99 protein-coding genes (2 of these 99 cut by a window edge) are annotated in these 115,343 nt (G+C 31.6%); 68 read left to right on the forward strand and 31 right to left on the reverse strand.

Annotated features, from left to right (window positions below; genetic code table 11):
* Positions 1 to 456, reverse strand: the beginning of a protein-coding gene (locus M890_RS0107670) for an FMN-binding glutamate synthase family protein (RefSeq protein ID WP_028282974.1). The gene continues 1,098 nt to the left of window position 1, outside the view; 456 of the gene's 1,554 nt are visible here — the first part of the coding sequence; the start codon lies at positions 454 to 456; its stop codon lies off the left edge, out of view.
* A 223-nt stretch (positions 457 to 679) separates the two neighbouring features.
* On the opposite strand from M890_RS0107670, the gene M890_RS0107675 reads away from it, so the two are divergent.
* The 3 genes from M890_RS0107675 to M890_RS0107685 all read left to right on the forward strand — a co-directional run bounded on the left by M890_RS0107675 (position 680) and on the right by M890_RS0107685 (position 5,294).
* Positions 680 to 2,242, forward strand: a complete 1,563-nt coding sequence (locus M890_RS0107675; protein WP_028282975.1) for an AsmA family protein — start codon at positions 680 to 682, stop codon at positions 2,240 to 2,242.
* An 80-nt stretch (positions 2,243 to 2,322) separates the two neighbouring features.
* Positions 2,323 to 4,656 (forward strand): ATP-dependent helicase, encoded by a 2,334-nt coding sequence (locus M890_RS0107680; RefSeq protein WP_028282976.1) that lies wholly within the window; start codon positions 2,323 to 2,325, stop codon positions 4,654 to 4,656.
* A gap of 17 nt (positions 4,657 to 4,673) precedes the next feature.
* Complete coding sequence (locus M890_RS0107685) at positions 4,674 to 5,294, forward strand: L-threonylcarbamoyladenylate synthase (RefSeq protein WP_028282977.1); 621 nt, start codon at positions 4,674 to 4,676, stop codon at positions 5,292 to 5,294.
* A 138-nt stretch (positions 5,295 to 5,432) separates the two neighbouring features.
* Here the strand turns inward: M890_RS0107685 and M890_RS0107690 are convergent, their stop codons facing one another.
* The 3 genes from M890_RS0107690 to M890_RS0107700 form a co-directional block, all read right to left on the reverse strand.
* Positions 5,433 to 6,293 (reverse strand): OmpA/MotB family protein, encoded by an 861-nt coding sequence (locus tag M890_RS0107690; RefSeq protein WP_028282978.1) that lies wholly within the window; start codon positions 6,291 to 6,293, stop codon positions 5,433 to 5,435.
* 243 nt (positions 6,294 to 6,536) lie between these two features.
* Positions 6,537 to 7,520, reverse strand: coding sequence for a glycosyltransferase family 2 protein (locus M890_RS0107695; protein ID WP_028282979.1), 984 nt, complete (start codon positions 7,518 to 7,520; stop codon positions 6,537 to 6,539).
* A 53-nt stretch (positions 7,521 to 7,573) separates the two neighbouring features.
* Entirely contained in the window at positions 7,574 to 8,023 is a 450-nt protein-coding gene (locus M890_RS0107700) for a type I restriction enzyme HsdR N-terminal domain-containing protein (protein WP_028282980.1), read from the reverse strand.
* A 70-nt stretch (positions 8,024 to 8,093) separates the two neighbouring features.
* Here M890_RS0107700 and holA point away from each other — a divergent pair, with 70 nt between their 5' ends.
* From holA to M890_RS0107715, 3 genes are all read left to right on the forward strand, one after another.
* Positions 8,094 to 9,098: a DNA polymerase III subunit delta gene (gene holA, locus M890_RS0107705; RefSeq protein WP_028282981.1), complete on the forward strand. Its 1,005-nt coding sequence runs from the start codon at positions 8,094 to 8,096 to the stop codon at positions 9,096 to 9,098.
* A 28-nt stretch (positions 9,099 to 9,126) separates the two neighbouring features.
* Positions 9,127 to 9,492, forward strand: a complete 366-nt coding sequence (locus M890_RS0107710) for a hypothetical protein (RefSeq protein ID WP_028282982.1) — start codon at positions 9,127 to 9,129, stop codon at positions 9,490 to 9,492.
* Between the two features lie 164 nt (positions 9,493 to 9,656).
* Positions 9,657 to 10,217 (forward strand): type 1 glutamine amidotransferase domain-containing protein, encoded by a 561-nt coding sequence (locus M890_RS0107715; protein ID WP_028282983.1) that lies wholly within the window; start codon positions 9,657 to 9,659, stop codon positions 10,215 to 10,217.
* A 65-nt stretch (positions 10,218 to 10,282) separates the two neighbouring features.
* Here M890_RS0107715 and M890_RS0107720 read toward each other — a convergent pair whose 3' ends face one another.
* Together M890_RS0107720 and M890_RS0107725 are read right to left on the reverse strand one after the other, a co-directional pair.
* Positions 10,283 to 10,753 carry a hypothetical protein gene (locus M890_RS0107720; RefSeq protein ID WP_028282984.1) on the reverse strand — a complete coding sequence of 157 codons (471 nt, stop codon included), beginning with the start codon at positions 10,751 to 10,753 and terminating at the stop codon, positions 10,283 to 10,285.
* Entirely contained in the window at positions 10,754 to 11,017 is a 264-nt protein-coding gene (locus M890_RS0107725) for a DUF202 domain-containing protein (RefSeq protein ID WP_028282985.1), read from the reverse strand.
* Positions 11,018 to 11,212: 195 nt separating this feature from the next.
* Between M890_RS0107725 and M890_RS0107730 the strand changes: the two genes are divergently transcribed.
* Complete coding sequence (locus M890_RS0107730; RefSeq protein ID WP_028282986.1) at positions 11,213 to 12,043, forward strand: alpha/beta fold hydrolase; 831 nt, start codon at positions 11,213 to 11,215, stop codon at positions 12,041 to 12,043.
* Between the two features lie 79 nt (positions 12,044 to 12,122).
* Here the strand turns inward: M890_RS0107730 and M890_RS0107735 are convergent, their stop codons facing one another.
* The 5 genes from M890_RS0107735 to uvrA all read right to left on the reverse strand — a co-directional run bounded on the left by M890_RS0107735 (position 12,123) and on the right by uvrA (position 22,364).
* Positions 12,123 to 14,534 (reverse strand): alpha-ketoacid dehydrogenase subunit alpha/beta, encoded by a 2,412-nt coding sequence (locus tag M890_RS0107735; protein WP_028282987.1) that lies wholly within the window; start codon positions 14,532 to 14,534, stop codon positions 12,123 to 12,125.
* A 153-nt stretch (positions 14,535 to 14,687) separates the two neighbouring features.
* Complete coding sequence (locus M890_RS0107740) at positions 14,688 to 17,516, reverse strand: gluzincin family metallopeptidase (RefSeq protein WP_028282988.1); 2,829 nt, start codon at positions 17,514 to 17,516, stop codon at positions 14,688 to 14,690.
* Entirely contained in the window at positions 17,513 to 18,778 is a 1,266-nt protein-coding gene (locus M890_RS0107745; protein WP_028282989.1) for a T9SS type A sorting domain-containing protein, read from the reverse strand. The genes M890_RS0107740 and M890_RS0107745 overlap by 4 nt, the downstream gene beginning before the upstream one ends.
* Before the next feature lie 8 nt (positions 18,779 to 18,786).
* Positions 18,787 to 19,476, reverse strand: a complete 690-nt coding sequence (locus M890_RS0107750) for an LOG family protein (protein ID WP_028282990.1) — start codon at positions 19,474 to 19,476, stop codon at positions 18,787 to 18,789.
* Between the two features lie 56 nt (positions 19,477 to 19,532).
* Positions 19,533 to 22,364: an excinuclease ABC subunit UvrA gene (uvrA, locus tag M890_RS0107755; protein WP_028282991.1), complete on the reverse strand. Its 2,832-nt coding sequence runs from the start codon at positions 22,362 to 22,364 to the stop codon at positions 19,533 to 19,535.
* A gap of 129 nt (positions 22,365 to 22,493) precedes the next feature.
* Here uvrA and M890_RS0107760 point away from each other — a divergent pair, with 129 nt between their 5' ends.
* Entirely contained in the window at positions 22,494 to 23,018 is a 525-nt protein-coding gene (locus tag M890_RS0107760; protein ID WP_028282992.1) for a DUF8685 domain-containing protein, read from the forward strand.
* Positions 23,019 to 23,096: 78 nt separating this feature from the next.
* On the opposite strand, the gene M890_RS0107765 is transcribed toward M890_RS0107760, so the two are convergent.
* Genes M890_RS0107765 through M890_RS0107775 form a run of 3 tightly spaced genes read right to left on the reverse strand, consistent with a single transcriptional unit; the run spans position 23,097 to position 26,125 of the window.
* Positions 23,097 to 23,810 carry a hypothetical protein gene (locus M890_RS0107765; protein ID WP_028282993.1) on the reverse strand — a complete coding sequence of 238 codons (714 nt, stop codon included), beginning with the start codon at positions 23,808 to 23,810 and terminating at the stop codon, positions 23,097 to 23,099.
* 39 nt (positions 23,811 to 23,849) lie between these two features.
* Complete coding sequence (gene ggt, locus M890_RS0107770; protein ID WP_028282994.1) at positions 23,850 to 25,529, reverse strand: gamma-glutamyltransferase; 1,680 nt, start codon at positions 25,527 to 25,529, stop codon at positions 23,850 to 23,852.
* Complete coding sequence (locus tag M890_RS0107775; protein ID WP_028282995.1) at positions 25,526 to 26,125, reverse strand: acyl carrier protein phosphodiesterase; 600 nt, start codon at positions 26,123 to 26,125, stop codon at positions 25,526 to 25,528. The genes ggt and M890_RS0107775 overlap by 4 nt, the downstream gene beginning before the upstream one ends.
* 40 nt (positions 26,126 to 26,165) lie before the next feature.
* Between M890_RS0107775 and M890_RS16430 the strand changes: the two genes are divergently transcribed.
* Genes M890_RS16430 through M890_RS0107790 form a run of 3 tightly spaced genes read left to right on the forward strand, consistent with a single transcriptional unit; the run spans position 26,166 to position 30,147 of the window.
* Positions 26,166 to 27,236 (forward strand): acyltransferase family protein, encoded by a 1,071-nt coding sequence (locus M890_RS16430; RefSeq protein ID WP_051437482.1) that lies wholly within the window; start codon positions 26,166 to 26,168, stop codon positions 27,234 to 27,236.
* Positions 27,233 to 28,621, forward strand: coding sequence for a phosphoglucosamine mutase (gene glmM / locus M890_RS0107785; RefSeq protein WP_028282996.1), 1,389 nt, complete (start codon positions 27,233 to 27,235; stop codon positions 28,619 to 28,621). Before M890_RS16430 ends, glmM begins: the two co-directional genes overlap by 4 nt.
* Positions 28,622 to 28,647: 26 nt before the next feature.
* Positions 28,648 to 30,147: an aminotransferase class V-fold PLP-dependent enzyme gene (locus M890_RS0107790; RefSeq protein ID WP_028282997.1), complete on the forward strand. Its 1,500-nt coding sequence runs from the start codon at positions 28,648 to 28,650 to the stop codon at positions 30,145 to 30,147.
* Positions 30,148 to 30,245: 98 nt separating this feature from the next.
* On the opposite strand, the gene M890_RS0107795 is transcribed toward M890_RS0107790, so the two are convergent.
* Positions 30,246 to 31,136, reverse strand: coding sequence for a lysophospholipid acyltransferase family protein (locus M890_RS0107795; RefSeq protein ID WP_028282998.1), 891 nt, complete (start codon positions 31,134 to 31,136; stop codon positions 30,246 to 30,248).
* 63 nt (positions 31,137 to 31,199) lie between these two features.
* Here M890_RS0107795 and M890_RS0107800 point away from each other — a divergent pair, with 63 nt between their 5' ends.
* Entirely contained in the window at positions 31,200 to 31,835 is a 636-nt protein-coding gene (locus tag M890_RS0107800) for a rhomboid family intramembrane serine protease (protein WP_028282999.1), read from the forward strand.
* Here the strand turns inward: M890_RS0107800 and M890_RS15910 are convergent.
* Complete coding sequence (locus M890_RS15910) at positions 31,832 to 32,344, reverse strand: peroxiredoxin family protein (protein ID WP_084553612.1); 513 nt, start codon at positions 32,342 to 32,344, stop codon at positions 31,832 to 31,834. The two genes, M890_RS0107800 and M890_RS15910, sit on opposite strands and share 4 nt — an antisense overlap.
* A 64-nt stretch (positions 32,345 to 32,408) precedes the next feature.
* On the opposite strand from M890_RS15910, the gene mnmE reads away from it, so the two are divergent.
* From mnmE to M890_RS0107950, 28 genes are all read left to right on the forward strand, one after another.
* A complete protein-coding gene (gene mnmE / locus M890_RS0107810; protein ID WP_028283000.1) occupies positions 32,409 to 33,800 on the forward strand; it encodes a tRNA uridine-5-carboxymethylaminomethyl(34) synthesis GTPase MnmE in 1,392 nt (463 codons plus the stop codon).
* Positions 33,801 to 33,851: 51 nt separating this feature from the next.
* Positions 33,852 to 34,211 (forward strand): hypothetical protein, encoded by a 360-nt coding sequence (locus tag M890_RS0107815; RefSeq protein WP_028283001.1) that lies wholly within the window; start codon positions 33,852 to 33,854, stop codon positions 34,209 to 34,211.
* A gap of 247 nt (positions 34,212 to 34,458) precedes the next feature.
* Positions 34,459 to 35,853 (forward strand): PAS domain-containing protein, encoded by a 1,395-nt coding sequence (locus tag M890_RS16435; protein ID WP_028283002.1) that lies wholly within the window; start codon positions 34,459 to 34,461, stop codon positions 35,851 to 35,853.
* 29 nt (positions 35,854 to 35,882) lie between these two features.
* Positions 35,883 to 38,411, forward strand: coding sequence for an ATP-binding protein (locus M890_RS16440; RefSeq protein WP_051437483.1), 2,529 nt, complete (start codon positions 35,883 to 35,885; stop codon positions 38,409 to 38,411).
* Between the two features lie 75 nt (positions 38,412 to 38,486).
* Positions 38,487 to 38,867 carry a response regulator gene (locus M890_RS0107830; protein WP_028283003.1) on the forward strand — a complete coding sequence of 127 codons (381 nt, stop codon included), beginning with the start codon at positions 38,487 to 38,489 and terminating at the stop codon, positions 38,865 to 38,867.
* Positions 38,868 to 38,873: 6 nt separating this feature from the next.
* Entirely contained in the window at positions 38,874 to 43,358 is a 4,485-nt protein-coding gene (locus M890_RS16930; RefSeq protein WP_051437484.1) for a sigma 54-interacting transcriptional regulator, read from the forward strand.
* 185 nt (positions 43,359 to 43,543) lie between these two features.
* Complete coding sequence (locus tag M890_RS0107840; protein WP_157243267.1) at positions 43,544 to 43,966, forward strand: hypothetical protein; 423 nt, start codon at positions 43,544 to 43,546, stop codon at positions 43,964 to 43,966.
* 4 nt (positions 43,967 to 43,970) lie between these two features.
* Positions 43,971 to 44,387 (forward strand): DUF7793 family protein, encoded by a 417-nt coding sequence (locus M890_RS0107845; protein ID WP_028283005.1) that lies wholly within the window; start codon positions 43,971 to 43,973, stop codon positions 44,385 to 44,387.
* Positions 44,388 to 44,443: 56 nt separating this feature from the next.
* Entirely contained in the window at positions 44,444 to 46,405 is a 1,962-nt protein-coding gene (locus M890_RS0107850; RefSeq protein WP_051437485.1) for a T9SS type A sorting domain-containing protein, read from the forward strand.
* Between the two features lie 2 nt (positions 46,406 to 46,407).
* The gene (locus M890_RS0107855) at positions 46,408 to 47,859 is read left to right on the forward strand and encodes a phage tail-like protein (RefSeq protein ID WP_028283007.1); all 1,452 of its coding nucleotides are present in this window, start codon (positions 46,408 to 46,410) and stop codon (positions 47,857 to 47,859) included.
* Positions 47,860 to 47,924: 65 nt separating this feature from the next.
* Positions 47,925 to 49,394, forward strand: coding sequence for a phage tail-like protein (locus M890_RS0107860; protein ID WP_028283008.1), 1,470 nt, complete (start codon positions 47,925 to 47,927; stop codon positions 49,392 to 49,394).
* A 236-nt stretch (positions 49,395 to 49,630) separates the two neighbouring features.
* On the forward strand, positions 49,631 to 50,395 hold the full coding sequence (locus M890_RS0107865) for a hypothetical protein (protein ID WP_028283009.1): 765 nt from the start codon (positions 49,631 to 49,633) through the stop codon (positions 50,393 to 50,395).
* 181 nt (positions 50,396 to 50,576) lie between these two features.
* Positions 50,577 to 50,894 carry a hypothetical protein gene (locus M890_RS15930; protein WP_051437486.1) on the forward strand — a complete coding sequence of 106 codons (318 nt, stop codon included), beginning with the start codon at positions 50,577 to 50,579 and terminating at the stop codon, positions 50,892 to 50,894.
* Between the two features lie 48 nt (positions 50,895 to 50,942).
* A complete protein-coding gene (locus tag M890_RS0107875) occupies positions 50,943 to 52,031 on the forward strand; it encodes a sensor histidine kinase (protein WP_028283010.1) in 1,089 nt (362 codons plus the stop codon).
* 9 nt (positions 52,032 to 52,040) lie between these two features.
* On the forward strand, positions 52,041 to 53,369 hold the full coding sequence (locus M890_RS0107880) for a sigma-54-dependent transcriptional regulator (protein ID WP_028283011.1): 1,329 nt from the start codon (positions 52,041 to 52,043) through the stop codon (positions 53,367 to 53,369).
* Positions 53,370 to 53,557: 188 nt separating this feature from the next.
* Complete coding sequence (locus tag M890_RS16725) at positions 53,558 to 53,722, forward strand: hypothetical protein (protein WP_157243268.1); 165 nt, start codon at positions 53,558 to 53,560, stop codon at positions 53,720 to 53,722.
* A 176-nt stretch (positions 53,723 to 53,898) separates the two neighbouring features.
* Positions 53,899 to 55,203: a Glu/Leu/Phe/Val family dehydrogenase gene (locus M890_RS0107890; RefSeq protein WP_028283012.1), complete on the forward strand. Its 1,305-nt coding sequence runs from the start codon at positions 53,899 to 53,901 to the stop codon at positions 55,201 to 55,203.
* Positions 55,204 to 55,219: 16 nt separating this feature from the next.
* On the forward strand, positions 55,220 to 55,639 hold the full coding sequence (locus M890_RS0107895) for a GreA/GreB family elongation factor (protein WP_028283013.1): 420 nt from the start codon (positions 55,220 to 55,222) through the stop codon (positions 55,637 to 55,639).
* An 11-nt stretch (positions 55,640 to 55,650) separates the two neighbouring features.
* A complete protein-coding gene (locus M890_RS0107900) occupies positions 55,651 to 56,070 on the forward strand; it encodes a hypothetical protein (RefSeq protein WP_028283014.1) in 420 nt (139 codons plus the stop codon).
* A gap of 3 nt (positions 56,071 to 56,073) precedes the next feature.
* Entirely contained in the window at positions 56,074 to 56,460 is a 387-nt protein-coding gene (locus tag M890_RS0107905) for a hypothetical protein (protein WP_028283015.1), read from the forward strand.
* 81 nt (positions 56,461 to 56,541) lie between these two features.
* Complete coding sequence (locus M890_RS0107910; protein WP_028283016.1) at positions 56,542 to 57,372, forward strand: universal stress protein; 831 nt, start codon at positions 56,542 to 56,544, stop codon at positions 57,370 to 57,372.
* 186 nt (positions 57,373 to 57,558) lie between these two features.
* On the forward strand, positions 57,559 to 60,390 hold the full coding sequence (locus M890_RS0107915; protein WP_084553615.1) for a triple tyrosine motif-containing protein: 2,832 nt from the start codon (positions 57,559 to 57,561) through the stop codon (positions 60,388 to 60,390).
* 231 nt (positions 60,391 to 60,621) lie between these two features.
* Complete coding sequence (locus M890_RS0107920) at positions 60,622 to 63,672, forward strand: SusC/RagA family TonB-linked outer membrane protein (protein WP_028283018.1); 3,051 nt, start codon at positions 60,622 to 60,624, stop codon at positions 63,670 to 63,672.
* 3 nt (positions 63,673 to 63,675) lie between these two features.
* The gene (locus M890_RS0107925; protein ID WP_028283019.1) at positions 63,676 to 65,142 is read left to right on the forward strand and encodes a RagB/SusD family nutrient uptake outer membrane protein; all 1,467 of its coding nucleotides are present in this window, start codon (positions 63,676 to 63,678) and stop codon (positions 65,140 to 65,142) included.
* Positions 65,143 to 65,176: 34 nt separating this feature from the next.
* Positions 65,177 to 67,165, forward strand: coding sequence for a carbohydrate binding domain-containing protein (locus M890_RS16935; RefSeq protein ID WP_232219142.1), 1,989 nt, complete (start codon positions 65,177 to 65,179; stop codon positions 67,163 to 67,165).
* 48 nt (positions 67,166 to 67,213) lie between these two features.
* Positions 67,214 to 68,845 (forward strand): glycoside hydrolase family 16 protein, encoded by a 1,632-nt coding sequence (locus tag M890_RS0107940; RefSeq protein WP_028283020.1) that lies wholly within the window; start codon positions 67,214 to 67,216, stop codon positions 68,843 to 68,845.
* A 2-nt stretch (positions 68,846 to 68,847) separates the two neighbouring features.
* Positions 68,848 to 71,148 carry a beta-glucosidase BglX gene (gene bglX / locus M890_RS0107945; RefSeq protein ID WP_036597312.1) on the forward strand — a complete coding sequence of 767 codons (2,301 nt, stop codon included), beginning with the start codon at positions 68,848 to 68,850 and terminating at the stop codon, positions 71,146 to 71,148.
* Positions 71,145 to 71,942, forward strand: coding sequence for a glycoside hydrolase family 16 protein (locus M890_RS0107950; RefSeq protein ID WP_036597313.1), 798 nt, complete (start codon positions 71,145 to 71,147; stop codon positions 71,940 to 71,942). The genes bglX and M890_RS0107950 overlap by 4 nt, the downstream gene beginning before the upstream one ends.
* Positions 71,943 to 72,030: 88 nt before the next feature.
* On the opposite strand, the gene M890_RS0107955 is transcribed toward M890_RS0107950, so the two are convergent.
* The gene (locus M890_RS0107955) at positions 72,031 to 72,765 is read right to left on the reverse strand and encodes a Crp/Fnr family transcriptional regulator (RefSeq protein ID WP_315897448.1); all 735 of its coding nucleotides are present in this window, start codon (positions 72,763 to 72,765) and stop codon (positions 72,031 to 72,033) included.
* Positions 72,766 to 72,816: 51 nt separating this feature from the next.
* Here M890_RS0107955 and M890_RS0107960 point away from each other — a divergent pair, with 51 nt between their 5' ends.
* The 9 genes from M890_RS0107960 (at position 72,817) to M890_RS15950 (ending at position 82,475) form a co-directional block, all read left to right on the forward strand.
* On the forward strand, positions 72,817 to 75,189 hold the full coding sequence (locus tag M890_RS0107960; RefSeq protein ID WP_028283024.1) for a heavy metal translocating P-type ATPase: 2,373 nt from the start codon (positions 72,817 to 72,819) through the stop codon (positions 75,187 to 75,189).
* Positions 75,190 to 75,370: 181 nt separating this feature from the next.
* Positions 75,371 to 75,574 carry a cbb3-type cytochrome oxidase assembly protein CcoS gene (ccoS, locus tag M890_RS0107965; RefSeq protein ID WP_028283025.1) on the forward strand — a complete coding sequence of 68 codons (204 nt, stop codon included), beginning with the start codon at positions 75,371 to 75,373 and terminating at the stop codon, positions 75,572 to 75,574.
* Between the two features lie 2 nt (positions 75,575 to 75,576).
* The gene (gene ccoN / locus M890_RS0107970; protein ID WP_028283026.1) at positions 75,577 to 77,772 is read left to right on the forward strand and encodes a cytochrome-c oxidase, cbb3-type subunit I; all 2,196 of its coding nucleotides are present in this window, start codon (positions 75,577 to 75,579) and stop codon (positions 77,770 to 77,772) included.
* A gap of 6 nt (positions 77,773 to 77,778) precedes the next feature.
* The gene (locus M890_RS0107975; RefSeq protein WP_028283027.1) at positions 77,779 to 77,970 is read left to right on the forward strand and encodes a cytochrome c oxidase subunit IV; all 192 of its coding nucleotides are present in this window, start codon (positions 77,779 to 77,781) and stop codon (positions 77,968 to 77,970) included.
* Positions 77,967 to 78,929 (forward strand): cbb3-type cytochrome c oxidase N-terminal domain-containing protein, encoded by a 963-nt coding sequence (locus M890_RS0107980; protein ID WP_028283028.1) that lies wholly within the window; start codon positions 77,967 to 77,969, stop codon positions 78,927 to 78,929. Before M890_RS0107975 ends, M890_RS0107980 begins: the two co-directional genes overlap by 4 nt.
* A gap of 11 nt (positions 78,930 to 78,940) precedes the next feature.
* The gene (gene ccoG / locus M890_RS0107985) at positions 78,941 to 80,365 is read left to right on the forward strand and encodes a cytochrome c oxidase accessory protein CcoG (protein ID WP_028283029.1); all 1,425 of its coding nucleotides are present in this window, start codon (positions 78,941 to 78,943) and stop codon (positions 80,363 to 80,365) included.
* A 12-nt stretch (positions 80,366 to 80,377) separates the two neighbouring features.
* Positions 80,378 to 80,824, forward strand: a complete 447-nt coding sequence (locus M890_RS0107990; RefSeq protein WP_028283030.1) for a FixH family protein — start codon at positions 80,378 to 80,380, stop codon at positions 80,822 to 80,824.
* Positions 80,825 to 81,526 (forward strand): sulfite exporter TauE/SafE family protein, encoded by a 702-nt coding sequence (locus M890_RS0107995; protein ID WP_028283031.1) that lies wholly within the window; start codon positions 80,825 to 80,827, stop codon positions 81,524 to 81,526.
* A 124-nt stretch (positions 81,527 to 81,650) separates the two neighbouring features.
* Complete coding sequence (locus M890_RS15950; RefSeq protein WP_036597315.1) at positions 81,651 to 82,475, forward strand: universal stress protein; 825 nt, start codon at positions 81,651 to 81,653, stop codon at positions 82,473 to 82,475.
* A 25-nt stretch (positions 82,476 to 82,500) separates the two neighbouring features.
* Here M890_RS15950 and M890_RS0108005 read toward each other — a convergent pair whose 3' ends face one another.
* From M890_RS0108005 to M890_RS0108040, 8 genes are all read right to left on the reverse strand, one after another.
* On the reverse strand, positions 82,501 to 83,136 hold the full coding sequence (locus tag M890_RS0108005) for a hypothetical protein (RefSeq protein WP_028283032.1): 636 nt from the start codon (positions 83,134 to 83,136) through the stop codon (positions 82,501 to 82,503).
* A 4-nt stretch (positions 83,137 to 83,140) separates the two neighbouring features.
* Positions 83,141 to 83,581: a hypothetical protein gene (locus M890_RS0108010; RefSeq protein ID WP_028283033.1), complete on the reverse strand. Its 441-nt coding sequence runs from the start codon at positions 83,579 to 83,581 to the stop codon at positions 83,141 to 83,143.
* Positions 83,582 to 83,843: 262 nt separating this feature from the next.
* The gene (locus tag M890_RS0108015; protein ID WP_028283034.1) at positions 83,844 to 85,217 is read right to left on the reverse strand and encodes an MBL fold metallo-hydrolase RNA specificity domain-containing protein; all 1,374 of its coding nucleotides are present in this window, start codon (positions 85,215 to 85,217) and stop codon (positions 83,844 to 83,846) included.
* 4 nt (positions 85,218 to 85,221) lie between these two features.
* Positions 85,222 to 86,067: a restriction endonuclease gene (locus M890_RS0108020; protein ID WP_028283035.1), complete on the reverse strand. Its 846-nt coding sequence runs from the start codon at positions 86,065 to 86,067 to the stop codon at positions 85,222 to 85,224.
* A 3-nt stretch (positions 86,068 to 86,070) separates the two neighbouring features.
* A complete protein-coding gene (locus M890_RS15955; RefSeq protein ID WP_028283036.1) occupies positions 86,071 to 86,904 on the reverse strand; it encodes a universal stress protein in 834 nt (277 codons plus the stop codon).
* Between the two features lie 136 nt (positions 86,905 to 87,040).
* Positions 87,041 to 87,877, reverse strand: a complete 837-nt coding sequence (locus M890_RS0108030; RefSeq protein ID WP_028283037.1) for a universal stress protein — start codon at positions 87,875 to 87,877, stop codon at positions 87,041 to 87,043.
* An 86-nt stretch (positions 87,878 to 87,963) separates the two neighbouring features.
* A complete protein-coding gene (gene hemN / locus M890_RS0108035) occupies positions 87,964 to 89,328 on the reverse strand; it encodes an oxygen-independent coproporphyrinogen III oxidase (protein WP_028283038.1) in 1,365 nt (454 codons plus the stop codon).
* An 85-nt stretch (positions 89,329 to 89,413) separates the two neighbouring features.
* The gene (locus M890_RS0108040; RefSeq protein WP_028283039.1) at positions 89,414 to 90,073 is read right to left on the reverse strand and encodes an HAD family hydrolase; all 660 of its coding nucleotides are present in this window, start codon (positions 90,071 to 90,073) and stop codon (positions 89,414 to 89,416) included.
* A 103-nt stretch (positions 90,074 to 90,176) separates the two neighbouring features.
* Here M890_RS0108040 and M890_RS0108045 point away from each other — a divergent pair, with 103 nt between their 5' ends.
* From M890_RS0108045 to M890_RS0108110, 14 genes are all read left to right on the forward strand, one after another.
* The gene (locus tag M890_RS0108045) at positions 90,177 to 90,950 is read left to right on the forward strand and encodes a M90 family metallopeptidase (protein WP_028283040.1); all 774 of its coding nucleotides are present in this window, start codon (positions 90,177 to 90,179) and stop codon (positions 90,948 to 90,950) included.
* A 45-nt stretch (positions 90,951 to 90,995) separates the two neighbouring features.
* Complete coding sequence (locus M890_RS0108050) at positions 90,996 to 91,628, forward strand: Crp/Fnr family transcriptional regulator (protein ID WP_028283041.1); 633 nt, start codon at positions 90,996 to 90,998, stop codon at positions 91,626 to 91,628.
* Positions 91,629 to 91,691: 63 nt separating this feature from the next.
* Positions 91,692 to 92,486 (forward strand): sulfite exporter TauE/SafE family protein, encoded by a 795-nt coding sequence (locus M890_RS0108055; protein ID WP_028283042.1) that lies wholly within the window; start codon positions 91,692 to 91,694, stop codon positions 92,484 to 92,486.
* Positions 92,487 to 92,654: 168 nt separating this feature from the next.
* Positions 92,655 to 94,070, forward strand: a complete 1,416-nt coding sequence (locus M890_RS0108060) for an MBL fold metallo-hydrolase (protein ID WP_028283043.1) — start codon at positions 92,655 to 92,657, stop codon at positions 94,068 to 94,070.
* A gap of 163 nt (positions 94,071 to 94,233) precedes the next feature.
* Positions 94,234 to 94,503 carry a heavy-metal-associated domain-containing protein gene (locus M890_RS0108065; RefSeq protein ID WP_028283044.1) on the forward strand — a complete coding sequence of 90 codons (270 nt, stop codon included), beginning with the start codon at positions 94,234 to 94,236 and terminating at the stop codon, positions 94,501 to 94,503.
* A 9-nt stretch (positions 94,504 to 94,512) separates the two neighbouring features.
* On the forward strand, positions 94,513 to 95,511 hold the full coding sequence (locus M890_RS0108070) for a c-type heme family protein (protein ID WP_028283045.1): 999 nt from the start codon (positions 94,513 to 94,515) through the stop codon (positions 95,509 to 95,511).
* 13 nt (positions 95,512 to 95,524) lie between these two features.
* Positions 95,525 to 95,821, forward strand: coding sequence for a thioredoxin (gene trxA / locus M890_RS0108075; protein WP_028283046.1), 297 nt, complete (start codon positions 95,525 to 95,527; stop codon positions 95,819 to 95,821).
* Entirely contained in the window at positions 95,821 to 96,402 is a 582-nt protein-coding gene (locus M890_RS0108080) for a class I SAM-dependent methyltransferase (protein WP_028283047.1), read from the forward strand. Before trxA ends, M890_RS0108080 begins: the two co-directional genes overlap by 1 nt.
* Positions 96,403 to 96,500: 98 nt before the next feature.
* On the forward strand, positions 96,501 to 96,650 hold the full coding sequence (locus tag M890_RS16855; protein ID WP_191099807.1) for a hypothetical protein: 150 nt from the start codon (positions 96,501 to 96,503) through the stop codon (positions 96,648 to 96,650).
* A 193-nt stretch (positions 96,651 to 96,843) separates the two neighbouring features.
* The gene (locus M890_RS0108090; RefSeq protein ID WP_028283048.1) at positions 96,844 to 97,566 is read left to right on the forward strand and encodes a peroxiredoxin; all 723 of its coding nucleotides are present in this window, start codon (positions 96,844 to 96,846) and stop codon (positions 97,564 to 97,566) included.
* 69 nt (positions 97,567 to 97,635) lie between these two features.
* Complete coding sequence (locus M890_RS0108095) at positions 97,636 to 98,982, forward strand: MBL fold metallo-hydrolase (RefSeq protein WP_028283049.1); 1,347 nt, start codon at positions 97,636 to 97,638, stop codon at positions 98,980 to 98,982.
* Positions 98,983 to 99,095: 113 nt separating this feature from the next.
* A complete protein-coding gene (locus tag M890_RS0108100; protein WP_028283050.1) occupies positions 99,096 to 100,451 on the forward strand; it encodes a cytochrome ubiquinol oxidase subunit I in 1,356 nt (451 codons plus the stop codon).
* Between the two features lie 9 nt (positions 100,452 to 100,460).
* Complete coding sequence (gene cydB, locus M890_RS0108105; protein ID WP_028283051.1) at positions 100,461 to 101,498, forward strand: cytochrome d ubiquinol oxidase subunit II; 1,038 nt, start codon at positions 100,461 to 100,463, stop codon at positions 101,496 to 101,498.
* 65 nt (positions 101,499 to 101,563) lie between these two features.
* Positions 101,564 to 103,021, forward strand: a complete 1,458-nt coding sequence (locus M890_RS0108110; RefSeq protein WP_028283052.1) for an NAD(P)/FAD-dependent oxidoreductase — start codon at positions 101,564 to 101,566, stop codon at positions 103,019 to 103,021.
* A gap of 266 nt (positions 103,022 to 103,287) precedes the next feature.
* Here the strand turns inward: M890_RS0108110 and M890_RS0108120 are convergent, their stop codons facing one another.
* A complete protein-coding gene (locus tag M890_RS0108120; protein WP_028283053.1) occupies positions 103,288 to 104,286 on the reverse strand; it encodes a metal-dependent hydrolase in 999 nt (332 codons plus the stop codon).
* 134 nt (positions 104,287 to 104,420) lie between these two features.
* Here M890_RS0108120 and M890_RS0108125 point away from each other — a divergent pair, with 134 nt between their 5' ends.
* From M890_RS0108125 to M890_RS0108145, 5 genes are all read left to right on the forward strand, one after another.
* Positions 104,421 to 105,728, forward strand: coding sequence for a TolC family protein (locus M890_RS0108125; protein ID WP_028283054.1), 1,308 nt, complete (start codon positions 104,421 to 104,423; stop codon positions 105,726 to 105,728).
* An 8-nt stretch (positions 105,729 to 105,736) separates the two neighbouring features.
* Positions 105,737 to 106,813, forward strand: coding sequence for an efflux RND transporter periplasmic adaptor subunit (locus M890_RS0108130; protein WP_028283055.1), 1,077 nt, complete (start codon positions 105,737 to 105,739; stop codon positions 106,811 to 106,813).
* Positions 106,814 to 106,952: 139 nt separating this feature from the next.
* Entirely contained in the window at positions 106,953 to 110,147 is a 3,195-nt protein-coding gene (locus M890_RS0108135) for an efflux RND transporter permease subunit (protein ID WP_028283056.1), read from the forward strand.
* Between the two features lie 16 nt (positions 110,148 to 110,163).
* Positions 110,164 to 110,373 (forward strand): YgaP family membrane protein, encoded by a 210-nt coding sequence (locus M890_RS0108140; protein ID WP_028283057.1) that lies wholly within the window; start codon positions 110,164 to 110,166, stop codon positions 110,371 to 110,373.
* A 150-nt stretch (positions 110,374 to 110,523) separates the two neighbouring features.
* Entirely contained in the window at positions 110,524 to 110,862 is a 339-nt protein-coding gene (locus M890_RS0108145) for a DUF4870 domain-containing protein (RefSeq protein ID WP_028283058.1), read from the forward strand.
* Positions 110,863 to 110,934: 72 nt separating this feature from the next.
* Here the strand turns inward: M890_RS0108145 and M890_RS0108150 are convergent, their stop codons facing one another.
* The 5 genes from M890_RS0108150 to gldF form a co-directional block, all read right to left on the reverse strand.
* Positions 110,935 to 111,318, reverse strand: a complete 384-nt coding sequence (locus tag M890_RS0108150) for a hypothetical protein (RefSeq protein ID WP_028283059.1) — start codon at positions 111,316 to 111,318, stop codon at positions 110,935 to 110,937.
* 162 nt (positions 111,319 to 111,480) lie between these two features.
* The gene (gene dnaN / locus M890_RS0108155) at positions 111,481 to 112,599 is read right to left on the reverse strand and encodes a DNA polymerase III subunit beta (RefSeq protein WP_028283060.1); all 1,119 of its coding nucleotides are present in this window, start codon (positions 112,597 to 112,599) and stop codon (positions 111,481 to 111,483) included.
* 85 nt (positions 112,600 to 112,684) lie between these two features.
* A complete protein-coding gene (gene gldG / locus M890_RS0108160) occupies positions 112,685 to 114,364 on the reverse strand; it encodes a gliding motility-associated ABC transporter substrate-binding protein GldG (RefSeq protein ID WP_084553617.1) in 1,680 nt (559 codons plus the stop codon).
* A complete protein-coding gene (locus tag M890_RS0108165) occupies positions 114,345 to 114,830 on the reverse strand; it encodes a DUF2062 domain-containing protein (RefSeq protein ID WP_028283062.1) in 486 nt (161 codons plus the stop codon). The genes gldG and M890_RS0108165 overlap by 20 nt, the downstream gene beginning before the upstream one ends.
* Position 114,831: 1 nt before the next feature.
* Positions 114,832 to 115,343: the 3' portion of a gliding motility-associated ABC transporter permease subunit GldF gene (gene gldF, locus M890_RS0108170; RefSeq protein WP_028283063.1), read on the reverse strand. 202 nt of this gene lie beyond the right edge of the window; 512 of the gene's 714 nt are visible here — the last part of the coding sequence; its start codon lies beyond the right edge, outside the window; it ends in the stop codon at positions 114,832 to 114,834.

Below are 115,343 nucleotides of genomic sequence, written 5' to 3' on the forward strand. Positions count from 1 at the left end.
TACATTAATTACAGAGCCAGGTCTGTAGGGTTTTCTTCGTTTATTATAGGCTCCCATGACTTTAGCACAAGGTAAAAACGTCTTGTCTGACGCGTGTGGATGATTATCCTCAACCTTGTATGGCATCATGGCATTATTAATAAATATATGCTGATGTGCGTATATATCTCTATCTGTACCAAAACCTTCGTAGTTATTCTCTTTTTTAGCAGACGCATAAATCCAACCACGTTCAATACGATTAAAAGGTAATTCCTCTCTGTTATTTGCTACAAGGTATTGCCTTAATTCTGGTCCAATTTTTTCTAACATATACCTAAAATGACCCACTATTGGAAAGTTGTGACTTATTGTGTGTTTTTTTTGAATAATGTCTCTAATTGCTATTATAACTAAAACAATTATAATCCAAAGCCACCAAGAAATGTTTGAAATTAGGTTTACAAATGTGTCCATGCTTTATTAAAGGTTTTTTTTCAAAAGTAACGAATATCTATATTTTTGATTACTATTTATCTTACAAAATAATCATAATTGTGCAATCCATACTGTGTTTAGTCTAATTATAGATACTTTTAAAACGCGTTAAAAATTAAAATTTAAAGTGAATTAAGTTTTCTTAAAGATTTTTTAAAATTGTGGTACTTAGGATTGTTAGTTTTATCTTTATAGAATGAGCATGAAAAGAAAAAAAATACTTATTGGAATTGTTGTTTTTGTAGTTTTGGCAACGGTTTCGCTATTGATAGCAAATACTATAGCTAAAAATAAACTTAAAGATTATATTGTTAATCTACCCGAACATATAACGATAGTGTATGATGATTTAGATGTCAGTTTATTGCAAGGAAATATTACATTTAAAGCACCTTTACTTACTGTAAAAGGTAAAACCACCAATCAAGTTAACGCAGAAGTTAAGTTAGCTAATTTAGATATTAAAGGTTTTGGATATTGGAGCTATTTATTTAATGATAAACTAAAATTTGAAGCATTAAATTTTGAGACGCCTTTAGTAACCTATTACCATAATCCATTGGCAGATACAGACCAAGGCAGTCAGTCTGTTTTAAAAAATATAAAGAAAGCACTGTATATTAAAAATTTTAATGTCAATAAGGCTTCGGTTAAAGTAATAAATGTTGAAAACGATTCAATAATTTTAAGTACAAACAACTTGAATTTTTTAATGACGCAAATTTCGATAAATGATGATCTAGACACTAAAACACTTTTCAAATTTAAGTCAAGTACAGTTTCAGCAAATAACTTAAAATATCAGGTTGGTAAGTTTGAAAACCTAAGTATTGATACATTAAAAATAGATAATACTAAAACCACATTGTCTGGATTTAGTTTTAAAACAAAATATGATAAGACAGAATTGTCAAACAAGATAGCCACAGAGCGAGATCATTTTGATTTGATTAGTCCAGAAATAATAATGGATAATCATAACTTTAAATTTGATAACACTAAGTTTTCTGGATTTACATCAGATAAAATAACCATTAGCCAACCTGATTTTACTATTTATAGAGATAAGCTTGTTGCAGACGATTTGACCACAAAGGATTTATATAGCAAAATGTTAAGAACACTAAATATAAAGTTAGACCTTAAGCTTATTGAGATTGTAAAGGGTAAAATTACCTACCAAGAAAAAGTAAAACCAGAGAATGAAGCAGGACAATTAACATTTAGTGATTTTAACGCAACACTAAGTCATGTTAGTAATACCTATAAAAGTCCAATAAAAACTAAAATTAAAATTGATTGTAATTTTATGCAAAGCACACCTCTTAAAGTGGATTGGTCTTTTGACGTAAATGATAAGCAGGATAATTTTGTGTTTAAGGCGGATTTAGGAGGCTTAAAAGCAGACCATTTAAACCAATTTATGCAACCTAATTTAAACTTAAAATTAGAAGGCGACTTAGCTAAAACAATGTTTACAATAGATGGTAATGCAGTAACCTCTAATGTAGACTTAAAAACAAAGTACACTAATTTTGATATTATTTTACTTAAAGAAAACGGTAACGAGAAAAATAAATTACTATCAAAAATCATTAATATTTTTGTTTCAAAGGATAGCAAAGACGCTAAAGATAATTTTAGAGATAGTAACACTAAAACAGTAGAACGTGACCAGACTAAATCAATATTTAATTTTGTTTGGAAAAATGCGCAAGCAGGATTAATCTCTGCTATGGCAGGTGACGGTAAAAAAGATAATTGATTGTTTATAATTAATAACAAATCTTTAGAGTAAAAACAGAGGGTTTGGTTAATTTTGCTTTTTTTAAAAAAGAATATAAATTGGAGAAATATTTAAGTCAGTTAAACGAAGCACAATACGCGCCAACAGTTCAAAAAGATGGACCTATGATTATTATCGCAGGTGCAGGTTCTGGAAAAACACGTGTGCTAACCTACAGAATAGCCTATTTAATGAATCAAGGTGTGGACGCTTTCAACATCTTAGCATTAACCTTTACAAATAAAGCAGCTAAAGAAATGAAAGGCAGAATTGCCGAAATTGTAGGTGCAAGTGAGGCTAAAAACTTATGGATGGGAACCTTTCACTCGGTTTTTGCTAAAATCTTACGTTTTGAAGGACATCATTTAGGTTATCCTAGTAATTTCACTATTTATGATACCCAAGATTCTCAAAAATTAATGGGTTCTATTATTAGAGAAATGGGTCTAGATAAAGACTTGTATAAAACCAAACAAGTATATAGTAGGATTTCATCTTACAAAAACAGTTTAATTACAGTAAAAGCCTATTTTAATAATCCAGAATTAATGGAGGCAGACGCTATGGCTAGACGCCCAAGAATGGGTGAAATCTACCAAGCTTATGTGGAGCGTTGCTTTAAAGCAGGAGCAATGGATTTTGATGATTTATTACTTCGTACTAACGAGTTGTTAACACGTTTTCCATCAGTATTAGCGCAATATCAAGATAAATTTAGATACATATTGGTGGATGAGTATCAGGATACTAACCATAGTCAATATTTAATTGTACGTGCTTTAGCAGACCGTTTTCAAAACATTTGTGTGGTAGGTGATGATGCACAAAGTATTTATGCCTTTAGAGGAGCAAACATTAGTAACATCTTAAACTTCCAGAAGGATTATGAAGATGTAAAAATGTACCGATTAGAACAAAACTACCGTTCTACAAAAAATATTGTTGGTGCAGCAAACTCTGTTATTGAGCATAACCAAACTAAATTAGATAAAATAGTTTGGACTGCAAATGTCGAAGGACCCAAAGTACAGGTGCATCGCAGTTTAACAGATGGTGACGAAGGTCGTTTTGTTGCAAGTGCCATTTGGGAAACTAAAATGACAGACCACGTTCCTAATAGTGATTTCGCGATTTTATATCGTACCAATTCACAATCGCGTGCAATGGAGGAAGCTTTACGTAAACGAAACATTCCGTATCGTATTTATGGAGGCTTGTCTTTTTACCAAAGAAAAGAAATTAAAGATGTAACAGCATACCTAAGATTAATTCTTAATCCATCAGATGAAGAGGCCTTAAAACGTGTCATTAATTATCCAGCTCGTGGTATTGGTCAAACAACTATTGATAGATTAATGGTTGCAGCTAATGAGTCAGGCAAAACCATTTTTGAATTATTAGAAAACATTGATAGTGCAAACATTAACATTAATACAGGTACAAAAAATAAGCTTAAAGATTTTGTAACCCTTATTAAAAGCTATCAGGTAATGAATCAAACAGCCAATGCTTTTGATTTAGCGGAATATGTTACTAAAACTAGTGGTTTAATAAAAGAATTTAATAAGGATAATACTCCTGAAGGTGTAACACGTTTAGAAAATGTAGAAGAATTACTAAATGGTATTAAGGACTTTGTTGAAGGACAAATGGAAATCGCAGACTCTAAAGATGATTTAGCCGAGTTTTTAGAAGATATAGCTCTAGCAACAGATTTAGATGGAGACAAAGGTGATCCTGATCACGTGGCATTAATGACTATTCACTCATCCAAAGGGTTAGAGTTTAGTAATGTATTTATTGTAGGATTAGAAGAAGACTTATTTCCAAGTGCAATGAGTATGAATACTCGAAGCGAGCTAGAGGAAGAGCGTCGTTTATTTTATGTAGCCTTAACTAGAGCCGAGAAAAAAGCCTATTTAACCTATGCCTTGTCACGTTACCGTTGGGGAAAATTAGTAGACTCAGAACCTAGTAGATTTATTGAAGAAATTGACGATCAATTTTTAGACATTATAACGCCAATCGAAGAGCGACGCATAAACCCAATGTTGTCTGCAGATATTTTTGGAGACACACCACCTAATAAGGTAAGATTTAAAAAACCAGTGCAACCTAAATTTAAAAAGAAAGACAAAGCAAAGCCTGTCAATTTTGAGATTAGTGCACCTAAAAAACTTAAAAAAGCATCAGAGATTAAAGCTCCTGCTGAAGCTAACTTATTTGGAGGAGAATTAACAGTAGGTAATCGCGTTAAGCATTTAAAATTTGGTAGAGGAGAAGTCTTAAGTATTGAAGGTAAAGGTGGTGACGTTAAAGCTGAAATTGATTTTGAATTTGGTGGTAAAAAGAAACTTTTGCTACGTTTTGCTAAATTAGAACTAATTGGATAATATTTAAATATTTTATTATGGCAGACTTTATCAGAATTTACGAAGAAAACCCAAATCCTAAGGAAATTAAAAAGGTAGTAAACATCCTAAAAAAAGGAGGACTTATTATTTATCCTACAGATACGGTTTATGGTTTAGGATGCGATATTACCAACACAAAAGCTCTAGAACGTATTGCTAGAATTAAAGGTGTAAAACTTGACAAAGCCAATTTTTCTTTTATTTGTCACGACCTTAGTAATCTGTCGGACTATGTAAAGCAAATAGATAGTACAACATTTAAAATATTAAAACGAGCTTTACCAGGACCTTATACCTTTATTTTACCTGGTTCAAAAACATTACCTGCTGCTTTTAAAAAGAAAAAAGAAGTTGGTATTAGAGTGCCAAATAATGCTATTGCTTTAGATATTGTTAAAGCTTTAGGTAATCCAATTGTGTCCACATCTATTAGAGATGATGATACTATTTTAGAGTACACTACAGATCCCGAATTGATTTTAGAAAAATGGAATAACTTGGTGGATTTAGTTATTGATGGTGGTTATGGAGGTAATCAAGGATCAACAATTATTGATTTGTCAGGTGACGAACCTGAAATAATAAGAGAAGGAAAAGGTAGTACCGAGATTTTTTAGTTGATATTTTAAACACATCAACTAACAATCAGATTATTTACATCTATCTTAAACGCATGATGTAAAAAACGATAAGATTTTTAAACAAAAAAAAAGCCCAACCTATAATGTTGGGCTTTTATATTTCAATTAAATGAATTATTTCTCTTTAGATAAACTCTTCATTTCAGTTTCAATCATTTCGTAAAACTGATCAATCTTAGGTAAGATGTAAATCTTAGTTCTTCTGTTAATTGCTCTGTTTTCAGCAGTATCATTTGGTACTAAAGGTAAATGATCACCACGTCCAGCTGCAATTAATTGCTGAGGTTTAACACCTAAGTCTTGTAATGCTCTTACAATAGCAGTACTACGTTTAACACTTAAGTCCCAGTTGTCTACTAATACACCACCTTTGTTGTAAGGTACGTTGTCTGTGTGACCTTCTACCATTGCTTCAAAGTTTGGTTTTCCATTAATAACTGTAGCTACTTTTCCTAAGATTTCGTTAGCTCTAGTAGTAATGTTGTAGCTTCCACTCTTAAATAATAACTTGTCAGATAAAGAAATGAAAACAACGCTTTTCTCAACATTGATTTCGATATCTGGATCGTTTAATCCAACTTCTTTCTTTAAACTTGTTACTAAAGCTAGTGTTACACTGTCTTTTTTAGTTAAAGCGTCTTGTAATCTTGTAATTCTTAAGTCTTTTTCTTTTAAACTTTCTAAAGATTTTTCAACATTTTTAGCGCCTTGAGCAGTTAACATTGTCATATCTTTAGTACTTTCAATCAATGCAAGATTATTTGCTTTCATGTCTGCTAAACGTGCTTGTAATTCTGCAAGACGAGCTGCAGATGCTGCTTCGTCAGCTAAACAAGAGTTAAGTTTAACAGTTGCTGTGTTCAATAAATCCTGTGTTTCTTTTTGTTTTGCTTCTAATGCAGCAAATTCTTTTTTAGACACACAAGAGCTTAATAATAGTAGTGCACCTGCACTAAATAAAAGGATTTTTTTCATAATTTTTAAATGATAAATTAAATTTATACACACCAAAAGTATAAATAATTAAAATGTTAAAATACGCTTTAACAAAACTTTTGCTAAAACTGAAATTTAATTTGGATCAAAAATTAGCTTTAAAATTTTAAAGTTAAATTTTTAATATTCAATCGTTTAGTTGTCAGTCTGTTGTCAGATTGGGTGTTTTATTAAAATTGAAACGGTTAAGTCAATTAGTAACCTAGTAATAAGATTTAAACATTACTTTGTAAACGTTTTGTTTTTTAAAATAAAATAGTCGTAAACTATTGATTTTGTTTGGTAATAGCCAGCTTTTTGCAAGATTGCTTTGCGCTTTTTTAATAACTCAGGCAAGTGTCTGTAAAAAGATAGGTGTGCTTTTAATATTGCAAATAGGTGATTAGGTTTAAATTCTATTAAAAATTTAAAGGCTGCAATACCATCTAATATTAATCTAGCTAAGATTAATAAAGTAATGTTTCCTTTGGCATTTTTAGTTAAAGTAAACAAGCTGTTTCTAAAATTTAGATAGGTTTTTTTAGGACTACTTGCGTCTAATGTTGCTCCACCAACATGATATACTGTGCTATTATTTATGTATTTGGTTAAATAGCCTTTATTATATGCTCTCCAACATAAATCAATTTCTTCCATATGGGCAAAATAGGATTTGTCAAATCCATGCAAAGCTTTAAAGGTAGATTGTCTAATAAATAGGCAAGCACCTGATGCCCAAAAAATGGTTTTGTTGTGGTACTGATTGGTGTCAACTTCAATAGTATTAAAAATTCGACCTCTGCAATATGGGTAGCCATATTTGTCTATAAAACCTCCTGCAGCTCCAGCGTATTCAAATTTTTCTTTGCTTTTGTAATCTAATATTTTAGGTTGTATAATCGCTGTTTCTGGTTGATTTTTAAAAGTTTCTAAAACAGGTACTAACCAATTGGGTGTTACCTCTATGTCGCTATTTAATAAACAGTATATGTCTTCTTTAACAAAAGGAAGTGCATCGTTATAGCCTTTTACATAACCTCCATTTTCTGAGTTTTGAATAATTGTAATCTCAGGATATGTAGCTTTAACAAATGCAACAGAGTCGTCTGTTGAGGCATTGTCGGCAACATATATAACTGCATCTTGAGAGTAGGACATCACTGATGGTAAAAATTGCTCAAGCAATGCTTTTCCATTCCAGTTAAGTATAACGACTGCTATTTTCAAATCTTTAAAAAGGCGTTTAGGTGTTAAAACAATTGATTATGACTTAATCTCTGCTATTGTTTTTGGTATTCTGGTATGTCTTTTAAAAAGTGGTATTGTTCTGCCTTAAAATCCATACTGCAATAATAATGATTTAAACCGTTTGTTACCATTAAATAGGTTGCATTTAATGCTAAATTATAGCGTGCTATTTGGTCAAAAGTGTTTTGTTTTATTTCTATTTTAGGCGCTTTACACTCAACAATTAAATGGATGCTTCCATCTGTATTAAAAATTACAATGTCATAACGTTTTTTTAAATCGTTGACCTTTAGTTCTTTTTCAACATTAATTAAAGAAATAGGATATTTTTTAACCTCAATTAAATAATGTACACAATGTTGTCTGACCCATTCTTCAGGTTGAAGGACCATAAATCTTTTACGTATAACATCAAAAATAGATACTTTATTTTCGTTATTTTTGAATCGAAACACAAACTTTGGAAAGTTTAACTCTTGCATTTAACGGTAATCGGTTTTTTTCAAAGTTAAACTTCAAAAGTCAAAAACCAAATTTTTAAATTTTTTTCCTTTGGACGAAGTCAAACAGTTAGTTACTGATATAAAAAATAAGAAGCTTAAACCTATCTATTTACTAATGGGTGAGGAGGCTTATTACATAGATAAAATATCTGATTTTATAGAAAAAACCGTTTTAACGGAAGAAGAGCGTGGTTTTAATCAAATGGTTTTATATGGTCGTGATATAACTGTGGATGACATTGTAAGTAACGCAAAACGTTACCCTATGATGGCAGATCGTCAAGTAGTCATTGTAAAAGAGGCTCAGGACTTGTCAAGGACCATAGACCAATTGGCAGATTATGCTAAAAACCCACAACCTACAACGGTTTTAGTTATTTGTTATAAGTATAAATCTGTAGATAAACGTAAGGCAGTTTACAAGGCTATTAAAAAATCAGGTCAAGTTTTTGAGAGTAAAAAACTTTACGAAAACCAAGTACCAGATTGGATTAGTCGTGTGTTGTCGCCAAAAGGCTATTCAATAACACCTAAAGCATCACAAATGTTAGTGGAGTTTTTGGGTACAGACTTAAGCAAATTAAGTAATGAGTTAAATAAACTGCAGATTGTATTACCAAGAGATACGCAAATAACTCCAGATCATATCGAAGAAAATATAGGAATAAGTAAGGATTATAATAACTTTGAATTACGTAAAGCTATTGGTGCAAAAAATACAGCACAAGCCTTTAAAATTGTACATTATTTTGCTGAAAATCCAAAGGATAATCCTATGGTTTTAACAGTCTCATTATTATTTAGTTTTTTCTCTCAATTATTACATTTACATGGCATGTCTGATAAAAACCCAAGAAGTGTAGCGTCTGCATTACGTGTTAATCCTTATTTTGTAAACGAATATATTGAAGCTTCACGCAACTATCCAATGCGAAAAGTTAGTCAAGTTATTGCAACCTTACGTGAGTTTGATGGTAAAAGTAAAGGTGTGGATAGTAATGCTGTGCCACAAGGTGATTTACTTAAAGAGATGTTGGTGAAAATTATGTATTAATGTATTATTACTAACTTAACCATACCTTATGAAGCCCTATTATATACTAGCAATATTACTGTTAAGTTTGTCGTGTAAAACAACACAAAACCTTCCTGATCCATTAGAAGCAGGATGGGAAGGACATAAAGTTTGCAAAGTATTACAAGACACTAAAAAGCAACGTATCTTAAAGTGTACCTTTCCAGCCAATGTTGGTCATGAGAAGCATTACCACAAACCACATTTTGGTTATACCTTAGCAGGAAGTACGTTTCAAATTACAGATGCAACAGGTACACGTACTATTCCTGTAAAAACAGGAGTGACTTGGTCTAAATCTAAAATTAGTCAGCACGAGGTGCTTAATGTTGGAGATAGTACAGCAGTTTATTTAATTATAGAACCTAAGTAGTTAATTTTTTTAACTAAGCACAACAGGTTTTAACACTTCCACAATTTTATTTAACACTTGATATTAAATCCAAGTTAAACTGGTTTTTAAATTCGTGTAACACTCCTATTTATAGTAATTTAGAGTGAAATTGAATTATTAACAACTAAAACCAAAAAAATAAAATGGAAAACTTAGAGAGAAAGAAAGTTGCAATTTTAGCAACCAATGGATTTGAAGAAAGTGAATTAAAAGAACCAATGAATGCTTTAAAAGAAGCAGGAGCAGACGTGCATATTGTCTCAGAAAAATCGGGACAAATTAAAAGTTGGGCAGACGGAAACTGGAGTAACAGTTATGATGTAGATAAAACTTTAGACCAAGTGTCCCAAGACGATTATAATGCACTAGTATTACCAGGAGGAGTAATTAATCCAGATACCTTAAGGCGTAATGAAGATGCCATCAGATTTATTAAATCATTTTTTGCAAATAAAAAACCCGTTGCAGCAATTTGTCATGCACCATGGTTATTAGCAGAAGCTGGCGTATTACAAGGTCGTAAAGTAACTTCATTCAACTCTATTAAAAGAGATTTAGTAAATGCAGGAGCTATGTGGGAAGATAGCGAAGTAGTAGTAGATGAAGGTTTAGTAACTAGTCGTAATCCAAATGATTTACCTGCTTTTAATAAAAAATTAATAGAGGAGGTCTACGAAGGTAAACACAATATGCAAACAGCATAATTTATTTATAGATTGAATTTAAAAGCCAACCTTGAGGTTGGCTTTTTTTATGTTTTAATTTTAAACTACATATCTTCTAATTCAGCAGTATAATCATACTGTAAATCTTCATGTAACGCCAATATTTTTTTAGTTATAGCTTCAATATTTCGATCATACAAATTTGTTAAGGTTGTATTTCTAGAGATTGAAGGTTTCATAGCTTTTAGCTTCTTACAAAAGTATAATAGCAATTCGACTTCAGTCTCTTTATTAAGCGAGTATCTAATGTATTTTTTTGTGTTTCGTAAAATCTTACGTACACTTTTTTTAATGTAAAAAAAGCTGTCGGTATTTATTAATTCAAATTGCTCATCAATTTCAGCTTTAACGGTTTCAATATAACCAGCTTCACTATCCGCTTCAAATAATAAATAAGTTAATAACTCTTTGTTTTCTTTTTTAAAACGTGATAAACGTAAACATAATTCTGCCAATTCTTCATTGGTTTTATGTTTTAATTCTTTACGGATAGTAACAACAGATACAGCTTTCATTTAAATTTTATAATGTTTTTTTATCGTGCTTTTAACTATTATTAAGCGTACAATACCAATTATTAATATAATAGGAGCTATTGCTATTAATATGATGCCATACGTTTTTAAATCAGCAAGTAAATCTAATTTAAGTATGGTGATTCCTGTGCCTAAAATCACTAAAAAGGTCCTAAAATAGGCTAAAAATGTGCGTTCGTTAGCTAATTTGGTTCGCTCAATAGCCAACCAGTCTCTTGTTGTTAAATCGGATTGTTCTATCATAATTTTTTAATAGATTTTAAAGGTATAAAAAAAGCAGTTATTTATAATGGCTATTATGCATTGTATGTGGTTTATATAGTCTAATTTTTATTATTAACGCTATTTAACGTCCTGTTAGTAATACTTTAAGTCGGGTTTAACACTGTTTGGATAATGATATTTTATCTTTAAGTAAACCAAAAAAAAGAAATTGATATGCCATTTATTACAAACAAAAACACAACAGAAAACGTAGATATTTTTTATGAAGATTACGGAAAAGGACAGCCAGTAATTTTAATTCATGGTTGGCCTTTAAGTAGGAAATCTTGGGAACACCAAGTTTGGAAAATTGTAGAGTCAGGCTACAGATGTATATCATACGATAGAAGAGGATTTGGTATTAGTAGTGCACCTTGGAGTGGATACGATTATTCTGCGTTAGCTAGTGATTTAAATCAAATTATAACACAGTTAGACCTTGATGATGTTATTATCGTAGGTTTTTCGATGGGAGGAGGAGAAGTTGTTAGATATTGTACAGATTTTGGAACAGATAAAGTTGCTAAAACTGCCTTAATAAGTAGTATTATTCCGTTAGTAAAGCAAAAAGAAGATAATCCATCTGGTGTTGCTGAAAAGGATTTAAAGGATATTCAAAATGCTTTAGAAGAGGATAGAGTAGGCTTTTTAAAAGAATTTTCTAAAGGCTTTTATAACTTTGAAGACAATAAAGATAAAATTAGTCAGGCACAATTAGATTATGATTTTGTAATCGCTTCACATGCGTCACCAAGAGCTACAATCGAAACTGCTAAAGCATGGATGCACACCGATTTTAGAGATGAGTTAAAACATGTAGATGTACCAACATTAATTGTACATGGAGATAGTGATGCTACTGTACCAATTGAGACCTCTGCAAATCAAGCAGCAAAGGCTATTAAAGATAATGTCTTTACTGTAATTAAAGGTGCTCCTCATGGATTAAATATTACACATAAAGAAGAACTTAATACTATTTTAATAGATTTTATTAAGTCTTAACCAAATTATATTACAAAACAAAAAAAGCTCATCTTTTTAGATGAGCTTTTTTTATATACTATTTAAAACCGTTTGCTAATTATCTTAATTTAGGAAAATTAGCAGGATTAGATTCATGCATTACAGCATAAACAGCTTCAAATACATCTTCAGTTGATGGTTTAGAGAAGTAGTCTCCATCTGTACCATAAGCAGGTCTATGTGGTTTAGCAGCTAATGTTTTAGGTTGACTGTCTAAATATTTAAAGGCATTTTGCGTGTTAATTACCTGATCTAATATATATGCAGATGCTCCACCAGGAACGTCTTCATCAATAACCATTAATCGGTTTGTCTTTTTAATACTATTTACAATGTCATGATTGATGTCAAAAGGTAATAAAGATTGAATGTCAATAATTTCTGCATCAATACCAACTTCAGCTAACTCTTTGGCAGCTTGTTGTACTATTCTTAAAGTTGATCCATAAGATACTAAAGTAATATCTGCACCTTCTTTTATAGTTTCTACAACTCCAATTGGTGTAGTAAACTCACCTATATTAGAAGGTAATTTTTCTTTTAATCTATAACCGTTAAGACACTCAACAATTAAAGCAGGCTCATCACTTTTTAAAAGGGTGTTGTAAAAACCTGCAGCCTTAGTCATATCTCTAGGGACTAACACATGTATACCTCTAACTAGGTTTAAAACGCCTCCCATTTGAGATCCAGAGTGCCATATACCTTCTAGTCTGTGTCCACGAGTACGAATAATTAGTGGTGCTTTTTGACGACCTTTAGTCCTATAACGTAAAGTTGCTAAATCATCACTAATAATTTGTAAAGCGTATAAGATATAATCTAAATATTGGATTTCGGCAATTGGACGTAAGCCACGCATAGCCATACCAATACCTTGACCTAAAATGGTTGCTTCTCTAATACCAACATCAGCAACACGTAACTCGCCATATTTTTCTTGTAAACCTTCTAAACCTTGGTTAACATCTCCAATGTTTCCTGCGTCTTCACCAAAGACTAGAGTTTCTGGATATTTATTAAAGATGGTATCAAAATTTTCTCTTAATACTACACGACCATCTACATCTTCAGCATTGGCGTCATAACTAGGTTTAATTTCTTTAATATGAATGGCAGATGACGAGCTCTCGTTATATAAATCAGAGCTATATAATGGCTGTACTTTAGTGAAAAAAGTGTCAATCCATTGTAATAATTGTTGTTTTTCTGCAGAGTTTTCAGAAATCACATAACGTAGTGCTTTTCTTGCAGCTGAAACAGCGTCTTTTCTATTTGGTTCTCCAATAGCTTTAAGATCGTTAACTATTTTTTCAATAAAAACTTTGTTAGCGCTAGATTTTGCAACATTTGATAGTAGGTTTACTAACTCTTCTTTTTCAGCTAAAGCAGGTTTTAGGTAATTGTTCCAAGCTGCTTTTTTAGCTTCTCTAACTTGCTTTTTTATATTTTTTTCAATGGTTTGTAGTTCTTCGTCAGTAGCAATACTGTTTTCGATTAACCACTCGCGCATTTTTAGGTTACAATCATTTTTAGCTTCCCAGTTTAAACGGTCTTTGTCCTTGTAACGCTCATGCGATCCAGACGTTGAGTGACCTTGAGGTTGTGTCAACTCATTAACATGTATTAAAACTGGTACATGCTCTTCTCTTGCTATTTTTGCAGCCTCTTCATAAGTTGCTATTAGATTAGCATAATCCCAACCTTTAACTCTTAGGATTTCGTAACCATTATTATCTTTATCACGTTGAAATCCTTTTAAGATTTCAGAGATGTTTTCTTTAGTTGTTTGGTGTCTTGCATGTACAGAGATTCCGTATTCATCATCCCAAACGCTAATTACCATTGGCACTTGTAAAACACCAGCAGCATTGATGGTTTCAAAAAACAAACCTTCACTTGTACTTGCGTTTCCTATTGTTCCCCAAGCTATTTCATTTCCATTAACAGAAAAATTGGTGGTATCAATACCTTTTACATTTCTGTAAATTTTTGATGCTTGTGCTAAACCTAATAATCTAGGCATTTGTCCTGCTGTAGGAGAGATGTCTGAACTTGAGTTTTTTTGTTTTGTTAGATTTTTCCAGTTTCCGTTTTCATCTACACTATGCGTTGCAAAGTGTCCACCCATTTGTCTACCTGCAGACATTGGTTCTTGAGATAAATCTGTATTGGCATATAATCCAGCAAAAAATTGCTCTATTGTTAGCTCTCCAATAGCCATCATAAAGGTTTGGTCACGATAGTAACCTGATCTAAAATCTCCATTTTGGAAAGCTTTAGCCATAGCTAATTGAGGGACTTCTTTACCGTCACCAAATATTCCAAACTTAGCTTTTCCGGTTAACACTTCTCGACGTCCTAGTAAGCTACATTCACGACTGGTTACAGCAATGTGGTAATCTTTAAGAACTTCAGTTTTAAAATCTTCAAAAGACAAGTCTTTTTTATTGTTAACTTTTGTTTGCATGTGTAAGGAATTATTTGAAACAAATTTAATCAAAATTTGTCGGTTTAGCAATATCAAAAAATCTTAAAATAATGTGAATTATTCAATAATTAAGCCTTAATTAGGCTTAATTAATAAATTAATCGCAAAAAAAAGGAATCTGCTAAGAATTTATTAATACCAACGTCTAGTAAATAGACCTAATAAGGTTTTAGGAGAAAGGGTAACTATAAACCTGATTTTTTCGTCATAATTTGGTTGTGCAATTTCCCAACCTAAATTAGAGTAAATAGGGAAGTATAACTCAAAATAATCTTCAACTAGATTTAATCTTATACCAGAATCGTAAACAAATTCTGGGCTAAAGTTTTGATTTTTAATAACTCCTGCATCACCATAAAACATAATATACCTCCAAAGCGTTGCACTAGTGTTAATGGTTGTCATCCATTGATTAGCAAAAGGTTGAGATAGTTTAGATTTAAAACCTCCTTCTGCAATTATAATTTGTTGGCTTAAAACACCTGTTTGTTCGCTTCGACCTAAGTAATTGTAATCAAATAAATAATCTGTTGGTCTGTCTAAAGCAAAACTAAAAAAGTCAGAATCTTGATACGTGTCATTGTATAAAAACAAACCAGAAAAGACCCTTAAATTAAACTGTTTGTTATGTTCGTTTAAGTTTCTAAACTCTAAAGTTGCCGATATTTTACCAAAGTTTTTAGCAAACTGTACATCTGTAAATAATGACGCGTAGTCTTTTAAATTGTTGTCAACCACTCCATATTTAGCATTAAATACTGAGTATTTAGGCTCTCCATCTGTTTCAAATTCACCTGTTGGGTCAACTTCTCTATTAATATTAATGTATCTAAAAGATAAAAACTCACGTTTATTATCTCTTAAGTCTTTATGATTTCTAAAGTTATAATCAATAAAAGGTGTAAATGAAGTATAGCTTAGGTTTGGAGCGTAATTGTAATAATTACCAGACAATCCATAACGTGTCCTGAAATTATCTGTCCCTTCAGGACGTGCATTGTATATTAATGATGCACTACCAACAACTTGATTACTCTTAAATCCATATTTAGGGCTTAATTTGTATAAAAAACGTTTACTAAGTAAGGTCTTATTATATAATTTTAAGCCTGGAGATAAGCCATCATAAAAATTATATTCAAACTCTGGCATAAAAAAGACTTGATTATAATTTGGGTCTTCAATGTCCTTAAATAATCTAAATTGCAAAGGTTTATTGGTTAGAAAAAAGCCATTTAATTTTTTATAGTTGTTACGTTGGTTAAATTCTGGTATGACGTTATCGTAATTTAAAGCCAATTGATCAACGTTAGTATTGGCTATTGTAATGGTTTTATTTCCGTTAAAACCTTCTATCCATTGTTTAGAAGTAATGCTATCGTTTTGTAAAGTAAACAGCGATATAGGCATGGTGTTATCTCTAAGATTTTTAAGTGTAATCTTAATAGAATCTTCTGATTTTTTAATTTTTTTAATTTTAAAATCTATCTTTTTGCTAGTGCTAACGTAGTCTTCAAAAAACCAATCTATATTTTTAGAAGTTTTAGACCTTAATATAGTTTCAAAATCCTTTGGTGTTATTCGTTTTAATTTAGTTTGTTTAACAAAATCACTTAATGTTTTGCTGACAATAGTATCTCCGATATAATCATCTAAATAATTAAGTCCAATAGCAGCTTTATACTTGTTAGAAATATTTTTGTTGAATTTTAATAACGAATCCTTAGCCATGCCAATAGGTTGGTCAATATTGGTACGTGCCATGTGCATATATAAAAACGAATATTGATCGTTAAAATTAAGATCTGCAGCATGAAAGGCTCTAACTCCCCAAACATTTGCTAGTTTACCTAATATTTTTTGGTCTGGATAAAAGTTTTCGACGTATTTCATTAAATAATATATGTGTATACCATCTAACAACCATTGCTCTTCTCTTGGATTTATTAATAACGTGTTTTCTAAATAAACCTTTAAAGTGGTTTTAAGTAATTTAAGTTCGTATTGAAAAGTATCCTCAAAAGGTCTAATAAAATCTGGAAGTAGATTTAGTCCGTAAATAGGGTCTTTTTTGTAATCTATCCACGTTAGCAATACTTTTTCATGAGGATAATCACCTAAATTATTAGTTATAAATTGGGCAACACGGTCTGTTGCAATAGCAACTTCAGCAGGTTCTAAATTTTCAGTATCAATATTAGATTGGATATTAAAAAAGTCGGTTTCAACAGTATAGTAATCGTTTAGTTTTACTAAAGAAAACTTAGAATTAATCCTATCTTTCCCTTTAAAAACAGTAGTTGTGGTATCACCAATTTCATTTTTAAAAATATTTAATTCACTAATAGGCGTAAATTTATTAGGGTAAGTTACTTTTAGGGTTAAATCTGCTGGCTCTACAAATAAGTCTTCCAAATCTTTATTGCTGTAATAATGCCACGATCCATCAAACACAGCAGGAGTAATGTACCAAAACCTAAGATTATAGTCTCCAGAATCTGTAACACCATACCTAGTAAATTTATTATTGGGTATTTGAACTATGTATGTTAGCGTTAAATTATAAGATTGATTGGGCTGTAAAGGTGTGTTAAGCGCTACCTTAATTACATCTGGATGCTTAATTAAACGTTCAAAAAAAGTCGTTTGATTAGATTGTTTGATGCTTGTTATGGCAGTATAACCACGATCTTCATTATTTGCAAAATGAAATGTAGTTTTAAACTCGTCTGCAAAACGCTCAGCAAGTGGTGTTGTTTTTGAAGAATAACTATGACTCCAATCATTTAAATAAATGGTATCCAAAACCGTGTTACTTTTATTTTGATATTGGATAGTTTGGGTAATATTTATACTGTTTTTTTGAGTGTCAAAAATGGCATCAATATCAATAATATTTTGGCTTAAAGCCGAAATGCTACTTAATAAAAAACAAATAAAAATATAATAGTTTAGCTTCAATTGACTTTTATAAACTTTAAAGGTTGAACGTTAATATTGCTAAGTGAAATGTAATATATTCCGTTTGATAAATACGAAATATCAACGTTAATAGTTTTGTCTTTTATAAAAATTGTTTTCACGACCTGACCTAAAGTATTGTAAATCTTTAAGTTATTATTTTCGTGTAAAGCTGTGTTAATTTTTAATTTAAGTAAACTTGTTACCATATTAGTGCCAATAATCTCAAAAACTGGTTGTTTTAATGTAATCTCAGGTACATTTAAAAAGTTTTGATTGGTTTCTATATTTAAAGTAACGGGAAGGTGGTCACTAAAATTGTGTAGTGATTCTCTGATACTTTCAGAGAATAAAGGACCAGCACAATCAGGACTATTAATAGCTACATTCCAACAATTTTCATTGTTATTGTTGCCAAACACTTGGTAACTACCAGGTGTATACTGTAACTCTGGATTATTAACCATTGAGGTGCTTGTTAGTATAAAATCAAATCTGTCGTCAATACCTCCTGTTGTACCACCTAAACCAGTTGCTGTTCTGGTAGACTGTGTAAAAACATCAACATAAGTTTGGTTGTTATGCCAACTACCCATCCTATTAGCTGGATCTATAAAAGTAATGTTGTTTGAAGGATTAATAAACTCTTGAAAAGCAGGCTCTGAATTAGTGTACACATTAAAATCTCCTGCTAACAAAAAATAGTCAGTGCTTAAAAAAGTAGAAAGATAGGACGTTAAGTCCTGTGCCATTTGTAGACGTAATTGTTGGTTTTCAGTACCACTTGATGCTTTTAAGTGACAGACAATAACGTTTAAATATATTGGGTCAGTGTCCTGATTAAGTGTGTTTAATTTTAATTGATAATGGTTAAAGTCTCTATAAATTGTAGTTACTTGATTTTGTCCTTCTAAACTAAATTTTGTGCTATCAAAATAGATTAAGTTTTGCAAGTCGTTTTGGTCTCCTAAGTTATTATCGCTTGAGTTAAGTGTAAAGTTTGCCATTTGATAATTAACATTAATGCTTTGTTGCATCATGTTTAAAATAGCATTTGCTCCAGAGCTGTTATTAAGCTCGCAAACCATAAAAAGGTCTGGTTGGTAATTGGATAATATAATGTCTAGCTCATCTAGACGATCACTAGCAGGTTCTTGTAGTGGAAAATTTAATAAATTATAAAACATAGTTTTAAAGGTGTCTTGTGCATAGACACCTGAAAAACTAAGTAATATTAATGCGTATAAAATTTTCTTTATCATTAAATGTTTTAGAAATTAGGGCTTAATCCATAATCTTTGTAGAAGCTATCTAAAATATCTACAACTTCTTCTGCTGTATCTACTAAATGTATTAAATCTAAGTCACCTTCGCTAATATTTGCGAAACTATCTAAAAGTGTTGTTTTAACCCATCCCATTAAACCTTCCCAAAAGTCAGTACCTACAAGTATAATTGGGAATTTTTCGATTTTATTAGTTTGTATTAAAGTTATCGCTTCAAATAATTCGTCTAAGGTTCCAAATCCTCCTGGCATCACGACAAAACCTTGGCTATATTTTACAAACATTACTTTTCTAACAAAAAAGTAGTCAAAATTGATGTTCTTGTCAGAATCTATATATGGATTATCGTGTTGTTCAAAAGGTAATTCTATGTTTAAACCAACAGATGTACCTCCTGCTAAATGGGCACCTTTATTACCAGCTTCCATAATACCAGGTCCACCACCTGTAATAACACCATAACCAGCATCAACAATTTTTGACGCAACATTTTCTGCTAACTTATAATACTTGTGGTCTGGTTTAGTACGTGCAGAACCAAAAATTGAAACAGAAGGTCCTATGGCACTCATCTTTTCAAATCCATTAACAAATTCTCCCATGATTTTAAAAATCGCCCAAGAATCATTTGTTTTTTTCTCATTCCAACCTTTTGGATGTTTTTCTTCTCTCATTATATAACTGTTTATTTTCTATTAATTATTTATTGTAAAAGTAACCATTGGGATTACTATTTTAATTCTTTCTTTAAAAATTTAGCTGTATAGCTTTTTTTATGTTTTGCAACCACTTCTGGAGTGCCTTCTACGACGACTTGTCCACCACCTTTACCACCTTCGTAACCAATATCAATTATATGATCTACGGTTTTGATGACATCTAAATTATGTTCTATAATTAAGACAGTGTTTCCTTTATTTGCTAATTTATTTAAAACAATCATTAACACTCTAATGTCTTCAAAATGTAAGCCTGTAGTGGGTTCGTCTAAAATATAAAAGGTATTACCAGTATCACGTTTACTTAACTCGGTTGCTAATTTTATACGCTGAGCTTCTCCACCGGAAAGTGTTGTGCTTTGTTGTCCTAAGGTAATGTAACCTAATCCAACATCTTTAATTGTTTTTAGTTTTTTATGAATTTTAGGAATGTTTTCAAAAAAGTCAACACCTTCGTTTATAGTCATGTCTAAAACATCACTAATACTTTTTCCTTTATATCTAATCTCTAATGTTTCGCGATTAAAACGTTTACCTTGACAGGTTTCACATTCTACATACACATCAGGTAAAAAATTCATTTCAATAACACGCAAACCACCACCTTTACAGGTTTCGCAACGTCCTCCAGCAACATTAAAACTGAATCGTCCAGGTTTATAACCACGTATCATGGCTTCTGGTATTTTAGCAAAAAGGCTACGGATTTCGTCAAAAGTTTTGGTGTAAGTTGCAGGATTACTTCTTGGTGTACGACCAATAGGAGACTGATTAATGTCTATAACCTTATCTATATGCTCTAAACCTTTAATGCTTTTATATGGCATTGGTTTTTTAACACCATTAAAGTAGTGTGCGTTTAAAATAGGGTAGAGTGTCTCGTTAATTAATGTAGATTTTCCGCTACCAGAGACACCTGTAACACCAATCATTTTACCTAAAGGAAATTTTACAGACACATTTTTTAGATTATTACCTGTACAGCCTTTAAGCTCTAGGAAGTGACCATTACCTTCGCGTCGTTTTTTAGGTATTTCGATTTCTCTTTTACCATTCAAATATTCTGCAGTAAGTGTTTTTTCTTTTAATAACTGTTTGGGTGTCCCTTGACTAATAATTTCTCCTCCATGTTTACCAGCTCTAGGTCCAATATCAATAACATGATCTGCACGTTCTATCATATCCTTATCATGTTCTACCACAATAACAGAGTTACCAATGTCACGCAAAGACACAAGGCTATTAATTAATTTTTCGTTATCACGTTGATGTAGCCCAATACTAGGTTCGTCCAAAATATAAAGTACACCAACCAATTGCGATCCAATTTGTGTGGCTAATCTAATACGTTGTGCTTCTCCACCAGATAACGATTTTGAGCTTCGGTTTAAAGACAAATAGTCCAAACCAACGTCTAATAAAAACTGAAGCCTAGCATTAATTTCTTTTATAATTTCTTCAGCAATTTTGACTTGCTTTTTGGATAAAAATTCGGGTAATTGTTTAAACCAAATGGCTAAATCACTAATGTCTTGATTAGCTAATTCAGCAATATTTTTACCGTTTACTTTAAAGTATAATGATTCTTTTTTTAGTCTAGCACCTTGACAAACTGGACACTCTATTTTATCCATATAGTCTTTAGCCCAACGTTTTAAAGAGGTTGACTCAGCATTTTTGTATTGATTTTCTATAAAGTTAGCAACACCTTCAAAGTCTATTTTATAGTCTCTAGTAATTCCTAAAGTTTTACTTTCTACCGAAAATTTTTCATTACCACCAAACATAATAATTTGTTTAGCTTCTTCTGGTATTGATTTATATGGATCGCTTAATTTAAAATTATAGCGTTCTGCAATGGTTTCAAATTGTTTAAAAATCCAGCTCTTTTTTTCTGGACCATGAGGAGCCAAAGCTCCTGTTTTTATGGATAACGTATCGTCAGGAACAATCTTTTTTTCGTTAACTTGATACAGAGTTCCGATTCCATTACAATTATCGCAAGCACCTTTAGGCGAGTTAAATGAAAAATTGTTGGGTTCTGGATTTGGGTAAGAAACGCCAGAAGTTGGACACATTAAGCTACGACTAAAATAACGAGCCTCTTGTGTGTCTTGGTCAATAATCATTAATACATCATCACCATGGTACATGGCAGTATTAATACTTTCGGTTAAACGTTTGTCATTATCAACACCATCATCAATTTTAAGTCTATCAATTACAATCTCAATATCGTGGTTTTTGTAACGATCCAACTTCATACCTTTAACCAAATCCTTGATTTCGCCATCAGTACGTACTTTTACAAAGCCTTGTTTAGCAATTTGCTCAAATAACTCGCGATAGTGTCCTTTTCTAGAACGTACTACAGGAGCTAAAATATTTATACGTTTGCCTTTATAGCTTGAGGTAATCAATTCTTTAATCTGCTCATCGCTATAGCTCACCATCTTTTCGCCAGTATTATAGCTGTAGGCATCACTACCTCTTGCATATAATAAACGTAAAAAGTCATAAATCTCTGTAATAGTACCAACGGTTGACCTTGGAGATTTACTGGTTGTTTTTTGCTCTATAGCAATTACAGGAGATAAACCATCAATTTTATCAACATCAGGACGCTCTAAACCACCTAAAAATTGTCTAGCATAAGCAGAAAATGTTTCGATATAACGACGTTGTCCTTCAGCATATATGGTGTCAAATGCTAATGACGATTTACCACTACCAGATAAACCAGTAATAACCACTAGTTTTTCGCGAGGAATGGTCACATCAATATTTTTAAGGTTATGTGCTCTAGCACCTTTAACCTCAATGTTTTCTTCAAAATTACTCATAGCATTTAAGTGTTTTTGTCCAGAAATAGACAAAGCTGTAAAGATACGCATTTTGTAATTCTTTTAGAAATACAGTTTGTTAGGATTTTATTAATTATCACTATTTTTGAAATTATAAAAATTACGATAATGGAAATATTAGGAATAGGCTCTAGAATTAACCATCCAGAACACGGAAAAGGAGTGGTAACTAACCTTGATAGTAAACACTATTGGGTTACTTTTATTGAAAATGGATTAGAAACCATTGCTTTAAATGATGATTTTGAAGTTATTGAAGCTGCAGAAAACGAGGTGGATACTATTAGCCTTTTTGATGTAGAAAGTAGCTTGGTTAGAATACTTAAAAAATATAGCGATGTCTCGGAAATTGTGCCAATTGGCGACAAGTGGAAGGGAGGCATCTTAGAGCTAAAACCAGCCGACAGTAACTTAAAAAGTAAAGCAATAAAAATTGAAGACTTTTTTCATAAAATTACTATGGTTAGAGACCGATTGAGAGTTATGGAACAAAAAGTTAACTCTAGTAATCTAGAACCATCTGAAAAAGTAGATTTACAACAATACATTACACGTATATATGGAAGCTTAACCACTTTTAATGTATTATTTAAATCCAAAGAACAGCAATTTGTTGGGCAAAAAAGTAAGTAGTAAAACTTGCTTTTAATTTTAATAAGCAGTATTTAAACATTTAGTTTAAAACTAACTAATGCTAAAATACTGCTTAATTTATTTTGTGCCTTTTACGTCACCCATATCAAAACTAAAAAAGAATAATTGGTGGTTGGTTGGTAACTTTGCATTAGACTCGGTTGTTTTCCAGTCACTCCAAGAGGCTTCTAAACCTCCAATAGGTAAAATATCTACCCACATTTTAAATTTTGTAGGCTTATAATTTTCATCTAAAATCCATAAATAAGAATCTCCAGGAGTAGTGCCTCCTTTAGAATATGTAACCAATAAAGCATCTTTGCCATTATGTTTTACAATGCTTCTAGACGTACCTTGGTCAAACACTTTATAAGGTGCAACTAACCAAAAGGAATCGTTGTTAAAGTAATTTGTTGCTGTTTGGATAAGCTCTTTTTTATCAGAGGAATTAATTTCCTCTTTATTTACATAAACTTTACTAATAGACGGATTATTAAGGTTTAATATAACCTTGTTTTTTTTCCAATAGACTTCGCAGTTGTTATTTTTTTTATCCCATTTGTAGTGGTGTTTACCCCTAAATGTCCATTCTAAATTATTAGTAGCCTTGTAAGCATCGGCATTTAAGGAAATAAGCATTTTATGAGCTAAAATATCTGCTTTTTTAGTTTGATTACCAATAGGTAAATCTTCGTTATATTTAAAGTAAACAAACCCAAAAAACAGTAAACTAGGTAATGTAAAAAAGATGATTACTCCAGCTATTATTTTTAATGTTTTTTTTAATTTCATTAAGTAAAAATTATATTGTTTTAAAATTTGGTTTAGTGTTTAAAATCCAATAGCAGTGTCATCACCACGTTTATCTGCACCACCTTCTAATTGACCATTGTCTAAAACTAAGATGCCATCTACTTTACCAATCACATCAGCATTTTTCTCTGTAATAGTATAGCCTTTTTGCTGTAATTGATTAACTAGGTCTTTAGAGAAAGAGTTTGGTTCCATTCTAATTTGGTCAGGTAACCATTGATGATGAAATCTTGGTGCATTAACAGCTTCTTGCATGGTCATATCATATTCATGCACGTTTAATATAGTTTGCAATACTGATGTTATTATTGTGGATCCACCAGGAGTCCCTAAAGTCATATATAGTTTGTCGTTTTTTTCTACAATGGTAGGCGTCATGGAGCTAAGCATGCGTTTTTCTGGTAATATGCTATTAGCTTCTGCACCAATTAATCCATATACATTTGGTACACCTGGTTTGCTAGAAAAGTCGTCCATCTCGTTATTAAAGAAAAAGCCTAATTCTGAACTATATAACTTTGAGCCATAACCAGAATTTAAGGTGGTTGTTACTGCTATAGCATTACCAAATTGATCGACAATAGAATAGTGCGTGGTTTCATCACTTTCAATAATGTCAACTTTTCCATGAGAAATAGTACTTGAAGGTGTCGCTTTATCAAAGGAGAAGTTAGCCATTCTGTTTTTTAGGTACGCATCACTTAACAATTGGTCATGAGGTATTGTAACAAAATCAGGATCACCTAAATAAAAACTACGGTCTGCGTAAGCACGTCGCTCGGCTTCGGTTATAACCTGAATACTTTTAAGGCTATTATGCCCAAATTCATCTAAATTAAAATCTTCAATTTGCTTTAATATTTGAGCTAAACAAATACCACCACTTGAAGGAGGTGACATGGATATAATGTTTAAATTATCATATTCAAATGTTATAGGTTTACGCCATATGGCTTGATAACTTGCTAAGTCGTCAACCGTTATTACGCCACCATTAGCTTGAATAAAGCTTGCTAATTTTTTAGCGGTTTGACCTTTATAAAATTCGTCACGACCATTTAGCATTATGGCTTCCAAGGTTTTTGCTAAGTTTGGTTGTTTAATTGTATCATTTGCAACCCATTTATTGGCAAACAATATCTGATTTTTGTTGACTTTTAAAAAATCTTCTCTTTTATCTTCTAAAACAGCTTGATCTTTTTTGGTGACTACAAATCCACGATTGGCAAGATCAATTACTGGCTGCATAATATCTTGGATTGGCAGTGATCCAAATTTTTCGTGTACTTCAAATAGTCCTGCAATAGTACCTGGTACACCAACTGCTAATCCACCCTTTGTGCTTAAGTCAGGTATAATATTGCCTAAACTGTCTAAATACATGTTTTTGGTTGCTAATTTTGGTGCTTTTTCTCGGTAATCTAATGCGCCAATGCTACCATCCTCTAATCTGTAAATCATAAAACCACCACCACCAATATTGCCTGCATAAGGGTAGCAAACAGCTAATGCTAAATCTGTTGCTATCATGGCGTCAAAGACGTTTCCGCCTTGTTTTAAAATAGAAGTTCCTATTTTAGAAGCTTCTTCTCTAGCGGAAACAACCATGGCTTGTTTGGTTATCAAACCTTGCTTGGTGTTTTTGTTACAATTAAAAAAGGTAATACAAATTATAACTAGTAAGGTTAGTTTTTTCATTGTTTGTTGCTTTGTAATGTGTCTAATGTTTGTTTTGAAAAGGTGATTAACTCCTCAAAAAAGCTTGTGAATTCAGTTTCAAATTCACTGTAAAATTCTTCTAATTCGTTAACAGCTAAATTCATTTTAGAACGGTTTTTAGTACGTCTATTCATGCCTTCCAATACTTTTGTAATGCCTTCAATAGATGCATAACTTAACAACCAATTGTCAGCCAAAAGATGAGGTATCATTTTTTGAATTCGGGAAGGTAAGATTTCAAAATTATCCTCTAGCGTATCATAAAAGTCATCCACATACTTAGATAAAGGTACATCTGAGTATTTTGACCAGTTTTTTGCTAAATAGTGGTCGTATAAAATATCTACAATTACACCAGAATAATGGCCATAATTTTTATGCAATCGTTTGGTGCTTTTTCTTACCGTTGGATGTGCATCGGTAAAGGTATCGATTTGTCTATGTAACAAAATACCAGTTTGGATGTCTTGTGGGTAGTCTTTGTATTTTTTTCCTCTAATACCATCTGCTATAAAGTTGCCAATGGTAATCATTTTATCGTTTCCGGAAAGATATATGTGTGCAAGAAAATTCATCTTATAAATATATGTATTTTTACCCTGTAAATTTTATAATTTGAAGCGATTACCCAATTTAGATGTTTTACGTTTTGTGCTAGCCACATTGGTTTTATTTTTTCATTTACCACAATTATGTCGTAATCAGGGACTTCCATACTTTTTGGATGCTCCTGTATTTAATCGAGGTGTAGAAGCAGTATATATGTTTTTTGTCTTGAGTGGTTTTTTAATTATTAAAACCATTTATAGTGATAAACAGCGCGATGTTTTTTCTATACGTAAGTTTTATATACGTCGTATTTTACGGATAGTTCCGTTGTATTATTTGATTGTTCTTTTTGGGTTTGTGTTTTATTGGATTATTCTTCCAAAATTAGAAATTCCGATTACAAATAATTACCCTTTATGGGATGGTCTATTATTGTCTGTGTTTTTTTTACCAAATGTATTTGCTAAGCTTTACATGCCTGGTGGTATTTTGGAAGTGTTGTGGTCTATTGGTATAGAAGAGCAGTTTTATATTATAGTGGCTCCACTCTTATTTTTGGTAAATAAAAATAAGGTTTTACAATTTTTAATAGGACTAACTGGTTTGTATTTTTTAATGTTTCATTTAAGCTTTTTTAGTTTTCTTAAAAGTTTTAATATGGTCTTTTTCTTTTTGTTTTTTGGCGGAATTGTTGCAATTCTTGAAGAAAAAAATCAGCTTCAATTTTTAAAAAAGAATAAGATTTACCCATTAATTACAACGGTTTTAGTCCTGTTGTATTTTTTAACAGATACATTTCATACTACAGACACTTATATATTTAATCTTATAACCATGGTGTTGTTTGGGTTGTTTATCCATACAATTGCCTATAATAATGTAGGTATTCAAATACAAAATAAATCACTTAATTACTTGGGGCAAATATCTTATGGATTATATATGTATCATGTAATCGCATTAAACGCTGTAGTTTTCTTATTTTTGAAACTACAAATAGCTACAATTTTGAATGATGGGTTAACTATAGTTTTAATTTATATGTTAACTTTTACATTTACTTTTATAATGGCACATCTGTCTTATAAATATTTTGAAACCTATTTTTTAAAACTTAAAAACAAATTTAGAGAATGACACTTATAAAATCTATATCAGGAATTAGAGGAACAATTGGAGGAACAGTTGGTGATAATTTAACACCAATAGATGCAGTAAAATTTGCATCAGCTTATGGTACTTGGTTAAAGCAACAACGTAGTAAATCTGACTACAAAGTAGTTGTTGGACGCGATGCACGTTTGTCTGGAGATATGATTCAAAACTTAGTAATGAACACTTTAGTAGGATTAGGAATACATGTTGTGGATTTAGGATTATCTACAACGCCAACTGTAGAGATTGCTGTACCAATGGAGCATGCAGATGGAGGTATTATATTAACAGCTAGCCATAATCCAAAGCAATGGAATGCTTTAAAACTTTTAAATGCCAAAGGTGAATTTTTGGATGGTGCCGAAGGACAGAAAATTTTAGAGATTGCAGAGTCTGATAGTATGACCTTTGCAGAAGTTGATGATTTAGGAGAAATTACTAAAAACGATGCTTATATAGATATACATATTGATGAGGTTTTAGATCTAGAATATGTAAACCAAAAAGCAATACAAAACGCCAACTTTAAAGTAGTAGTTGATGGTGTAAATAGTACAGGAGGAATTGCAATACCTTTATTATTGGAACGTTTAGGTGTTGAAGCAGTTAAATTATATTGTGACCCAACAGGTCATTTTCCGCATAATCCAGAACCGTTAAAAGAACATTTAGGAGATTTATCAAACGAAGTTAAAAAGCATAATGCCGATTTTGGTATTGTGGTAGATCCAGATGTTGACCGATTAGCGTTTATGGATGAAAATGGCGAAATGTTTGGAGAAGAATACACATTAGTAGCTTGTGCTGATTGGGTTTTAAGTCAAAACCCAGGAAATACAGTAAGTAACATGAGCTCCACTAGAGCCTTACGTGATGTCACTGAAAAACATGGAGGAACATACCAAGCTTCTGCTGTAGGAGAAGTCAATGTTGTGACTTTAATGAAAAAAAATAATGCTGTTATAGGAGGTGAAGGTAATGGCGGAATTATATATCCAGAATCTCATTATGGTCGTGACGCACTAGTTGGTGTTGCTTTGTTTTTAAGCTTATTAGCAGAACGTAAATTAAGCGTCAGTGAGCTTAGAAAAACCTACACAAGCTATTTTATGAGCAAAAAGAAAATAGAATTAACACCAACTTTGGATGTTGATGCTATTTTAAAAGCAATGGAAGAAAAGTATAGCCATGAGGATTTAACAACTATTGATGGTGTTAAAATTGACTTTGCAGAAAGTTGGGCACATTTACGAAAAAGTAATACAGAGCCAATAATTAGAATTTATACCGAAGCTAAAACCCAAACACAAGCAGATAGCCTAGCAGATAAAATCATTTCAGAAATCAAAACAATCGCTAATATTTAGTAATTTTACCTAATAATCAATTAGTTATGTACGTTACAAAAGCCCAAAGAACCGAAAAATCAGAATTAGAAACTTATTTTTCTCAATTTAGACAACACATTGTAGGGATAGATCAAGAGTTTGAATCGCCTTATGGTTTACAAAAAATGGTCTATACAGATTGGACAGCTTCTGGACGCTTATACAGACCAATTGAGGATAAATTATTAAACCAATTTGGACCTTTTGTAGCAAATACGCATACCGAAACAACTGTGTCTGGAACAGCAATGACAAATGCTTACCATAAAGCTAGGCAAATTATTAAAGGACACGTTAATACAAATGCAGACGATGTTTTAATTGTTGCAGGAAATGGAATGACTAGTGTAGTCAATAAATTTCAGCGTATTTTAGGATTAAAGGTTCCAGAAAACTTAAGAAAATTTACAACTATACCTGACGAGATACGTCCTGTTGTTTTTGTAACACATATGGAGCACCATTCTAACCATACATCTTGGTTGGAAACTATGGCTAAAGTTGAAGTTATTCCTGCAGGAGATGACGGATTGTTTAGTTTACAAAATCTTGAAATTTTACTAGAGCAGTATAAAGATTGTCCACTTAAAATAGCGTCTGTAATTGGAGGAAGTAATGTTACAGGTATTGAAACACCATATCATCAAATTGCAAAATTAATGCATAAAAATGGAGGTGTATGCTTTGTTGACTTTGCATGTTCTGCTCCTTATGTTAATATTAATATGCATCCAGAAGATGAAGACGAAGCTTTAGATGCTATTTTCTTTTCGCCACATAAATTTTTAGGAGGACCTGGTACTTCTGGTGTATTAGTTTTTAACAAAAAGCTATATAAAAATATGATTCCTGATTGTCCAGGTGGTGGTACAGTTAGCTGGACTAATCCTTGGGGAGAACATAAGTACATAGATAATATAGAAGACAGAGAGGATGGTGGTACACCAGGTTTTTTGCAAACTATAAAAACAGCTTTAGCCATTAAGTTAAAGGAGCAAATGGGTGTAAAAAATATGTTGGAAAGAGAGCATGAATTGTTACACCAAGTGTTTGCTAATTTAGAGCACGTGGATAATATTAAAATTTTAGCAGGAGATCAAAAAAAACGCCTAGGAGTGGTTAGTTTTTATATAGAAAATCTACACTTTAACCTTGGGGTAAAATTATTGAATGATAAATTTGGAATCCAAACACGTGGTGGTTGTAGTTGTGCAGGTACTTATGGGCATTATTTACTACATGTAGACCAAGAGCAATCACATAGTTTGGTTAACGAGATATCTTTAGGAGATTTAATACGTAAACCAGGTTGGATACGTATGTCAATACATCCAACAACAACTTGTAATGAAATTGATTATGTCTGTGAAAGTTTAATTGCATTAGCAGAAAATCATGAAGAATGGGCTAAAGATTACGAGTATAACAAGGCAAATAACGAGTTTATCCATAAAACATTTGTGCCAAAAAACGACGTGAGAGTTAGTGATTGGTTTCAATTTTAACTAAGAGAGAAACGTTGTAATTAGGTTTATTCTACTGCATAAAAAAACACTCATAATTATATAATTATGAGTGTTTTTTTATAACTAATTGTTATTAATTATTTAAAATCTTCTGGAGATTTGTCACGATGTTTCCAACGTTTGTGTGTCCATAAATAATATTGAGGTGCTTCGTGTATTTGTTTTTCAACCAATTTAAAAAAAGCATCAGTAATCTCGTAATCTTTAAAGTCGTTAGGGTTTTTTGCTAACGTAGTAAAAGTGGTTTCGTAATACCCTCTTTTAATTCGTTTAACAGCAAAATAAACAACAGCCATATCTAATTGTTTAGCTAATAATTCGGCTCCAGTATGAGCAGGTACATTAATTCCCATAAAATCTAACCAATGGTGAGCTTTCCAAGGTTTAGGGCTTTGGTCAGACACAAAACCATTAATGGTTAATTCGCCTTTGTTTTTTGCACGTAATAAGGTGCTAAAAGTTTCTTTAGTGGTAATTAAATGAGAATTGTATTTGGCTCTAATACGTTTAACAAGCTTATCAAAATACTTGTTTTCTAACTTTTTATACACTGCGTAACCTTTATGGTTAACATGGTTTTGTAAAATAAAAATCCACTCCCAACTTCCGTAGTGAGCACACATTAATACTATACTTTTATTAGATTTACCATATTGATTAACTTCTTCTATATTAGGGAAAGTCATTCGTTTCATCATTTGTTTTTCAGTGATTGTTAAAGACTTAATAGCCTCAACAACCATATCACATAGATGATGGTAAAATTGTTTTCTAATTACCTTAATTTCTGCTTCAGATTTATTTGGAAAAACAAGGTTTAAATTTTCTTTTACCGTTTTCTTTCTATATCCAATGATATAATAGATTAAAACATATAAACCATCAGAAAACGCGTATAAAAGCCTAAAAGGAAGTATAGAAATCAACCATAAAAAAGGATAAATTAAAATATAAGCTAATAATTGCATGAATACTTATTAATTTTGCGAGAGCAAATATATGCTATATTTGACTTAAAGTTAAACTAGATAATGGGTAATTTAAATTTAATAACAATAATAATAATTGCAGCCAATGTTATTATCTCTTACAAGGGATTTGAAGATTATGCTTTTTTTGAAAAATATAAATTTAATGTTGGAGCCATAAAAAGAGGCGAGCAGTTTAGAATATTTACTTCTGGGTTTTTACATGTTAATCAACAACATTTACTATTTAACATGATAACGCTTTACTTTTTTGCTTGGTTGGTAATTGCAAGGGTAGGCGAAACTAAATTTATAATCATATACTTAATTAGTCTTATAGCAGGAAGTTTATTGTCTTTGGTTTTTAATAAAGATAATTATCACTACAGTGCTGTTGGAGCAAGTGGTGCAGTTATGGGAGTCATTTATTCTGCTATAATGTTTGACCCTTGGATGGAAATTAACTTTATTATTCCAGGTTGGGTTTTTGGTATAGGGTATTTATTGTACTCAATTTACGGGATGAAAAAACAAATAGGTAATATTGGTCATGATGCCCATTTTGGAGGTGCAGTTGGTGGTTATATAACCACATTAATTATCGCTCCATGGTTATTAAAAACTGACTTAACAATGGTTTTAGTTTTAGCAATACCAATTGTAGTACTTTTTATTATGCAAAAGCTAGGTAAAATTTAGTTAGTTAAAATTTCGGCAATCTTATCTTCTAAAGCTTTTCCACGTAAGTTTTTAGCAATAATTTTTCCTTCACCATCTAAAATATAAGTTGCAGGAATAGAGCGTACACCATAAGCTAAAGCAATTGGTTCTTGCCATCCTTCTAAATTAGACACGTGTTTCCAAGTTAATTTGTCTTGCGCAATAGCTTTTAACCAACGGTCTTTTTGACCTTGTTTATCTAAGGATATTCCAACAATTTCTAAACCTTTATCGTGGTATTGATTATACATTTTAACCACATTTGGGTTTTCGCGTCTGCAAGGACCACACCAACTAGCCCAAAAATCTAATACAATTACTTTGGCGTCAACATCATTTAAAGACAAGTCTTTACCATCAGGAGTTGTTGCAGTAAATGTTGGAGCATAATCACCAATTTCGGTACCAAAAACAAGTGGTTTTGAAGGTTCTTGTTTACAAGAAAAACTTAGAGTAGCAACTAGTAAAAGTAGTATGTATGGTTTCATGATTTAAATATTTCTTACAAATATAAAATATAAAAATTGAATATTTTATGTCTATTTTTGCATTATGATTTATAACGATACAATTGTAGCATTAGCAACCGCTTCAGGAGCAGGAGCAGTAGCCATTATTAGATTATCTGGTAAGGATGCTATAGCTATTGCAGACCGCTGTTTTGAGTCTGTAAAAAGTAATAAAACACTTTTAAACCAAAAAACACATACCATACATTTAGGTCATATTGTGGATAACAAACGTACCATTGACCAAGTTTTGGTTTCGGTTTTTAAAAATCCAAATTCTTATACAGGTGAAGACGTTGTAGAGGTGTCTTGTCATGGTTCTATTTATATTCAGCAAGAAATTATTCAATTGTTTTTAAGAAACGGTTGTAGAATGGCTAATGCTGGAGAGTTTACTTTACGTTCATTTTTAAACGGGAAATTAGATTTAAGTCAAGCTGAAGCTGTCGCAGATTTAATTTCTAGTGATAATGAAGCCTCACATCAAATTGCGATGCAACAAATGCGTGGTGGTTTTTCTAGCGAGATTGCTAAATTAAGAGCAGAATTAATGAATTTTGCGTCATTAATCGAGTTAGAATTAGATTTTGCAGAAGAGGACGTAGAGTTTGCAGATCGAACACAGTTTCAGGCTTTAGTAGAAAAAATAACCTTTGTATTAAAACGCTTAATAGATAGTTTTGCTGTAGGTAATGTTATAAAAAATGGTATACCAGTAGCTATTGTTGGCGAGCCTAATGTTGGTAAATCCACACTTTTAAACGCACTGTTAAATGAAGAAAGAGCCATTGTAAGTGATATAGCAGGTACCACAAGAGATACCATTGAAGATGAGTTAGTAATTAACGGTATAGGCTTTAGGTTTATTGATACTGCAGGAATTAGAGAAACTAAGGACGTTGTTGAAAGTATTGGAATCAAGAAAACCTTTGAAAAAATGGAGCAAGCCCAAGTGGTTGTACTTCTTTTTTCTGCTGAAGAATTTAAAACAGAAAGCAAACGATTAAAAATAGAAATTGAAAAAATTAAGAATAAGTTTCCGCTTAAGCCACTATTAATCATAGCTAATAAGGTTGATACTTTAAATGCAGAAGAATTAGATCGACTAAAGCTTCAGTTTGAAAATGTCCATTTACTATCCGCTAAATCTGGTTTAGGAGTAGAGGAGTTAAAAGAGAAATTGATTGGTTTTGTAAATACAGGTGCGCTTCGTAATAACGAAACAATTGTGACAAATACAAGACACTATGACTCACTGTTAAAAGCTTTTGAAGAAATTCAGAAAGTAAAATATGGACTAGAGTCGGGCTTGTCAGGAGATTTATTAGCAATAGATATTAGACAAGCTTTATACCATTTTGGTGAAATTACTGGTGAAATCACTAGTGATGATTTATTAGGAAATATTTTTGCTAATTTCTGTATTGGCAAATAAGCCTAGTTAATAAGTAAAACAAGTCAGGTAATTAAAATATAATATCGATATATGACCATTAACCAGCTTCCGGGATCTTATAATATAATTGGCAATAATCAGGATATAGAAGGTGCAAGCTACAAAGGTATATTAGATTTGTCTTTAGACCAAAATAATAGAGTAGTAGCTAAATGGCTAATTAATAATAATCAGCAGCAATTTGGAACCGGTTTTTTTAAAGATAATATTCTTGTTGTAAATTTTAATTATCAAGGAGAGGACGATTCAATTTATAAAGGTGTTGCTGTTTATAAGTGTATTTCAAAGGATATTTTGGATGGATTTTGGTCCGAGAAACACGGTAACCCTTTATTTTTAGGTCAAGAGCGATGTTTTAGAATTGGGACCAATAACCAATTAGTAAATTAATTGTTAATTTTAGGTTTAGTTAATTTGATCGTACTTTAAAAACGAAAAAAAAAGTGTAAAGTATTTTAAATCATTGAATTAAAGTATTTATAATGATTTGTAAAATAGCCTTAGCTTTCTGATTATAGCAAGATTGAAAAAAACATTCGTAGTTTTAAATAAATTATTTTATCTTTTAACTGTAAATTATTGATTTTGAATTAATCAATGTATTGGAATATAATGTTTTAAGATAACAATTTGTTTTATGAGCGATGCAAACATTAAATTAGCTGAGCAATTACAGAAGCTATATGGGTTTTCGGATAGTTTTATTGAGTCGCTTCAAGATGGATTAATAATAATAACGCCAAAAGGCGAAATTGTATTAACTAATGATGCCTTAAGTCGTTTAACAGGTTTTGATAAAACAGAATTGACAGGAGCATTACTACCTTTCCCTTTTTGGCCACCAGAGTTGCATAAAGATTATAAAATGCTTTTTAATGAGCTTTCAAAAGATCATGTAAAAAGAGAATTTAAAATTATCTATATGCACAAAAACGGGAAGCGTTTTCCTGTAACCGTATTTTTTGCAAGTATAAAAAATAATCAAGATAAGGTTATAGCCTACGTTTGCTTTATTCAAAATATAGCAGATGTTGATTTTAAAGCATTAAACAATCAATCTTGGAATCAAGAAGTTTTCACAATTTTAAATTATCGAAAAAAGTATTTAGACTTAGTTCTACAGCGTAAAATAAATCAACAACTACAAATTACTTTAAGTAATATATCAGACGGATTTGTCACATTAGATGAAGATTTATGTTACACCTATGCTAATAATAAGGCAATTCAGCTAATAGGAAAAAAAGGCGTAGATTTGATAGGCCAAAACATATGGAAAGTTTTTCCTGAGATAATAGGACATCCTTTTTATAAAGCTTTTTGTAAGGCATTAGAAACCCAATCTACACAATATTTTAAAGGCGAGTTTAAACCCTATGAAAAATGGTTTGATTGTCGATTTTACCCTTCAGATACTGGAGGTATGTCTATTTATTTTTTAGATATTTCTAATCAAGAAAAAACAGAAGAATTACTATCTGAAAGTAAAAACGATTTAAATGCTATCATAAATAACATTGGAGATCCATTATTTGTAAAAGACGAAGAAAGTCGATTGTTAATAGTAAATGATGCCTTTTGTAAAATGTTTGATACTAATAGGCAGCTTGTAATAGGTAAAACTTTAGCAGAAAAGGTAGCAGAGCAAGAACGAGAAGCTTTTTTAAAAGTCGATACAGAAGTTTTAAAAACAGGAATTGAAAACATAAGTGAAGAAACCTTAACAGTCAAAAACAGCAATACTAGAACTATTTCTACACGAAAAACTAGATACGTTGATAAAAGTGGAAGTAAATTTATAATTGGTACAATTAGAGATATTACTAATCGTAAAAAAGCAGAAATTGAACTAGATCTATATAGGCATCAACTGGAAGAACTTGTTAATAGTAGGACAGAAGAGGTTAATATTAAGAATGCCGAACTACAGCGTATGAATAAATTATTTATTGGACGTGAATTAAAAATGAAAGAATTAAAAAATACAATTAAAAAATTAGAAGAAGAAATCGATAACTTAAATAAACAATAACACATAATTTTTTTTGATTCTTTTTATATATGAAGCTTATTCAATTTTATTCAATATTAAAAAAACCATTAGTAGCAGGCTTTATAACCTTTGCATTATTACTGTTTTTAACGCAATACATAACATTCCAAAAATATTACATTAACGAAAATAATCAGAAAAGAGAAATTGCTAATCAAGTAAATTTAATTGAAGAAAAATTACAATCTTTAGTTATGTTTAGTTATTCAGCAACTAAATCCTTGGCATATATAGTAGAAAGAAACGGAATTCCTGAGGACTTTGACGACATAGCTGTAGAGTTGTTAAACCGTAGTAAGTATTTTGATGTTGTGGAGTTGGTGGATAGTAAAGGATTTATTACTCATGTCTATCCATTAAAAGATAATGATGTAATTGGGTATAATATTATAGATAGTAAGGAGGCTAGTAGTGGTGCTTTAGCAACAATTAAAAGAAATGATTTTTTTATAGCAGGTCCAGTTAACCTTAAACAAGGAGGTATTGGCATAGTTAGTCGCCAACCCATTATTATTGATTATAAATTTGCTGGATTTTCTGCGGTAGTAACCAAATTATCAACTTTTTTTAAAGATTTAAATATAGATCCTTCCAATAATAAGCAATATATATATCAACTATCTAGAGTAAATCAAAAGACAGGAGAAGAGGACTTTTTTTTAGATAATGATGTTTCTGGTTATCAGGCATATGCTGTGCCAATAGAGATGACCTTTGGAGAGTGGAAGCTATATGTTATCCCAACCAAACTAGATTTTAATACAGCAATCATTTTTGCTATAATTGGTTTTTTACTTACTTTAATAAGCAGTTTTGGCGTTTGGTATTTTGCAGGACGCTCAGAACGTATTCATAAATTAATTAACATAGAGCTTAAAAAGCAAAAATCACAATTAAATAAAGTATATCAAACTAGCAGGAATCAGATCAAATTAAGTGAGTCTAACCTTAATAAAGCCCAGCGTATTGCAAAACTAGGTAATTGGGAGCTTTGTCTAGAAACAAACAAACTAACTTGGTCTAACGAGATGTTTAGAATTTTTAAAAAAAATCCAAAACATTTTAAAGTTTCACATCAAGCAATGCTGGAAGCTATACATCCGGAAGACAGAGAATTTGTATCAAAAACATACTCAGATTCCATAATAAATAAAGTTCCATATCGCATTACCTATCGTTTAAAACTTGAAGATAATCAAATTAAATACATAGACGAGCAGTGCGAAACTATTTTTGATAAAAACCAAGTTGCCGAAAAATCGTTTGGAATAGTTCAGGATATTACAGCGCGAATAAAAAGTGAAGAAGGTCTTAAAAAAAGCGAACTATTGTATCGCAGCTTAACGTCAAACGCACCAGTAGCTATATTTAATATTAATCATAAAGGCGAGTGTACTTATGTAAACGAGCATTGGATCAAACTTTCAGGAATAAGCTATGCAGATGCTATGGGTCAAGGTTGGTTAGAAGCTTTTCATCCAGAGGATAAAAATAAGATAATTGATGAATGGGAAATGGCAATGTCATCAAATATCAAATTTAAAACAGATCTTAGGTTTAAGGATAATACAGGTAAAATCACATTTTTAACAGTAAAGGCTACAAAACTTTTAGACGAAGAAAATAATGTTTTTGGATATATTGGGATAGCCTCAGATGTTACAGAAAGAATAAATAACGAGAAAGAATTATTAAAATATAAAAACAATTTAGAGGAATTAGTTAATGTAAGGACAGAAGAGCTTAATGATAGTAAAGACGCTTTATTAAATTTGCTTGAGGATTTAAATTTTCAATCCTTAGAGTTAGAAAAAGAAAAAGCTAAAGCACAATCTGCAGATTTAATGAAATCCGCATTTTTGGCAACTATGTCGCATGAGTTAAGGACACCTATGAATTCTATTATAGGATTTACTGGTATTTTACTTAAAGAGTTAGCAGGACCATTAAACGAAGAGCAAAAAAAGCAAATCAAAATGGTTAAAAATAGTGGTGAACATTTACTGGGTTTAATTAACGACATCTTAGATATATCTAAAATTGAAGCAGGTAAATTAAAAGTGTCTTACAGTAGTTTTGATTATTTAGCATCGTTAGAAAAAACAATTAATTTTTTACAACCGCAAGCATCAGCAAAAGGGATTAAAATATTACCACAAATTTCAACCTTAGATATTATTTTAAATAGTGATGAGGTTAGAGTGGAGCAAGTATTGTTAAACTTAATGTCTAATGCCATTAAATTTTCAAAAAAAGGAACTATTACTATTAAAGTAGATATTAAGGATAACATGCTAATTACTCAAGTTATCGATCAAGGTATGGGTATACACAAAAAGGACATCACTAAACTATTTGTGCCATTTACTCAGTTAGAAGGTGGTTTGGATAGAAATCATGAAGGCACAGGTCTAGGCTTGTCAATTAGTAAAAACCTAATTGAAAAATTAGGAGGTACAATATCTGTAGAAAGTACCTTTGGAGAAGGTAGTAATTTTACCTTTACACTACCTTTAATGCCCTTAGATAATAAATAACATTGTCAAAAATTATTTTAAATACTAAAAAATAATATATTTATAAAGCTATTACTATTCTTAACATCAAAGCCCATGATGCCTACTATTTTAATAATTGAAGATAACATGCAAAACATGTATATGTTATCCTATTTACTGGAAAAAAATCAATATCAAGTACTAAAAGCCAACAATGGTTTTGAAGGACTAAAATTAGCAAGAATAAATAATCCAGAGATAATATTGGTAGATATACAATTGCCAGATATGGATGGTTATGCAATTTGTGACCAGTTAAGAAATAGTGATTTAGCAAAAAACACGACAATTATAGCAGTAACCTCATATGCGATGGAAGGTGATAAAGAAAAAGCGATGCAAGTAGGAGCAGATGGATACATAGAAAAACCTATAAATCCCGATACTTTTATAAATCAAATGCAAGAAGTGTATCTTGTAAAAAACCAGAAATAAATTGGTATGAAAACAATTTTGATAGTAGATGATGTTTTTGAAAATCTATATTTATTAAGAGTAATTTTATCACAAGCAGGATATAATGTTGTAGAAGCTAATGACGGTAAAGAGGCATTAGATAAATTAACAGAAAAAAGGATAGACTTAATAATTTCTGACATATTAATGCCAGTAATGGATGGTTATATGCTATGTCAAGCTTGTAAAAAAGATGAAAAACTAAAAGATATACCGTTTGTGTTTTACACGTCAACTTATACAGAAAAAGTAGACGAAGACTTTGCCTTAAAACTAGGAGCAGCACGTTTTTTAAGAAAACCAACAGACCCAGATCACATAATAGCTTTAGTACAAAGATTATTAGATAAGTCTAACCCTTTTACAAAACCTAAAGATAATACAGAGTTTACAGAAGAAGAAGTTTTAAAACTATATAGTAAACGTTTAATAAGTAAATTAGAACAAAAAAATTTAGAATTAGAAAAAGAAATAACCGAACGAAACAAAATAGAGTTAAAACTAACTAATGAAAACGCAATATTAGATTTAATAGCCAATAACACCTCAATTAAAAAGGTCTTTAATCACATAATACATAACTATCAATTCATACGTCCAGAGTTTTACCTATCTATTAGTTTACTAGATGATGATAAAGAGCATCTAAAACTTATTTCTGCACCAAACTTGCCAAAGGATTACTGTGCAGCCATTAAAAATTTAAAAATTGGTGAAAATGTAGGGTCTTGTGGTACGTCTGCTTATTTAAAAAAGCCGATTATAGTGTCAGATATTACTACAGATCCACTTTGGAAAGACTACCAACACTTAACAGTTGGTTTTGATTTAAAATCGTGTTGGTCAATTCCAATACTGTCAGAGAAAAATGAGGTTTTTGGAACCTTCGCAATCTACAGTAGCAATATAAAAACGCCCACTTTTGAAAATATAAGAGAATTAAACTCTGCAGTAAGCCTAGCAAAAATGGCTATTGTAAAGTTTAAAATGGCTGAGGAAGTAAAGAAAAAAGAAGAGTCTTATGAGTCCTTAGTAGAGCAAGCCACAGACGCAATTTTGACCTACACCTATGATGGCGTCATTCATACATTTAATAAAGCAACCTATACAACATTAGGATATACAAAAAAGGAGTTTTTAAAATTAAAAATTCAAGATTTTATAATTGGAGATGTTATTCAAAATAAAGTAGTTCGAGACGCCATACTTAAAGGCGAAGCTGTTATTTTTGATAGACAGCTCATGTGTAAAGACCAAACAATAATAGATGTAGAGATTTCGGCAAAACTTCAAAAAGACGGAAAAGTTCTAGCTATAGTGCGTGATGTCTCTGAACGTAAAAAAGCAGAAGCCAAATTATTAGAAAGCGAGTATAATTTAAGGCAATCCCAAATAGTAGCCAATCTAGGATCATACGCTGTCGATTTAAAAACAATGACATGGGATTGTACAGAGCTATTATATCAAATTTTAGGAATAGATGACAACTATGTTAAAACAATAGATAGTTGGATTGATCTTGTTCATATAGAGGACAAAGTAGAAGTATTAAATTATTTTGAAAGCTGTGTAAAAAACAATAAACGATTTAATAAGGAGTATCGTATTATTCAATTTGATTCCAAAAAAGAAATTTGGGTGCAAGGTATAGGCGAGTTACTTTTTGATGACAACGCAAACCCTATTAAAATGATAGGGACCATGCAAAATATTTCTGAGCGTAAAGAAGTAGAATTAAAGCTTCAGAGAAATGAAAAATCTTTATTAGAAGCTCAAAAAATAGCTAAAATAGGTAGCTACTATTTAGATTTAGAGACCAGTTTAGCTCAGGCCTCAATAACCTTTAAAGAGATTGCAGGTTTAGAGCAGGAGGATGCCATTTCTCGAAAATTATGGAAAGACATTACACACCCAGAAGATGCTAAAAAAAATAGTGAAGAAATTGATAAGTGTATAAAAACTGGAGGTGAGTTTGATTTAGAATATAGAATTTTTTCTAAAACCGATAATAAATTAAAGTGGATACATGGTTTAGGTGAAGTGTCTTATCAAAACGGTAAACCAAAAAGCTTTTTTGGAACAATACAAGATATTACTGAGCGTAAAACTGCCGAAATTAAAATTCAAGAAAGTGAAAAATCACTATCAACCGCTCAAAAAATAGCCAAAATAGGAAGTTTTAATCTTGACCTTATAAACTTGATAGCTAAAACTTCGGATACTTTTAATGATATAGTGGAGTATGAAACGGATAACAAAATATCTTTTGACTTTTGGAAAAGTATAGTACATCCTGATGACAGAGCAATAATAAAAGATGCAGTAATAAAAAGCGAAAAACTAAATCAGAAGTTTGATTTAGAATATAGAATTATTAGTACCAAAACTAAACAGGTAAAATGGATTCATGGTTTAGGAGAGGTGTTTTACGTAGATGATATTCCTTCAAGTTTTGTAGGGACTATCCAAGATATTACAGAGCGTAAAAAGGCAGAATTAGACCTTAAAATAGCCAATGAGTTTACTGAAAACCTTGTAATGTCAATGCAAGAAGGTTTATTAATGGTCGATCTTGAGGGTACTATCATGAAGGTTAATGATTCATTATGTGATATTTTAGGATATACCGAAGCGGAACTTATTGGCATGGATTTACCTTATCCTTTTGCAAGGCCAGAGGATTATGAACTCATGATGGAGATTAAAGATAAAGTAGCAAAAGGCCAAGCTCCTTCTTTTCAGCTAGAATTTATCAGAAAAAATGGAACTAGATTTATAGCATCATTCTTAGCAGGTATTATTTATGATGACCAAGGAGATGTTTTAGCAATTTTTGCAACTATAAAAGATATTTCTGAGGACTTAAAAATAAAAGAAACATTAAAACAAATAGCCTTAAAGTCTACTCAGAAAAAAGACGTCATATTAAAATTAGCGACCTTAATAGGTGAAGATTTACAAGCATCCTTAAAAAAAATTGCCACAACATCTGCAGAAGCTCTTCAGGCAGATTTAGTTACTATTTGGGAGTTTAAGAAGGATAAAACAGAGTTAGTAAGCAAGTTGTTTTATAACCAAGAGCACCAAACTTTTGATACAGAAGGATTAATAATTAAAAAAGAAACTTTTCCAGATTATTTTGAAGCCTTCAAACACAAAAACATTATTAATATTAACAATGTAATATCTAATCCAATAACTAAAGGGTTTGCTAAACAATTTTTTGTTCCCAATAATATAGCATCCAGAATTGATGTTTTAATCTATGGTCGTAACGACCATTATGGAATCTTAAGTTTTGAAACTAAAAACGTAAATAGAGTCTTTAATGCAGATGAAGAAAGTTTTGTAACCTCTATTGCTAGTATTATTTCGCTTATGGTTGAAAGCTCAGAGCGTAAAATAGCAGAAAATAAAATAGCTTTAACTAATGAAAAACTTTTAGAAGTCAATAAAGAGTTAAACCTTTTAAGAAACCAATTAGAACAAGAAAACGTCTATTTACGTAACGAGCTAGACCTGGTTTTTAATTTTGAAGAAATGGTTTATGGTAGTGTAGAGTTTAGTAATGTGTTAAACGAAATAGAAAAAGTTGCACCTACTAATGCTACCGTATTATTATTGGGAGAGTCTGGTACAGGTAAGGAGTTGCTAGCTAGAGCTGTACACAATATAAGCAACAGAAACAGTAAGCCATTAATAAAAGTTAATTGTTCTGCAATACCAAGAGAGCTAATTGAAAGCGAATTATTTGGTCACAAAAAAGGATCGTTTACTGGTGCGTATAATGATAAGGTTGGAAAATTTGAACTGGCAGATGGAGGAACCTTATTTTTAGATGAAATTGGAGAACTACCATTAGACATGCAACCTAAAATTCTAAGATTTTTACAAGAAGGAGAAATTGAAGTCGTTGGTGGTGTTGGCTCTAAAAAGCTTGACGTGCGTGTTATAGCTGCAACAAACCGAAACCTATTAGCAGAGGTCCAGAAAAAGCAATTTAGAGAAGATTTATACTTTAGATTAAATGTATTTCCAATTGCGGTTCCTGCCTTAAGAGATCGAAAGGATGATATACCACTGTTAGTTGAGCATTTTGTAGATAAATTTGGTAAAACCTATGATAAACAGATTAAATATATATCAGATGATGCCATGTCTAAACTTAAAGCTTACAATTGGCCAGGAAACATCAGAGAACTAGAAAACCTAATTGAACGCGCTTTAATATTATCCAATAGTGATACATTAGTGATACCAGGTTTTGAAACCTCTAATCAAAAATCCAAACAACGCATTAATTGTGTAGACCTAAGTTTAGATGCTGTTTTACGCAATCATATTTTACAAGTCTTAGAAGATTGTAACTGGAAAATTAGTGGATCTAAAAGTGCTTCAGAAGTATTAGGGTTAAAACCTAGTACATTACGCGATAAAATGAGTAAATTAGGTATAGTTAAGCCTAATTAACGCTAACGGTATTCCGTGAGTTGTTTTTTTTAATAATTTCAATACACGGAATACCGACACTTCATTTATTAATATAAATCTTTTTAAAAATCATAATATATTGAAAATCAATATATTATGATTTTTTTTGTTCTATTTTATATTTGTGGCATCCGTATTGGTTTAGATTTTACAAATCAATAATTATGATGGACGATAAATTAATTGAAAATTTCAAATTTTGGGTAGATCAAGAGGTGATCTATTGCCAAATTTTGAATGATTTAACTGATTTAGATGATGATAATAAAATAAAAGATATTGAGCACATATTTTTAAATAAAATATTTATGCTATCTAAAGATGTGCACATGCCAATTTTAATTGACCTAAAAGAGTTAAATTTTTCTAACGCTATTAAAGTATTTACGTTTTTATCTAAAAACACATTAATTAAATCTTTAGTGTTATCTAAAACATTTTTAGTTAATTCCTATAAATTAAAAATGTTATTAAACATTCAAAGTTTTATTTGTAATCCTGCACTTCCAGATGTGATTTTTAAATGTAATAAATCGGCAATACAATATTGCATAGACGATAACCGAATGTATAACTCATTAAACTAAAAACATGGAAAACGTAAAAAAAGTAGGACATGCAAAATTTTGGACCGATGGTAATAATATTATAAACCTTCAATTTAATAGTATTGAGGATTACTATACTCTAGAGCTTACCACAGCAAAAAAATATATAAATATTATAGCTAATTTATGTCAAGGAAATCCAATGCCTTTTATAATAGATTTAAGAGGCTTTCACGGAACTTTTTCGACAGAAGCAGCAAATTTTATAGCTAAATCTAGCGTATTAAATAATTTAAGAATTTCTGAAGCTTACATATTAAACTCAATAGGCGTAAAACTTCTAATTGCATCTTATAAAAGAATATACGATCCCTTAACACCACATATTACATGTAATGATTTTGAAACCGCAACACAATACTGTATAGAGTCAAGAGCTCTCTATTTTGAGAGCAGTTAACCTAATTATATAATCAATAACTAACTATTTTTTATTAATCCCCAAAACCTAACATCATGAGAAAAAAATATATTCTATCTCATTGTTTAATTGTTTTTAACCTACTATGTGTTTATGCGCAAATTGTAAACGAGGGTGTTTTACAAATTTCGTCTACAACAGATGTATATTTTGAAAATGAATACACAAACAAAACTAGTGCTACGTTAAGTGCTAACGGTAACCTATACCTTAATGACAGTTTTATTAATAACGGTGTTACTACATCAACCACTGGTACAACCTACTTTAAAAGTACCGTAAATCCGTTATTAAGTATTTCTGGATCATCCAATAATATTAATTTTAATAATCTAGAAGTTGATATTACAGCAACAAATACCAAAGGACTGTCTGTTGCAGATGGTTTTTTATTAAACATTTCTAATCAACTAAATTTAGTCAATGGAGACGTAAGATTAAATGGAGAATCTCAATTAATACAATCTCATGTTGGTTTAGATGCTAATACAGTTAATTCCGGAAAAATATTAGTGGATCAACAAGGTGTTGCTTCAGCTTTTAAATACAATTATTGGAGTGCACCAATTAATAATGGTGGTACATTTTCATTGTTAAACGGTAAATATGATGGTACAGACTCTAATCTTAATCCATTTACGCCATCTCAAATGTCCTTTATTTCTGGAGCACCTTATAATGGTTTACCAGCCATTACTAATGGCGCAGGAGAGGTAACAACAGCATTATCTATAAACACGATGTGGTTGTATAAATATATCCAAGGTACTGGTTCGTATTATGACTGGGTAGCTTTAGATCAAAATAGTGCATTAAATCCAGGAGAAGGTTACACAATGAAAGGTACTGGAGCTTCAGGAACAGATCAAAATTACGTGTTTTATGGAGCACCAAATAACGGAGAATATACAATGTCTATTAATGCTGGAGAGGAGTCTTTAATAGGTAATCCATATCCTTCAGCTTTTGATTCTAATAAGTTTATCCTTGATAACGCTTCGTTGTTTGATGCACTATATTTTTGGGTTGATGGTGGATCAACATCACATGTATTATCTAATTATTTAGGTGGTTACGCTATTAGAAACTTAACAGGAGGGACTCCACCTTCATTGTTCTCTACTTTAATTGGTGGATTGGGTACAGCGGGAAGTATAACGCTACCAAAAAGATATTTGCCAATTGGTCAAGGCTTCTTTATCAAAGCATATGCATCCGGAACTATAGTATTTAATAACTCTCAAAGGGACTTTAAAAAGGAATCTGATGGCGACGCTATTTTTTATAGAAATCAAAATGAACAAACAGAAAATCAAGATCAATTTATACGTCTAGGTTATGAAGATCCAGAAGGCTTTCATAGGCAATTACTTCTTGGTTTTTTACCCAACTCTGCTGCAGATGTAAACTATAATCCAGGATATGATGCACTACTTAAAATATGTAGAGATGATGAAATGTTTTTTGTTATAGAACAAGATTTGGATAAAAAATATGCAATTCAAGGGGTTAATACTTTTAACGAAACTATGGAGTTTCCTTTGGGTTTATTAATATCAGAAACAGGATCACATCAAATTATGATTGATGAAGTTGAAAATTTTCAACACACAGTTTACTTAAAAGATAATATTCTTAATACAACACATAATTTAACAGATGCTAATTTTAATGTAAACCTGCCAATTGGTGATCACTTGGATAGATACTCATTAGTTTTTGTGCCTCAAAATTCGTTATCAACAACAGATCAGACATTAACTAATCTAAGTGTATTTTATGACGGAAATAAAAATGTGGTAGTTAATAATAGTGATAGAATGCAGCTAAAAAACATCACGATATACAATGTTTTAGGTCAAGAAATTTTAAGATTAAATGATAATATAAATAGCACAAACAAAGTGCAAATTCCTTTTAATCAAAGCCAAGGACTATACGTTGTAAAAGTCGTAACAACAACGGGAGAATTAACTCAAAAAATAATAAACTACTAATTATGAGTGTATTAAAGCTAAAAATTAACACAGCACTAATTATAGTATTTTTTATTAGTGTAACTTTTCAAGCAGTAGCTCAAGTAGGTATCGGAACATTGTCTCCAGACGCGTCTGCAATGTTAGAGGTAAACTCAACAGAAAAAGGAGTGTTAGCACCTAGAATGACCTCTGCGCAACGTATAGCTATTTCAAATCCAGCAAAAGGGTTATTAGTATTTGATACAGATATTAATGTCTTTTACTTTTATGATGGTACTAATTGGACTGCTTTAAAGGCCGAAATTAAACGTAGTAACTATAAGTTAGTTAAAGATATTTCTGACTTAGCAGATGAATTAGTTTCAGGTGGAGGATCAAAATATCTTTTAAACGAAAACTATTTGTATGAAATCAATGGAAGTATAAACTTTGATTTTCCAGTCGATTTAAATGGTGCTTACGTAAGCGGTAGGGACACTGGAGAAGATGCTTTAATAAACGATTCTGGAACAACTTTTTTTAGTGGTTCTAAAGGCGGACATTTTAAAGATGTTGTCATTCATGGTAATAACCAGCAAGTCTTTAACATTTCTGGATCAGGAGCTGAAAATTTAATAGCTTACAGTATAGTAATAGTTGGTGCTTCGTCTGTGGGAACATTCAGCAATTTAAATACATTTTATTTTGAAGTTTTGCAGGTATTAAACTCAGCAAATGGAATCGCCGCTTCAAATATCTCTAATTTTTATATGGATAAAGTCTTTTGGACAGACGGAAATAGCGGAACATTTTTGACTTTGTCAGGTACATTTAATAACTTACAGATGGCTAACGGTCGCGTAGTGGTAGATTCTGGTGAAACAGGAATGGATATTAGTGGTAACCCAACTATTAATATTGCTGCATCAATTGCACAAGTAAGTTTTACAGGAGATGGTAGCAGATTAAAAGGTTATACAACAAATACGTACGCAGGCTATAAATTTAATAGCAATTGGGATGTAGACGCAACAGGTTTACAATTAGAAACTGATGATGCTTCAATAGGAGATTTACATTTAGAAGCTCCTGTAGGTAGTGGTTATGAAACAGATTTTTCAGCAATTGGATCAGGAGTACCAACAAAATTAGAAGGCTTATCTTATTCTAATAACTTATTTAGATTTAGTGCGCCAATCAACAATAGATTGGTTTATGATGGTGTAAAAACTAGAAGTTTCCAGATTTCTAGTAGTATTTCCTTTCAAGGCGATAATAATAGTTCCATCTATATTTTTTATATAGCCAAAAACGGAGTGATTCAAAACGATTCAAAAGTATACAGACAAGTAGGGAGTAACAATGATGTAGGAGCTGTATCTGTTGTTGGATCCATAAGGTTAGATCAAGGCGATTATATAGAGGTCTGGGCCGAAAGGTATTCTGGTTCAGGTAGTTTGCTGCTAGTGTCTTTAAATCTAACAATTAAATAATTCAAAGCTCAATAAACTCAACATTAAAAAAAATAATTTCATAAAAAATTTAAAAACTATAAGTTATGAAAATTTCAAACATAAAATTAATAACACTAACACTAGCTGTATTTGCAAGTGTAACTAGTGTAGCTATAGCTCAAGTAGGTATTGGTACTGTAAACCCAGAGGCATCATCTATGTTAGATATAACGTCTACTGAAAAAGGTATGTTAACTCCAAGAATGACAACTGTCCAAAGAACAGCTATTTCAAGTCCAGCAAATGGATTATTAGTATATGATACAACCGAAAACGCTTTTTATTTTTATAAATCTAGTGCATGGTCTAAAATAGATTCTGCTAAACGTAGCATGCATAAATTAATTCAATCAGAAGCAGATTTAGCTGCAGAGCTTGTAGCTGGAGGAGGATCAACTTATCTTTTATCTACGGATACCTTATATGAAATCAATGGTACAATCGCGTTGTTACATCCCATTGATTTAAATAATGCCTATATCATAGGTTTTGATACTAATGAGGATATTTTATTTAAATCAGGAGGCACCATGTTTTCTGGTACTAAAGGCGGTAGTATTAAAGGTGTGACGTTAACAGCTCCAGGTGGTACTGTATTTGGGATAGCTGGTACAAATACAGATAGTTTTATTTTTAGGGATGCTGTTGTAGCTAATTCCGCTTCAGTGGGTAGTATAAGTGGTTTTGGATTAACGTTTGTTAGTATCGTACAATTTGTAGGTAACACAACAGGTATTACTTATAGTAATATTACAAAATTATTGTTAAGTAACATGGGATGGTTATCAACAAATGCAGGTACTTATGAAACATTTACAGGAAACTTTAATTTTATACAAAAACAAGGTGGTTTTTCAGAGGTTAATGGATCGGCTATTGGTATTGATGTTTCTAGTAATCCTGCAGTTGGTACAGGTGTTTTAACAGGAGTTAGTTTTAATGGCACTAGTACACAGTATATAAAAAGATACACTTTAGGATCTTATGTAGGCTATAATTTTGATAATTCGTGGACGGTAGATTGTCCTGGTATACCAGTGGAATCAGACCAATTGGCTTCAGGGAATATTTATTATAATGGGACATTAACATCAGGTTTTGGTCAAACATTTAGTAGTGGTGCAGGAACGGATGCTAATTTAACAGGAAACAGTAATTCAAATACGACAACTGCTGTTAATTTACTTAGGATGTCTTCTCCTCAAAATAATAGATTAACTTATTTAGGAAAAAAAACTAGAACATTTCAAATTAACGCAACCGTGTCTGCTAGGGGTTTAACAAGTGTGGGTAATTTTTATGCTTTTTATATCAAAAAAAACGGAACAAATACATTGGTAGAAACTAATACTGTAATGCGTGTAAATGATTTGTTAGATGTTACTAGTAATGCCATTTCAGGAACTGTGGAGCTTGCACCTGGAGATTATATTGAGATTTGGGCACAGCGGTTAACAAGTAGTGTAATATCCACTAATCTTGCAGTATTCTCTTTAAACCTTAATATCAAGTAGTTTTTTAATAGTAGTTTTTTAGTTAAGTTAGTAAGGCCTTCTGTTAGTTTTAACAGAAGGTTTTATGTTATTAGTAAATTTAATGACCAGCAATTTTTAGTTTTTTATAGCCTAAGAGGTTGGTTTTAAAATTTATTTTTTAATTAAATAATTTGGATAATTAATCCAAAAAAATATTGACTTATCTTGCAGCGTTTTATTTGTAGTTAATACAAGTAATATAAAAAGTTATAAAAATGAATAATAATCGTAATAACGAGGATAAAGTCGCTCAAATTAATAAAGTAATAGATCATTACTTTGCGACTAATACAGATAAAGATTGGATACCAGCAAAAGATATCATGTCTGATTTAATTAATGCAGGTGTTTTTGTGAAAGATCAAAAAAAAGGATTACCACTTAGAAAAATCCTGAGAGCATTAGATAATGAAGATAACCTAAAAGCTATACCAAGAGTGCATCCAGAACGTGCAGAAGCAGCAACATATTGGTACTTTTTAAGAGAAGGTGCTACATTTCCTGAAAATGAAAATATTAGTACAGTTTCTAAAAAAGACGTTGCTAAAGCTAAACGCGAAAGTACAGACGAGTTTTACATCATAAACTTATGTGATGAGGTTTTAAAGGAAGAAGCATCACGTAAGCATACCTTTGCTTGGTTGTTTGGAGATATGCATAAAAAAGGTAAAACCAGAACATTGTTACCTGTAGCAGCATTTTATAAAGACGCTAATTTAGTAATTGAATTTGCTGAAAGAAAAAATAAAACCGAAGCGCAATTAGCAAAATTAGAACAGTTAACCACAAGTGGTATTACTAGAGGACAACAAATAGAAAAGTACAATCATAGAAGAAAAGAAATGATAGCTAAAAAAGATATCAATTTTGTGACTATTGATTACGCTTTATTTGAAACAGATAATAAAGGGAAATTAAAACGCAATACTACAGAAGATATAGCATTGCTTAAAAAAATACTTAAAAACTATATTAAGTAAAAACAGTTTTAAATAATACGCTTTAAAAAGGTCTAATCTAATTACGTATAGGTTAGACCTTTTGCTTTTTATTATTTTTAGTCTCAGGATAAGTTAAGTTTAAAAGTTAAAGTAGTATGTCAAATAAACAGTTTATTATATTTTTAGAGGCTTGTTGTAAAAAATAATAATTCGTTACTAAATGCCAAATAGTATAATTGAGATTAAACGACTAAAGCAATACGCTAATAAAGCTAGAGCAATCCAAATTTATATAAATAATAAAAAAATAGATACCATTAAAGATGGAGAAACCAAATCTTTTCAGGTGGATCCTATTCAAAATCAAGTGTACGCAAAAATTGATTGGTGCAAAACAAAACCACTCAAAATTAACACCAAAGAAAACACAATAACAAAGCTAGAATTAGGATCAAACCTATCTGGCTTTAAATTAAAGTTTGCTTTATATTACGTGATTTTTAAAACGTCAGAATATCTGTATTTAAAAAAAATATAAGTTGATATTTACAACATAAATTAAACAATTGGTCTAAAAATAATGTAAATGAATACTACTGAAAAAGCATTAAAAGAACGTATTAAGGAGTTGACCTGTTTGTATGAGGTATCTTCAATAATAGGTAATGCTAACGAAGAGTTAATCGAGGATACTTTACAAGCCATAGTGTTTAGTATAAAAAAAGGATTTCAATATCCCAAAAAAACAGACATTCAGATTAATGCTTCTACGTTAAGCATAGCAACGTGTAATGACGTTAAAAGCAGCATAAGTATTCAGTCTAAAATAAAATTGTTTAATGAAGACAAAGGGACGTTAACCGCTTTTTTAAATGAAGCACAATGCACTCAAAACGATTTTTTAAACGAAGAACAATTACTACTAGATAATATAGCACTTAAAATAGGTAGTTTTCTAGAACGTATCGAAATTCAGAAAAACGAAACCTCTCTTAAACGACAAATGGAACATGCAGATCGTTTAAGTATTTTAGGCGAAATCACAGCTGGTATAGCACATGAGCTAAATACACCATTAGCTAATATTTTAGGCTTTGCGGAGTTGCTTAAAGAGGATTTAAAAACAGATATAAAAGCCTCTCAGGATGTAGATAAAATTATTAAAAACGCTATATTTTCCAGAGAAGTTGTTAAAAAGTTAATGTTTTTTGCTTGCGAAATGCCTCAAGAAATGAAGGAAGTAAATTTAGTGCCAAACATTAAAAATGCAATAAATTTACTAGATGCCACTTTTAGAAAAGAAGAGGTCAAGTATATTGTTAAAATAGAAGAAGAGGCCTTGTTATTGCGTGCAGATCCAATACAATTAACTCAAATTATTTTCAACTTATTAATTAATGCTATTTATTTTTCTCCAAAGCAAGGGTTGGTTACAATTGAAGCTAAAACCACTAAAAAGGCAATTGTTTTAAAAATTAAAGACGAAGGTGAAGGTGTTAATCAAGCAGATTTGGATAAAATTTTCCAACCTTTTTTTACTACCAAACCTATTGGTGACGGTTCTGGATTAGGACTAAGTGTGGTACATGGTATTGTGGCATCGCACAAAGGGACAATTACCGCAAAAAACAATAAAAATAAAGGCGTTACTTTTACTATTACACTTCCAAAATAACAGATATTCATGCAATTACGTAAAGAAAACATACTTATAGTTGACGACGATGTAAATATCTTAGAGTTATTGCAACGTCATTTGCAATCTTGGAATTATCATGTGTTTAAAGCAGTTTCTGTTAAAGAAGCAGTTAGTATTTTAAGGGATTCGACTATAGATTTATTAATTACCGATTTAAAAATGCCAGAATTGGATGGTTCAGAGCTTATTAAATTTGTGTCGGAGCACTATCCTAAAATGCCAAAATTGGTAGTAACGGGATATCCATCGGTTCAGGACTCATTAGCTGCTATAAAATCTGGAGTTGTGGATTATTTGACTAAACCATTTACTAAAGACGAGCTTAAAATGGCGTTGGATAAATGTCTGGTAAACTCAGATAGCGTAACGCAATCTCCTAAAAACTCAATAATTAATAGTGATAAGCCTTACGGCGAAATTATAGGGCATTCCGATAAAATTAATACTGTAATTCAGGTTATTGAACGTGTTAAAAACAATAAAGCCACTGTTTTTATTAAAGGTGAAAGTGGTACAGGAAAAGAACTAGTTGCGCGTGCCATTCATTATCAAGGTAAATTTTCTAGAGCACCATTTATTGCAGTAAATTGTGGTGGCATACCAGAAAACCTATTAGAAGCAGAGTTGTTTGGGTATTTAAAAGGAGCTTTTACAGGAGCAGAAACTAATCGCGAAGGGTTTTTTCAAGCAGCAAATGGAGGGACTATTTTTCTAGACGAAATTGGTAATGCTTCATTAACAGTGCAATCTAGATTACTTCGTGTGTTGCAAGAAAAAGAAGTGGTAAAAGTAGGATCTACAAAAGCAGAAAAAGTAGATATACGTATTATAGCTGCGACCAATAGTGATTTACGCGACATGATTCAAAAGCAAACTTTTAGGGAAGATTTGTATTATAGATTAACAGTTGTAGAGATTGATGTAGCACCTTTAAGACAGCGCAAAGACGATATTAAATTATTGGTAGATAAGTTTTTGTTTAAATATGGTGTAGAGTATAAGGATGGCTATGTAAAAATAACTCCAGAAGCTTTAAAAATATTAGAACGTTACAATTGGCCAGGAAATATTAGAGAACTTGAAAACGTTATCCAACGTGCAGTGATACTTAGTGATAAAACCGTTGAGGTTAGTCATTTACCAGAGCATTTAAAATATACATTGCAAGACGCTTCGGACACATTACAACCATTAAAAGTCATTGAAAAGCAATACATAGAAAAAGTACTAAGAGCTACAGGAAACAATAAGACCAAAGCTGCTAAGATTCTTCAAATTGACAGAAAAACTATTCGTCAAAAATTATCCGATTAGACTTTTTTTGTAGTGGTACATTTTTACTCAGTTGGGTAATTTTGCACCACTTGTAATTTTTTAGTTTATTTTATAAAATCATCTAACCCCTTTATTTAAAGGGGTTTTTGCATTTGTGACAGGTTACATTATTCATTTGGCACATGCATTGCCAATAGGTTGGTATATAGATTATAAATTTTACACCTATGAGTCATTTTAATATTTGTCCAAATTGTATACATCGCAATTATTGTGTATTAACAACCAATAAAAATACTGTTTGGTCATGTAGCGAGTTTGATGCATTAAAACCAAACCAACCAAATTTAGAACAAGTAAAACAACCAGAACAAGAGTTAGTTTTAGTTTAATCCTTTAATAGTAAAAGCTATGTTTTTTAACACAATAGTTTCAGTATTTGGCAGCAAAAATTCTTTAGAAAAAAAATCTAATAAAAGCCAAGCTAGAGATAGATATATCTCACAAAAATATTACGAAAGATCTATAATCAATCGCTATTTCAAATAAAAATAACAAACACATTACAATGACAACAGTAACAGCAGATTTGAAAAAAGTAACAAAAAAAGTACCAGTCAGAGGTATGATGGATAATGTTATGGAGCAGTTTAATAGTGCTGCAGACCATATTAATTTACATCCAAATATTAGAAAAATATTAAGTATCACTAATAATGAAATTTTAGTCAATTTTCCAGTAAAAATGGATAATGGTGATGTTGAGATTTTTACAGGTTATAGAGTGCAACATAATAATGCTTTAGGACCATATAAAGGTGGTTTACGTTATCATCCAACAGTAGATATTGATGCAGCTAGAGCGCTAGCAATGTGGATGACCTGGAAAACATCATTAGCAGGATTGCCATATGGTGGAGGTAAAGGAGGTATTAAAATAGACCCTTCAAAGTACTCGCAATCAGAGTTAGAGCGTATTACAAGACGTTTTACGTTTGCTTTAGCAGATAATATTGGACCAGAACATGATATTCCTGCTCCAGATGTCAATACTAATAGTCAGACTATGGCTTGGATTGCAGATACCTACATGAGTACACGTCCACCAGCAGAACGTACTGCTAATCAACACGTCGTTACAGGTAAACCTGATGCAAGTGGTGGATTAGAAGGACGTGACAGAGCAACAGGTTATGGTGTGTATTTGTCCATTAAATTTTGGGCAAATAAAACTAATACAAGTTTAGAAGGTAAAAAGTTTATCGTACAAGGTTTTGGTAATGTTGGTTATTGGGCTGCTCATTTTTTAGAAAAAGATGGCGCAAAAATGGTAGCAGTACAAGATGCTTCTGGTAGTATTCAAAATCAAAACGGATTAAACGTTGAGGATTTATTTAAATACAGTCAAATTAACGATGGTAGTATTGTAAACTTCCCAGATTCTAAAATGGTGGATAATAAAAAGTTTTTCACTTTAGATTGTGACATCTGTATTCCTGCTGCTTTAGGTAACCAAATAACAAAAGAAAATGCACCAAAAATTAAAGCAAAATTAATTGCAGAAGGTGCAAACGGACCAACAAATGTAGAAGGAGAAAAGATTTTGTTAGAACGAGGTATTACAATTATACCAGACATTTTATGTAATTCAGGAGGTGTCGTTGGTAGTTATTTTGAATGGTTACAAAACCGAAATGGAGAGATTTGGCAATTGGACGAGGTGATGGCTAAATTGGATAAAAAAATGAAAGAGTCCTTTAATAAAGTATTTGATTATGCAATAAATGAAACTGTGGATTTACGTACAGCTGCATTTTGTATAGCCATACAACGTATAGAAAAAGCATACATACAAAGAGGTATTTTTCCTTGATTTTAAAACACATAAGATGAAGTACGGAAGTTTAATTTTAGAAAAAAAAGAGTATGTGTACTTAAAGCGTATACTCAATATTTCGGGATATGGAAATGATACTAATGTCACTAAATCTTTAGTAAAATTATCTGAAGAGTTAAAGACTGCTCAAATTGTAAATAATGACGAAGTACCAGAAGATATAGTACGTTTTAATAGTATCGTTACTATAGCGTCAGAAAACGGTTGGGAAAAGGAGTTACAAGTCGTAATACCAATGGACAAAAACGTGGCACTTAATAAAGTGTCCGTTTTGGCTCCAATGGGAGCAGCACTTTTAGGCTATTCAAAAAATGATACTATAGATTGGGATTTTCCTGGAGGTGCACAAAAAATTAAGATTATTGATGTCCAAAAGGAAGAGAGTTTAAAAGGAATTGACATACATATTTAAAACAGATTATTATGAAAACAGAAAACATTCAAATTTTTGATCATGATACAAATGTAGATGTGACCCATAAAATAAATACAATGGAACTAGACAATTGGATCAATCACTTAAAATACATAAAAAAAGAACTATCTAATCTAATCAATATTTGTCAAAACGAATTAAAAGATAAGTTAGATGACAAAAGTGTGGTGGATAGATTTGAGAAAAAAGAAATTGAAAATGAAACGCTTTTAAATGCCCTAAACACCTATTCTAAATCCAGATTAAATATTATCGAATGTGAGGATACGCAATGCGATATGATTTACATAACAGAGCATGAAAGTTACAGACGAAGCTATTTATATCATTTAGATAAATACAGAAGACTTAAAGACGAGTTTTTTAATAAAGTACAAGGTAAGTTCACGCTTTTAAAAGTTAATTAATAATTGAATACAGCTTCAGCTTATAAAATAGAATCGCACAGACGTGTATGCTTAGTTAAAGATTGTAAGGAGACCAATCATTGGATTACTGTACTAGAATTAGCAGTTAAAGAGTTTGAGCATTTTAATAATATTGAAAAACAGCTAATTAAAAATATAGACACGTCCAATAATATGTTGGCTTTACGCAGAAAATTCACCTTAAGCATGGCTAATTTTTGCAAATATGAACAAGAAATTATAAATGAAATAGAATACGGAAAAACAGAATATAATGATAGTCGTGCTAAAATACACGAATTAAAAAGACAGCAATATATCCAAGTTATTAAAGAGCTTCATGACTTTAGAATCAAGTTTTATACCAATTTAGAAAGGTTTAAAAGGTAGCTAAAAATTGGGTTTTTCAGATATAAAGTGCTGGGTAAGCATAGTCTTAAAAAGTATAATATTAATTTAAAATGTAACAAGATGAAAAAAATACTGATTCCAACAGATTTTACTTTAAATAGTTTTCAAACTATAGACTATGTACTCAAGCTTTTTAAACATGAGACCTGTGAGTTTTATTTTTTAAATACGTATTCATATGATGCTAATGGATTAGATGCGATACAATTGCTACAAGCAGATGAAGATTGGTTTGATAAGCCTAAACAAAATGCACAAAAGCAATTAGGTAAATTGGTAGAACGCTATACGTTAAATTGTAAGGCATTAAATCATCAATTTTTTGCAGTATCAGATTGTTCAGAATTATTACTAAGTATTCAAAAAAATATAAAAGATTTAAACATTGACCTTATTATTCTTACTAGCAAAAAGGAGAAAAATCTAGGTAAAAAAACACAAAGTATTGTTGAAAAAATTAGGTGTTGTCCTGTCTTAATTGTACCACCACATGCAGCAACAAGTAATAAAATTAATATCACAATTGCTTCAGATTTTAAGCAGCAGGTAAATACCCATCAAATAGATAAATTTTTAAATATTTTAGAAAATACCAATTTAGAAATAACTGTTTTAATACTAGAAAAACAAAACGCATTAAGTGATACTGCTTCTAACAATCTAGAAGCTATGCTTGACTATCTAAAACAGATATCAGGACACACAGCAGCGTTGCATTACACAGGTGCTTCATATAATTTAAAAGCCTATGCGCAATCTCATTTAGATGGCATCATGTGTGTAATTGACAAAAAACCACGCTTGTTAAGAAAAATTGGTGTGTTTAAATCTGACATCTTTTCAACCTTAAAACAACTTCATACTAATACTGTTTTAACGATTCATCAATAAAAATTTTGTTATGAGTAACCGGAAATTTAATGGTCTTATTATTCTTATTACAATTATAATTATTGCGTTATTATCATGGATGGTACCACCTCCAATAGTTTAAAATGTAACATGTTATAAATTATAAGCATTAGTATAGTTTAATTATATAGTATAATTTAACCATACAAAGTTGTATATTGCTTAATGCTTAAATTAAATTGTAATAATTGGTATAACTTTAGTAAAGCCTTGATTTTGCTATGTTTTTTTATTGTATCCACAAAATCTGATGCACAAGATTTACCTCCAATACAATATTTTTCTCCCAAACAGTACCATGCCGAAAATCAAAATTGGGAAATAACCCAAAGTAATAATAAACACATTTATGTAGCAAACTCTAAAGGCTTGTTAGAATTTAATGGGTCAGAGTGGAGTTTGTATCCTTCACCTAATCAAACCATTATTAGATCTGTAAATGTTGTAAAAGATAAGGTGTACACAGGAAGTTATATGGATTTTGGGTTCTGGACCAGAACAGATGTTGGCGATTTAAAATACACGTCATTATCAAAAAAAATCCAGAGTACATTATTAGAAGACGAACAATTTTGGAAAATTACACATTTGGAGGATTGGTTATTGTTTCAATCGTTAAGTCGTATTTATATTTATAATACTAAAACAGATCAGTTTAAGATAACTACGTCTAAAGCTGGTATAATAAAGATGTTTAAGGTTAATAATACCATTTATTATCAAGACAGAGTAGAAGGTTTATTAAAATTAGAAAATGGTGTGCCTAAACCTGTGTTACAATCTAATTATTTTGAAAATAAAATAATAGTAGGTGTTTACACTATTAAAAATAATTTGCTTGTTGTTACTCAAAATCATGGTGTAGTAACTATTAAAAACAATGTAGTTCAAGATTGGGATGTTAATCTAAATCCTCAATTATCAAATTATTCAATATATAGTAGTCTTCAGTTACAGGACGCTAGTTTACTGCTAGGAACAATTTCTAACGGAATCATTCAAATAGACGCAAACGGTAAAATTTTTCAAAATATAAACCAAGCCAATGGATTAGGAAACAACACCGTTTTGTCTATTTTCCAGGATATAGAAAGCAATATTTGGCTAGCCTTAGATAATGGTATTAACTGCATAAATATTAACTCTCCTTTCAGGATTTTTAATGATGATCATGGTGCTTTAGGTACTGTTTACACCTCTTTAATTTATGATAACACACTTTATTTAGGGACTAATCAAGGGTTATTTTATAAAAAAATAGATAAACCCGACTTTAAACCAGTAATTAATACTAATGGTCAAGTTTGGAGTCTTAAGATTATTGATAATCAATTGTTTTGTGGTCACAATTCGGGTACATTTATTATTAATAATAATGTGGCAAAACGTATTGCATCTGTTGAAGGAACATGGGATATTAAAGCAATTAAAGATAATCCAAACTTACTAATACAAGGTAATTATAATGGGCTTAATATTTTAGAAAAAAAAGATGGTTTTTGGCAATTTAGAAATAAGATTGAAGGGTTTAATAATTCCTCAAGATTTTTTGTCTTTTCAAAAGACGATGAAATATTAGTAAATCATGAATATAAAGGTGTTTTTAAAATAAAAGTTGACCCAGAATATACAAAGACAACGCAAATTTCTAAAATTGAAACTCTAGAAAAAGGCTTGTTTTCTTCACTAACAACCAATAACAATACGTTGTATTATGCAACAGAGAAAGGTGTTTTTAAAAAGCAATTAGAGGATAATGCATTTGTCAAAGACACTATTTTAAGTAATATTTATAAAACTCAAGGCTACTCTTCTGGTAAAATTATAACAGATCACGAAAACAATGCATTATGGTTAATCACTCAAAAAGGAGTTAATTATGTAAGTCCAGGTAAATTAAGTACAACACCAGAGGTTACCTTTATAGCTTTGCCAAACGCTTTAAGGGAAGGCTTATCAGGATATGAAAGTATTTTTAAACTAAAACCTAATGTGTATCTTTTTGGGACATCAAAAGGCTATATAACTTTAGATATTTCTAATTTAAAACCTAAAACTTATCAAGTTGAAATTAATTCAATAAATAAAACACCGCTTCAAAAATCAAAAACGTTAATTAGTTTAAAAGATGACATTGTCTTTAAAAATAAAGAGAATAACATCGAAATTAAATACAGTGTTGCGGAATATGACAAATATTTAGAAGCGGAGTACGCACACAAACTAGAAGGTTTGTATGAGGATTGGAGTACATGGAGTACAAATGCAGAAGTGTTGTATAAAAATTTACCCTATGGTGAATATACCTTTATTGTTAAAGCTAGAGTAGGAGGTGTAGAGGTGACTAATCAAGACCGTTTTACATTTACAATAGACAAGCCTTGGTTTTTATCCAACATTATGATAATGGTCTATTGTGTGATCGGTTTCATTATTATTCTTCTAATAAATTATTTTTATAAACTGTATTACAGAAAGCAAAAAGAAAAATTAGTGCTTAAGTCAAAACGCGAATTAGAGCTTAAAGATTTAGAAACTAAACAACAACTAATGACTTTAAATAATGATAAATTAAGACAAGAAATTGATAATAAAAACCGCGAATTAGCAATTTCTACAATGAGCTTAATTAAAAAGAATGAATTTTTAAATACCATAAAAAGCGAGCTAAATGATAAGGTCGAAAGTGCTAATCTAAAATCTGTAATTAGAATTATTGATAAAAATATTAATAATAAAGATGACTGGAATTTGTTTGAAGAAGCATTTAATAATGCAGATAAAGACTTTCTAAAAAAGGTAAAAACTAAACATCCAGCCTTGACATCTAACGACTTAAGATTGTGTGCTTATCTAAGATTAAATTTATCTTCAAAAGAGATTGCTCCTTTACTTAATATCTCTCCAAGAAGTGTAGAGGTTAAACGATATCGTTTGCGTAAAAAGATGGAATTAGAGCATGATGTTAATTTAACGGACTACATCTTGAGTATATAGCAACACTACAATTAGTTAAAATACCTATACATTACCACAACAAACCTAATTTTACTAGTAATTATGGGCTTTATAGATTTAAATGTTAAAATAAGGTTAATGCTTATGTTTAATGAGATTTAGATAATTAAATCGTAATTTTTTTATGATGTATGTTTTTTGTTGAGGTTAAAATTATCAAATCAGCATTTTATCTGCATAAATTTGATAAAAGCACAAAAACTTTTAAACATGAAAAAAACTTTTTTCTCCTTTTTGTTATTATTAATGGCTTTCTCAGCATTTGCTCAGGAGTATATAATAACAGGAAATGTAACTAGTCAACAGGATGGATTACCTATTCCTACGGTTAATATTCTAGTTAAAAACTCATCTAATGGTGTTACCACAGATTTTGATGGTAATTATACCATTAATAAGGTAGCTAAAAATTCAACTTTAGTTTTTTCCTATATAGGATACAAAACAAAAGAAGTTGTAATTACTAATGGTAATCCTGTTAATGTACAACTAACTGAGGATGTTGAAGCATTAGAAGAAGTTGTTATTATAGGTTATGGTTCTCAAAAACGAAAAGAAGTCACTGGAGCTGTATCAACGGTATCTAGCGAAACTATTGAAGCGCTTAAACCAACACGTATAGAGCAAGCTTTACAAGGTCAAGTGGCTGGTGTTAATATTACATCACAATCTGGTGCACCTGGTAGTGCTTCTAATATCAGAATTAGAGGTGTATCCACTAATGGTGACAATAGACCTCTTATATTAGTAGATGGTAATGTTATTGAAGATTTAAGTGTGGTAAATCCAGGAGATATAGAAAGCTATACAGTACTTAAGGACGCGACAGCAGGTATCTATGGTGTAAGAGCTGCCAACGGAGTTATTTTAATTACTACTAAAACGGGTCGTAAAAATAAGCCAATGACGTTTCAGTACGACTCTTATGTTGGTTTCCAACAAACAACAAGAAAAATACCATTATTAAATGCTACAGAGTATGCTTTAATTAAAAACGAAGCAGCTGCAGCTAGCGGAAGTACTTTACCTTTTCCTGATACTTTTGGATTAAATAGAGGAACAGATTGGCAAGATGAAGTTTTTGAAACTGCGCCAATATTTAACAATGCTATTACAGCTAGTGGTGGTACAGAAAAATCTACCTATTCATTTGGAGCATCTTTATTAACACAAGATGGTATTATTGGAGGTAGTAAAGCTAATTTTACGCGTTACACAACACGTGCTAATTATGGATTAGAGATTATTAAAGATTTAAACTTAAAGGCTAATCTTATATATACTGGGACATTAAGAAAAGCGTTACCAGAAGGTGGCTTAGGTTCTGTTTTATTTAATGCAGTTAATTTTGCACCAACAGATGCGCCAAGAGACGAAAATGGAGAGTATACGTCTTCAGCTAATTATCCAATAGAGGTTGTAAACCCATTAAAGCAAATCGAAAATACATTTAACCGAACCAAAGTTGATAAACTAAGTGGTGTTTTTGGTTTAAATTATAAATTTTTAAACGGGTTTAGTGCGGAAGCTAATTATCAATGGAACTATTCAGAGGTAAGAACTAGAGGACTTAATCCTATAGTCGAGTATGGAAATGGTTCTGTATTTGATAATACCGAAAATTTACAATTTACAGAAGGCATAAACTTTTTCAGAGATTATACATTTGATGCTTTTGTTAATTATGAAACATCGTTAAATGATGATACTCATAATATTAAAGCAACTTTAGGGACGTCAGTTTTTAAATCAACAGGAGATTATTACTTATCTGTTGGAGACGGTATGCCTGAAAATACAATGTTTAGCGATGCAGATATTAATGATGCCACTACCATTACAGATCCTTATGCTCAAATAAGTAATCGCTTTTTCGATTCTAGGTTATTATCCTATTTTGGAAGATTACAATATAACTATAAAGGAAAATACCTATTCTCTGCAGTAGTAAGACGTGATGGTTCTACAGCTTTTGGTCCAGAAAATAAATTCGGAATTTTCCCTTCAGGTTCAATTGGTTGGGTAATCTCTGATGAAGACTTTTTATCAAGTAGTAATACCATCGATTTCTTAAAACTTAGAAGTTCTTACGGAGTTTTAGGTAACGATAGGATTCCTGGTTTTAGATTTGAATCATTATTAGATGGTGAAGGTGTTTATGTTTTAGATGATGCATTAGCACTTGGTACTGCAGTTGGTGCGATATCTAATCCAGAAATTAAATGGGAAGAGCAAAAAGCATTTGATATAGGATTTGAAACAAGATTATTTAACAACAAAGTAGATATTACAGCAGATTATTTTAAACGCACTACAGAAAATTTATTACTTCCTGTTGAAAGTTCGTTAATATTAGGAGGAGCTGCTCCAGGTTCTGGTAATCCAATTGTTAATGCTGGAACGGTAGAAAATAGTGGATTAGAGTTTGCTGTATCTTACAAAGATCAATTATCAGATAATTTCAAGTTTAATATTAGCTACAATATTTCAACTTTAAATAATAATGTAGTTGAAGTTAACAATAGCATAGGTTATGAAGTTGGAGGTAGCTTTGGTATTGGTCAAGCAAATCCACCTTCTAGAATGCAAGTTGGACAGCCAATAGGTGTGTTTTATGGAATGCAAACCAATGGAATTTTTCAAAACCAAGCCGAAGTTGATGCGCATCCATCACAATTAGCTTTAGGTGCTAACGCACAACCTGGAGATTTAAGATTTGTAGATGTTAATCAAGATGGTGTTATTGATGCAGATGATAGAACATTTATAGGTAACCCAATTCCGGATGTTACAATGGGTTTAAATTTATCATTTGATTATAAAAATTTCGATTTTCAAACCTATTTCTTTGCGTCTGTAGGTAATGATATTGTTAGAAACTATGACCGAAACAGTGCCAAAACTAATCTTACAAGTTATGTATTAGATAGATGGACTGGTCCAGGAACATCAAACACAGATCCAAGAGTTACAAATAGCGCAACGTCTAATGCAGTTTTTTCTGATTATTTTGTAGAGGATGGTTCATTCATCAGAGCTCAAAATGTACAATTAGGATATACTTTTAATCAAGATAAATTACAAAATATAGGGTTGGATAATATTAGAGTTTATGCGTCTGTAAGTAATGCCTTTACACTAACAAAATACAGAGGTTTTGACCCAACAACATCTAATGGCGCTCCAATTGGAGGTGGAATAGATAGCGGTTTTTATCCAAACCCAAGAACATTTTTAATCGGAACAAACGTAAAATTTTAAACAATGAAAAAAATAAAATATATAATCGTCTTTTTAGTTTCGACTTTTACAATTATTTCGTGTAGTGATGATTTTGTAGATGTCGCTTCTCAAAATGAAAGTTCAGAAAACTATTTTAATTCAGAGCAAGATTATCAAGACGCTTTAATAGGTGCATACGATTTGTTACAATCCACCTATTTAAATGTTATGCTAGGAGAAATTGCATCAGATAACACTCTAGCAGGAGGAGAAAGTGCAACAGATGTTCCAGGAATTCAGCAAATAGATGATATGATTCATACACCTAATAACGAGCAATTACGTTCAATTTGGGGCTGGATGTTTGCTGGTGTAAATCGTGCAAATTACATCTTAGAGTTTCAAGATAAAATAGAGTTTAATGGTAAAGAAAATGTTTTAGCGCAAGCTAGATTTTTAAGAGCCTATTATTATTTTGAGCTAGTGAAATGGTTTGGAGATGTGCCTTTAATTGTTGATCAACGTTTCTTATTTGGAGACCAATTTGAAGTGGACCGTACACCAAAAGCCCAAGTTTATGCACAAATTGAATTAGATTTAATTTATGCAGCAGATAATTTACCATATACTCAAACGCAATTAGGTCGTGTAACTAAAGGTGCAGCAGAGGCTTTATTGGGTAAAGTTTACTTATATCAAAATAAATTTGGTGCAGCTGCATTAGTTTTGGAAGACTTAATAAATTTTGGTCCTCATGATTTAGTAGCAGATTATACAACCATTTTTGAAAACGATAATGAGAATAGTATCGAGTCTGTGTTTGAAGTACAATATGCCGATTTAGAAGGTGCTGGATTTGGATGTTTACAATGTAGTGAAGGTAACGTAGCTGTTGGTTTTAACGGAATCCGTAATTATAATGGACCATTGTTTGATTCTGGTTTTAGTTTCAATGTGCCAACTCAAGAAGCTGTGGATGCTTTTGAGAGTGATGATCCAAGATTAGAAACCGCAATTTTAGATATTAATGCTTGGGCTACTGCTACAGGAGCAACTTTTGGAACAGGTAATGAGCATACAGGTTATTACAACAGAAAATATATAGCACGTCAAGGCGATTCTAATATTGGTGATCAAAACTTGACCAATCCTAATAACTACAGAGCTATTAGATATGCAGATGTGTTATTAATGGCAGCAGAAGCTTTAAATAGAGGGTCTATAGCAGATGACAGAGCTCAAAATTACTTAAATCAAGTAAGACAACGTGCTTTTGGTGATATGGACCACAACATTACGGTTACAGGAAGTGCCTTAACAGAAGCAATTTATCAAGAACGTCGTGTGGAATTAGTAGGTGAAGGACATCGTTTTTTCGATTTAGTTAGAACGGGTCGTGCAGCTTCAGAAATTGATGGTTTTATTTCAGGTAAGCATGAAGTATTTCCTATTCCTCAAATTGAAATAGAATTAACAGGTAATCGTTGGACACAAAACTCTGGTTATTAATAAAATAAATATGAAAATTAAAACACAACATAGCATGAAAAATTTTAAGTACATCCTTAGTTTATTCATAGTAGTAGCATCTATTATTGGTTGCTCTCAAGATGATGATTTACCAGATGTTAGTGCTTTACCAGCACCAACTAATGTAGCAGCTGTAATAACAATTGCTCAAGATAATTCTGGTTTAGTAACCATTACTCCAACAGGAGAAAATGTGGCTAATTTTAGAGTTAATTATGGTGATGACTCTGGTACAGATTCAGGACTTTTAAATCCTGGTCAAAGTACTCAAAACACATATTTAGAAGGAACTTACGAAATCGTAATTGCTGCTGCAGGTATTAATGGAAAAACAACTACTGTAGCACAAACTATAGTAGTATCATTCCAAGCACCAGAAAACTTAGTAGTAACTATCGAGAATGATCCAACGGTGTCTAGACAAGTAAATGTGATAGCTACAGCTGATTTTGCAGTGTCTTATCAAGTAGAGTTTGGAGACGCAGCAGCAACAGTTTTAACATCTAATATTGGTGACGTAACTTCATTTGTATATGATGAAGCTGGTACTTACACAATTACAGTAACAGCTAATAGTGGCTCAGTAGATACTATTTCGTACACAGAAGATTTTGAAGTAACAGAAATATTAGCACCTTTAACTCCAGCTCCAACGCCTCCTAACAGAGACGCAGGTGATGTTGTATCTATTTTTAGTGATGCATATGCTAACATTACTTTAAACGAATTGCCAACAGTTTGGTCTGCTTCAGGTTTTGAAGCGACTACTATAGGTAGTGATAATGTTTGGAGATTAACAAATTTAGATTTTGTAGGTATGGTTAGTAACTACGATAACGGAATAGATGTTTCTGCTATGGAAATGTTACATATCGATTATTGGGTACCTTCAGGAACTGATAACGAATTATTAGTAAAAATTGTTAACACTATTGATGGTGGTGAAGATGTCGAGTCTTTAGGCGCAACAGTAGGTGGTTCTTGGCAAAGTATTGATATTGATATGACAGGTTTTGATGGAGGAAACTTGGCAAACACACAAAAAATCACACAAATTTTAATTGATGCAGATGTAGTTGCAGATATAGTTTATATAGACAACTTTTACTTTTATAAGCAAAGTGCTACTACTGGAACATTTGATGATGGATTGTTAACTAATGGTGATTTTGAAAATGGAAGCGAAGCTTGGATAATTGGTGTAGATGATGCAGCTATTGCTCCTGTAGTTACAAATAGTGGTAATACTTACTACTCTGTAGATGTAGTTACTGCAGGAAATCCATACGATGTAAACTTAAGTCAAAAAGTTGAAATTATCCAAGGTAATACTTATACACTAACATTTGATGCTTGGTCAGATGTAAATAGAGCTATTGTTGCAGGAATTGGTTTAAGCGCAGACCCTTGGTCTAATGATTCTCAATCAGTAGACATTACAACTACTAGCACGACATATTCTTTAACACTTAGTGCAGCAGATTTTGGAGCTATTGATGCTCGTGTAATCTTTGATTTAGGTGCAGCAGTGGGTATGGTTAATATTGATAATGTGTCTTTAATTATTGGTACAGGTAACACTGTAGTTAATGGTAATTTTGAAAGTGGAAGTGAGGCTTGGATTATAGGTGTAGATGATGCATCTATTATACCTGTGGTTACAGTTGCAGGTAATACATATTATTCAGTAGATGTTACTACAGCAGGAAATTCTTACGATGTAAATCTTAGTCAAAAACTAGAAATAATTCAAGGTAATACTTACACACTAACTTTTGATGCTTGGTCAGATGTAGATAGATCAATTATTGCTGGTATTGGTTTAAGTGCAGATCCTTGGTCTAACACTACAGAAACGGTGGATATTACAACAACAAAAACAACATACACATTGACTTTAGTTGCAACAGATTTTGGAGCTCCTGATGCTCGTGTTCTTTTTGATTTAGGAGCACAAATAGGTATGGTTAATATTGATGACGTGTCTTTATCAAGTAACTAGTTATAAATCTATACTTTATTTACAGCAATTAATATTAAAAAATAGAAGATGAAAAATAGATTTAAAATAATAGCATTTATTCTTGTAACTGCCTTGTTTTCTGGTTGCCAAGAAGAAGACCAAACTTTTGGAAACATAGTTGCACCATCAAATATTGTTATTGTACCAGAAATAGTTGGTCAAGATGCAACTAATCCAAATGGAGATGGTAGTGGTGTGGTTAACTTTACAGCAACAGCAGATAATGCATTAAGTTATAAATTCAGTTTTGGAAATGCAGAGCAAAATGCTCCTTCAGGAGTTACATCATACACGTTTTCAAATTTAGGTGTTAATACATACACAGTAACAGTAGTTGCTTATGGTACAGGAGGTGTTTCTTCAACAGCTACTATAGATATTGATGTTTTAGCAACTTATGCTCCACCAGCAGATTTATTAAGTGCATTGGTTGGTGATGGTTCTAAAACGTGGAGAATTAAGTCAGAAAAACAAGCACATTTTGGACTTGGACCAGTGGGTGGTGCTGTTGCAGCAGAATGGTATGCAGCAGGTCCTGGTGAGAAATCTGCAACAGGTATGTACGATGATCGTTATATTTTTAATGCAGACGGAACATTTACTCATATAGTTAATAGTACGAATGATGATCCTACAGTAGACGTTACAGGTACTGTTTTTGGAAGAGAACCTTTAATTACAGAGTTAGGTCCACACAGTGAGACTCCTGTTGGTGCAGATATAGAAAATTATCCTTATCAAGATTATTCAGAAAACTGGGTAATTACAGCACCTGGTGGAGTAGAAACAATAAACATTACTGGTTTAGGGTTTATTGGATATTATACAGGTGGTGATCATAAATATGAAATTTTTAGTCGTGATATTCCAAATGAGTTTACTATTAGAACAACTGATGGTAATAGTGAGTTTGATTGGTGGTTTATAATAACTTCTGAAGAAGAAGGTGCTACCACAGGATTTGAAACCATTTACACAGATTTACTTTGGTCAGATGAGTTTGATACCAATGGAGCGCCAAACCCAGCAAATTGGACTTACGATTTAGGGAATGGAACAGATGGTTGGGGAAACCAAGAAGCACAAACTTACACCAACAATTTAGAGAATGCAGAAGTTATAGACGGAGTATTGAAAATTACTGCAATATCAACAGGAAGTGGGTATACCTCTGCAAGATTAAAATCAGAAGGTCTTTTTGATTTTACTTATGGACGTGTAGAAGTTAGAGCAAAACTTCCATCAGGAGGAGGTACTTGGCCTGCAATTTGGATGCTAGGTTCTAATTATCAGACAAATGTATGGCCAGCTTGTGGAGAAATAGATATTATGGAACATAAAGGTAACCAGCAAAACACAATACATGGTACGTTACATTATCCAGAAGCTTTTGCAGGTAGTGCAGACGGAAGCACTACAGTAGTTGATGCTGCTTCAGATCAATTTCATAATTATACTGTAGAGTGGTCTCCAGATGTTATAAAAATATTGGTAGATGATACAGTATATCATACCTATACAAACACCAGTGCTTCACCTTTTAATAGTGATTTTTTCCTAATTCTAAATGTAGCAATGGGAGGAACTTTTGGTGGAGACATAGATCCAGCATTTACACAGTCGTCTATGGAAATTGAATATGTAAGAGTTTATCAATAAATATGAAGATAATAAAATATTATGTATTAGTCTTAGCTAGTTTTCTCATTACCTCTTGTAATAATGGTAATGAGAAAAACTTAGCTTTAAATACGACTACGACCTCTAAAAATTCGGATATCGAAACTAAAGTATCAGATTTGCTAGCAAAGATGACTTTAGAAGAAAAAATAGGTCAAATGAACCAGTATAATGGGTTTTGGGATGTAACAGGTCCTGTCCCTGAAAATGGAGACCAAGCAAAAAAATACGAACATTTAAGAAAAGGTTATGTAGGATCAATGCTTAATGTTAGAGGAGTAAAAGACGTTAGAGCAGTCCAGAAAATTGCAGTAGAAGAGACGCGTTTAGGGATTCCATTAATCATTGGTTTTGATGTGATTCATGGTTATGAAACCTTAAGTCCTATTCCATTAGCCGAATCCGCGAGTTGGGATTTAGAAGCTATTAAAAAATCTTCAGAAGTTGCAGCTAAAGAAGCTGCTGCAGCAGGTATAAATTGGACATTTGCGCCAATGGTAGACATTTCTAGAGATGCACGTTGGGGACGCGTAATGGAAGGTGCAGGAGAAGATACTTATTTAGGGTCTAAAATTGCAATTGCTAGGGTAAAAGGGTTTCAAAGTGACGACCTATCTTCTCATTTTTCAATTGCAGCATGTGCTAAACACTTTGCAGCTTATGGGTTTGCAGAGGCTGGACGTGATTACAATACTGCAGATGTAGGGACTTCTACTTTAAATAATATCATTTTACCACCTTTTAAAGCTGCCAAAGAAGCTGGTGTTAGGACGTTTATGAATTCGTTTAACGAGCTTAATGGTATTCCTGCAACTGGAGATAAATATTTACAACGTGATATTTTAAAAGGAAAATGGGGTTTTGATGGCTTTATGGTTTCAGATTGGGGTTCAATTACAGAAATGATTGCTCATGGTTATGCTAAAGATGGTAAACAAGCTGCCCAATTAGCAGTTAATGCAGGTTCTGATATGGATATGGAATCCTATTTATATGTAGAAGAGCTTGCAGGTTTAGTAAACCAAGGTAAAGTAGATATTAAGCTTATTGACGATGCTGTAAGCCGAATTTTACGCGTGAAATTTGAGTTGGGTTTATTTGATGATCCTTATAAATATTTAAATGAAACTAGAGAAAAGCAAGTCATTGGAAGTCAGGAAATTCATGATGCAGTTTTAGATATGGCTAAAAAGTCCATTGTACTGCTTAAAAATGAAAATAACCTTTTACCATTACAAAAAGAAGGACAAAAAATAGCAGTCATTGGTGCTTTAGCTTCAGATAAAACAAGTCCATTAGGAAGTTGGCGTATAGCTGCTAAGGATAGCACAGCTGTTTCTGTTTTAGAAGGATTAAATCAATATTCAGGAAACAAGATTACCTATTCAAAAGGTGCAGATGTCGCTTTAGGTAAAACCGAATTTGCGATTGAAGTAAACATAAACAACACAGATAAAAGTGAGTTTGCAGAGGCAATTAACAACGCTAAGCAAGCAGATGTTGTAATTATGGTTTTAGGAGAACATGGTTATCAAAGTGGTGAGGGTAGAAGTCGTACAGACTTAGGCTTACCAGGTGTCCAACAACAGTTACTTGAAGAGGTTTATAAAGTTAACAAAAACATAGTTTTAGTTTTAAACAATGGAAGACCATTAACTATTACTTGGGCAGACGATAATATTCCTGCAATTGTAGAAGCATGGCAATTAGGAACACAAAGTGGTAACGCTATTGCTCAAGTATTATATGGCGATTATAATCCAAGTGGTAAATTACCAATGACTTTTCCAAGACACGTTGGACAAGTTCCAATTTATTACAATTACAAAAGTACAGGTAGGCCTACTTTACCAGGTAAGGACGTGGTGTTTTGGTCACATTATCAAGACGAAACAAATGATCCATTATATGCTTTTGGCCACGGTTTAAGTTACACGACGTTTGAGTATAGTAACTTAAAAATTAGTAATACCTTTTCTAATGATGAAACCATAAAAGTGTCTGTTGATCTAACAAACACAGGTAAATTAAAAGGTAAAGAAGTCGTGCAATTATATTTAAAAGATGTATTTGCTAGTGTTACAAGACCTGTAAAAGAATTAAAAGGTTTTGAATTAGTTGAATTAAATCCAAATGAAACCAAAACTATTCAATTAGTTTTAACTAAAGCAGAACTTGGTTTTTATAATAACCAAGGAGAGTTTAACGTCGAAACTGGAGATTTTGAAGTCTATATTGGAGGAAGTTCTAAAACTGTTTTAACAGATACATTTAAGTTATGATTAAAGGATTTAAACTAATATTAGTAGCCTTAATATGCTTTGCTTGTAAAGAAGAACATAAAAATCAAGCTAAGCTAAATAATGATAAACCAGCCTTTAGTTTTATTGATCAATTTGATGGGACGCAATTAAACGATGCTAATTGGAATTACGATTTAGGAGATGGTTGTCCAAACTTATGTGGTTGGGGTAATAATGAAAGACAAATTTATACTAAAGAAAATGTATCTGTAACAGACGGTAATTTAATAATAACAGCTACTAAAGATTCGACTGGATATTATTCAGGAAAAATCACAACTAAAGACAAAATTGAATTTCAATATGGTACAGTAGAAGTTAGTGCCAAATTGCCAAAAGGATCAGGATTATGGCCTGCATTTTGGATGTTAGGTAATGATATTGATACTAATACTTGGCCTGCTTGCGGTGAAATTGATATTTTAGAATATGTAGGTAAGGCTCCTCATCAAATTCATACGACGTTACATACGCCTGACAGTTATGGTAAATCTGTTAATACAAAAATTACAACTATAAAGGATATAGAGGAAGGGTTTCATAATTATAAAACACAATGGACTAAAGACTCTATTTCATTTTATATAGATAATAATTTAGTGTACACCTTTTCACCAGAAATTAAAAATGAAAAAACCTGGCCTTTTGACAAGCCCTTTTATATCATATTAAACCTTGCAATAGGTGGGAATTTTGGAGGTCCAGAAGTGGATGATTCTATTTTTCCGCAAGAATTTATTATTGATTATGTAAAGGTTTCAGGTTTAAATTAAAATAATAGTGGATTGATAGTTTAAATTACCTTAAACAAAAAAAGGATGTCATTATTGATATCCTTTTTTTTATAAATTAATTTTTATTTTACTCCACACGTTTTAAAGCCTGCTCATCTTCAATTTTTATTTGCTTTCCTTTGGTACTAATAATGCCTTCCTTTTTAAATTGAGATAAAATTCTAATAGCACTTTCTGTTGCTGTACCAACAATGCTAGCATAGTCATCTCTAGATAATGTTAAAGCTAAATAACCATCTGCATCATTATCAAATTTGTTTTTAACGTACAATAAAGTTTCAGCTAAACGTTGCTTTACTGTTTTTTGAGCCATATCCACAAGACTATCATCCGCATCTCTTAAATCTTGAGCCATTCGTTTTAAAAGATCCATAGAAAAGTTTACATTTTTCTGTAAATCATCTAATATTTCTTGTTTGGGTATAAAACAAATTTGCATATCATTTAAGGCTACAGCAGTTAAATTAGAACATTCATTACTAACCAAAGAGCGTTGTCCCATCATACCACCTTTTACAGATAATTTGACGACTTGATCTTTACCGTTTTCGCTTAATTTAGTCAGTTTACAAACGCCTTCTCTAATGCAATAAATACCATTTAATGCTTCACCTTCTCTAAAAATTATGTCACCTTTTTTGACTACTCGTCCAGTTTTACATGCAGACACGCGCACTAATTCCTCTCTTGTCAAGGTGTTTAAACTATTAAATTGCCTGACAATACAATGTTCACATTTACTCATACCTAATTTTGTTGCAGTATACCAAAAGTATACAATACCTGATATGACAAATATCATATATTAATTAATCACAAAATGTAACCTTTGTTACAGGTAAATGAGCAAATTATGGAATCAAAAGTATGTTATCATTGTGGCGATAATTGTACAGATACAACAATACTAATAAAGGATAAACCTTTTTGTTGTCAAGGTTGTAAAACAGTTTATGAAATCTTGTCTGAAAGTGACTTAACATGTTACTACGACTTACAATCGTCTCCTGGAGCAATACCAAAGGAGATAGAAGGAAAGTATGATTTTTTATCGCAAGATAAAATTATAGAGAAGTTAGTCGAGTTTGACGACGGTAAAACTCAAATAGCTACACTTTATATTCCGCATATTCATTGTAGTTCTTGTATATGGATTTTAGAAAATCTTAATAAATTAAATCCAGCAGTTTCTTTATCTCAAGTCAATTTTGGTAAAAAAACAGTACGAGTTTCTTATAACACCGAAGCTTTTTCGCTTAAACAACTAGTCCTTCTATTAAGCTCTGTTGGATATGAACCCTACATTAGTTTAGACGATTATAAAACAGGACAAGAAAATGTCAACCGTAGTTTAATTTATAAATTAGGCGTTGCAGGTTTTGCTTTTGGTAATGTGATGTTTTTATCATTTCCAGAATATTTTGAGGTAAATGAGTTTTGGTTAGAGCAATACAAGCATGTCTTTAGGTGGATTATGTTTGCGTTTTCATTACCTGTTGTGTTTTATGCAGCTCAAGATTATTTTATTTCGGCTTTTAAAGCTATAAAAACTAAAATATTAAACATAGATATTCCAATAGCTTTAGGCGTAGTTGTTCTGTTTTTAAGAAGTACTGCCGAAATTGTTTTTGACATAGGTTCTGGTTTTTTTGATAGTTTAACAGGTTTAGTTTTCTTTTTATTATTAGGAAAGTTTTTTCAGCAAAAAACCTATTCGTTCTTGTCTTTTGAGCGCGATTACAAGTCGTATTTCCCAATAGCAGTTACTAAAATTTTTAATAACGAAGAAGTGCCAGTTCAAGTATATGACATTAAAAAAGGAGATCGATTATTAATAAGAAATCAAGAATTAATTCCGGTTGATGGTATATTAATTAACGGAAACGCAAGAATCGATTACAGCTTTGTAACAGGTGAGTCCGAAACGGTTAAGAAAAGTTCTGGAGATAAGTTATTTGCAGGCGGTAAACAAACCTCTGGTGTTATAGAAATGGAAGCCATAAAATCTGTAGAACAAAGTTACTTGACACAATTATGGAGTAACGATGTGTTTAGTAAAAATAAAGAGGATGGTTTTACAACCCTAACCAATGCGATTAGTAAACGTTTTACAATTGCTGTTTTAAGTATTGCCTTTATAGCTACAGCATATTGGATGTTTATTGATAGTAGTAAGGCTTTAAATGTCTTTACAGCAGTCTTAATTATTGCTTGTCCTTGTGCAATTGCTTTAGCAGCTCCTTTTACTTTTGGTAATTTGTTGCGCATTTTTGGAAAAAAGAAATTTTACCTTAAAAATGCTTCTGTTTTAGAGCAGTTAGCACATATAGATACTGTTATTTTTGATAAAACGGGAACCATTACGTCTAATAAAAAAAGTGATGCTAAATATGAAGGTGTACCACTAAGTATAGATGAGGAAGTATTATTGAAAAACACCTTAAGAGGCTCAAACCACCCATTAAGTAGAGGGTTGTATGATATTTTAAAGGATAATGATATTGTAGCTTTAGATTATTTTGAAGAACATTTAGGACAAGGTATTGAGGCGTCTCATGCGACCCAAAATATAAAAATAGGTTCGGCTAAATTTGTAGGTTTTAACAACGATAGTGCAGTGTTAAATACAGCAGTACATATTAGTACAAATAAAGGTTACAAAGGAAAATATACTTTTTATAACAGCTATCGTAAAGGCTTGTCTAAGTTGTTTAATAAACTTAAAAAGCACTTTGATTTGGTCATCTTGTCTGGAGATAATGAAGGTGAATTAGAAAACCTTAAAAAGCTACTGCCAGCCAAAACTAAAATGCTATTTAATCAAAAGCCAGATGAGAAGTTAGAGTATATTAAATACCATCAATCCGAAGGTGCAAAAGTACTAATGGTTGGAGACGGTTTAAACGATGCAGGTGCTTTGGCACAAAGTAATGTTGGTATTGCGATTTCAGAAAATGTTAATGTGTTTTCTCCTGCTTGTGATGCCATTTTGGATGCTACAAAGTTTAACCAACTGTATCAATATATAAAGGCCTCTAAAAGTGCTATAAAGATTATAAAATGGAGTTTTTTATTATCACTATTCTACAATGTTATTGGTTTGTATTTTGCAGTAACAGGACAGTTAGCTCCAGTAATTGCAGCTATTTTAATGCCTTTAAGCTCGATTAGTATAGTCATATTTACGACGTTAGCAACCAATTGGGTTGGACGTAAACTGCAATAATTATTCAATATAAATATAGCTTTATATTAAACTTTGTCTGGTAGATTACAATAGTTTTTGATGTAGCAATATTAACATAATATAATGTTAAAAAAGTTTTTCAAAATTACTGTAAACATGATAAATGTCATCTTTTAAACAAGCCTACTAAATTACTTTTGTAGCATAACTTCTAATAGGTATGAGTGTTATATATATATTACTAACAGTAAGCATAATTATCGCAATTGTATTTTTTACAGCGTTTATAATGGCAGTAAAAAATGGACAATTTGATGATGGTTACACACCATCTGTAAGAATGCTTTTTGAAGACGAATTGGTTAAAACGCCAATTAAAACAATAAAAAAAACTAAAATCAAAAATAAGACTAATCACAATTAATTATGGAAATGCAGCAATTTTATTACGACAACAAGATTGTTAAAAAGTTTCTTTACGCTACTATACTCTGGGGAGTTGTTGGTATGCTTGTAGGACTCATTTTAGCGTTTATGTTTTTATTCCCTAACATGACAGATGGGATTTCATGGCTAAGCTTTGGTCGTTTAAGACCATTACACACCAATGCGGTGATTTTCGCATTTGTTGGTAACGCTATTTTTGCAGGTGTTTATTACTCGACACAACGCTTACTTAAAGCTAGAATGTTTAGTGACTTGTTAAGTAATATTAATTTTTGGGGATGGCAATTAATTATTGTTGGAGCTGCCATTACGTTACCTTTAGGTTACTCGACATCTAAAGAATATGCCGAGTTAGAATGGCCTTTTGATATTGCTATTGCCTTAATTTGGGTCGCTTTTGGTGCTAACCTTATTGGTACAATGTTAAAGCGTCGTCAACGTCACTTATATGTTGCTATCTGGTTTTACATTGCTACGTTTGTTACTGTTGCAGTATTACATATTTTTAATAGTTTAGAGTTACCTGTTAGTTTAACTGGTATGAAGAGTTACTCGGTTTACGCAGGTGTACAAGATGCCTTAGTACAATGGTGGTATGGACATAATGCGGTTGCCTTTTTCTTAACAACACCTTTCTTAGGATTAATGTATTACTTTGTTCCTAAAGCTGCTAATAGACCTGTATACTCTTACAGACTATCTATTGTACACTTTTGGTCGTTAATCTTTATATACATTTGGGCTGGACCACACCATTTATTATATACAGCGTTACCAGAATGGGCTCAAAATTTAGGAGTTGCTTTTTCTGTAATGTTATTAATGCCTTCTTGGGGAGGAATGATAAACGGATTATTAACGCTTCGTGGTGCTTGGGATAAAGTACGTGTTGATCCAGTACTTAAATTTATGGTAGTTGCAATTACTGGTTATGGTATGGCAACATTTGAAGGACCAATGTTATCGCTTAAAAACGTTAATGCAATTGCTCACTTTACAGACTGGATTATTGCACACGTGCACGTTGGTGCTTTAGCATGGAATGGGTTTTTAACTTTTGGTATGATATACTATTTAGTGCCAAAATTATTTAAAACTAAATTATACTCGTTACCATTAGCAAATCTTCATTTTTGGATTGGTACTTTAGGTATTATTATGTATGCTTTACCAATGTATGTAGCAGGTTTTACACAAGCTAGTATGTGGAAGCAGTTTAATCCTGACGGAACTTTAGTTTACGGTAACTTCTTAGAAACAGTATCAGAGATTATACCAATGTATTGGATGCGTGCAATAGGAGGTACGTTATACTTAACAGGTATGTTAATTTTAGTATTTAACGTTATAGCTACAATTAGAAAGGGAAGTGCTGTTGAGGATGAATTAGCAGAAGCTGCAGCTTTACAACGTGTATCTAACAAACGTGTATCTGGAGAAGGTTGGCACACATGGTTAGAGCGTAAGCCTATTAAATTAACTATTGGAGCAACTATCGCTATTTTAATTGGTGGTATTGTACAAATTGTACCAACTATAATGGTTAAATCTAATATACCTACAATTAGTAGTGTTAAACCATACTCTCCTTTAGAGTTAGAAGGTCGTGATATTTATATACGTGAAGGTTGTGTTGGATGTCACTCACAAATGGTTAGACCTTTTAGAAGTGAAGTAGAACGTTACGGAGAATACAGTAAAGCAGGAGAGTTTGTCTATGACCATCCATTTTTATGGGGAAGTAAGCGTACAGGACCAGATTTACATCGTGTAGGAGGTAAGTACTCAGACAATTGGCACTTTAACCATATGTATGATCCACAAAGTACCTCTTCAGGATCTATTATGCCAGCATACAAATGGCTTATAGATAATGCTTTAGATAAGTCTCAAATTGAAGAGAAAATGAAGGTAATGGTAACACTTGGGGTTCCATATACAGATGAAGATATCGCAAATGCACAAACGCAAATGCTTGAACAAGGAACACAAATTGAGAAAAATCTTTACAATGATCCGGATTTTGCAAAAGCTTATGAAGCTAGCAAGAAAAATGGAGGAACTGATTTTGTTGAAATGCGTAATCGTGAGATAGTTGCTGTAATAGCTTACTTACAACGTTTAGGTACAGACATAAAAGTAGACACAGTAGAAGAAACAACAGCACAAAACTAAATCGTCATGTTAAAATTTGTAAAAAATCACTTAGATAGTATTGCTGGTGTAGAGATATACCCAATCCTTTCATTACTTATATTCTTTGGTTTTTTTGTAGTCCTTTTTTGGTGGGTAATTACTGCCAAAAAAGACTACATCACCACTGTAAGTAATTTACCATTAGACTTAGATAACCAAAACGAAACCGAATTATGAGACATTTAATTCCATCATACGTCAGAGTGCCTGCTGTATTCTTTATTATTTTTGGATTAGTAGAGTATTTTGTAGACTCAGGAGACAAACCAGCTTTTTTAGAGTATCCAATAATCATGTTATTTTTATTATTAGTATTAGTTATACTAATTGCTATAGAAGGAATTGTTGGCGCTATTGAAAACGTATTATTTCAAAGTTTAGATGAAGCAGGTAAACAACGTTATTTAGCTAATCAAGCTAAAGTACCTCAGTTCACTAAGGTAAAGGCTTTGTATGCTAAACTTAAAGGTGATGATAAACCAATTGAAGAAGAACATGAAATTATATTAGATCATAACTACGATGGTATTAAAGAGTTAGATAATAACTTACCACCATGGTGGCTATACTCATGGTACGCATCTATGGTATTTGCTGTAATCTACTTGTTTAATTTTCATGTTACAGGATCTTCAGATACACAATATGAAGAGTTAGATAACGAATATGCTCAAGCAAAAATCGAAATTGAAGCTTATAAAAAGACCGCTAAAAACCTAGTAGATGTTAATTCTGTGGTGCTATTAACAGACGCTTTAGATTTACAAAACGGTAAAAAAATCTTCACAGAAAACTGTATAGCTTGTCACATGGCAGATGGTGGTGGAGGTATTGGTCCAAACCTAACAGATAAGCATTGGATTTTAGGAGGAAGTATAAAAAATGTTTTTCATACAATCTCTGAAGGTGGACGTTCTGGTAAAGGGATGGTCTCTTGGAAAAAAGATTTAAAACCATTAGAAATGGCACAAGTAGCAAGTTATGTACTGTCTTTACAAGGTACAACTCCTGCTAATCCTAAAGAAGCAGAAGGTGACCTTTGGCAACCAGAAGGTGCTGAAGATTTAGAAATACCTGCAGAAGCACAAGGTACAGACGTTTTAGAGGTAGAGAAATCTGTTTCAATGAACAATTAATAAATAAAACAATGGAAGCTCCAGATAACGAGAGTTTTAGAGACTCAATTGCAACTATAAACGAAGACGGTAAACGTGCTTGGGTATTTCCTAAAAAGCCAAGCGGTAAGTTTTACGATTACAGGAAAATAGTAAGTTATATTCTTTTAGTCTTTTTATTTGCAGCTCCATTTGTTAAAATTAATGGTAATCAGTTTTTACTATTTAATGTATTAGAAAGACGTTTTAATATTTTTGGTTTTCCTTTTTGGCCTCAAGATTTTCACCTATTTGTAATCTCAATGATTATTGGTGTTATCTTCATTACTGTATTTACAGTTGCATTTGGTCGTATATTTTGTGGATGGATTTGTCCACAAACCATTTTTTTAGAAATGGTTTTTAGACGTATCGAATATTGGATTGATGGTGATAGAGGTGCGCAAATGAAATTAAAACGTACTAAATGGACACCAGAAAAAATTAGAAAACGTGTTTTAAAACATACCATTTTTATTATTATTTCCTTTTTAATAGCTAATGTTTTTTTAGCCTATTTAATAGGTAGTGATAAGCTATTAAACTATGTTACAGAAGGACCAATTAAACACTTAGGGACTTTATTTCCATTGTTAATTTTTACTGGATTATTTTACTTTGTATTTTCTTGGTTTAGAGAGCAAGTTTGTATTATAGCTTGTCCTTATGGACGTTTACAAGGTGTTTTACTTGATAATAAATCTATTATTGTTGCCTATGATCACAAACGTGGAGAAGGAGAAAATGGACGTAAAAAGTTTAGAAAAAACGAAGACAGAGCAGCACTTGGTCATGGAGATTGTATAGACTGTATGCAATGTGTGCATGTATGTCCAACAGGAATTGATATTAGAAACGGGACACAATTAGAGTGTGTAAACTGCACAGCATGTATTGACGAGTGTGACGATATAATGGAAAAAGTAGGCTTACCTAAAGGTCTAATCCGTTATGCTAGTGAAGATAATATTGAAAAGAAAGAACCATTTAAGTTTACATTAAGACTTAAAGCATACATAGTTGTATTATTTATATTAATAGGTGTATTAATAGCAATGTTACAATTACGAAACGACGTTGAGGCACGTGTTTTAAGACTACCAGGTCAATTATTTGAACATAAAGCAGACAATATTATCAGTAACGTATTTACCTATAAACTTGTAAATAAAACAACCAAAGAGATTAATGATGTCAACTTTAAACTTAAAAAGTTTAAAGGAACAATTAAACTAGTATCAACAGATAAAAGTTTTGTTGTACCAGCACAAGGTCTTGCGGAAGGTACACTGTTTATTGAGTTAAACCAAAGTCTTATAAAAGGCGATAAAACAAAATTAACAATAGAAGTTTATAGTGGCAAAAAACTAATAGAAACCACAACAGTTAACTTTTTAGGACCTAGAAGCTATAATTAAATTATACGTATTATGAAATTAAATTGGGGAACAGGAGTAGTGATAGCATTTATACTATTTATAAGCTTTATAATGTATTTTGTTATTGCCATGAATACAGATAAAAATCTAGATCATGACTTAGTTAATGACAATTACTATAAGCAAGAATTAGAATATCAAAATGATATTAATAAAGAAACAAAGTCTAAAGAGTTAGACTCTAAAATCACTTGGAAAAAAACACAAGAAGGTATGCTAATTAGTTTTCCTTCAGAGTTGGATTACAACGACATTAAAGGTACAGTGTTCCTATATAGACCATCTAATAAACAACTAGATTTCGAAACCACAATTTTGTTGTCTAATCACAATTTGCTCATACCTGACAAACGTATGTTAGATGGTCGTTGGAACATTAAAATAGATTGGAATTACAAAGGTACCAATTACATGTTTAAAGAAGACGTCTTATACTAAATGTTAATTACAGCAATCATATTTGGATTATTAGGAAGCTTTCACTGCGTTGGTATGTGTGGTCCTATTGCCTTTATGTTACCTGTTGACAGAAGTAATTCTTTTAAAAAAATAACACAAATTGGCGCTTATCATTTTGGTCGTATTTTAGCTTATAGTATTATAGGTTTAATTTTTGGCGTCATTGGTAAAAGCTTGTATATATTTGGATTACAACAAAAACTATCTATCGTCATAGGGGTTTTAATGATTATAGTAATCCTTTTTCCTTATAAAAAATTAGGTCAAAATTTTATAGTAAAGCCTATTTACAAAGCTGTTGGTTTTGTAAAAAAACAAATGGGTCAAGCCTTAAAAAAGAAAACCACAGACACCTTTCTAACCATTGGCTTTTTAAATGGATTTTTACCATGTGGCTTAGTCTATATGGCAGTTTTTGGAGCCATAGCAACAGGTAATGCTTGGCAAGGTGGTTTATACATGGCTTTTTTTGGTTTAGGCACCATCCCATTAATGACCACAGCAATTTACTTAGGTAAATTTTTAAACGCTCAGGTAAAACAACGCATACAAAAAGCAATTCCAGTGTTTGTAGTAGTTATTGGCGCCTTATTTATTTTACGTGGACTAGGACTTGGTATTCCGTACATTTCTCCAAGTCCAGTGGTAGAGATGGTTAATAGTGCAATTGATTGTCATTAATAAACTGTTTTATTTTAACGCTTTCGCGGAAACAAAGCCAAGCCAACATAATCCTAAATTTACAAAAAGTCTAACTAATATTTTGTAAATTACAATACGCTAATTCAATCAAAATCAGATTATAATGCAAAATATACTATTACTTACAGATTTTTCTGAAAGCTCTAAAAATGCTATAAATTACACCTTGCAATTGTTGCAATCTAAAACCATTCAGTTTCATTTGGTATATGTACATAAAGCGTCAGCATTTACATCTGCAGATTTAATGACAACTGGTAATGCTAACTTATATGCTTCAATAGTAAAATCGCCTAAAGAAGATTTAGAGGATTTAGCAGCAGCACTTCATTTAAAATATAAAAATGACAGACATACATTTTTAACTCACATTGATTACGATGTGTTTACAGATGCAGTCAATCAAATAATCACACAAAACGCTATAGATTTAGTCGTAATGGGAACAAATGGTGTTACAGGAGCAGATGAGGTTGTTTTTGGAAGCCATACGCTGCACGTTATACGTAACGTATCTTGTCCAACACTAATTATACCTAAACACTTTAAGTTTTCTAAACCAGAAACGGTATTAATTCCGTTGGACGAAAAAGATGTTTTAAATGAAAAAAGGTTACAACAAGTGACAAACTTAGTGGACAAGCATACAAGTAAATATGATATTTTACGTATAACTGAAACAGCAACTTCTGACCAAGAAGATTTAAAATTATTAAACAAACTATTACAGTCAAATAATTTTATATATCATCAGGTTGTTAGTGTGCCAATGCATCATGTAGTTGATACTTATTTGCAAACTAATCCTATAGATTTTGAAGTATTTATAATACAAAAAACTAGCTTTTTAGAACGTTTGTTTAAAGGGTCTCCAATAACAAAACATAGTAAAATAGCTAGTGTTCCTTTGTTTGTTTTACACGATTAAAAGTGGACGTGTAGTACAGATAAATTTATTTTATTTCAGGAATAATACCATCATTTTCTAAAACCAAAATTAATAGTTTAGAATAATCGTTAACGGTTTGGTCAATATTTTCTGGATCTACAATATCAATATATCCTTTCCATATTAACGTACGATCTTTAGTTGGACAAAGACAATACACAGATGTTTCAGCATTATAAACCTGATACTCTTGGTAAGCGTCTGGATTAAAAACTTGATCTTGATACATTAAAAAATCGTCATTAAATTTTTTGTGATTTTTATCAAAATTAGAGTAGTCTTTTTTGTATTGAATTTTGTTTTTTATTCCAGCTACTTTTGTGAAAATTACAGCATCGAACCCTTCTTGTATTAGTTGGTGTTCTAGCGCTTTTAATTCGTCATCAGTTTTTTTAGATTCTAAAAAGTCTGCATCAAATTTATCTAAGCTAATAGACGCTTCAATGCCTCTTTCAATTAATTGTTTTTGTAGTTTTTTTTCAAATTGCGCTTTGGCAACTTCGTTGTTTGTTAAACCAACAATAAAAACTTTTTGAAGCGTATAATCATTAGCATCTGGACTTATCCAACGGTCTCTTAATTGCGTGCTATCGCAAGCATATAAAGCTGTAAGCAATAATATTAATAGTCCTTTTTTCATATTATTAATTTAATAAATGTTCATCTTTATCTGTTTTCATCAATCTTTTTACCAATTCAAAAACTTCAAACTTAACCGCTTTATAGTCGTAAAAAAAAGAACTTAATGTCTTTGTTAAAGCAATGTGGTCTTCTTTGTATTGTTTTTCTTTTTCAATTTCATCCTTACCATCAATCATAACACTTAATTCTTTTTCATGTTTAGTTAAGTCGTTAATTAGTGATTGATTACCTCTTGCAGTTCTTAGTAAAGCTGTAGTTACAATTTTAGCTCTATCTAAAATTTCAGCTCTAACTATTTTATGTGTATAATCGGTTAATAATTCTTCTAAAAAGACTTGTTCATCTTTTATAAAGTTAAGTTCTGATAACCACGTTTTAGACATGTTATGCATTCTGTCTGCACTATACCATTCTACAATTTTGGTTTTCTTTTCTGTTTTCATAATTTATTTCTTGTTTTTTAAAAAAAAACAGGAAGCATAACACTGTTAACTTCCTGTTTATTGATTACAAATTTTTGTACCACTTTTTTGGTATTACTTTGACTTAGTATACCATTTAACAAAACATAATTTTGTTGTTGATTAATAGCGTATCGTGGTATCAATTGTTTGCAATCTCTTACTACTCAGTTATTATTTTCTATAGTTAAAGGTACAAGGATTATTATAGTTGTACTATGATAAATGTCATGTAACTAATAACTTATAATTTAATTTTAATCACTTCATTTAATGTTGGACAATAACTATCCCAACCATATGTGTCTTTTAGTTTAATATGAAATGCTTGTTGTGCAGTTGCCTCTCCATGGATTAAATAAATTGCTTTTGGAGTATTTTTAATAGCACCTAGCCAATCCAATAAACCTGATTGATCTGCATGCGCAGATAAGCTATCAATATGTTTTACTTTAGCCTTGACAGGATAATATTTACCGTAAAATTTAACTTCGTGTGTGCCTTCTTTTAATAAGCGTCCTCTAGTACCTTCTGCTTGGTAACCTACCAGTAAAATGGTTGTCGTGTCATGGTCTATTAATTGTTGCAAGTAGGTTAATACGCGTCCACCTGTTACCATTCCACTTCCTGCTATAATTATTTTAGAACGAGGATCGTCAATGGTTTTCCAAGTGTCTGCATAAGAGGTAATTATATTAATATGCTTACACATTGCGTCATAGTCTGTTGCGGACAATTTATGCCACTTTGGAAACTTATTAAAAACTTCTAATACATTATTGCCCATTGGACTATCTACAAATATTGGGATATTTGGAATTTGATTTTTTTGATATAATTTAAATAGAATAAACATTAACGTTTGTAAACGCTCCACTGCAAAACTTGGGATGATTAAATTACCTCTATCATTTATGGTTTGTTTTATTATTGCAGCTAGCTTAGCTTCAATATCTTCTTTAGGGTGTAATTTGTCTCCATAAGTGCTTTCTACAAATAAATAGTCTGCACTATCTGGACGTTTTGGGTCGTTAAGTAAATAGTCATTTGTTCTACCTATATCTCCAGAAAAAACAAAACGTTTTCCTTCAATATCCAATTCTATAAAAGTGGAACCTATTATATGTCCATTGTAATTAAACCTATAAGAGATGTGGTTATTTAAAACAATCCATTTGTCTTGAGTTTGCACTTCAAATTTAGCAACAATTTGTTCGACCTCTTTTTGTGTGTAAAAGGGTAAAGCAGGTTGGTGTTTGGAGTAATGTTCTTTATTGGCTTTTTTAGCTTCTTCTTCGTTAATTTTAGCACTATCTTTTAAAATAATTTCGGCTATAGCCAGTGTTGGAGCAGTGCCAATTATAGTGCCTTTAAACCCTTGTTTAATTAATCTAGGTAAATAACCTACGTGATCTAAATGTCCATGCGTTAATAGTATGGTTTGTATGGAAGCCACATTTATTGGCAATGCCTGCCAATTTAAAAGTCTTAAATCTTTTAAGCCTTGAAACAATCCACAGTCTATTAATATTGAAGTGTCAAAAGCTTCAATTAAATATTTAGAGCCTGTAACGGTTTTTGCACCTCCTAAAAAGGTAATATTAACATGAGTATTCATAGCTTTATTTGGTGTTACACAATAATTTAATTTCGTTTAAAATTCTTTTTTTACGTATTGCAGATACACCTAAATGATCTAAATAAAAGGTATCATTTAATAAATCTTTACAAAGCACGACCTCTCTGTTTAATAAAAATTGTTTTTCTCTTTTAGTCAATAATGTAGAGGTTGTAATTGGATAAAGTTTTAATTGATCAATACGCTCCTTTAGACCATTATTTAAAGGATAATCCCAACTTAATAAGTATAAACCAATACAATTACCATATGTTTTGGCATCCTCTGTAAATCTTGTGTTAGTGACGACCCAACCTTGTGTCATGTTTGTTTTAGAATGATAGGTCGTGTTCCAATTAAGTTGAATGTCCTGAAACCTAGATTGGATATACAATGGTATTTTTACATTACAATTTAAACCAGCCTCACTATGAAACTTACACTCGACAAGAACAGTATTATTACTTTTTGTTGCTAGTACGTCTACTTCGTGCTTTACACATCTTCCGTTTATAATCTCGCCAACTCTTGTCTGATATCCTGAGGCTTCTAAAATAGCAGCAACGTAACGCTCAAACGGAAATCCTGTAGGGCCTAATTCGTAAATTGCTTTTTTTAACTTGTATTTAGACGCTAAGTGACTTTTAGTAGCTTTTAGCATAGCAAACGCACGATTGTAGATTTCTTTAGTAGAAATCCCTTGGAATAACTCGTCCCTAACATTAGTCGTAATTTTTTCCGCTAAGGCTCTATCTGCTCCAGATTTTATTAAGGAGTTTTTAAGTTTTTCAACTGAAAATTTAACCTGCTCTCCTGATGATTTTTTGATGTAAAGGTCATTAGTTATCATAATTTATTGATTATCTGGAATTACTAAAAATGGAACAGTAGGATTAAAGCCTATTTTTTTTATTACAGGTTCATTTAATAAGCGTTCCATTATGCTATGTTTATAATTAACCATAATTAGTAAATCAATATCTAGATCATTGATAAATGTATTAATGATTTCTGCTTTTTTATTATAGTTTGGCACAGAATGGTAATGCGTTTTAAAACCTTGGAGTCCCTTTTTTAAAATGGATAAATTGTATTGTTGTAAAGGAGCCAAATTATCATTAACCTGAATATTGATAACTCTTAGCGTAGCATTATTATCATATGTAAAGTCGTTTATAGTTTTAATCTCTTGATCTGTATAAAACCTATTTAAATCTGTAGAAAAAACGATTTGTTTTATAGGTTTATAATCATATTGATCTGGTACAATTAACGTTGGACACACTTTAATAGTGTTAACCAATCGTGTTGTATTACTACCAAAAAACAGCTGTTTATTTATAGAAACTCCTTTTGTACCCATAATAATTAAGTCTATTGGGTTTTCTGCAATATGTGCTTTGACAGCGACTTGTAAATCTATTAATTTTAATACAGTCTTAAAGCTGTGATTAGCATTTGCATCACTAGATTCTATTTGGTCCTTAACCTCTTTTAATTGTCGTTTACACTGCTGTATGGTGTTTTTTAAATACACATCTGACAAATTGGATAGGGAAGATGGTGTTAATGGATTAGCATGTAATATGTAAAATGTACAAACCTCATATTTATACAATTTTACAGCATATACTAAAGCACTCCATGCATTATCAGAAAAATCAGTAGGTAGTAAGATATGTTTCATATCCTTAAGTTTTAGGTTTACTTAAAGATATTCGAAATAAATGTTATTTGATATGATATATATTAGTTTTATAAAAAAGGGGATTAAAATGATAGTTCATTTTAATCCCCTTAATAACTAACTATCAAAAGTTTACTTATTTAATTCTGAAGGTTACCACAGGTAATGCTGCGTGGTTTGCGATATCTTCAGAGATACTTCCGGCTAAAAAATGTGTAAATCCAGTACGACCATGAGTGGCAACAGCTATAGCGTCTGCACCAGAAACATTTGCATAATTTAATACACCTTTTTCTACTGAATAATCTGAGATAAACTGTACTTCTGATAATTTATCTAAATTACCATCTGCTTTTTGTAAAAAGTTAGCAACCGTTTTTTCCATTTCAGAGGTACTGCTAAAGTTATCTCCTGGAGTATTAATATATACTAAATGTAAGTTAGAGCCTAAAGTTTCAAATAATTTAGACGCGTTTAAATACGGAGTGACTGTTGCTTCAGAAAAATCTGAAGCAAAGACAACATTATCAAAACTTAATGTTGTCGGTTTGTTTTTAACAACAAGAACTGGGATTTCTGCGTGACGTACTACTTTTTCAGTATTAGAACCAACAAAAATTTCTTTTAAACCACTGCTTCCGTGTGATCCCATAACTATTAAATCCACATTATGCTCTTTTGCAACATCATTAACTTCGCTAAAAACTTTAAAGTGTTTTACTATAGGTGTAACTTTTACATCTTTTAAAAAGTCTAAATCTAAAAACTCATTAAAACGATTTTCTGCTAATTTTAAAAAGAAAATAGTTTCTGATTGGATATCTGCTTCACCTTGAGTTAATATAGTTTCAGACATTTCTAGCATATGTAATGCAAATATTTCTGCATTATATTTTTTGGCCAATATTGCAGCAGATTCTAAAGCATATTTTGAATGATCAGAAAAGTCTACTGGTACAATTATTTTTTTCATGTTGTAAGTTTTTATGGTTGTGTTTTATGTTTTAAAGTTACCCATTGTATGGATAAATAGCGACCTTTTATAAATTAATTAACAATCTAAATGGTCATTGAAAATAGTTGGGTTTCTGGTTTGTTTCGCTGTAAAAGCAAATCAAAAGCCATACATATATTTCTAACAAAGGGTTTTCCTTTTTCGGTAATAAATATTTGATTTAATTCTATATTAAGTAACCCATCGTCCTGCATTTCTTTTAGTTTTATAAGGACCTCTGGAATATCTTCAAAATATAAATTATTTGCCATCCAATTAGTTTTAAAATGACACATTAAGTTTAAAATATGCTGCCTAATAATTAAATCTTCAGGCGATAATATGTGTCCTCTAAAAACAGGAATACTGTTATTTTCTAATAAATGATAATATTCCTCAATACCTTTTACATTTTGTGCAAAAGCATACCAGCTATCACTAATGGATGACACGCCTAACCCTATCATAACTTTGGTTTTAGAGGCAGTATAACCCATAAAATTACGATGCATAGTCTCTGATTGGCTTGCTTTGTATAAAGCATCTGTTTTAAGTGCAAAATGATCCATACCAATATCATAATAACCAGCTTGTGCCAATAATTTTTTACCTAGTTGATATTGATTTTGTTTTATACTTGGTGTTGGTAAATCACTGTCTTTGTAGCCTCTTTGTCCATTTCCTTTTATCCAAGGGACGTGAGCGTAACTGTAAAAAGCAATACGATCTGGTAATAATTGCTTAGTTTTTTTTATGGTATCTTCTACATGCGCTTCGGTTTGAAAAGGTAAACCAAAAATAATGTCGTGACCTATAGATGTGTAACCAATAGTTCTGGCTAATTCTGTTACATTTTTAACGTTTTCAAATGGTTGAAATCTGTGTATTGCTTTTTGAACAATAGGGTTGTAGTCCTGTACACCAAAGCTAACACGTCTAAATCCTAAATCAAATAAGGTTTGTAAATGAGTTTTTGTGGTGTTGTTAGGATGACCTTCAAAACTAAACTCGTAGTCCTCTGCTAGTTTAGCTTTGTATTTTATACCATTGATTAAAATTTTTAAATTTTCAGAATCAAAAAAGGTTGGTGTTCCACCACCAAGATGTAACTCTTTAATTACAGGTTTTTCGCCTAATAAATCACAGTATAACTGCCATTCTTTTAAGACAGCATTTATGTAAGGTAGCTCGACATCATGACGTTTGGTAATACGTTTATTGCAACCACAAAACGTGCAAAGACTTTCGCAAAAAGGTAAGTGAATGTATAAGCTAATACCTTCAGTACTGTTACTTTCATCAAAAGCTTTTTTAAGACTTTGTTTCCATTGTTTTAAAGAAAAAGTATCTAAATCCCAATATGGTACAGTAGGATAACTAGTATATCTAGGTCCAGCAACATTATATTTATTAACTAAAGACAAGCACATATTTTAACTATTTGATAAGTCAAAGTTAATGGGCTTGTAGCTTTTAAAATATGACATATGTCATACAGGTAGTAAAGCTTTAGTTTTAGTTTAGAATGTTGTAGATTTTACTATACTGTATGTCCTTAAAATGAGAAACAACTAGGTCTGCTTTACTATAATCTTGATTTTTAGAATGAAAACTATCAAAACCAATACAATAACTTCCAGCAGCTTTTGCAGCTTTAATACCATTAGTTGAGTCTTCAATAACAATACAGTGATGCTGTAAATGACCAGCTAATTGTGCAGCTTTTTCAAATATTTCGGGATGAGGTTTTGAGGCTTTTAAGTCTGCACCACTAATTTTAGCTTTAAAATATTGATCTAAATCAAAACGTTTAAAAACATTATTAATGGTTAGCATAGATGCAGAAGAAGCCAATACTAAGGTTAATCCATTATTGTAATAATCTTGAATAAGCTCCAAAACACCATCTATAAGCTGTAAACTAGGATCACTATGAAAAAGATTTATAAATATATCACGTTTATATTGCACTAACTCTTCTGGAGAATTATCTAATTTAAAATGGTCACACATACGTTTGCAAACGTTTATTGTAGATTGTCCAGTTGTAGATTCGTATAATTCATCCGATACTTCAATTTTAAAATAATCAAACATTTTAAAATAGGCTTTTTTGTGTAAAGGTTCGGTATCCACAATAACACCATCCATATCAAATAATACTGCTTTTAACATAGGTTTTGTTTTTTAGCGAAGATACTTATTATGTCCTTTTTTTACCATAAATATATTTTTTTGTCTATCATAATTCAATATTTTGCAGTAACAATTTTAAAATATGATTTATACAGTAGTTTTTATAATTTTAATAGGGTTTATAGTATATGCTTTTGTACTAATGAAGCCTAAACCTGTAAAACAAATTCCCAACCATTGGCATAATTTATTATTAGAAAATGTTTTGTTTTACAAAAGATTAACTCTGGCTAATCAAAAGATATTTAGAAACCGAATAGCACTTTTTTTAGCAGAAATTAATATTGATGGTGTTAACACTACTATTGATGATCTGGATAAAATACTAATAGCATCTAGTGCCATTATACCAGTTTTTGGGTTTAACCAATGGAGTTATAATAACTTATCAGGCATTATTGTTTATCCGGATAGCTTTAATAAGGATTTGCAATTTTCTGATATGGATAAAGACCGAAAAATTTTAGGGATGGTTGGTACTGGTCGTTATGAAAAACAAATGATTTTATCAAAAAAAGCCATCCGATTAGCCTTTAATAATAAAACTGATAAGCATAATACACCAGTCCATGAATTTGTACATTTACTAGATAAAATGGATGGAGAAACTGATGGTGTTCCAGAATATTTTTTAGGTAAAGAATTTATACAACCTTGGTTAGAATTAATGCATACTGAGATGGAAAGTATAAATAACGATACTTCCGATATTAGAAAATATGGAGGAACAAGTCAAGCCGAGTTTTTTGCAGTAGCTTCAGAGTATTTTTTTGAACGTCCTAAATTATTCAAACAAAAGCATCCAGAGTTATATAAGATGCTGTCGTTATGTTTTCAGCAACCAAAACAAAGTTAAGTTAATCCTTTTTTGGTTAACTTTACAATTGAAAAAAAATAGATTATGCTAGAGCAGTTAAAACAACATTATGGTTATTTGTTTGAAGATGAGTTAATTCAAGAAATTAATAATGTTGGGACTTACAAAGATATTCCTGAAGGTTTTAAACTTATTGAAATTGGAGATTATATAAAGTCTATGCCACTTTTAGTTAGTGGAGCAATCAAGATTTTAAGAGAAGATGAAGATGGCGATGAGTTAATCCTTTATTTTATCGAGCAAGGAGACACTTGCGCAATGACATTATCTTGTTGTTTAGGAAGCTCTAAAAGTGAAATTAGAGCCATAGCAGAAACAGATACTAAGTTAATTATGATACCAGTTGCCAAAATGGAAGAATGGCTAGGTAAATATAAGTCTTGGCAACAATTTGTGTTGCAAAGCTATCATAATCGTATGTCAGAGCTACTAGAAGCAATAGATACGATTGCATTTTTAAAAATGGACGAGCGTTTGTTTAAGTATTTAAAGGACAAAGCAATGGTTAATCATAACGAGGTTATCCATGTCACACACCAACAAATTGCTAGAGATTTACATACCTCACGTGTCGTTATTTCAAGATTATTAAAAACACTTGAAATTGATGGAAAAATAGAACTTCATAGAAACAATATTAAGGTCTTGGACTTATAAGCGTAACAACTGTTACAAAGGGTGTCATATTTATATTTTAAGTTTGTATAAGATTAATAGATTATGGATTTTATACAAGTAATAACATATATAGCAGCTTTTTTAATTGGTGCAGTTTTGGGATTAATAGGTGGTGGTGGATCTATTTTAACCGTTCCATTGTTAGTTTATTTTTTAGCCTATAATCCAGTTATAGCGACAGCATACTCATTGTTTGTTGTTGGATCCTCATCGCTAGTGGGTGTTATTCAAAAGCATCGCGAAGGATTAGTAGATTTTAAAACAGGTTTAGCGTTTTCATTTCCATCCTTTATTGCTGTTTATATTTCTAGACGTTTTGTAGTACCAGCAATACCAGAAACTATAGTATCTATAGGTACATTTAGTTTGACCAAGGATATGGCTATCATGATATTTTTTGCAATAATCATGTTTTTAGCAGCCTTTTCCATGATTAAAACTAAACAAAACACAAAAACAACTGCTACCTCACAACCTTATTACAAGACATTTATGCAAGGTGTGGTAATTGGTATAATTACAGGATTAATTGGTGCAGGAGGAGGATTTTTATATGTTCCAGCACTAGTATTGTGGGCTGGATTAGACATGAAAAAAGCAGTAGGCACATCCCTAATTATAGTCGCAATAAACTCATTAATAGGGTTTTCAGGAGATATGCAAACCTTAGATATTGACTGGGTTTTCCTTTTATCCTTTACAGGTTTAACTATTTTTGGTATATTAATTGGAGGTTATTTTTCCAAATATATTTCTAGTAAAAAATTAAAAAAGAGCTTTGGTTGGTTTATATTAGTAATGTCCATTTATATTATATTAAAAGAGTTAGTTTTTTAATTATGTAACTTAAGTTGCTGTAAAAATTTAAAAACATTAGTAAATTTGAAGAATTAAAAATGAATTTTTGCCTTATGGCGAATTTCTTTTAGTAAGAAAAATAGATTTAAAAGTGAACCGAGCCCTAAAGGCGAACACATTTTACCAAAACATAAAATAGAATTGAAAATGAAGATAGAGCAAATTTATACAGGTTGCTTAGCACACGCAGCCTATTATATAGAAAGTAATGGAGAGGCAGCAATTATTGATCCTTTAAGAGAAGTACAGCCTTATATAAAAAGAGCACAAAAAGATAATGCTAAAATTAAATACATTTTTGAAACGCATTTTCATGCAGATTTTGTGTCTGGTCACTTAGATTTAAAAGAAAAAACAGGTGCTCAAATCGTATTTGGACCTACAGCAAAACCATCCTATGAAGCTATCATAGCCACAGATGGTCAGGTGTTTGAAGTTGGAGACTACAAGATAAAAGCTATCCATACTCCAGGACATACTATGGAAAGCACAACGTATCTTGTAATTGACCAAAACGGTAAAGAACATGGTATAGTTACAGGAGATACGCTATTTATTGGAGATGTTGGTCGTCCTGATTTAGCCCAAAAAATAGCTTCAGATTTAACTCAAGAAAAATTAGCTGGTTATTTATTCGATTCACTTCGTAACAAAATAATGCCATTAAGTGACGACTTAATAGTATACCCTAATCATGGTGCAGGTTCAGCTTGTGGTAAAAACATGAGTAAAGAAACTACAGATACATTAGGGAATCAGAAAAAAGTAAATTACGCTTTGCGTGCAGACATGACCAAAGACGAATTTATAACCGAATTGTTAGATGGCTTATCAGATCCACCAGCATACTTTCCTCAAAACGTTATGATGAATATTAAAGGTTATGAAAGCTTTGATAAAGTTATGACTAAATCTCAAAAACCATTATCTCCAAAAGCTTTTGAAGCTGCTGCTAATGATACCGAAGCTATAGTATTAGACGTGCGTCATCAAACTGAGTTTGTTAAAGGTCACATTCCACGTTCAATATTTATTGGTATAGATGGTGGATTTGCACCTTGGGTTGGTGCATTAATTGCAGATGTTAGTCAACCAATTTTATTGGTCATTCCAGAAGGAAGAGAAGAAGAGGTAATCACACGTTTATCTCGTGTTGGATTTGATAACGTTATTGGTTATTTAGAAGGTAGTTTCCAAGCATGGAAAGACGCAGGAATGGATTACGACACGTTAACATCAATTTCTGCAGAAGAGTTTGAAAAACGATACGAAGATAACAAAGATGTTATTTTTGATGTTAGAAAGGATGGCGAGTTTACAGCCGAACATATCGATGGTGCAAAACACACTGCTTTAGATAATATTAATAGTCATTTAAGTGAGTTTCCGGAGGATAAGCCATTTTATGTGCATTGTGCTGGTGGATACAGATCTGTAATTGCTGCTTCTATATTAAAAAGTAGAGGAATTCATAATTTAATAGATGTAGCAGGTGGTTATGGTGCAATTAAAAAAACAACAATACCAAGAACAGACTATGTTTGTCCGACCACATTAAAATAGTTTTTTAATCTTATAATTATAAAAGCGCACATAGTAAAACAGTCTATGTGCGCTTTTTTTATGTAACAAAGGTTACTATGTAAAGCCTTAAATAACCGTAACTTTATAGCATAACAAGTTATAGTTGTTTTAACCTAAAATGGCTAACTAAAAATTAATTAAAATGAACACTTCAATAGTAGTACAAAACTTAAAATGTGGTGGTTGTGCAAACACTATCACAACTAAATTAGCCCAAATAGAAAATATCACAGATATTAATATAGACGTCGATAATAGCATAGTTGCATTTAGTCATAACAATGACGCTGATGCTAAAATGGTAAAAGACAAACTTAAAACGTTAGGTTATCCAGCAATAGACGATGATAATAACTTAGTTTCTAAAGCTAAATCCTTTGTTAGTTGTGCAACTGGTAAGCTATCTAAATAAATTATAGTTATGAAAAAGGTTTACTTACTTATAGTATTATCGTTGGTTTTGGTTAGCTGCAACAATTCTAAAAACAAAAAGCTATCTGCTTTTGACACTCAAATGAAAGCGAATAAGCATCCTGGAAAAAAGCTAATGGAAACTAACTGTTACACATGTCATAGTCCATCAGCTAGTCAAGCTGATAGGATTGGACCACCAATGATTGCTATTAAAAAGCATTACATTGATGACAATACAACAAAAGAAGAGTTTATAGCAGATATACAATCATGGATTAAAAATCCCAATGCACAAGATGCTAAAATGCATGGAGCAGTAAAACGTTTTGGTGTTATGCCAAAGCAAGCATTTCCAGAAGAGACAATTGCTAAAATAGCAGATTATATGTTTGATTATGATATTGATCAACCAGAATGGTTTGAAAAGCATTTTAATGAAGAAAAAGGTAACCATAAAGGACAAGGAAAAGGACAAGGAAATGGTATGCACAAACAACAGGCTGAAACAAATTTTGAAGATTTACCATACGCAGAACGTGGATTAAAATATGCCTTATCAACAAAAGCAGTTTTGGGTAAAAATTTAATGGGAACTATCCAGAAAAAAGGGACGTTAGAAGCTTTGGCGTTTTGTAATGAAAAGGCTTACCCTTTAACAGATAGCATGTCTGTAATACATAATGCATCCATAAAAAGAGTTTCCGACAAACCAAGAAATCAAAATAATTTAGCAAATAATAAAGAATTGACGTATATTAATTCTTTTAAAAACGACATCAAAAATAATATAGAACCAAAACCAATAGTTGATCTATTAGACGATAAAGTACATGTGTATTACCCAATTACAACAAATACAATGTGCTTGCAATGTCATGGTAAACCAAATCAAGATATTAATAGACCAACCTTAAATAGTCTTGCTAATTTATACCCTAAGGATAAGGCAATAGGTTACTCTATAAATCAGGTTAGAGGTATTTGGAATATTAGTTTTGATAAATAAATAATGTCAAAAAATGAGTAAATTTTCAGAAATAATTAATCAAGACCAACCTGTATTAGTAGATTTTTTTGCAGAGTGGTGTGGACCTTGTAAAACTATGAGTCCGATTTTAAAGGATGTAAAAGACAACTTAAAAGACCGTGTGTCTATTATAAAAATTGATGTAGATAAAAATCAAGAATTAGCATCTAAATATCAAGTTAGAGGTGTGCCAACGTTATTGTTATTCAAAAACGGAAAACAAGTTTGGAGACAATCAGGTGTACTACAAAAAAACGAATTAATTGATGTTATTACTGCAACATACTAATGGATTTAAGTGCGGATTTTTGGGATAATAGATATCAAACCAATGATATTGGTTGGGATTTAGGTACTATTTCTCCGCCATTAAAAGCCTATTTTGATCAGTTAACCAATTTGGATTTAAAAATTTTAATTCCTGGTGGTGGTAATAGTTATGAGGCAGAATATCTTTTTAATAAAGGGTTTAAAAACGTATATGTTGTTGATTTATCTCAAACAGCTTTAGATAACTTAATAGCTAGAGTACCTGATTTTCCATCATCAAATTTAATTTTAAATAATTTTTTTGATTTAAATATGACGTTTGATCTAATTATAGAGCAAACTTTTTTTTGTGCAATTAATCCTAGCCTAAGAGCCGATTATGCTAAAAAAGCTTCAGACATTTTAAATGTAAATGGTAAAGTTGCAGGCTTATTATTTGATGCGACTTTAAATACAACTCATCCACCTTTTGGAGGTAGTAAAAAAGAGTATTTAGGCTATTTTAACCCTTATTTTGATATAAAGATAATGGATGCCTCTTATAACTCCATAAAGCCAAGAGCGGGAAAAGAATTGTTTTTTGTTATTCAGAAAAAATAAAGGTCTAAAAAAGGTGTCGCAAAACTGATATATGTCATATTAATTATGAAAGTACAGTAGTAATTTTACAGTATTAAATAACGATACAATTTTACACTATGATACCTCAAAACATTGCATTATATAATTGGAACAACGGAGTAATTATGATTGCTATATTCGCAATTGTTTGCTTAGGACTTATAGGTTTATTAGTAAGCTCAATGACAAGTAGTGATAGAGATAAAGAAGAGCCTAAAGAAAGATAATTTAAAACAGTACACATAAAATTAATAAAGCGCATATTATGCGCTTTTTTTTATGCAAAAAGTTTTTGTTACAGCGATTGTTAACACTTATAACAGGATAGGGAATAGGTATCGTTTAAGTCACAAATGTTACATGTAGCCACAGCCTTGTAAAGTAATTTTATACTATAAATAATTTAAAATATTATATAATATGAATACACTAGAAACAACACCACAAGACACATTTGCAATGCCAAGAATTGGTGATAAAGCACCAGAATTTAAAGCTGTAACAACACAAGGAGATATCAATTACCCTTCAGATTATAAAGGGAAATGGTCAATATTATTCAGTCATCCTGCAGATTTTACGCCTGTTTGTACGTCTGAGTTTATGACATTCGCGCATTTAGAAGAAAAGTTTGAAAAAGCTAACTGTAGCCTTATCGGTTTGTCAATTGATGGTTTATATAGTCATATTGCATGGTTAAGAACTATTAAAGACAAAATTGAATTTAACGGAATGAAAAACATTGAAGTTAAATTTCCTTTAATCGAAGACATATCCATGGAAGTAGCCAAAAAATATGGTATGATTCAACCAGGAGAAAGTAAAACGCAAGCGGTTAGAGCGGTCTTTTTTGTAGATCCAAACGAAACCGTTAGAGCTATTATTTACTATCCTTTAAGTTTAGGACGTAATTTTGATGAGTTATATAGAGCCTTAATTGCAATGCAAACTTCAGACAAATTTAATGTAGCTACTCCAGCAGATTGGAATCCTGGTGACGATGTAATTGTTTCTCCTGCTGGATCTTGTGGTGTTGCAGAAGAGCGTATGACCTCTACTGAAGATTTAGACTGTAAAGATTGGTTTTTCTGTACTAAAAAATTAGATAAGGATTTAGTATTGGATTCAATCTTAAAAAAGTAAGCTAATACATTTAAAAAGAGCCTTTTATTAAGGCTCTTTTTTGTATTTTAATATCTAAATAAAAATATCATGATTATTAAACAATTTCAAGATAAGCCATTAGCGCATTATTCTTATGCAATAATTAGTGATGGTAAAATGGCGCTTGTAGATCCATCAAGAGATGTAAAACTGTATTACGATTTAGCAGAAAAACATAATGCTAAAATTATTGCTGTTTTTGAAACGCATCCACATGCCGATTTTGTGAGTAGTCATTTGCAAATTCATAAGGAAACTGGAGCAAAAATTTATGTAAGTAAATTGGTTGGCGCTAATTATCCGCATCAAACATTTGATGATGGAGATACTCTTAATTTAGGAGCGGTTACTTTTTCGGCTATTAATTCGCCAGGTCACTCGCCAGATAGTATTACAATTATTGCTAATGATGCAGATAATAATTATGCGATGTTTTCTGGAGACACCTTATTTATTGGTGATGTTGGAAGACCAGATTTGCGTGAAAAAGCAGGTAACATGAAAGCTAAAAGAGAGGAGTTAGCTAAAAGTATGTATCATACTATGCGTCATAAATTTAATCATTTACCAGACACAACAACTGTTTATCCAGCGCATGGTGCAGGATCGTTATGTGGTAAAAACATGAGTACAGATGCATCAAGCACTTTAGGAAGAGAACGTACTGAAAATTGGGCATTTAAAGATTTAACTGAAGATCAATTTGTAAAGCATATTTTAAATGATCAGCCTTTTATACCTTCCTATTTTGGATTTAATGTTGATATAAATAAAACAGGTGCAGATAATTTTGAATCTACATTTTGTGGCATACCTTTTTCATTTGGGATAACCAATTTTATTAATGATGACAGTCTGATTATTGATTTTAGAAGCGCATCACAATTTAAAGAGAATCACCTAAAAGGAAGTGTTAATATTATTGCAGAAACGGAAGATGATAAAGTAGAAACTTGGTTAGGTTCTATCGTTGCTCCTAATGAAGCGTTTCATTTAGTAATTAACTCAATTAACGACAGAAAAACAATGCTTAGTCGTATTGCTAAAATAGGTTATGAAAAGCAAATCAAATCGATTATTACGTTAGGTGCCAATACCTTTGAAACATTTAAAGTATTAGATATTGAAGATTTTAAAAAACACCCAAATCAATATACTATTATTGATATCCGTAATGCAAGCGAGGTAGCAGAAGGTAAGATTTTTGAAACTGCGATTTCAATTCCTTTACATCAGTTAAGAGCTTCTCAAAGTCAAATTCCTACGGATAAACCTATTGTGGTGCATTGCGCAGGAGGTTACAGAAGTGCAGCAGGAAGTAGTATTATTTCAAATATAATTAAAAGAGTTCCTGTGTATGATCTTAGCGATGATGTTAAAACAATTATAGCTTAAAAATATAAAATGAATATTAATTTTTAAAAGCCTCTTTTTGAGGTTTTTTTTGTAATAAAAGTTACAAAGCGTTTAAGCGTTGCGTCGTATTTTTGTATTAAAATAAACAAGCTATGGATACCGAAATTTTAGCCAGAATTCAATTTGCCTTCACTATTGCCTTTCATTATATCTATCCACCTTTAAGTATTGGTATAGGTCTAATAATGGTTATTATGGAAGGGTTATATCTTAAAACAGGAAATAAATATTATGAAGTACTAACACGTTTTTGGTTAAAAATATTTGCCATAACTTTTGGTATTGGTGTAGCTACTGGTATTATTATGGAGTTTGAGTTTGGTACCAATTGGGCAGTATATTCAAGATATGTTGGTGATATTTTTGGTAGTGCTTTAGCAGCAGAAGGCTTATTTGCATTTGGATTAGAAAGTGCTTTTTTAGGAGTATTAATTTTTGGATGGAATCGTGTGTCACCTAAAGTACATTTTATCTCTACAATTGGTGTTTTTCTTGGTTCTATGTTTTCGGCAGTTTGGATTGTTGTGGCTAATAGTTGGCAACAAACTCCTGCTGGGTATCATATTGTAGGAGAGGGATTTAATGCTAGAGCAGAAGTGACAGATTTTTGGGCAATGGTTTTTAATCCATCTAGTGTAGATAGAATAATTCATGTTTGGCAAGGTGCCTTTTTGGCTGGTGCCTTTTTAGTATTAAGTGTGCATGCTTATTATCTACTTAAAGGTCGATATGTTGAAATTTCAAAAAAAGCATTTAAAATTGCATTAGGATTAGCAACTATTGTATCATTAACTCAGTTACTTTCAGGACATAGTTCGGCAGATGGTGTAGCTGTAAATCAGCCTGCAAAATTAGCAGCTATGGAAGGACATTATGACAAATCTGCACCTGCTGATTTATACTTGTTTGGTTGGGTTAATGATAAAACTCAAGAGGTTACAGGTATTGGTATACCAGGAGGATTATCGTTTTTAGTGCATCAAGATTTTGAAGCGCCTATCACAGGATTAAACGCTTTTCCAGAAGCGGATAGACCAGGTCAAGTTAATGCAGTATTTCAATTTTATCATATTATGATTTCTATTGGTATGTTTTTAATTGGATTAACATTGTATGCTTCGTTTTTATGGTGGAAAGGAACTTTATTTAAAAAACGATGGTTGTTAAAAATCTTTGCATTTTCAGTCTTACTGCCACAAATAGCAAATCAAGTCGGATGGTTTGCTGCAGAGATGGGACGTCAACCATGGATTGTGTATGGACATTTAAGAACAAACGAAGGATTTTCGCAAGAAGTGTCTTCTAATCAAATTTTATTCTCTTTAATTTTATTTTTAGTAGTCTATACTATATTGTTTTTATTATTCCTTTATTCTGTAAATAAAAAGATAAAGCATGGTCCTTATGATGAAGCTAAAAACCCAGATGAATTTTTAAAATACGTTTAATACAAAATTATGGAAACAATATTAGGTATAGATTATCCAACACTTTGGTATTTAGTTGTGGGTTTATTATTTTCTGGTTACGCCATCTTAGAAGGCTTTGATTATGGCGCAGGAGCATGGCATTTATTTTTAAAAAAAGACTTAAGTCGTCGTATTGCAATTAATGCAATTGGTCCATTATGGGATGCAAATCAAGTCTGGTTAATTATTGGTGGAGGCGCATTATTTGCTGGTTTTCCGGTTATGTATGCTACGATGTTGTCCGCCATGTATATTCCTTTCATGTTGTTTTTAATGCTTTTAGTATTAAGATCTGCTGCTATAAAATTTAGAAGTGCTGAAGAAATGACTTGGTGGCGAAAAACATGGGATATTATTTACTTTATTTCTAATACGCTAATAGCTTTTTTATTAGGTGTCGTTTTAGGAAATGTTTTACAAGGTTTTGAGTTAGGAGAAAATCTGACCTATCAAGGTGGTATTTTTTTCTCCTTTTTAAGTCCTTATGCTATTATGGTTGGGTTTACAACATTGTCTATTTTTATGACACAAGGAGCTATTTTTTTATTGCTAAAAACTGAAGGTCGCTTACATGCTAGATTAACTTTTTTACTTAAAAAAGGAATGATTTTCTTTATTATAAGTTTTGCAGTAACATCCTTATATACTTTGACTTTTTTACACGGAGTTACAGATAAATTTAAAGAAAATCCTGTATTTTTTGTACTACCTATTTTAGCCTTTTTAGCAGTTGCTAATGTGCCTAGATTAGTGTCTAAGAAAAAATACGCTAATGCTTTAGTTTTTTCATCTTTAACAATGGCTTTTTTATTAATGTTGGTTGCTTTTCAGTTATATCCAGTATTATTACCTTCTACCATAGATCCTAAATACAGTGTAACTATATATAATGCAGCTTCATCTCAAAAATCCTTAGGCATAATGTTAACCATTGTTGCTATTGGAGCACCATTATTAGCAGGTTATTTCTTGTTTTTATATAAAACATTTCATGGTAAAGTCAAGTTGGATGATACTAGTTATTAGTTATGTAACATAAGTAGCTGTACAGATTTTAGAGATGTAATATCTTTATTAAAAATTAACAGTTTATGTCTAAAATAGTCATTTTAGGAGCTGGAATTTCTGGTCATGTAGCAGCTTCACATTTACGTAGAAAACTATCCAAAGACCATGAAGTAGTCGTAGTGTCTCCTAACAGTAATTACCAATGGATTCCGTCTAATATTTGGGTTGGAATTGGTAGAATGAAATCAAATAAAATCCTATTCCCATTAGCGCCTTTGTATAAAAAGAAAGGTATTGGATACAAACAAGCCAAAGCAATTTCGTTTTTTCCTGAAGGCGATAAAACAGAAGAAAAACCTTATGTTTTAGCAGAGTATGTCACAGGAGCTAGTAAAGGTCAACAGGAAAAAATAACATACGATTATTTAATTAATGCCACAGGTCCAAAATTAAATTTTGAAGCTACAGAAGGCTTAATTCCTGGACAAAATAAAATCTATTCTGTTTGTACATATACACATGCAGACCATGCTTGGGAAGCTTTAAATGAAGTCATTCAGCAAATGAAAGCTGGTAAAAAAATGAAAATTCTAATAGGTACAGGTCACGCCAAATCAACTTGTCAAGGAGCTGCTTTTGAATATATTTTAAATGTAGAACAAGAATTGCGTAAACATAAAGTACGAGATATGGCTGAAGTGACTTGGATTTCTAACGAATATCAATTAGGCGATTTTGGTATGGATGGTATGTTGTTAAGCTATGGAAGCATGACGATGAAATCTCATGAAATGGTTGAAATGATTTTTGAAGACAGAGACATTAAATGGATTCTTGGAGCTGGTGTTAATAAAATTGAAGATGGCGTAGCGCATTACGAAACACTAGAAGGAGAATTTAAATCTGAAACCTATGATTTTGCAATGTTAATTCCTTCGTTTTCTGGTCATGGTTTTAAAGCTTATGATAAAAATGAAAATGACATCACAGAAAAACTCTTTAAAGGGTTTATGATTGTAGATGCTGATTATACACCAAAACCATACGAAAAATGGTCTGTAAAAGATTGGCCAGAAACGTATCAAAATCCGAGTTATAAAAACATTTTCGCACCAGGAATTGCATTTGCGCCACCACATGCCATTTCTAAACCAAGAACAAGTAAAAACGGAACAGTTATTTCACCAGCTCCACCACGTACAGGAATGCCATCTGGTATTACCGCAAAATTGGTTGCAGATAATATTATAGATTCTATAATATCCGGAAAAGAGTCTTTAAACCATAAGGGAAGTTTAGGTAATATGGGAGCAGCTTGTATTGCTTCTGCTGGATATGGAATGACACAAGGCAGTGGTGTTAGTATAACAACCTATCCCATTGTTCCAGATTACGAAAAATATCCTAAAACACAAGGTAGACAATTAGGGAAAACCTTCGGAGAAATAGGTTTAGCAGGTCATTGGTTAAAATTGGCTTTACATTACGCATTTATTTATAAAGCAAAAATGCGACCATTTTGGTGGTTGATTCCAGAATAGAAATCAAACTAAAACAAGTTGATTCCTAATTAAAAATATAAATAGTATGACACAAAGAATATCAAAATATCAAAGATTTAAAATGATGAATCCTATCATTCAGTTTTTCAAATTCATTTATTTAAGTATAAAAATAATGATTGTTGTAGCTGGAGGACATGGAGGCACAAGAAAAGTTAACTGATGTGGTTATCAGTTTTTTGATTGGTTGTGAAAAAGGCATTTATAAGCAATTATAAGTGTCTTTTTCTATTGTATCTAGCGTATTAATTTCCTTTTATACGTTGCCATAATTCGGTTAACAGCTTTTTACCATCACGACTATCTTTAGGTGCTTCATTAAAAGTAACTTTACCTGAAGCATCAATATCTAACCTATATTTAAACACGAAATTTTCAGATTTAGGTGTTAGACTTAGTAATCCAAATCTTAAATCGTTAAAATATAATGAGTCATTCTGTTTTGTAATTGTGTACCAACCTTCGGTAATTGCAATCATACGTTTTACGCTTTCATCTTCAATCAAATGTCCTAACAACTCATGGTTTTTGGGATAGCTTTCAAAAGTAATGGGTTGGCTATCAAAAAATGAATAATTACCAAGTAAATAAGCTTCTTCAGTTTGCACATTAGCACTCCAAAGTATGGTATTTAAAGGCGAAGGTCTAGTGTCAATATCTAAATACGCTATGTTTTGTGTTTCTAAAGCAGCTTCAAATTTAGTATAGGAAATCCATTTTAAAACTAAGGTTAATGCCAAATAAGAGGTACTTATTAGTAATCCCATTGTATTGTAAAAACCACGTTTTGTAGAAGTACGTTTTTGTCGCATTGCCAAAATTAAAAACACCAAAAAAGGGATTGTGTACAATGGATCAATTACAAATATGTTTTTAAAAGCTAATCGTAAATCAAAAGGCCAAAACAATTGCGTTCCCCAAGTAGTATGTGCATCTAAAATAGGATGCGTCACAAACGACCAAAAGAATAACCACGACCAATCCTTAAAATTTTTGTAGGTGTCATAACGCGATACCAACCATCCAAATATGGGAGCAAATAATACCGAAAACACAATAGAATGTGTAAATCCACGATGTGTAGCAAGTGCAGAAACAGTATCTGTAAAGTACGAAGCAAACACATCAAAATCAGGAATAGTTCCAGCTATAGCTCCATAAAGCATCGCTTTATTACCAACTTTTTTGCCTAAAACAACTTCTCCAACAGCTGCTCCTAATACTATTTGTGTTAATGAATCCATATAGTTTACAAAAGTAAGTGTTAGCGTTAAATTTACAACAATACTTTATCTTTAACTTATCATGCTACTTGGTAACTTTTGTTACTGACTTCGGTGTTTATCTAACGTACATTTGTACTGTAAATTAATAATTGATGAAAAAACACATTTATATACCTCTATTGGTTTTTGTTTTCAGCATAACTGTTAAAGCACAAGACGTTGTACCTATTGCAAAGTCTGATGTTTTGTCTAAAGTGTCTGAAAATAACACAAGTATTAAAATTTCTGAAGAAGAATTTAATGCTGCAAGAGCAGATTACAGACAAACAAATGCAGTATTTCTGCCTAATATTACAGCAAGTCATACAGGAATAGCAACTACCAATCCGTTAATGGCTTTTGGTTCTAAATTAAATCAGGAGATTTTAACGCAAAACGATTTTAATCCTGCGTTATTAAACGATCCTTCTCAGATTGAAAACTATGCAACCAAGCTAGAAATTCAGCAACCATTAATAAACTTAGATGGTATTTACCAACGTAAAGCAGCCAAGTCTAAAATGGAAGCCATGTCTTTAAAAACAGAGCGTACACAAGATTATTTAGTGTTTGAAGTCGATAAAGCTTACATGCAATTACAATTAGCCTATAAAGCAGTAGCTGTTTTAGAAAAAGCATTAGAAGCTGCAAATGCTAATAAAAAATTGGCAGACGATAGTTTTAAACAAGGCTATTTACAACGTGCAGACGTATTGAATGTGGAAGTGCGAGTAACTGAAGTTCAGAATCAATTACAAACGGCTAAAAGTAATGTGCAAAATGCCTCTAATTATTTGTCTTTTTTAATGAATGATGACACTTATGTGGTATATACTCCAACCGATGAATTAACCATTGCAACGTTTTCATTAGAAGATAAAATGGTGTCAGAAAATCGTTCAGACATTAAAGCCATGCAATTAGCATCAAATGCTTATGAAGCTATGAATAAAGCGGATAAAATGGCGTTTTTACCACGTTTAAACGCGTTTGGAAGTTACGAGTTGTATGACGATAAAATTTTTCAAGGTGATGCAAATGGCTACTTATTTGGAGCGCAATTAAGTTGGGATTTATTTCAAGGCTCAAAACGTTTTGGAAAAGTACAAAAGAGTAAAGCCGAATTTGAAAAATCGAAGCTAGAATACAAACAATACGTATCGCAAAGTAATTTAGAATTAAATAAAGCAAAACGTGCGTTTTTAGATGCTGACAATAAGTTGAAATTAACAACTTTAGCATTACAACAATCTGAAGAGTCTTTAAGAATTAGAACCAACAGATTTAAAGAAGGTTTAGAAAAAACATCCGATTTACTAATTGCCGAAACACAATATGCACAAAAGCAATTGGAATACTACCAAACCATTTTTGAATACAATTACACACAAGCATACTTACAATTTTTAACTAAAGAATAATTTTTAAGATGAAAAACATATATACAATCCTAACACTTTCTGTATCGCTATTAATAGCAAGTTGTGGTAGCGAAGACAAAAAACCAGTTGTAGATAATTCGCCAGCAATTAGCGTAAAAACAAGTCAAGTAGCAGCAAATGGGAATAGTCCTTTTTTATCTGTAAGCGGAAAAATTCAAGCCACTAATAGTGCAGATTTAAGTACTAGAATGATGGGTTACGTTAATAAAGTTTATGTAAACGTTGGAGACAAAGTGCGTAAAGGACAATTATTAGTTTCTATTAATAATAGCGATTTACAAGCTAAAAGAGCGCAAGTAAATGCGGGAATTACAGAAGCAAATGTAGCTTTAAGTAATGCGCAAAAAGATTATAACCGTTTTAAAAATTTATTTGCAGACAATAGTGCGTCTCAAAAAGAGATGGATGACATGACTGCAAATTACGAAATGGCAAAAGCTAGAGTTGAAGCTGCTAATCAAATGAAAAACGAAATCAACGCTCAGTTTGCTTATAGTAATATTACTGCACCTTTTAGCGGAACAGTAACTAGTAAAAATGTAGAAACTGGTAATATGGCAAATCCTGGTGTTCCATTAATAAGTTTAGAAACACCTGGAAATTTTGAAGTGATGGCAATGGTACCTGAAACAGAAATTTCTGCGATTAAAAAAGGTTCTACTGTTGATGTTTTGGTGAAATCGATTAACAAAACCATAAAAGGAAAAGTAAAAGAAGTGAGCACTTCTGCCAAAAATACAGGTGGACAATATTTAGTAAAAATAGATTTAGATAAAACGGAAGCGAATATTTTATCAGGCATGTTTACAACGGTTCAATTTCCTGTGGAAAGAAAAGCAACGTCATCTATGGTTTTAATACCAAATGAAGCGATTGTAACAAACGGACAATTATCTGGTGTTTATACAGTAAGCCAAAGCAATACAGCATTATTACGTTGGTTGCGATTAGGTAGAACTTTTGGAGATCAAGTGGAAGTGTTATCTGGTTTAAATGCAGACGAAGCATACATTGTTTCAGCTGAAGGTAAACTGTTTAATGGCGCGAAAATTACAATTCAATAACTAATAAGTTGCGTTAAGGATAGAAGAGGAAATCCTTTTTACGTCAGTTCGAGTGAATTTGCCTAAGCAAATTTGTACCGAGAACAAGTAAAAAGATTGTAACGGATAGCCTGTTAAAACGCCCAAAATAAAAATTCAAATGAAAGAAGGAATTGCAGGTAAAATTGCCAAAGTCTTTATGCAGTCTAAGCTTACAGTGCTTTTAATGATTGTATTTATGGTGGTTGGTGTGTACAGTTCGTTTTTAATTCCGCGTGAAGAAGAACCGCAAATTGATGTGCCTATGGCAGATATTTTTGTGGGTTATCCTGGAGCAAGTCCTACGGAAGTGGAGTCGCGTGTGATTAAGCCTTTAGAGCAATTAATTTCGAATATTAAAGGTGTGGAATACGTGTATTCTACGTCGATGAAAGAGCAAGGAATGGTCATCGTACAGTTTTATGTTGGCGAAGATATTGAGCGTTCTTTTGTGAAATTATACAACGAAATTAATAAGCATATGGACCAAATGCCACCTGGTGTTACGTTTCCATTAGTGAAAACACGTGCGATTGACGATGTGCCAATGTTAGGTTTAACGTTGTGGAGTGAAAATTATGACGATTACCAGTTAAACCAAATGGCTCAAGAGTTGGAAGCTGAAATTAAGAAGATAAATGATGTAGCTATTACGCATAAAATTGGTGGTAGAGACCGTCAATTACGAGTGGTTTTAGATAAAGATAAATTGGCTGCAAGTGGTTTAGATTTGTTGTCAGTTTCGGAAATGATTAAAGCCAATAATAGCCAATTAAGTGCTGGAAGTTTTGATAAGAATGATACTGAGTTTTTAGTAAATACAGGTGCTTTTTTAGCTTCGGTTACTGATGTTGAAAACTTAGTAGTTGGCGTGCAACAAAACCAGCCTATTTATTTAAAGCAAGTCGCTACAATTATTGATGGACCAGAAGTACCGCAAAATTATGTGAGTTTAGGTTACGGAAAAGGAAGTATAAAATCGGCTGATTATAAGTCGGAATATCCTGCAGTCACTATTTCGGTAGCGAAACGTAAAGGTGCTGATGCCATGAAAATTGCTGATGTGATTATTGATAAAGTAGATCATTTACGTAGCACTTTAATTCCGGATGATGTACATGTGGAAGTTACTAGAAATTATGGTGAAACAGCGTCGCATAAAGTATCGGAATTGCTGTGGCACCTTATTGGGTCTATCTTTGCAGTAACACTTGTAGTGATGCTAGCAATGGGTTGGCGTGGTGGATTGGTCGTGTTTTTATCGGTTCCAATTACGTTTGCTTTGACCTTATTGAGTTACTACATGATGGATTATACGCTAAACCGAATTACCTTATTCGCGTTAGTATTTGTAACAGGAATTGTGGTGGATGACTCCATTATTATTGCCGAAAATATGCACAGGCATTTTAAGATGAAGCGCTTGCCTTTTAAACAAGCTGCTTTGTATGCGATAAATGAAGTTGGAAATCCAACCATTTTAGCAACATTTACAGTTATAGCATCTGTTTTACCTATGGCGTTTGTGTCTGGATTAATGGGACCATATATGGCACCAATGCCAATTGGAGCGTCTATTGCTATGATATTGTCTTTATTTGTGGCCTTAACTATTACACCTTATTTAGGTTATATTTTCTTAAGAGAAAAAGATAAAAAAGGCGCAGAAGAGAAACCTGAAAAAGCAGTGGAAGACACGTTTATTTATAAGGTTTACAACAAGTTTGAACGTCCTTTGTTAGAAAGTAAAGGAAAGCGTTGGTTGTTTTTAGGATTGACTTTTATGGGTTTAATGGCAACTATGGTATTGTTTTTTACAAAATCGGTTGCAGTAAAAATGTTACCATTTGATAATAAGAATGAATTTCAAGTTGTTATAGACATGCCAGAAGGCACAACGCTAGAAAGAACAGGAGTTGTAGCACAAGAAGTGTCGCAATATTTATCTACGCGACCAGAAGTGGTTAATTATCAAAATTACGTTGGTACATCTGCACCAATAACATTCAATGGGTTGGTACGTCATTATGATTTACGTGGTGGTTCTAATATGGCTGATATACAAGTGAATTTAATTGATAAGGGGGAACGCTCTGCACAAAGTCATGATATTGCTAAGTTATTGCGTCCAGATATTCAGAAAATAGCTGCAAAATATAATGCAAACGTGAAGTTAGTTGAAGTTCCACCAGGACCTCCAGTTTTGTCAACTATTGTTGCAGAAGTGTATGGACCTGATTATAACGAGCAAATTAGAATTGCTAATAGCGTTCAGAAAATTTTAAAAAACACAGATGATGTGGTAGATATTGATTGGATGGTGGAAGCAGACCAAACGGAATATCAATTTAACATAAACAAAGAAAAAGCCATGCTATATGGTGTTGCGCCACAGCAAATTGCGTATACCATGAATATGGCATTGTCTAATAGAGCTATCACTAATTTATATGATGAAGATGCTGTAAACCAAGTTGGATTGATATTGGCTTTAGATGAAAAAGAGAAATCTACAATTACTGATATTTCGCAATTAAAAGTAAAATCTAAACAAGGGAATATGGTGCCTATTGCAGATTTAGTAACAATAACAGAAACAACTGCTGCAAAAAGTATTTACCGTAAAAACCAAAAACGTGTGGTTTATGTTATGGCAGATATGGCTGGAGATTTAGAAAGTCCTGCGTATGCTATTCTTGGAATGGAAGAAAAGTTAAAAGAGATTCCATTGCCAAAAGGCTACGAGCTTAACGAAATGTATTTGGGACAACCAGATTTTGAAGATAATTATACTGTAAAATGGGATGGCGAATGGCAAATTACTTTAGAAGTATTTAGAGATTTAGGTATTGCCTTTTTAGGAGCCATCATCTTAATATATATTTTAATTGTAGGATGGTTTCAAAACTTTAAAGCACCTATCGTGATGATGGTTGCTATTCCGTTATCATTAATCGGAATTATTTTAGGACACTGGATTATGGGAGCGTTTTTTACAGCAACGTCGTTTATTGGTATGATTGCTTTAGCAGGAATAATGGTAAGGAATTCGGTATTACTTATTGACTTTATCAATTTAAGAACAGCAGAAGGTGTACCTCTTAAAGAAGCTTGTATTGAGGCTGGAGCAGTACGTACAACCCCTATATTATTAACAGCAGGAACGGTTGTTATTGGTGCATTTGTAATACTGTTTGATCCAATTTTTCAAGGATTGGCAATCTCATTAATGGGAGGAACTATTGTGTCTACAGTATTGACATTGTTAGTTGTACCATTAGTATATTATATGATCGAAAAAAAGAATTATAAATAATTTAAATAGAATTAAAATGTTAAATACATATTTTAGAATAATTGTTGGTTTTATGGTGCTTTTAAGCGTCGTATTAACTACTTATGTTAATCCAAATTGGATGTGGTTTACTGTGTTTATTGGTGTAAATTTGATTCAATCTGCTTTTACAAAATGGTGTTTATTAGAGACTATATTAGTAAAATTAGGTGTAAAAAAAGAAGAGGGAAGTTGTTCTATTAAATAGTTCTGAAAAACTGTAACATTTTGGTTTAATATTCGTCTTATATGTGTAAGTCAGTTAGATGATTTATAAAAAAGAGTAGTAACTAAATCAAGAGAGCTTATTAAATGTTTTGTGATGAATAAGCCTTTTGGTTAATTAAAAATAAGCAAAATGAGAGAAGATAGACAGTTTTTAGTATTAACCCATTTAAGTCAATTAGTGACGTTAATTATTGGATGTGGTAGTTTAATATTACCGTTAATCCTTTGGTTAACACAAAAAGATAAAATATATCAAATGGACGCACAAGGAAAAACCATTGTTAACTTTCAATTAAGTATAGTGGTCTTATATATTGTATGTGTACCGTTAATTTTACTTTTTGGTTTAGGTTTATTAGGCTGGTTAGTTTTAGGATTAGTATCAATAATTTACCCAGTAATAAATGCCATTAAGGTTAGTAATGGAGAACAACCGCATTACCCTTTATCCTTTAATTTTATTAGTTAGTTTATATTAAACAGATAAAGAAGAAAAACGCAACCTACTTAGGTTGCGTTTTTTGTTATAAGAGGTAAAAAGTTATTGTTTAGTAAACTCTAGATCTGAAAAACCTTCAATTTTAAGATGACCTTCATCAGTATATTCAACGGTTGTGTTATGCTGAATATCGTCATTATCAACTATGGTTAGTATTTCGTTATGTATGGTCCATTCAAAAGGATTAGCACTAGATATTACATTGTCCTCTGCTGTTACAATAGTGACTATTTTTCCAAAATTTTGATTTTCAAAGTGAATGTGATATTCAAAAGTTGATGTAGCATCTTCGCGAAGCCAATCACCAATAATAGGACTGGTATTGGTATTGGTATTGTTTGCATTAGAAGCATCATCATCATTATTACAAGCGAATAAAGTGATACTAGATATTAATAAAAACAATAACTTATAACTGTACTTCATAGTGTAGATTAATTATTTAAAACAATAGCTAAGCTTTTTAAAGTTGAGGGTTACTTAGGCAATTGTGTTGTAAAAGTATTAAAATAAAGGGAATATAATATTAATGTAATAAAAAAAAAGCAACTCTTTTGAGTTGCTTTTTTTTATTCTATGTCTTAATTATTAGCTGTTTAACATTACAGGCATGACAAGCATGGTTACTTGCTCTCCAACTTCTAAATCATCTATTGGAGTTAATATACCAGCTCTGTTAGGCATACTTAATTCTAATTGCACATCGTTAGACCCTAAGTTGTTTAACATTTCTGTTAAAAAACGAGAGTTAAATCCAATTTGCATGTCGTCACCTTGATAGTCACAAGTCAAACGCTCTTCAGCTTTATTTGAATAGTCAATATCTTCAGCAGATATATTTAATTCTGCTCCAGCAATTTTTAATCTTATTTGGTGTGTTGTTTTATTAGAAAATATACTAACACGACGCACAGAGTTTAAAAATTGTGTTCTGTCTATGGTTAATTTATTTGGATTTTCTTTTGGTATTACTGCTTCGTAATTTGGATATTTACCATCGATTAGACGACAGATTAATATAGTGTTTTCAAATGTAAACTTAGCGTTAGAATCATTATATTCAATAGTAATTTCCTCGTCACTTGCTCCTAAAATTCCTTTTAATAAGTTTAAAGGTTTTTTAGGCATAATAAACTCGGCTACCTGAGAGGCTTTTACATCTTCTCTAGAGTATTTTACTAATTTATGCGCATCTGTAGCAACAAACGTTAAACCTTCAGTAGAAAACTGAAAGAATACACCACTCATAACTGGTCTTAAATCGTCATTTCCTGCAGCAAAAATAGTTTTGTTAATGGCTGTAGCTAGAATATGACCAGGCATTTTTGTGCTACTTGGATCTTCTAAACTAATCGCCTTAGGAAATTCGTTTCCGTCTGCATAAGCTAAAGCATATTTACCATGGTTTGAGCTAATTTCAACGGTATTGTTTTCTTCAATAACAAATGTTAATGGCTGTTCTGGAAACGTTTTTAAAGTATCTAAAAGTAAACGTGCAGGAATGGCTACGCTTCCTTCGTTATCACTATCCACATCTAAAACAGCAGACATAGTTGTTTCTAAATCGCTTGCAGATACAGTTAGTTTAGATTCATTTAATTCAAATAAAAAGTTATCTAAAATAGGTAATGTATTTGAACTGTTAATAACACCTCCTAAAACTTGTAATTGCTTTAGTAAGTATGTGCTTGATACAATAAATTTCATCTATATATGGAAATTAATACTATTAATAATTTGTCTTACAAATATATTGCTAATGTGTTAAAATAAGAAACAAACTTATTAACACTTACTTGGCATATTTTTTCATACGCAAGTAGTTAAATGTTAAACCAAAAAGACCTAATAAAACCAATGGTAATAAGAGGTTTAGTAGTTGCCATTTTGTTTTTTCTTCAGTAATTTTTTCTGGATTTAAAAAGGCAACTGCAATTTCTTTAGATCTAATGTTTATAAGTCCTGTGTCGTCTAATAGATAATTAGCCACATTTATCAAAAATTCTTTATTACCAAAGGTTTGTCCTGTGTATTTGTCAAAACCTAGTTCTTCCACACCTAATCTTCCTACTTCATTTTTAATAACATCACCATCAGATATTACTACCATTTTAGTTGGTGTACTGCTATTTTTAGGGTTGTTAATAGTGACAGGTTTTACTCGGTTATTATAAGCAGAGGTAAAGGTGCCTTCTAGTAATACAGCCAAGGTTTGTGGACCTTTATTAAAAGTTTTAGGATCTAACTGGTCATTAACCATATCTAGGCTAATTTCGCGAGGTGTACCTTCTAATTTAGTTAAAGGCGCAGTTTGGAGTAATATTGTTTTTTGGGTACTACTTTTAATAGTATCCATAGGATTGGCAAAATCAAATTTTAAAAAATCTAAATTGTGGACAATTGGATGCTTACTGTTTCCTTTAGCGAGAGGCGAATAGGTCCAAGGGTAGCTTTGAAATTGGCTATCACTACCTTCTCCAGAAGCTAACGTGATTGGAGCAGAGTACATGGAGCTTATTATAAGTGGATTAATTCGTATACCATATTTAAAGAAAAAATCTGTAAGATTTAAATCTAAAGGGATAGCAATATTTTTACCATAATCGTTATATAAACTATCCTTGTCCATTGCGACTTGCTCTAGCAACCATAAACTTTTACCACCATTCATGGTATATTGGTCTAAAACAAATTTTTCTTTTTCTGTAAACGCTTCTGTTGGCTTAGCCGAAATTATTAAATCGTATTCTTGTAGCTTTTTTAATGTACTCTCTGCATAATTAGAGACGCTATCTAATGTAAAGGGAGCAATAAAATAATAATCTCTAATGCTTTTAATATAATCGGCTATATATCTATTTTCTAGTTGTCCGTTTCCTTTTAAAACTGCTATTTTACGTCGTTTAGGGTTTACTAATTTACTAATACCATCAGCAAACGCGTATTCTAGTTGTTGTACAGAGTTTGTAACTAATTGTTGTTGTGTTGCTCCAAGTGTATTTTTTACTAACGGAATTTTTACCGTTTGGTCATTATAACTTGCTAAAGCCCAAGGAAAAATAACAGCTTGACTTGTTTTTCCGTTTTCTTGGACGTTTAATTGCATGGGTGTTAATCCTCTAGCATTTAATTGCTGGATATTTTGATCTCTGGTACCTTCGTCTTCAATTGGATTTATAAAGTTAAAGCTAATATTGTTATTGTAGGCAACTAACTCTTCTAACAATTGTTTGGTTTCTGATTGTAGTTTTCTAAACTCTGAAGGAAAATCATCTCCTTCTAAAAACACATCAACTATTACAGGAGACTCTACTTTATCTAATATGGTTAAAACCGAAGGATTTAAAGTGTAGCGTTGATCTGTCGTTAAATCAAAACGTTTATAAAAGGTATTAGCTATTACATTAATTACTATTAACCCAATAACTACAAGTACGATATTTTTGATAGACTTATTCAAATTTTTTCTCAAGTTGATAGGTTTTTACTGCAACAACAGTATCGTTTTTAAATTGAAGCTCAATACACTCTTGGTCTTTAGTAAAAGCACCAGGTTTAAAGCCCATATTGTAATTCCATTGATCTTTAGAGTTAGCTTTAATACTATCATCCCAACCATACCATTCTGCAGTGCCAAAATCTGTTTTAATTTCAGCTTTAGTTTTTCCAATTAGTTGGTTGTTATTGTTTAATTGATCCATCATTTCAAACCTAAGTTCTGGATATTCTGCCCAATTTTCTGCATTAAAATATTTTTGATGATGGTAGCTAGAAAAAATATTAACTATAGGATAAAATAAATAAAAATAGAGTAGTGGTGTTGCTATTACAGTTAGTAATAAACTTATCCATTTATTGTCTCCAATAGTTTTTATAAATAGCCAGGCTAAAATAAAAACAACTATAAATGATATAATTAAAATGGGAGTAATTACCATATTATTGTTTTTTAATGTTGAATTTGGTTAAGGCAATAAATAAAATAGTAACACTTAAAAAGTAAATAAGGTCTCTGGTGTCTAAAACTCCACGACTCATACTTTTATAGTGTGCATTCATACCTAATTGCTCCACAGTGTTACTAGATATTACGTCTGCAATACCCTCAAAACCAATATAAAAAAATAGGCATAAAAATACAGCAACTATAAATGCTACAATTTGATTGTCAGATATGGTTGAAGCAAAAACACCAATTGCAGTGTAGGCAGCAACTAAAAAAAGTAAACCAAAATAGGAGCCTAAAGTACTTCCAAAATCTAAATTACCTAAAGGGTTTCCTAATTGGTAAACGGTATAGACGTATAATAACGTTGGCAGTAAGGCTATAATAATTAATAAAAACGCGCCTAGATATTTGCCTAAAACTAATTGTAATGTGGATATTGGTTTAGTTAAAAGTAGCTCTAAAGTGCCTTGTTTTTTTTCGTCACTAAAGCTACGCATGGTTA

The organism is Olleya marilimosa CAM030 (assembly GCF_000518485.1).
In the GTDB taxonomy this organism is placed as follows: domain Bacteria; phylum Bacteroidota; class Bacteroidia; order Flavobacteriales; family Flavobacteriaceae; genus Olleya; species Olleya marilimosa.

Excerpts from the sequence above, each read along its gene's own strand:
- M890_RS0108135 (WP_028283056.1), top strand. The coding sequence starts at position 106,953 with ATGAAAGAAGGAATTGCAGGTAAAATTGCCAAAGTCTTTATGCAGTCT.
- M890_RS15930 (WP_051437486.1), top strand. The coding sequence starts at position 50,577 with ATGCCAAATAGTATAATTGAGATTAAACGACTAAAGCAATACGCTAAT.
- ccoN (WP_028283026.1), top strand. The coding sequence starts at position 75,577 with ATGGAAATGCAGCAATTTTATTACGACAACAAGATTGTTAAAAAGTTT.
- M890_RS0107900 (WP_028283014.1), top strand. The coding sequence starts at position 55,651 with ATGAAAACAGAAAACATTCAAATTTTTGATCATGATACAAATGTAGAT.
- M890_RS0108150 (WP_028283059.1), bottom strand. The coding sequence starts at position 111,318 with ATGAAGTACAGTTATAAGTTATTGTTTTTATTAATATCTAGTATCACT.
- hemN (WP_028283038.1), bottom strand. The coding sequence starts at position 89,328 with ATGTGCTTGTCTTTAGTTAATAAATATAATGTTGCTGGACCTAGATAT.
- trxA (WP_028283046.1), top strand. The coding sequence starts at position 95,525 with ATGAGTAAATTTTCAGAAATAATTAATCAAGACCAACCTGTATTAGTA.
- M890_RS0107845 (WP_028283005.1), top strand. The coding sequence starts at position 43,971 with ATGGAAAACGTAAAAAAAGTAGGACATGCAAAATTTTGGACCGATGGT.
- cydB (WP_028283051.1), top strand. The coding sequence starts at position 100,461 with ATGGAAACAATATTAGGTATAGATTATCCAACACTTTGGTATTTAGTT.
- M890_RS0107855 (WP_028283007.1), top strand. The coding sequence starts at position 46,408 with ATGAGTGTATTAAAGCTAAAAATTAACACAGCACTAATTATAGTATTT.
- M890_RS0108050 (WP_028283041.1), top strand. The coding sequence starts at position 90,996 with ATGCTAGAGCAGTTAAAACAACATTATGGTTATTTGTTTGAAGATGAG.
- M890_RS0107730 (WP_028282986.1), top strand. The coding sequence starts at position 11,213 with ATGCCATTTATTACAAACAAAAACACAACAGAAAACGTAGATATTTTT.
- M890_RS0107710 (WP_028282982.1), top strand. The coding sequence starts at position 9,127 with ATGAAGCCCTATTATATACTAGCAATATTACTGTTAAGTTTGTCGTGT.
- M890_RS0107850 (WP_051437485.1), top strand. The coding sequence starts at position 44,444 with ATGAGAAAAAAATATATTCTATCTCATTGTTTAATTGTTTTTAACCTA.
- M890_RS16935 (WP_232219142.1), top strand. The coding sequence starts at position 65,177 with ATGAAAAATTTTAAGTACATCCTTAGTTTATTCATAGTAGTAGCATCT.
- M890_RS0108005 (WP_028283032.1), bottom strand. The coding sequence starts at position 83,136 with ATGAAAAAAGGACTATTAATATTATTGCTTACAGCTTTATATGCTTGC.
- M890_RS16855 (WP_191099807.1), top strand. The coding sequence starts at position 96,501 with ATGATACCTCAAAACATTGCATTATATAATTGGAACAACGGAGTAATT.
- glmM (WP_028282996.1), top strand. The coding sequence starts at position 27,233 with ATGACACTTATAAAATCTATATCAGGAATTAGAGGAACAATTGGAGGA.
- M890_RS0108010 (WP_028283033.1), bottom strand. The coding sequence starts at position 83,581 with ATGAAAACAGAAAAGAAAACCAAAATTGTAGAATGGTATAGTGCAGAC.
- M890_RS0107915 (WP_084553615.1), top strand. The coding sequence starts at position 57,559 with ATGCTTAAATTAAATTGTAATAATTGGTATAACTTTAGTAAAGCCTTG.
- M890_RS0107765 (WP_028282993.1), bottom strand. The coding sequence starts at position 23,810 with ATGAAATTAAAAAAAACATTAAAAATAATAGCTGGAGTAATCATCTTT.
- M890_RS0107720 (WP_028282984.1), bottom strand. The coding sequence starts at position 10,753 with ATGAAAGCTGTATCTGTTGTTACTATCCGTAAAGAATTAAAACATAAA.
- M890_RS0107910 (WP_028283016.1), top strand. The coding sequence starts at position 56,542 with ATGAAAAAAATACTGATTCCAACAGATTTTACTTTAAATAGTTTTCAA.
- M890_RS0107840 (WP_157243267.1), top strand. The coding sequence starts at position 43,544 with ATGATGGACGATAAATTAATTGAAAATTTCAAATTTTGGGTAGATCAA.
- M890_RS0108060 (WP_028283043.1), top strand. The coding sequence starts at position 92,655 with ATGAAGATAGAGCAAATTTATACAGGTTGCTTAGCACACGCAGCCTAT.
- bglX (WP_036597312.1), top strand. The coding sequence starts at position 68,848 with ATGAAGATAATAAAATATTATGTATTAGTCTTAGCTAGTTTTCTCATT.
- ccoS (WP_028283025.1), top strand. The coding sequence starts at position 75,371 with ATGAGTGTTATATATATATTACTAACAGTAAGCATAATTATCGCAATT.
- M890_RS16435 (WP_028283002.1), top strand. The coding sequence starts at position 34,459 with ATGAGCGATGCAAACATTAAATTAGCTGAGCAATTACAGAAGCTATAT.
- M890_RS0107995 (WP_028283031.1), top strand. The coding sequence starts at position 80,825 with ATGTTAATTACAGCAATCATATTTGGATTATTAGGAAGCTTTCACTGC.
- M890_RS0108015 (WP_028283034.1), bottom strand. The coding sequence starts at position 85,217 with ATGAATACTCATGTTAATATTACCTTTTTAGGAGGTGCAAAAACCGTT.
- M890_RS0107700 (WP_028282980.1), bottom strand. The coding sequence starts at position 8,023 with ATGCAAGAGTTAAACTTTCCAAAGTTTGTGTTTCGATTCAAAAATAAC.
- M890_RS0107975 (WP_028283027.1), top strand. The coding sequence starts at position 77,779 with ATGTTAAAATTTGTAAAAAATCACTTAGATAGTATTGCTGGTGTAGAG.
- M890_RS0107920 (WP_028283018.1), top strand. The coding sequence starts at position 60,622 with ATGAAAAAAACTTTTTTCTCCTTTTTGTTATTATTAATGGCTTTCTCA.
- M890_RS0107895 (WP_028283013.1), top strand. The coding sequence starts at position 55,220 with ATGAAGTACGGAAGTTTAATTTTAGAAAAAAAAGAGTATGTGTACTTA.
- M890_RS0107980 (WP_028283028.1), top strand. The coding sequence starts at position 77,967 with ATGAGACATTTAATTCCATCATACGTCAGAGTGCCTGCTGTATTCTTT.
- M890_RS0107890 (WP_028283012.1), top strand. The coding sequence starts at position 53,899 with ATGACAACAGTAACAGCAGATTTGAAAAAAGTAACAAAAAAAGTACCA.
- M890_RS0107860 (WP_028283008.1), top strand. The coding sequence starts at position 47,925 with ATGAAAATTTCAAACATAAAATTAATAACACTAACACTAGCTGTATTT.
- M890_RS0107795 (WP_028282998.1), bottom strand. The coding sequence starts at position 31,136 with ATGCAATTATTAGCTTATATTTTAATTTATCCTTTTTTATGGTTGATT.
- M890_RS0107725 (WP_028282985.1), bottom strand. The coding sequence starts at position 11,017 with ATGATAGAACAATCCGATTTAACAACAAGAGACTGGTTGGCTATTGAG.
- M890_RS0108125 (WP_028283054.1), top strand. The coding sequence starts at position 104,421 with ATGAAAAAACACATTTATATACCTCTATTGGTTTTTGTTTTCAGCATA.
- M890_RS0107715 (WP_028282983.1), top strand. The coding sequence starts at position 9,657 with ATGGAAAACTTAGAGAGAAAGAAAGTTGCAATTTTAGCAACCAATGGA.
- M890_RS0108020 (WP_028283035.1), bottom strand. The coding sequence starts at position 86,067 with ATGATAACTAATGACCTTTACATCAAAAAATCATCAGGAGAGCAGGTT.
- M890_RS0108145 (WP_028283058.1), top strand. The coding sequence starts at position 110,524 with ATGAGAGAAGATAGACAGTTTTTAGTATTAACCCATTTAAGTCAATTA.
- M890_RS16725 (WP_157243268.1), top strand. The coding sequence starts at position 53,558 with ATGAGTCATTTTAATATTTGTCCAAATTGTATACATCGCAATTATTGT.
- ccoG (WP_028283029.1), top strand. The coding sequence starts at position 78,941 with ATGGAAGCTCCAGATAACGAGAGTTTTAGAGACTCAATTGCAACTATA.
- M890_RS0108080 (WP_028283047.1), top strand. The coding sequence starts at position 95,821 with ATGGATTTAAGTGCGGATTTTTGGGATAATAGATATCAAACCAATGAT.
- M890_RS0107800 (WP_028282999.1), top strand. The coding sequence starts at position 31,200 with ATGGGTAATTTAAATTTAATAACAATAATAATAATTGCAGCCAATGTT.
- M890_RS0107880 (WP_028283011.1), top strand. The coding sequence starts at position 52,041 with ATGCAATTACGTAAAGAAAACATACTTATAGTTGACGACGATGTAAAT.
- M890_RS0107760 (WP_028282992.1), top strand. The coding sequence starts at position 22,494 with ATGGAAATATTAGGAATAGGCTCTAGAATTAACCATCCAGAACACGGA.
- M890_RS0107990 (WP_028283030.1), top strand. The coding sequence starts at position 80,378 with ATGAAATTAAATTGGGGAACAGGAGTAGTGATAGCATTTATACTATTT.
- M890_RS0108165 (WP_028283062.1), bottom strand. The coding sequence starts at position 114,830 with ATGGTAATTACTCCCATTTTAATTATATCATTTATAGTTGTTTTTATT.
- M890_RS0107790 (WP_028282997.1), top strand. The coding sequence starts at position 28,648 with ATGTACGTTACAAAAGCCCAAAGAACCGAAAAATCAGAATTAGAAACT.
- M890_RS0107775 (WP_028282995.1), bottom strand. The coding sequence starts at position 26,125 with ATGAATTTTCTTGCACACATATATCTTTCCGGAAACGATAAAATGATT.
- M890_RS16930 (WP_051437484.1), top strand. The coding sequence starts at position 38,874 with ATGAAAACAATTTTGATAGTAGATGATGTTTTTGAAAATCTATATTTA.
- M890_RS0107735 (WP_028282987.1), bottom strand. The coding sequence starts at position 14,534 with ATGCAAACAAAAGTTAACAATAAAAAAGACTTGTCTTTTGAAGATTTT.
- M890_RS0108100 (WP_028283050.1), top strand. The coding sequence starts at position 99,096 with ATGGATACCGAAATTTTAGCCAGAATTCAATTTGCCTTCACTATTGCC.
- M890_RS0107685 (WP_028282977.1), top strand. The coding sequence starts at position 4,674 with ATGGCAGACTTTATCAGAATTTACGAAGAAAACCCAAATCCTAAGGAA.
- M890_RS0108055 (WP_028283042.1), top strand. The coding sequence starts at position 91,692 with ATGGATTTTATACAAGTAATAACATATATAGCAGCTTTTTTAATTGGT.
- M890_RS0108090 (WP_028283048.1), top strand. The coding sequence starts at position 96,844 with ATGAATACACTAGAAACAACACCACAAGACACATTTGCAATGCCAAGA.
- M890_RS0107815 (WP_028283001.1), top strand. The coding sequence starts at position 33,852 with ATGACCATTAACCAGCTTCCGGGATCTTATAATATAATTGGCAATAAT.
- M890_RS0107955 (WP_315897448.1), bottom strand. The coding sequence starts at position 72,765 with ATGATATTTGTCATATCAGGTATTGTATACTTTTGGTATACTGCAACA.
- uvrA (WP_028282991.1), bottom strand. The coding sequence starts at position 22,364 with ATGAGTAATTTTGAAGAAAACATTGAGGTTAAAGGTGCTAGAGCACAT.
- M890_RS0107950 (WP_036597313.1), top strand. The coding sequence starts at position 71,145 with ATGATTAAAGGATTTAAACTAATATTAGTAGCCTTAATATGCTTTGCT.
- M890_RS15950 (WP_036597315.1), top strand. The coding sequence starts at position 81,651 with ATGCAAAATATACTATTACTTACAGATTTTTCTGAAAGCTCTAAAAAT.
- M890_RS0108040 (WP_028283039.1), bottom strand. The coding sequence starts at position 90,073 with ATGTTAAAAGCAGTATTATTTGATATGGATGGTGTTATTGTGGATACC.
- M890_RS0108120 (WP_028283053.1), bottom strand. The coding sequence starts at position 104,286 with ATGGATTCATTAACACAAATAGTATTAGGAGCAGCTGTTGGAGAAGTT.
- M890_RS0107750 (WP_028282990.1), bottom strand. The coding sequence starts at position 19,476 with ATGAGAGAAGAAAAACATCCAAAAGGTTGGAATGAGAAAAAAACAAAT.
- M890_RS15910 (WP_084553612.1), bottom strand. The coding sequence starts at position 32,344 with ATGAAACCATACATACTACTTTTACTAGTTGCTACTCTAAGTTTTTCT.
- M890_RS0107875 (WP_028283010.1), top strand. The coding sequence starts at position 50,943 with ATGAATACTACTGAAAAAGCATTAAAAGAACGTATTAAGGAGTTGACC.
- M890_RS0108140 (WP_028283057.1), top strand. The coding sequence starts at position 110,164 with ATGTTAAATACATATTTTAGAATAATTGTTGGTTTTATGGTGCTTTTA.
- M890_RS0107960 (WP_028283024.1), top strand. The coding sequence starts at position 72,817 with ATGGAATCAAAAGTATGTTATCATTGTGGCGATAATTGTACAGATACA.
- M890_RS0108045 (WP_028283040.1), top strand. The coding sequence starts at position 90,177 with ATGATTTATACAGTAGTTTTTATAATTTTAATAGGGTTTATAGTATAT.
- M890_RS0108095 (WP_028283049.1), top strand. The coding sequence starts at position 97,636 with ATGATTATTAAACAATTTCAAGATAAGCCATTAGCGCATTATTCTTAT.
- M890_RS0107830 (WP_028283003.1), top strand. The coding sequence starts at position 38,487 with ATGATGCCTACTATTTTAATAATTGAAGATAACATGCAAAACATGTAT.
- M890_RS0107675 (WP_028282975.1), top strand. The coding sequence starts at position 680 with ATGAAAAGAAAAAAAATACTTATTGGAATTGTTGTTTTTGTAGTTTTG.
- M890_RS16440 (WP_051437483.1), top strand. The coding sequence starts at position 35,883 with ATGAAGCTTATTCAATTTTATTCAATATTAAAAAAACCATTAGTAGCA.
- M890_RS0108070 (WP_028283045.1), top strand. The coding sequence starts at position 94,513 with ATGAAAAAGGTTTACTTACTTATAGTATTATCGTTGGTTTTGGTTAGC.
- M890_RS0107865 (WP_028283009.1), top strand. The coding sequence starts at position 49,631 with ATGAATAATAATCGTAATAACGAGGATAAAGTCGCTCAAATTAATAAA.
- M890_RS0108065 (WP_028283044.1), top strand. The coding sequence starts at position 94,234 with ATGAACACTTCAATAGTAGTACAAAACTTAAAATGTGGTGGTTGTGCA.
- M890_RS0107940 (WP_028283020.1), top strand. The coding sequence starts at position 67,214 with ATGAAAAATAGATTTAAAATAATAGCATTTATTCTTGTAACTGCCTTG.
- M890_RS0107745 (WP_028282989.1), bottom strand. The coding sequence starts at position 18,778 with ATGATAAAGAAAATTTTATACGCATTAATATTACTTAGTTTTTCAGGT.
- M890_RS0107925 (WP_028283019.1), top strand. The coding sequence starts at position 63,676 with ATGAAAAAAATAAAATATATAATCGTCTTTTTAGTTTCGACTTTTACA.
- ggt (WP_028282994.1), bottom strand. The coding sequence starts at position 25,529 with ATGAAAAAACTAACCTTACTAGTTATAATTTGTATTACCTTTTTTAAT.
- M890_RS0108030 (WP_028283037.1), bottom strand. The coding sequence starts at position 87,877 with ATGAAAAAAATAATTGTACCAGTAGACTTTTCTGATCATTCAAAATAT.
- M890_RS15955 (WP_028283036.1), bottom strand. The coding sequence starts at position 86,904 with ATGAAACATATCTTACTACCTACTGATTTTTCTGATAATGCATGGAGT.
- mnmE (WP_028283000.1), top strand. The coding sequence starts at position 32,409 with ATGATTTATAACGATACAATTGTAGCATTAGCAACCGCTTCAGGAGCA.
- M890_RS0108130 (WP_028283055.1), top strand. The coding sequence starts at position 105,737 with ATGAAAAACATATATACAATCCTAACACTTTCTGTATCGCTATTAATA.
- M890_RS0108110 (WP_028283052.1), top strand. The coding sequence starts at position 101,564 with ATGTCTAAAATAGTCATTTTAGGAGCTGGAATTTCTGGTCATGTAGCA.
- dnaN (WP_028283060.1), bottom strand. The coding sequence starts at position 112,599 with ATGAAATTTATTGTATCAAGCACATACTTACTAAAGCAATTACAAGTT.
- M890_RS0107690 (WP_028282978.1), bottom strand. The coding sequence starts at position 6,293 with ATGAAAAAAATCCTTTTATTTAGTGCAGGTGCACTACTATTATTAAGC.